Here is a 115,343-nt window from a genome sequence, read left to right on the forward strand (position 1 = left end):
AGGCGGCGGCTTGTGGCGATCGCTGTATCAATCTTGACCCTTGGGCGATGACCCCCGATCAGATCGCCTCCCTTGCCGCCGGGCATGCGGCAGGAAAATCATTTCTGATGTGTGAAGGAGTCATGGGCCTGTTTGACGGGGCGGCCAACGGCGATGGATCAACCGCCGATCTTGCAGCCCAGACCGGCTGGCCGGTGGTGCTGGTGGTTGATGTAAAGGGGCAGTCGGCCTCTGCGGTGGCGCTGATTTCGGGATTTGCCAATTTCCGCAAGGATATCACTGTTGCCGCCGTGATCCTTAATCGCGTCGGCAGTCCGCGCCACGCCAAAATGATCAGGGACGCCTGTGCCAAATATCTGCCGGATCTTCCGATCATCGGTGCGGTGCGCAGATCCGATGATCTGAGCTTGCCCGAACGCCATCTCGGACTGGTTCAGGCCGGTGAACATCCCGAACTTGGCGCATTCCTTGACCGTGCTGCCGATATTATCGCCGAGGATATCGATCTTGATGCCCTTGTTGCATTGGCCGCAGGGAAACAGGATGGTGGTGAGCATGGCGAGACTACGGTCCAGACCCCAACGCTGACCCCGCCACTGACGCCACCGCTGATCGCGCCGCTTGGCCAAAAAATTGCTGTGGCCCGTGACGCGGCATTTGCCTTTTGCTATGCGCATATTCTGGATGGATGGCGTGCAGCGGGGGCGGAAATCAGCTTTTTCTCCCCGCTTGCCAACGAGGCCCCGGACCCCGCATGTGATGCGATTTATCTGCCCGGCGGTTATCCGGAACTGCATGCGGCAACCCTTGCTGCGGCTGATCGGTTCAAATCGTCAATGCGCGATGCTGCGGCCCGTGATGTTGTGATCTATGGCGAATGCGGTGGCTATATGACGCTTGGCACCGAACTGATTGATGCCGGTGGCACACATCATGAAATGCTGGGTCTTTTGCCACTGGCAACCAGCTTTGCTTCCCGACGTCTGCATCTTGGATATCGCGAAGCAAAGATCGGCATTCCGACCCCGTTCGGCCCGGCCGGAATGACGGTGCGCGGTCATGAATTTCACTATGCCACGACATTGTCGGAAGACGGGATTCCGTTTTGCCGTATGACCAATGCGCTGGGGACTGATCTTGGTCCGGCCGGTCTTGTTTCCGGGCGGGTATTCGGATCGTTCTTCCATATGATCGCCAAGAGTTGAATATTTGCGCCGATATCGTGAGTTCGCGGGATGCAGCGGGCTGTATAAACTGTATTATCAATGGTCCCGCACATACCCACGCATACACGCATAGATAAGACCGCCCGCATGAGAGAACCCATGACCGACAACGATTCCGGCACATTTCCGTCACAGCCCTATTGGGAAACCAAAAAACTTGCCGAAATGTCGCGCGAGGAATGGGAAGCCCTATGCGATGGCTGTGGCAAATGCTGCTTGCACAAGTTGCAGGATGAAGACGACGATTTTGTCTATTACACGTCGGTTGCCTGTCGTTTGCTCGATTGCGAAACCTGCCAGTGCAAGGACTACCCAAACCGCACCGTGCATGTCCCTGATTGTGTCCAGCTTTCCAGGGAAAATGTCGATACCCTGAACTGGATGCCATCGACCTGTGCCTATCGTCTGTTGTCAGAAGGAAAAGGATTGCCTGACTGGCATCCTCTTGTAACCGGCAATCGGGAGTCTACATTTATGGCAGGCATGTCGGTACGCGGAATGGTGATTTCCGAAGATGACGCCCATCCGGATCTGACGCGCTATATCGTGAAATGGCCTGCCTGATCCGGGGCCTTGCGGGTCGGCCGGGAAACCATTTTACGAAAAAATTGTGTTGATCTATCCTGTCGTATATATATGATTTCCTTGATCAATTATTCCCGCAATGAATGGTTGTTCATTTTGATCTGATGGTAAAAACCGTGCGTATCAGACGCCAGAGAGTTTTTGACAGCGATATGGGGCATTATCTGCATACAAACGCGCAACAAACGTGCAACAAATCTTAGATAATCAAATACGTATGTGTGTGGTATCCAAGTTGTTCTCGTGGCACTTGTGACAGTCTGGCTAACTCCGTCGTTATGCATTTGCGTGCTGGGACAGGAAATTTTCCCGGATTTGGGCTAATTTCTATCAATTGAAATCCGGGTTTACGACAGCTCATTCAACGCCCTTCGGGCGCAGGCAAACTATACGAAGGTGGTGGCCTATGGAATTGCCCGTCTGAACGGACGGGCAAGAGGGGCTCAGGACATGCGCCTGGGCAGAGCGGAAGGACGTGTAAAGTGGGTTTCGGTATCTTCAAAGGTGACAACAAGCATGCATTGGCCGAGGAACAGGTCTCGGCAGCACTGAGTCGCTCGATGGCGCGCATTGAATTCGATGCAAAGGGAAACATCCTGTGGGCCAACGACAATTTCCAGAATGTGATGGGCTACTCGCTCGAAGAAATCGTTGGTCAGCATCACTCCATGTTCGTGCCCGAAGAAATCGTGCGCTCTGCCGAATATCAGGGGTTCTGGAAAAAACTTGGCGCGGGCGAATTTGCCAGCGGCGCCTTCCCGCGCAAACGCAAGGACGGTCAGCTTCTGTGGCTTGAATCGACCTATAACCCGATCTTTGACGATAAGGGCAAGGTCCTCAAGATCGTCAAATTTGCCAGCGACATTACCGAACGCCGTAACGAACGTGCCCTTTTGCAAAGCGTGTTCGAAGCCATCAGCGCATCCCAGGCCGTGATCGAGTTTGACCTTCAGGGGCATATTCTCAAGGCCAATGAAAACTTCCTGACGGTGATGGGCTACAGCATGGATGAAATCCGCGGCAAGCATCACTCGATGTTTGTCGAGGGCGACTATGGGAAGTCTTCCGAATACAAGGCCTTCTGGCAGAACCTTAATCAGGGCAAATTCCAGGCCGGCCAGTTCAAGCGCGTCGGCAAGGGCGGTCGTGAAATCTGGATCGAGGCAAGCTACAACCCGGTTCTGGACGCGGTCGGAAAACCGATCAAGGTGATCAAGTTCGCCACCGACATCACCGAACAGACCAAACTTCTGCTTAACCTCAAACAGATGATCGATGGCAACTTTGCCGAGATTGAAACCAACATCGCCAACCTTAATCAGCGCACGGCAAACGGTGTTGATGTTTCTGCCAACACCCTGGAACTCACCAAAACGGTCGCCGCCAGCGCCGAACAGATGGCAGCATCGATTTCCGAAATTTCGCGCAGCATGTCGCAATCGCAGTCGGAAACCGAACGCGCCTTTGATCAGACCGAAACCGCCAATGAAATGACTCAGCGCATGACAGGTGTGGTCGATGAAATGGGCAGCATCGTCGAAGTCATTCGCAATATTGCCGGACAGATCAACCTGCTGGCATTGAACGCCACCATCGAAAGTGCGCGTGCCGGCGAAGCGGGCAAAGGCTTTGCCGTGGTCGCCAACGAGGTCAAAAACCTTGCCAATCAGGCCGCGCGCGCGACCGAGGATATCTCCCAGGAAATTACCGGCATCCAGTCAATTTCCGCCGAGGTTGCCCACGCGCTTGAAGTCATTCGCGGATCGGTCGAAACCGTGCGCAACGATGTGACAAACATTTCTTCAGCGGTGGCCGAACAGACCGCCGTTACCGATAATGTCAGCGTCAATATGCGTGATATGGCCCACACGGTCGAAGGTCTCAGCCGTGATCTCGAAGTGATCCGTGCCACCAGCGACGAAGTGGCTTCTTCGGTATACAAAACCCGCGAAGCAGCCGAAGTTCTGGCGCGATAACTGAAATACGATTTGATATCAAAATCTTATCAAAGGCAGGGCCAATGTGCCCTGCCTTTGCAGTTCTGTGACAATTTGCCAGTGCCGATTGGGCTAAATCCGGAACAACTTGCTTTGCAGGGCGCAAAATCGCAAGAATAGCCGCCTGAAATTGGCAAGCTGTGTGGAAAAGACAGGCGGGGCGGTCACGGCAATGACAAGCGATTACATGCGCATTGATGTTTTGGGGGTGGGCGAAGCCTTTGACCCGAACTTCGCAAATTCATCGGTCGTGGTAACCGCCGCCGATTTCCGTTTGCTGATTGATTGTGGCGCAACGATTGCCGGGCAACTGATGGGCAAGTTTCCCGATCCTGATGCGATTGATGCCATCTATTTTACCCATATGCATCCCGATCACATTTTCGGACTGGTGCCGGTCATGCTGAACTGGCGTGATGACGGTCGTTCGAAACCGCTGCATATCCTGTGCAGTCCGCAATTGCGCACCCATCTTGAAAAACTGATGGAGCTCGGATTTACCGGACTGGGATCGGCCTGGCCCTTTACGATTATCTGGCACTCGATTCTTGATACCGACATGATCGGTCCGTTTGACTGCAAATTCGCCCGTTCCGATCACAGCGTCCAGAACCATGCCATTTTGCTGCGCTACGCCAATAAGGGGTTTGCCTATTCCGGGGATGGCAATGTCACCGCCGATACCGCGGCCCTGTTTACCGGTGCGGATCTTGTGTTTCAGGAAACCTATCTGACCCGCCATGATCCGCAACATGCCGCGCATTGTGATCTGGAAACCGTGCTGCAACTGGCATCGGACATGCCCGGTGCGCGGTTCTGGCTTTATCACATCAAACGCGATGTCCGCGCAGAAATGGCCAAGATCATTCAGGGCAATGAACAGGTCAGGATGGCTGTGCCGGGCGAAGTCATTGAAATCCGCTAGAGCCGTTTTCGTCTAGATTGAAACGGGTTTGCTGGGCGCATTCTTCTGTTCTGCAAGGAAAGGATCGCCGTGCGATGCGGTGCTACGGTCAAGATCCTTGACGCCGCGCGGCAAAAGAATCTCCCAGCCAGCAGGGTTCGGTTTGGCGATATTTTGCAGCGTTACACCGCTTGAACGATGCCCTGCACCGCGTAAATCCCGCCTTCTCTTTGGGCGTTGGCCCAAACAAAACGATCGGCACCCGGGGGTCCGGGCGCCGATCAAATCGGAAAATGGGAATATATGCGTAGCCGGTCCTGATGGTCCGGGCTTAATGAACCGCGCGCGGTTCCATATCGTGCTGGCGAATGGCCGCATTGGCCACTGCGTGGCTTTCAAATGATGCGATATGGGTACCATCGGCAGTAAAGACGCCATAGACCAGCTCGTCACTGTCTTCTTCGGCATTGGGAACCTGCCGGACATAGGCAAAGTCGTGAATGCCAAGCATCGCAAAATCAACATTCGACAACAGGCCGGTATCCTGCGCGTCGCGCTGGCTGATTTCGGTATCGTGGTTTGCTGTGCGGTCTGTCATGTTAACCACTCCTTGGTTAGGCCTTGCCGTTATTATCGTCGGCAGTGCTGTCTTCGTCTTCGACATTCATGTCGATGGTACGCGATGGAACAGCTTTCTTTTTGCTTGATCCGATTGCGATCTCGCGCACGACCGGTTCTGGCAAGGGTCTGTTCAAATCAACATGAAGCAGGCCGTTATCCAGATGGGCTCCGACAACCTCGATTCCTTCGGCAAGAACGAAGGACCGCTGGAACTGTCGGGACGCGATACCACGATGGATGTAGACACGCTCGCTGTCATCTTCGGAATGTTTGCCGCGAATGATCAGCTGGTTGTCTTCTGTGGTTACGGACAAATCTTCTTCGGCAAATCCGGCGACTGCGACCGTGATGCGCAGCTTGTTTTCACCGATCTGCTCGATGTTATAGGGCGGATAGCCTTCTGCCTTGGTTTTTGACACCTGATCAAGAACGCGTTCGATCTGATCAAACCCCAGAAGCAACGGGCTGTTAAACATAGAAATTCGTGACATTTGCAGCACCTCCTCAGTCAGAGCGAGTGTGATTAATCTTCAGACCCCACGCTTTTGGCGTTTCGGGCATCCATTTTGTTCGACCCGACGAGTTCGGCACCGAACGTATCCATCTATTCGAATAAATGTGATTTTATGCGCGATAGTCAAGACTTGCCTGCTGCATTGCATCCCCTGTCAACCCCGCCAAAACTTATACACAGGAAGCCCACAGGCTGCTTTGGCAGGAAAGAAAGGAGTCACCGCCTGACCTGTGAAAGATCGGGCATTGCATCAAGCGCATAGTAGGCCACCGACTGATCCTTCCCGCGCAATGCCACTTCGTGCAAAACCGCATTTTCCGGCAAGGGAATCGGGCCATGATCAAACAGGGTCTTTGAAATCACCAGCGGTACACCGTGCCCCTTGGTCTGGGCTTCAAGCCGGGCGGTGGTATTGATGGTGTCCCCGATCGCGCTGATATTTTCGCGGCCGGGCGGGCCCATTTCCCCGACAATTGCCTTGCCCATATGGATGCCGATCCCGATGCGCAACTGATGGGGCAATTCCGACGCCAGATGAATGTTCAGCCCCTCGATCCGGCGCAGCATTTCGGCGGCACCTTCAAACGCCTGAAGGATGGTTTGTTCGGTATCCTCGCTTTCATGTCCATAAAGCGCCATCAATCCGTCACCGGTAAATTGTGCGTAATAGCCGCCCGTACTGCGCAGGGCCTCGGTCATTTCGGCAAAAAACTGGTTCAGGATGAACAACACGTCATAGGGCATCTTGCGTTCGCCAAGTTTGGTCGAATCGCGCAGGTCGATAAAGATACAGACAACCTGTCTTTCACTGCCCGAAAGGCCGCCGGGGCGTCGCCCGTCGCGTGCGGTGGCATTGGGGGGCATCAATGGCGCAACCGCAAGATCGTTTTGCGGACGGATCTGACAGGCCAGCCGCATGCCGCGTGGCGCCTGGATGCTTTTAAGGGCGGCGGCCTCGATCTGGCCGGGTGCTGCCAGCTGATCCAGTCCCGAACCGCAATGCAGCCGACATGTGGTGCATCGCCCATGCCCGCCACAAACCGATGCCATCGGGATGCCTGCATCGCGAAGGGCCTCAAGGGCGGTCGCCCCCGGTGGCACGCGCACTGACCGTCCGTTGGGCAGGCTTAACATCGGTCCGCGCTTGACCCGGTCAATGGTCTGTCTGATCTGGCGCACCCCGAATGGTGCCAGTGCCAGCGCGATGGTCAGGATCGTGCAGGGTATCAGGGCATTTTCATAAAATGTAATGGCCGCCTGATTGACGTCGGCGGCTTCGAGTACGCCAAAAACATATTTGCGCCCGCCTTCTTCGACCCGGCGGATGATTTCGGCACTGGCCGCGCCATAACCTGCAAGCGAAAGTGTGGGGATCAGAATGGCAAGTGTGCCAAGTGCGTTGCGCCATTTCGGATAGAACGGTTTGACCCGAAGCCAGAAATGAATACCGATACAGCCATGGGTCCAGACCACAATGACCGTAATCGCCTGAAGGATGCCCTGAAACGGAATGAAAACAGCAAGATCAAGCAGCACCCGTTCATAGGGTGATCCGACATCAAAGCCCAGATCAATCACCCGGGTCGCAATAATGTGACGGAACAGCAAAAACGGAATACACAGACCAAGGATCATCTGGGCCCATTCCGATTTGCGCAACCGCATTGACCGGCGGCTGGTCAGGCGGCCGGTCGCCAGGATGAAATGGGTGATCAGCGACAGCAAAAGCAGGATTTCAAGTGGCGGGAATTGCCAGATCTCGGTCGAGAATTCATCAACCGTTTCCATGAATTCGGGCGATACAATCCCCGCGGCATGATTAAGCAGATGGGTCAGGACATAGGCGAACATTGTCAGCCCTGAATATAATCGCAAATTCTGGATCATTGTGTCCCGCCGGTTGCCCAAACTCTGGTTGCAAATGCTGTGTCGGTCTTTTGGTTTACGGCTTTAACCAAACAACCCTGACAGTATGAAGTCCAATCATAAACAAGTTATGTCTGTAATCCCGCCTGAAATAGTGACACGTCCTGTCCACGCCAAAGGCCCGGCAAAACCGCCCAAACAAAACGGGCCGCTGTATCAAACAGCGACCCGTGACTGAAGTTCAGTTGTCTGACCGGTTGGGATGTCAGGCGGCGTTGCGCACCCGCTGGCGGGTCATGAATTTCACAATCGATTTTGCGAAATCAGGACTGCTGATCGGGGTTTCAAGCGATTTCATTGCTGCCTTGTGCACATCTTCGGGAATCAGGTCATGGCGTGATTCCAGCAAGGCCTGCTCGTAGGGGCGCATGAATTCCGGATGGGGCTGGATCGATGCGGCATTGGCGCCATATTGCAAACCGGCATAGGGGCAGAAATCCGAACTTGCCCAGACGGTTGCGCCTTCGGGAATTTCGACCACCTGGTCCTGATGAAACGCATTGATGCGAATGGTGGACGGGCTGTCAGCCAGCCAGTCTGCATTGCTGGCATCGACGTCGTATGCATGGACGCCAACGCCCCAACCCTTGTCGGATTTGACAACCTTGCCGCCAAGCGCGATCGCCAGGATCTGGTGCCCGAAACAGATGCCAAATACCGGCTGACCGGCACCCACGGCTTCGCGCAGGAAGTCCTGCAGGCGGATCATCCAGGGCGCGTTTTCGTAAACCCCGTGTTTGGATCCCATGACGACCCAGCCATCTGCATCGGCAATGGAATCGGGGAATTCGTCTTCAAGAACGGTCCAGGTTTCAAACTCAAGGCCGGGGTCAACATCGCCAAGGAGTTTTTCCAACATCTTGGGATAGCTTTTAAACTCGTCGCGAAGTTCTTCCGGGGCGAACCCGGGTTCAAGAATGCCGATCTTCATGTGGAAACCTTACATAGACTTCAAAGTGGCGCCGGGGTCTGTTCTGCTTAGCTTGAACCACTTTGCCAAACATCGCCAAACACGAACAAAATCGCCTCAGGCTAAACAGAGCAGGCTCTAGGGTCAGTTATGGGATTTTAGCGCCAAAAACAAGTCCGGTGCTGCGAGAATTTAGGTGAATTTTCGCCGGAAATGCGAAACCGCCCGGCAAATTGCACGGGCGGTTGCACGGTCTGCGATCACGCCGCTGCGGGAGGGCCGCGTCATCAGCAGATCATCCCCGGGGAGCTAACACGGGGATTTATCCATCAAGCATCAGCTGTTCAGGCGCAATGCCCGGGCACCGGCCATGCCGGCAAGCATGGTGGCGACAAAGATGATGGTGTCCATCTGTCCAAAGGCCAGCGCGCTAAGGGCGGGACCGGGGCAATAACCCACCAGACCCCAGCCGGTTCCGAACATAAGCCCGCCGACAATCAGTTTGGTCGTGACATTCTTGTTGCTTGGAAGATCCATTCCGCCGCCACAAACCGCATCTGACCGCGATTTGGCAAACTGGAAAATCGGCACGGCAACCACAAGGCCACCACCCATGACAAAGGCAAGGCTCGGGTCCCAGCCACCATCGGCAATCGCCCAGATATCAAGGAAACCAAGCACCTTTTGCGGGTCGATCATACCCGAAATATAAAGCCCGGCCCCAAACAGCGTGCCACAGATCAGCGATACGATAATGCGCATCATGCACCCCCGATCAGATGGCGGGTGACCAGCACCGTCACAAACCCGGCCGCCATAAAGGACAGGGTCGCCACCAGCGACCGCAACGAAAACCGTGACAGTCCGCAAATGCCGTGGCCACTGGTGCAGCCGCTGCCGATGGTGGTGCCGACACCCACCAGAAGACCGGCAATCACAATCACCGGAAGTGGGCTTGTGACAACGCTTTGTGCTTCGATCGACGTACCGGTCATCAGAACAAGCGGCCCGGCAATCAGGCCAATGACAAAGGCCAGACGTTCAAATGCCGATGTGCTGCCCTTTGACGATGACAAAAGACCACCGACAATGCCGCTGATCCCGGCGATCCGGCCATTCAGCAAAAGATACAGCCCCGATGCCAAACCGATAAGTCCGCCACCCAGAAGGGCCGAGACAGGGGTAAAGTTTTCCATCAGACTTCCCGTTATAAAAAGACTTTACATTCAAATATGATAATAAATTGATTTTATCAATCAAAATCGACATTTATTCGCTGTAAAATAGGATTTTACCGATCCGCCCCCACGCCAGTGCGCGTTCTTTGGCCATCGCTCCAAGATTTCAAACAGGTGGGCTGTTTTACGAGCCGGTGTCTCTTTGCCCCATCTTGCCGGGACTGATGATGGCCCGATCAGCGGTCAAATTCGGGCCAGTCCACAGCACGGATTCGCTGCCCGACAGGCGGAACGGATCATTTGTCCTGATACAAAAATGGCGATTCCGATTAATGCATTGAAAACACACAAATTTATCTGTCTTGCCAAAATCGCGATTCCGGAAGATATAGCAGCATCTTTGGTTGTGGTTCCGGCTGTTCCTGCCAACCCGTTTTTCGGATATTCAAAACTTAAATGAGCAAGGATCGTCTGTCGGCCAGTCGGCGACTTGATGTTGCGCTGGCGCTGGTAGCGCAGGGTGATTATGTCGCGGCAATTGATGTTGCGCGTGCGGCCCTTTCTGCCGATCCCGAATGGGACGAGGCCCATTTTACCCTGGGCGATATCTATGAACGGGCCGGTGAAAACGACAATGCCGTCGAAGCATTTCGTCAATATCTGGTTCTTGATCCGTCCGACCGTATGGGGGCCGAAGTGCGCCTGACGCTGCTTGGGGCAGCTGCAATGCGCGACCGGTTGCCGCCAGATTATGTGCGCGCGCTCTTTGATGATTATGCGCCGCGTTTTGAAATCAGCCTGCGCGATCGGCTGGCCTATCGCGGGCCGGAACTTCTGTCGGAGGCCGTTCGACCGTTTCTGCCAAGCCTGGATCGTCCGCTTGAAATTCTTGATCTTGGATGTGGCACCGGTCTGGTCGGTGAAGTTTTTGCCGGTCAATATGACGCGATTGACGGGATCGATCTGTCGCCGCGCATGATCAACCGCGCCCGGGCCAAGGGCATCTATCGCACGCTGGTGGCGGGCGATATCACCGATATGCCTGACGATCTGGGATCCGGCTACGGGCTTGTGGTTGCCGCGGATGTTCTGAATTATCTTGGCGATCTTGCCCCGGCGCTGCGCGCGGCCCACGCCCGGATGAAGCCGGGCGGATTGATGGTCCTGACCCTCGAACATGGCAATGCCTTCCCGTTCGATCTCGGCCCGGGCCAACGTTTCCGCCACCATCAGCGCGCAATTGCCGAATGGATGGAAGAATGCGGCTTTGAAATCGTCTCCGACGCGCTGGGCACCCTTCGACAGGAAAAAGGAACCCCGGTCGAAGGCCGCATCATGGTGGCCCGTGCCATCAGCGATTTCGCTTTTGTCACCAGCAATCTGGTAGCACCGGGCGACCCGGATCAGGCATCGGGTCAGACTTTGCATTAAGATCGCTGTGCAAAAACTGACCCGGTCCTGTTGTCACCGGTTCTCGTTTTCGTCGGTTCTAGCCCTTCGGCATGTCACCACGGATGATATAGGCCAGTGCGGCAACCACCTGTTCGGGTTCGCGGGCAACGCCGTTGGCGGCACCGTCAACTTCTTTCAATGCGTGGTCATGTTCGGCGGGATGCAGGGTGATATAGGGAATGCCGAGTGCGGCGGCATAGCCGGCATCAAAGGCGGCGTTCCACTGCTTGTATTTCTCGCCAAAGCGGATAACCGCAAGATCGGCCCCTGACAGCAGGGTTTTGGTCCGCATGGCGTTAAGTTGTGCGCCCTTGCGGTCATGCCAGAACTTGTTTTCCTCGGCTCCGAAAATGGCGACACCGCAATCATCGGAATCTTCATGCATGGTGATCGGGGCCACCAGTTCAACCGGAAGGCCCGCTTCCTTGACCCCGGCGGCGATGCGTTCGCGCCAGTCGCTATGAATTTCACCCGACAAATAGACGGTCCAGACCTTACTCATGTTTCTATCCCTGTTTGATCATGGTGATGGGTTCAATGGCCCATACGGATTGTTCGATTTTGCATGTTAGTGCAACAAGCTGGTCCACAAACACCAAAACCCGCTGCCTTTGGCAACGGGTTTTGTGGATCAGGATGGTGATCAACGTGGTTGGGCGCGAAGGGGATGCCATCAGCATCCGGATGTGATCACCGTTCTGATAGGGGCGGCCTTAGTGCGGGACCGCCCGGTTATTTTGCCGCGTGGCCATGAACCACGCCATCAGGATTGCCGAACCCATCAGCGCGATGCCGGCAACATCGATCCACAGATTGGCCGGAAAGACCAGAAGGGCTGCGGAAACGCCGAACAATATCCGGTTGGGCATCGAAAGACGCGGACCAATCGGTGCAATGCCCTGAATGGCGATGGCCATCATGATGGCCCCGGTCATGTAAAGCAGACTGCTGTAAACAATGTCCGGCCAGTCCCCGATCAAAAGCAGTTCGGGCACATAGGCAAAGCTGAACGGCATGATAACGATGGTTGCCCCGTATTTAAGGGCCGAGAACCCGGTGCGCATGGGCGGGGCCTTGGCGATGGCCGCCCCGGCAAAGGCCGCAACGCAAACCGGGGGCGTGATATTTGACAGGCATGCCGCATAAAACACCGCCAGATGGGCGGCAACCGTCGGAACACCAAGCTGAATAAGGGCCGGTGCAGCCACAACCGACAGGATGATATAGGACCCGGTAGTCGAAGACCCCATACCGATAATGATCGATACCAGCGTTACCAGGCAGACCGCGATAAACAGGTTCCCACCCGAAAAATCGATGAGAACTGACGAGAATTTAAGACCAAGGCCGGCAAGAACGATCCCGCCAATGATGATGCCCAGCGTCCCGATCGCTGCCCCGGCCGAGCTGTTGCTTTGCGCCCCGCCAATAAGGCCGTGGATGATCGCTTTGGGCCCCATGCGGGTTTCGCGGTTCCGCCATGAAAGGACTGCGGCCGATACCGTTCCCCAGAAGGCGCAGAATTCTGCGGAAAATCCGGCAAACAGAAGGCCGATGACAATCACAAGCGGCATAAAGAAATGCCAGCCCTTTGCCATGACATCACGCACACGCGGCGTTTCTTCACGTGGAATGCCCCGAAGTCCAAGCCGTGCGGCTTCAAGATCGACCATCGATAGCAAAAAGATAAAGAACACCAATGCCGGAATGACATTCATCAGCGCAATGGTCAGATAGCTGGTCTCGGTCAGGGTCGCGAGGATAAACACACCTGCCCCCATGACCGGCGGCATGAACTGGCCCCCGGTCGAGGCAATGGCTTCGATCGCGCCGGCATCATGGGATTTGAACCCGGTGCGTTTCATCAGCGGAATGGTAAAGGACCCGGTCGTCACCACATTGGCGACCGAGGATCCCGAAATCGATCCGAAAAGTGCCGAGGTCATGACGGCAATCTTGGCCGGTCCCCCGCGCCAGCGCCCGGCAACCGCGGTGCCAAGATCCATAAAGAACTTGCCCGCACCACTGCGTTCCAGAAAGGCGCCAAAAATCATGAAGGGAAACACAAAGGTCGCAAAGGTCGCGGTCACCACCCCGAAAATCGCTTCCTGTGTTGAATAGGTGAATTCAAGAATGCGCTCGATCGACATGCCCGGATGCGACAGACGCCCCGGAAGATACTGCCCGTAAAAAAGCTGAAGCAAGAAGGCGATGGCAATCAGCGAAATCACCGGGCCAAGGGCACGGCGGCTGGTTTCAAGCAGGATCACGATCGCAAGCGACCCCATGATCAGATCGGTCTGGTTGGGCGATGAAACCCGGAACATTGCGTAACTGACATACTGGTCAATCCAGTAACCGAATACCGCAACCGTCAGAACCACAAACCCGATATCAAAAAGACTGAACCGGTCGGTCGGGGATTTGTGTGTGGCCGGAAACAGCATGAAAACCAGAACCGAGGTCAGCATCAGATAGATGCCCCGGTTGCTTTGGGTCGAAACAAGACCAAATCCGGATGTGTAAAGATAAAAGCCGGCAAAGCCAGCCGCAACAAGGTTGAAAACCAGCGCCTGAGAACCGTTCAGGGTGCGTTTCGCCCCCTCGACCCGCATAAGCCAGGATGTATCTGTCATTTGGTCCCGCAATCCACTTCAAGACAAAACAGATCTGCCCGGCACAATACCGGGCAGATTTCACGCCAACAGGTTATTCAGCCCATTGGCCGGTTTCGCGGTAATAGGCCTCGGCACCCGGATGCATCGGTGCGCCAAGTCCAAGGAAGTTTTTGGTGTCGGGTTTCATCTGCGCCCAGGCTTTGTGACCTGCGGCCAGTGCATCCTGTTTTGCATAGGCAGCAGCCAGCATGCGCTTCATGACATCATCATTCACCCGTTCATGGGCCACCCAATACACGGTGGTATAGGGCATATCGGTTGCCGGAACGCCCTTATAGGTCGTGTCTGGCATGGTGCCGGTATGATAGAACGGATATTTGGTGTTGATCTTGCCCAGTTCCTCGTCGCTATAGGGCACGACGATAACATCATTGGTTTCGGCAAGCTCGGTCACGGCTGCCGCCGGGGCCGATGACTGGCAGAATGCGTCGATCTGACCATTGGCAAGCGCACGGCCGGCGTCGCCAAATGTCATCATCTGGGGTTCGATTTCTTCAAGCAGACCAAGTGATCCCAGAATGTTCGAGCAGTTAAACACCGTGCCCGAACCGGGGGGACCCAGTGCGACCTTCTTGTCGGCAAGATCGGAAAGCGATTTGATGCCGTTGCCTTCAAGGGTCACGAAATAGGTCGGCCCTTCATAGGCCATCGCAACACCGCGCAGCATCGTGCCTTTGTCGTCATTGGCGAACGGGCCGGTTTGCTGAAGCGACATATAGACATGCGATCCGTAAACGATCCCCATATCAAGCTCGCCCTTGATCAGGCGTTTGGCATTTTCCGTCGAACCGCCGGTCGTGACCTGGGTAATGTTGACATCGGGCAAATCCTTGCCAAGTTCGGTGCCCGCAACACCGACCATGTAATACATCACACCACCGGGGTTTGACCCGCCCCAGGCAATGTCGGTCTTGTTCTGTGCAATCGCGGTTGTTGCAATCAAAGTGCCCAAAGTGGTCAGGGCCAGTGTATTTGCCAGTCTCTGAAACATATGTTCCTCCCGATTTATAAGAGTTTTGGGCTTATGTTGTTTTTGTCGTAGCCCGGTGCCGGTGCATGAAGCGCCGAACGGGACGGCCGTGGCCGTCCCGAAACTGTTGATCAGCCCCCGATTGCGCGGAAATTGTTGCGCAAGGTGCCAATGCCTTCGATCTCGATGCTGACATTGTCCCCGGGTTTGAGATAACGCGGTGGTTCAAAGCCGATCCCGACCCCTGCCGGGGTGCCGGTGGCAATCACATCGCCGGGCATCAGTGTGACACCGGCAGAAATGGTTGCGATAATGGTCGGGATATCGAAGATCAGAAGCGACGTGTTCGATTCCTGACGCAATTCGTCATTCACATGACAACGGATTGCGGTGTCGGAAATATCAAGTGAATCCCGGGTCACGGCCCATGGTCCCATCGGACAGAACGTGTCTTGCGATTTGCCAATCAGCCACTGGCTGTATTTGCCCTGCAAGTCACGGGCGGTGACATCATTGACGATGGTGTAACCCCACACATGGTCATAGGCATCCTCGGGCGAAATCGCCCGGCCGCCCTTGCCGATAATCACGGCAAGCTCCGCCTCGTAATCGACAGCCTGGCTTGCCTTGCTATCGATCAGAACATCATTTTCATGTGCGACGACGGTTTCGGGCACTTTTGAAAAGATGATGGGGTTTTTCGGCACGGCCCCGGCTGCGGCACTTGAATCAAAGCCGCTTTTGGAAAATTCGTGCGCATGTTCCATGTAGTTTTTGCCAACACAGAAAATGTTGCGTACCGGGCGCGGGACCGGTGCCAGCAAGGTCACATCCGAAAGAGATACAGGCTCTTTGCGGCCGGGCAATGTGTCCTGACCAATCAGGCTAAGCACACCGCGGGCGGCGTCCTGGGCGGGAATGTCGAACGGTACAACGACACCGCGATCTTCAAGAATCTCGCCAACGCCAACTGCACCATTTGTCCTGAACGTTGCAATCTTCAAGCCAAATCTCCAAAATTAATATACCAATTAAGCCAATTTCGTCGATTTTGATATACCAATAATCCAACCAAGTCAACCAATGTGGGGGTAAATGGGCTTTTATAGGGGGTAAATGGCTGAAAACGGGCAAATCGGGCTGGACCTGTGGCCTGTGATCTGTTAATTGGATCACAATTGGTTGGGAAGAAGGATCTCTTTATGACAGGCATCAGTGCCGATGACATTGCCAAAGAATTGCGCAAGCGGATCGTGGGCGGGCAGTGGCCCGATGGCACACGCATTCCGCCGGAACGGGATTTGGCAAAGGAATTCGACGTGGCACGCAATACCGTGCGTCGGGCCTGTGATATCCTGCAACAGGACAATCTTCTGGCGCGGTATGTCGGTCGCGGGACCTATGTAACGGCCCAGGCCAAATCGGGATCGCTTGCCGATATCGCTGCACGGATGGAAGGCACGAGCCCGGCCGACATGATGGAAATCCGTCTGTTGCTCGAACCCGAAGCCGCTGCTTTTGCTGCAACCAATGCCACCTCGGCCGAGCTTGCCGATATCGAAGCCGCCCATCTCAAGGCATCGTCGGCGACCGATATGCCGACATTCGAACAATGGGATACGGAATTCCACAAGCTGGTCTTTGATTGTTCGCGCAACGAGCTGCTGCGCGAAATCAACAATATCCTGACCTTCCTGCGCAATCAGGGGCCGTGGTTCGAAATGAAGAAACGGTCATTTTCCGACGAGCGTCGTCTGCACTATTGCGATGAACATGCCCGTATCGTCGATGCGCTTAATCAACGCCTTCCCGGCGAGGCCCGCGATGCCATGCATGCCCATCTGATCACGGTTCAAAAGAATATGCTGGGACGTTAGGTCCGCACATATTTCCGTTTCCGGTGCCCCGCCCATGCGGGGCATTTGGTTTTTTGAGAATATTTTTGTGTCCGGGCCTTGTTGCCCGGCGATTTTCAGGGAAAAGCACCCTGAAACGACAAAACCCGTCGCCAAAGGCAACGGGTTTTGAATGGTGGAGCCGATCAGGATCGAACTGACGACCTCTACAATGCCATTGTAGCGCTCTCCCAACTGAGCTACGGCCCCACTTTAGTCCGCGTCGCAGATTTGCTGATGCTTTCTCTGCGGCGCGGCGCATATTTAGAAGGTTCGCCAAATGTTGGCAAGACCCTTTTTCAAAAATTCTTAGCGATCGTCGTCGTCTGATTCGACATGCTCATAAACTTCGCCAAGATCATCATCATCTTCGCCAAGGTCAGAAGCATCTTCGAGGATATCGTCATCGATATCCGCATCGACATCATCGTCAAGATCGTTGACGTCATCGATATCTTCGTCTTCTTCCGGTGCCGGTTTGGCAACCGCGGCTTTCTTGACCTTTGTCACGCCATCAGGTGTAGCGCATTTCGGGCAAACAACCGGGGTACGGTTCAGATCATAATACTTGGTACCACAGGCGAGGCAGTGACGTTTCTTACCGCGTGCTGACATTACGGCAAATCCTCTTAATTACCGTTATCATCTAAGAAAAAGACTGTTCGTCGCAAAGTGCTGCGATGCAGCGCAAGGCGTAATGTCTGAAAGGCCCAATTGCCATCTTGTTGGCGGCTTGTCAAAAGGAAATTGATCCTTTTGCGATCTGAGCTGCCAATGAAGTGAAACAGGCCCGCAATCGGTACAATCGCCACGTCAAAATTTGGGTTCGATACTGGTGCCTGACAACCGCTTGTGCTAGAGCAGGATGCATCGGCCCACCTGCATCATGAGCGCCCCAAACCCCGGCTGCACCATATGCAGGGTTCCACGCCGTAAAAACAGAAAACCAAATCGTTACGGACAGGTACGCTTCCATGAGTTCTTCGCAGACCAAACGCCCGCTTTCATCGGCCAAAACCGGGCCAATTTCGGGTGATATCCGGGTGCCGGGTGACAAATCGATTTCCCACCGTTCCCTGATGTTTGGCGGTCTGGCGATCGGCACGACCAAGGTCACCGGCCTGCTTGAAGGCGAAGACGTTCTGGCAACCGCGGATGCCATGCGCAAACTCGGTGCAACCGTCACCCGTGATGAGGATGGCACCTGGCATGTAACCGGTGTTGGCGTCGGCGCATTGCGCGAACCCGATAGCGTGATTGACATGGGCAATGCCGGAACCGGCATTCGTCTGATGGCCGGCATCGTTGCCACCCATCCGATCACCACCTTCTTTACCGGCGATGCGTCGCTGTGCAAACGCCCGATGGGCCGTGTTGCCGATCCTCTTTCCAAATTCGGGGCGCAATTCATCACCCGTGATCGTGGTCGCCCGCCAATGGCCGTGATCGGAACGGACGAAGCCAAACCGGTGACCTATACCCTTCCCATGGCATCGGCCCAGGTCAAATCGGCTGTGATGCTGGCCGGTCTCAATACGACCGGGACGACGACCGTGATCGAACCCAAACCGTCGCGCGATCATACCGAACGCATGCTGCGTCATTTCGGGGTCGATGTGGATGTGAAGGTCAATGACGATGGCGGTCGTACCGTCAGCCTGACCGGTCCGGTCGAAATGAAGGCTGCTGACATTGTGGTGCCGACCGATCCGAGCTCGGCTGCCTTCCCGATGGTTGCGGCCCTGATCAATCCGGACTCCCATGTCACCATTCGCGACGTTTGCCTGAACCCGTTGCGTACCGGGCTGATCACCACCCTGATTGAAATGGGCGGCGATATCACGATTACCAATGAACGCGAAGAAGCCGGCGAAACCATCGGTGATCTGGTGGTGACGGGCAAGAACCGCCTGAAAGGCATCGTTGTTCCGGCCGAACGCGCCCCTTCGATGATTGACGAATATCCGGTTCTTGCCGTGGCTGCGGCCTATGCCGAGGGCGAAACACGGATGTGCGATCTTGAAGAATTGCGCGTCAAGGAATCGGATCGTCTGGCCGCGGTTGCCGCCGGACTTGAAGCCAATGGCGTCATTCACCGTATCGAAGGCGATGATCTGATTGTGACCGGCGGTGTTGTTCCGGGCGGTGGCATGGTCGAAACCCATCTTGATCACCGCATTGCCATGTCATTCCTGGTGCTGGGTCTTGGCGCGGAAAAGCCGGTTGCGGTTGATGATGCCAATCCGATTGCCACCAGCTTCCCGAACTTTGAAAAGCTGATGGGCGAAATGGGCGCAAAATTCGCGCTGCATTCCTGATCGATCTGACCCAATATATATAGTCGCGATATAGACAGGGAGCGAAGCATATGATCATCGCCATTGATGGCCCGGCAGCGTCGGGCAAGGGGACGTTGGCGCGTCGAGTCGCAGACGCAATGGACTATGCCTACCTTGATACCGGACTTTTATATCGTGCCACCGGTGCGAAAGTTTTGGCTGCAAATGCCGACCCCGAAGACGAAGCAGCAGCCGTCAAGGCGGCGGAAAATCTTACGGCCAATGATCTGGACGGCGAAGAGCTCCGCAGCGAAGAAGTCGGAACCGCTGCCTCAAAAGTTGCAGCGATTCCAAAGGTTCGCGCCGTTTTGCTTGATTTCCAGCGCAGCCTTGCAACCAAGCCGCCCGGCGGAAAACGCGGTGCTGTTCTTGATGGCCGCGATATTGGAACGGTCGTTTGCCCCGAAGCCCCGATCAAGTTTTATCTGACGGCGTCGGTGGAAGAACGTGCAAACCGACGGTTCAAACAGTTGCAGGAAAAAAATCCCGCTGCTATATACGAGCGCGTTCTCAAAGAGCTTGAAGAACGGGATGCCCGAGACAGTGCTCGCGATGTCGCACCGCTCACCATGGCAAAAGACGCAATCCACATTGATACGGACCGTCTGAATGCCAATGCAGTGTTCGATGCCGTTATGGCACATATCCACACCCATATGGGCGCGGATGACTGATCAAAGGGCGTTTTAACCGTCAGGCGATGAACGATCCCGAGGTGCCGGTCATATGACCTGTCCCTAAGGTGAACGACTTGTGCGTTCACCTTTTCGTGTATGGAAGGCATGCCTTCCATGGATGTCGGGTTCGCCCAATGACTGACATTTTTGCCGCGATTTTGCGGTTTAAGACCACCGGACACAACCGGTTGGCCAGAATATGATGACGATACTCGAAAGGAAGTCTGGTTTATGACCACCGCTGAAGAAGCACAATTCTCGACCGGCGAAGATTTTGCCGCCCTGTTGGCTGAAACCCTTGGTTCTGAAGACGAAGGTTTTGTCGGCCGCGTAATGACCGGTTCGGTCGTTAAGAAAACTGACGATGACGCAATCGTCGATGTCGGCCTGAAATCCGAAGGCCGCGTTCCGCTTAAAGAATTTGGCGCAGGCGAAGTAAACATTGGCGATACCGTTGATGTTTATGTCGACCGCTATGAAAACAAAGATGGCCTGATCGTTCTGTCGCGCGAAAAAGCGCGCCGCGAAGAAGCCTGGGTTGAGCTGGAAAAACAGTTCTCCGAAGGCAAACGCGTTGACGGCACCATCTTTGGTCGCGTTAAAGGCGGCTTCACCGTTGACCTGTCGGGTGCAGTTGCATTCCTTCCGGGTTCCCAGGTTGATATCCGTCCGGTCCGTGACGTTACCCCGCTGATGAACAACCCGCAGCCGTTCCAGATCCTGAAAATGGATCGTTCGCGCGGTAACATCGTGGTTTCGCGTCGTGCAGTTCTCGAAGAGACCCGTGCAGAACAGCGTGCTGAACTGATCCAGAACCTCCAGGAAGGTCAGGTTCTTGACGGCGTTGTCAAAAACATCACCGATTACGGCGCATTCGTCGATCTCGGCGGCGTTGACGGCCTGCTGCACGTTACCGACATCGCTTGGAAACGTATCAACCATCCGTCCGAAGCTCTGCAGATCGGCCAGACTGTTAAAGTACAGGTCATCCGCTTCAACAGCGAAACCCAGCGTATCTCGCTTGGCATGAAGCAGCTTGAAGCTGATCCGTGGGAAGGCGTCGAAGCCAAATACCCGGTCGGTTCGAAATTCGAAGGTCGTGTCACCAACATCACCGATTACGGCGCATTCGTCGAACTCGAAGCTGGTGTCGAAGGCCTGGTCCACGTTTCCGAAATGTCCTGGACCAAGAAAAACATCCACCCGGGCAAAATCGTTTCGACCTCGCAGGAAGTCGAAGTCATGGTGCTCGACGTCGATGCCCAGAAACGTCGTATCTCGCTTGGTCTCAAGCAGTGCACCTCGAACCCGTGGGATGCCTTCCTTGCAGCTCACCCGGTCGAGTCCGAGATCGAAGGCGAAGTCAAGAACATCACCGAATTCGGTCTGTTCATCGGCCTCATGGGCGGTATTGACGGTATGGCTCACCTTTCGGACCTGTCCTGGGACCGTGCTGGTGAAGAAGTCATCAAAGAATACAAAAAAGGCGACATCGTCAAAGCCAAGGTTCTTGACGTTGACGTTGAAAAAGAACGCATCTCGCTTGGCATCAAACAGCTTGCTGGCGATCCGTTCAAAGAAGCAGTTACCGGTATCAAGCGTGGCGAAACCGTCACCTGCGAGATCACCGAAGTCAATGACGGCGGCATCGAAGTTGCTGTTGGCGACACCGAACTGAAAGGCTTCATCCGTAAAGCTGAGCTGGCGCGTGAGCGTTCGGAACAGCGTCCGGAACGCTTCGCAGTTGGTGAAAAAGTCGACGCACGCGTTACCGCAATCGACGCCAAAACCCGTAAAGTTTCCCTCTCGGTCAAAGCTCTTGAAGTTGCTGACGAGAAGAAAGCAATGGCGGATTACGGCTCTGCTGACAGCGGCGCATCGCTCGGCGATATCCTCGGCGAAGCTCTGCGCAAAAAGCAGGAAGGCGGCGAATAAGCCACCCTCCGACGAAATACGGTCTGATCTTTTTCGGACCGAACAGACGGGTCGCACATTGTGCGGCCCGTTTTGTTTTGCGCACCTTGGTACGGATGGCACATGCCAACCGGCATTTGGGTGAGCCGCCCGGTACGATGCGCGCCTCATGATCCGGGGGGGCGTTTGATGATCTTTCTATCTTGCTGGCATGGCTGATCTGGTGGGGGCGGGGTGCGAAAACGGGGTGTTCCGGGTGCCCGTATCTGCTGGTAGGCCGGTCCGATTTGGTCTTTGAAATTGTATATCATCCGAGTTTTGACCCCGGATTGGTGCCCGGTGTTGCCCTGTTCGCTATTTTTCGCGAAAATTTTGATTTTAAACGCTTTTTGTCCTTGCCTTCTTGGCCGAGAAAAACCATTTGAAAAGGCAGGTTTTTGGGCGGACAGCCTTCTAAGTATTTGATTGAACAATTAGAACCGGGGCACCGTAAATGGCGCTTGATGCCGACATCCTGCTTGATCGACGTCGCTTGAAGAAATCAGTCTTCCGCTGGCGCGTTGTGGCCGTCATTGCTGTCATTGCCGTGATCATTATCGGTCTGGCCGGAACCGGCGTGCAGAACAGTGTTCTGGGCGGCATCGGTCCGAGAATCGTTGAAATCAATATCGAAGGTGTGATCACCGAAGATCCCTATTTGCTTGATGCGCTGGCTGCCATCGAAGAAGACAGCGACGTTGTCGGTGTGATTGTTCATATCAACAGCCCGGGCGGCACCATGGTCGGGGGCGAAACGCTGTACGAAGCGTTGCGCCGGATCGGGGAAACCCGCCCCATCGTTGCCGAAATGGGCACGGTTGCCGCATCGGGCGGTTATATGACCGCGATTGCCGCTGACCATATCATTGCGCGGCGCGGAACGATTACCGGATCGATCGGGGTGATTTTCCAGTCGATGAATTTCAACGGCACGCTTGAAAAGCTTGGTGTCGAGCCGCTTACCGTCAAAAGCGGACCGCTTAAAGCGGCACCGAATCCGTTCGAACCGGTTGATGATGCTGCAAAAACGGCCATGCAAGGCCTGATTTCCGACATGTTTGACGTGTTTGTCGGAATGGTTGCCGAACGGCGTGACATGCCGGTCGACACGGTAAAAACATTGGCAGATGGTCGCGTCTATACCGGACAGCAAGCACTTGCCAATGGCTTGATTGATGAAATTGGAGGCCGTCGTGAAGCCTTGCGCTGGCTTGAAAACGAAGCTGGTGTCACGCCGGAAGCGGACATCGTGCCGCTTGAAATTGAGTACCCGGAGGACGATTTGATGAGCGCACTCTTTGAAGGAAACCTTGGAAAAGTGCTGTCATCTGAGGGGCTTAAACTTGACGGTTTGCTAGCTGTCTGGCAACCTGAGTGATAGTTACCGAACAAATAATCTAATTCGCGGTTGAGTGAGACTGTCAGCACGAACAGGATGGGGCCTGGAAATGACAAAATCTGAATTGATTGCCCGGCTTGCTGAATTGAATCCGCATCTCTATCAGCGAGACGTCGAACGGATTGTTGCAACGATTTTTGACGAAATCACTGACGCGCTTGCCCGTGGCGACCGGGTCGAACTGCGCGGTTTTGGTGCATTTTCCGTCAAACAGCGTGATGCCCGCGTCGGGCGGAACCCGCGTACCGGTGACGCGGTCCCTGTTGGTGAGAAAAAGGTTCCCTATTTCAAAACCGGCAAGCAGCTCCGTGAACGTCTGAACTGATTTCCGTTTGATGGATGATTGATTGACGATCGCATTGCCGGTCGTCACGCAAAACCGCCACGACACAGCATGCTGTGTCGCTGGTGGCTTGGCTTTTGCCTGCGCTTTGCGCCATACTGTTGCATCAATCCCCGAACGTGACCTGTTGCCTGAATTCGGGGGACGCCTGATCTGTCGGGTGTCTGCCGCCACCCTGTCAGGCACAAGGAGCCCAGAATGCGTATCCTTTACTGGATTATTTCCATACCGCTTGCGGTCCTGATTGCCGTTTTTGCCGTGTCCAACCGTGCGCTTGTGACGCTGTCGCTCTGGCCTTTGCCCTACGAGGTCGACCTGCCGCTGTTCCTGCCGATCATGGTGGCCCTGCTTGTCGGCCTGGGCATCGGATTTGCCTATGAATGGCTGATCCATGGCAAACACCGCCGTGCCGCCCGGCGCATGGACAGTGAACTCAAACGCATCAAAAATGACGATGCGACCCCCAAGTCCGATCAAAAGGCACTTGGCCACAGCTGATCCCAAGGGCTCCTGACGGAGCCCTTTTTTATGGTCCGTTTCCGGTGATCGAACCCGACGCATGGGGCCATGCAGTCATCTGGTACTATTTGACATTGGCCTTTGTGGATAAATCGGCTAAGCCATGTCCGGTCCGCGCAGCTGATTGTGGGCCATGACCCAATTGCCAGCAGCGGAGGACATCATGACCCGGACCCTTTCCCCAAAAGACCGCATTTTCTGTGCCATCGATACCACGGACCTTGATCACGCAATTGATCTGGCATCCCGGTTGTCGGGCGTGATTGGCGGGGCAAAGCTGGGCAAGGAATTTTTTGCTGCCCACGGTCCCCAGGGTGTCCGCGCGGTTGCCAAGACCGGCATGCCGATCTTCCTTGATGTCAAATATCACGATATTCCCAACACGGTTGCCGGTGCCATTCGTGCTGTCACTCCGATGGGGCTTAAAATCGTCAATGTTCATGCCGCTGGCGGCATCGAAATGATGAAGCGTGCCGGGGATGCCGCACGCGAAGCGGCCGACAAGGCCGGTGTCGAAGTGCCCTGGGTGATCGCCGTAACCATCCTGACCAGCATGGACCAGGCTGACCTTGATGATGTCGGACTCAAAGGCCCGATCGAGGATCGCGTCGTCAAACTGGCCGAATTGACCAAAAAGGCCGGTCTGGACGGTGTCGTCTGCTCGGCACAGGAAATTATCCCGGTCCGCCGTGCGCTTGGCGCTGATTTCAAACTGATCACGCCGGGTATTCGTCCAGCTTGGGCATCAAGTGACGATCAAAAACGCATCGTTACCCCGGCCGATGCCGTTGCCATGGGCAGTGACGTTCTGGTTATCGGTCGTCCGATCACCAAGGCAGAAGACCCGATCGAAGCCGCCAAGCGCATCGTGGCTGAGCTTTCCTGATCACAGGACCGGCTCCCGCGATCAAGGCCCGGCATTGTCCGGGCCTTTGTTTTTTGGGGCAGACCATAAAGATCAGCTGTGAATGCCGTGCATGCTGCCATGCGGATTTCGCGATGGTTTTATCGCGCGCTTTATCTCAGAATTGAATCGTTTCAAAAATTGGTGCAATATGGCCATCTCGCAGTTGCACAAAATCCGGATCCGTCGAACCGGCCCGGGTTTATCTGGATATTTCTGACATGACTGATACCGCCACCCGCCCGGGATTTCTCGGGAACTTACCGATTCTTGCCCTGGCACTTGCGTCTTTTGGCATCGGGACCACCGAATTTGTCATTATGGGACTACTGCCCGATGTGGCGCTTGATCTTGGTGTCACCATTCCCGATGCCGGGTTGCTTGTCACCGGTTATGCGCTGGGTGTGACCTTCGGGGCGCCGTTCCTTGCGATTGCAACGGCGCGCATGGATCGCAGGCGCGCACTTTTGCTTCTGATTTCGATCTTCATCATCGGCAATTTCCTGTGTGCTGTGGCCCCGGATTACTGGCTTCTGATGGCGGCCCGCGTTGTGACGGCCTTCTGTCATGGGGCCTTCTTTGGTCTGGGGGCCGTGGTTGCGTCAAACCTGGTGGCACCGCATAAACGGGTTCAGGCCATTGCGCTTATGTTTTCGGGGCTGACACTGGCCAATGTTCTTGGTGTGCCGTTTGGTACTGCCCTTGGTCAGGAACTGGGGTGGCGATCGACCTTCTGGGCAGTTGTTGCCATTGGCATTGTTGCCGCCCTTGCACTTTATGTTGCCTTGCCGCGCAAGATCGCCGCATCAACCGGAAGCCTGTGGGCAGAAGCCAAGTCCCTGGGCAAGGTCCATGTCCTGTTTGCCATGCTGATTTCGGTTCTGGCATCGGCCAGCATGTTCAGCGTCTTTACCTATATCACCCCGATGCTTCAGGAAATTACCGGCATCTCCCCGCGTCAGGTGACCTATGTGCTGCTGCTGTTCGGGGTTGGTCTGACAGTGGGCAACTATATCGGCGGTCGACTGGGGGACTGGCGTCTGATGCCGGCGATCATTATTGCCTTTGTCCTGTTGATTGCCATTCTGGCCATGTTCACCGAAACCCTGACCGAAGTCATCCCGGCGGTGATCACGGTGATGCTGTGGGGTGTTGTGGCCTTTGCCCTGGTATCCCCGCTTCAGATGCGTGTCGTCAACGAGGCGTCCGAGGCCCCCAATCTGGCCTCCACCCTTAATCAGGGGGCGTTCAATCTTGGCAATGCCGGTGGGGCCTGGTTTGGTGGTCTTGCCATCACGCACGGCGTTTCCTATCAGCATATCCCATGGCTTGGGGCCGGAATTGCGGTGCTGGCGCTGCTGTTTACGGTCTGGAGCCACCTGCTTGATCGCGGCGATGAAGTCTTTGCCCAAAGTGGTGCCAACGCCTGATCATCCGGGCAAATCGTCCTTGCAAAACAAAACCCGTCAGCCTCTCGGTTGACGGGTTTTTGATATCTGGGTGCGGTTTTCTGAGCGGACCTAGCCGATCCAGTGGCGGATCTGATCATAGGTCTGGCTGATCACGGGGCCATATTGATCAATGATCAGCTTGATCGAAATCGCGATCGACGTAACGACCAGAAGCGGCCGCACAAGTCGCGCGCCGACCTTCATCACCAGATGCGATCCGATCTGCGCACCAAGCAGTGCACCAACCGCCATCACACCGCCAACAATCCAGACAACCTCGCCCCCGGCAATGAACATCACAAGGGATGCAAAATTCGATGTGAAGTTCAAAACCTTGGTGTGCGCGGTTGCCTTGGTCATGTTGAAACCAAGCAGCGCGACAAAGGCGATCGAGAAAAAGGACCCCGTACCCGGGCCAAAGAACCCGTCATAAAATCCGATGCCAAACCCGGCGGTAAAGGCAAAGGTCGCCTTGCTGATCAACTGATGCGCATCGATATCGCCCACGCGCGGCGAAAACAGGAAATAAAGCGCAATCAGGATCAAAAGACCGGGCAGGATCGTCATCAATATGCCGGGATCAAGCATCTGCACCAATACGGTGCCAAGTGCTGATCCGGCAAAGGTCAGAACAATCGCCAAAACCATGTCGCGCGGATTGACGTGACCCTTGCGGATGAAGTTAAGCGATGCGGTAAAACTGCCAAAGCTTCCCTGCAACTTGTTGGTTGCAAGTGCTTGCGCCGGTGTCACGCCCGCCCAAAGCAGGGCCGGAATGGTAATCAGGCCGCCGCCGCCGGCAATCGCATCAACACAGGCCGCAAGTGCGGCAACGCCGAACAGGATCGCTAAAAGATCAAAACCAAATTCCATCGGGTGGCTTTCGTAAAACAGAAATGTCCGCAAAGGTGGGGCAACGCGGAACCGGAAATCCCGGTGCATCCGGTGGAATGGGTCATCGGGATGCCGACGGGCGCCGCAATCATATGGTTTTGGCGGCCTGCGTCCAGATCGAAGATCGCATGGCCGGCCATCGCCCGCACACAGCATCGAAATTGATCCTTATTTTACGGTCGATTCTGGTCTAGAAAGTGGGTCGCCCTAACTTGCACGAGTTCCAGATATGCCTGAATTGCCAGAGGTCGAAACAGTTACCCGTGGTCTGACACCGGTCATGGAAGGCCGCATTGTCGATCACGTGGTGCAACGTCGCGCCAATCTGCGTTTTGCCTTTCCCGACGGCTTTGTCGATCGCATGGCCGGTCGCAAGATCGATCAGCTGACCCGGCGGGCAAAATACATTCTGGGATATCTTGATGATGGTCAGGTATTGCTGATCCATCTGGGCATGTCGGGCCGCATGACCATTCATAATGATCCGGCGGTCGCCGTTCCAGAACCGGGCAAGCATGATCATGTCGATTTCGTCATGCAGGATGGCGCTGTTGTGCGCTTTAACGATCCGCGCCGCTTCGGGGTGATCACCCTGATTGCCGCAGACGAAGTCGCCAGCCACAAGATGCTGGCCAGTATCGGTCCCGAACCGCTTGGCAATGCGTTCAATGCCGCAGTGCTGGCCGACGGGCTTGCGCGTCGCGGCAGTCCGATCAAGACCGCCTTGCTTGACCAGAAACTGGTGGCCGGTCTTGGCAATATATATGTCTGCGAAGCTCTGTTCCGGTCGGGCATTGCACCGGACCGTCTGGCAAGGGATCTCAAGCCCGGTGAAATTGACCGTCTTTATCGCGAAATCCGTCTGGTGCTGGAAGACGCCATTGCCGCGGGCGGTTCAAGCCTGAAGGATCATCGCCAGACCAATGGCGAACTTGGTTATTTCCAGCATAATTTCCGCGTCTATGGTCGCGAAGGCGAAACCTGTGTGGCGGACGGATGCGACAGCACGATCGGACGAATCGTTCAGGCCGGACGATCGACCTTCTTCTGCCCGAGCTGTCAGAAATAAGCCCGTCTCCACACATACAGGCATGGCCATGCCCGGAAAAGGACGGGACCATCATATTCCGTCCTTCGACTCCGCTGCCTGATCACCGTATCGGCTATCGACCGGCCATATCCGGGCCATAAGCGATAAGTCTTAAGCCATAAACCGGGAGCCGGGCGGTTTGATCCCTGCCTCCTTTCATGATGCTTTCACGCGGTGCCGGTTGCGGGGCGGGATCAAAATCGGTAAAACAGTATCAAAATATGGTTTCAGACGAATCGGCCCCGCACAAACCGGGCAGATCGCGGATATAAGGATTACAGGCATGTCATATGAAAACATCATCGCCGAGAAAAAGGGCAATGTCGGACTGATCACCCTTAACCGTCCCCAGGCACTCAATGCGCTGTGCGCTGCCCTGATTACGGATATCGGTGCGGCACTTGATGATTTCGAATCCGATGAAAACATTCGTGCCATCGTTATTACCGGGTCGGAACGCGCCTTTGCGGCCGGTGCCGACATCAAGGAAATGGCCGATTACGACTATATGGATGTCTATAAGAACGACTTCATCACCAAAGGCTGGACCCGTGTTGCCAGCTGCCGCAAGCCGACCATTGCCGCCGTCGCCGGATTCGCGCTGGGTGGTGGCTGTGAACTTGCCATGATGTGCGACATCATGATTGCCGCTGATACCGCCAAGTTCGGTCAGCCCGAAATCACCATCGGCACCATCCCCGGTGCTGGCGGGACACAGCGCCTGACCCGTGCGATTGGCAAGGCCAAGGCAATGGAAATGTGCCTGACCGGGCGCATGATGGATGCCGAGGAAGCCGAACGTTCCGGTCTGGTGGCGCGAATCGTCCCGGCCGACTCGCTGCTGGAAGAAGCCCTTAAAACGGCGGAAAAGATCGCCTCCTTCTCGGGTCCGGTTTCGATGAAGGTCAAGGAATCGGTCAACAAGGCCTATGAAATGACCCTGACCGAAGGCCTGATGTTTGAACGTCGCGAATTCCATTCGACCTTCGCGCTCGAAGACCGTGCCGAAGGCATGAAGGCCTTCACAGAAAAGAGAAAAGCCGATTTCAAGCACCGTTGATTGCACGGTGCCCGGGGTAAGTTGACCCCTGATTCCGTCGCTGCATATCTGTGTTGCAGGCCAACAGAGTCCTAAACCGCAGAAATTAGGGCATCGACGCGGCATCGGGGGTTGACGAGGGTTTCGGACAGAGCTATAAGCCGCGCTCCGAATTACGTAACATTTGTTTGAAGAGACAGGTTCGCAATGGCTCACCATAAATCGGCCAAGAAGCGCATTCGCCGCAACGCCGCCCGTGCAGAAGTTAACGGCGCACGTATCGGTCGCATTCGTACCTTCGTTAAGAAGGTCGAAGCTGCGCTGAACGTTGGCGACAAAGATGCTGCTCAGGCTGCGATGAAAATCGCCGAGCCGGAAATGGCGCGCGGCGCGCAGCTCGGCGTTCTGCACAAGAACACCGTTGCTCGCAAGGTTTCGCGTCTGACCGCTCGTATCAAGGCGCTTTAATTTATCCCTTACGGGATGGCGAGTCGAAGGCCGCACCTCTGGTGCGGCCTTTTCGCTGCCCTGATTTCGGAGAATCACCTTTTGTTCCTTGATTCCGCGGGTGCAAGAAACCGCAGAAAATAAGGAACGTTTTGGTGCCGAAATCCTTTTAACGTTCTGTTAAAGATCGCCTTGCCTGATGTGGGTCGCATCAGTACAGTGTTTGGACTTCGCAGGCCGCGCAAAGTGGCCCGTGACGAAGAACCAAAAACAAAAGGCGCGAGTACGCTTCCAGGATTTTGCGGAAGACCAGCGTGTTGATCACTACTGTGATGAACGCGGCACAGTACTATTTTGTCTTTTGCAGTCTTGAATGTGTTGAAATTGGGATATCGGGGAAGGTTCAAACAGTGCAGCACGCCGTGAGGGGAACGCAATCGGCACTCGGGCAGACCAGCGGGGGGATGCAGGGTGACCAGCAGGCAGCACTTGATGATCATACAGTCGCAATCTGGCAGGTCGTTCGTGAAAAGCTGCGCGCCGAATTCGGTGCCACAGCCTATCGCTACTGGCTTGAGCCGGTTGTCCTGATTGGTGTCGAGGCAGGTGTGGCGCGTCTTGGTGCGCCGACCCGTGCCATGCGCGACTGGGTAACCCAGCACTATCTCGACCGGATCCAGGCCTTCTGGCATGCCGAAGATGCCAATGTGCATTTCGTCGAAATCAACATCATTTCCGTTTCCAATGGCAATGCGCCCGCCAATCAGGCTGAACCTGCCGCTTCCCCGGCATCGGGTTCTGCTGCGGGCGATGTTTCCGCGACCAAACCGGCCCCCAAGGCCAAGCCGGGCGCTGGAAAAATCTCCGTCGCCGAGGCCCCCTGTCAGCCGCAGGCTGCCGGCCGCACGGCAATTGCCAGCATGTCCGATGACGGCATTTCTGCTGCCCTTGATCCGCGTTACACCTTCGACAATTTCGTGATCGGCAAGCCGAACGAATTTGCCTATGCCGCGGCGCGCCGTCTGGCCGAAGCCGAATCGGTGCCGTTCAACCCGCTGTTCCTGTATGGCGGCGTCGGTCTTGGTAAAACCCACCTGATGCATGCGATTGCCTGGCATATCCGCCGCACGCAGCCGCACCGCACGGTGATCTACCTGTCGGCGGAAAAATTCATGTATCGCTTCATCCGGGCGCTGCGTGACAAAAACACGGTCGATTTCAAGGACCAGTTCCGTTCGGTGGACGTTCTGATGGTCGATGATGTCCAGTTCATCTCGGGCAAGGACTCGACCCAGGAAGAATTCTTCCACACCTTTAACGCGCTGGTCGATCAGGGCCGTCAGATCATTGTCTCGGCTGACAAGTCGCCCTCTGATCTCGAAGATATCGAAGAACGCCTGCGGTCGCGTCTGGGCTCCGGCCTTGTTGCCGATATTCACGCAACCACTTACGAGCTGCGTCTGGGCATTCTCGAATCCAAGGCCGAACGTCAGGGTGTCGAACTGCCCCAGCGTGTCATGGAATTCCTCGCCCACAAGATCACGGCCAACGTGCGTGAGCTCGAAGGTGCGCTTAACCGCGTGATTGCCCATTCCCAGCTGGTCGGTCGTGAAATCAGCCTGGAAATGGTTCAGGATGTCCTGCATGACGTTCTGCGCGCATCTGAACGCCGGGTTTCCATCGAGGAAATCCAGAAACGCGTGGCTGAACATTTCAACATCAAGGTGTCGGACATGCATTCCGCCCGCCGTGCCCGTGCGGTTGCCCGCCCGCGTCAGGTGGCGATGTATCTGTCCAAGCAGCTGACCACCCATTCCCTGCCGGAAATCGGTCGGAAATTCGGCGGGCGTGACCATACCACGGTCATGCATGCAGTGCGCAAGATCGAAGAACTGCACAGTTCCGATCCGTCACTTTCCGAAGATATCGATCTGCTGCGCCGGATGCTCGAAGGCTGATTGTTTCGGTGCCTGACCAATCGGGCTTGGTGGATTTTCTTGATGCCTGTGCCATCGAATTTTGGTGCTGACGGGGCCGGACTCCACATGGTTCGGTCGCCGGATTCCGGGTCGGAATGACGGGTAAAATTCCCCTGAAATACATGAACAAAACTGCGAGTCGCGCAGTATGCGCCGCTTTGCGCGTTTCAGGCGTAAATTGGCGTGCCGACTCCTTTTATTTGCTTGGGTTTAAGCCGTAAAAATCCTTCGATTTCGTGTCATGCATGTTATAATACGCCTTCCTTGCCCGAAAGGGTGGGGGTCAGGTGAGAAAACTGATTAAAAATCAATTTGTTAAACTAATACTGACAGACGGATAGGACGGGCATGAAGCTGACCATCGAACGCGCGGCTCTGTTGAAATCGCTGACCCATGTTCAAAGTGTTGTTGAACGACGCAACACCATCCCGATTCTGTCCAATATTTTGCTGCGGGCAGAGAATGATCGACTTTCGCTGACGGCAACGGACATGGACCTTGAAGTGGTCGAAACCACCACGGCCGAGGTCTCCGAACCGGGCGCGACCACGACGCCTGCACATACCCTTTATGAAATCGTCCGCAAACTGCCCGAAGGTTCCCAGGTGCAGATCGCCCTCGAACCGGGTGCCGGTCGTCTGACCCTGGCTGCGGGCCGTTCGAAATTCAATCTTGCGGTTCTGCCGGTCGATGATTTCCCGGTCATGTCCGGTGGCGATCTTCCGGTCAGCTTCGGTCTTGCTGCTGCGGAACTGCGCGGCCTGATTGATCGCGCCGAATTTGCGATCTCGACCGAAGAAACCCGTTACTATCTCAACGGCATCTATTTCCATGCCACCGACGCCGAAGGCACCAAGATCCTGCGTGCTGTTGCCACCGACGGTCACCGTCTGGCCCGGGTCGAGGCACCGCTGCCTGATGGTGCGGAAAACATGCCGGGCGTCATCGTGCCGCGCAAAACCGTTGGTGAATTGCGCAAACTGATCGAAGAAACCGGCGAAGCGGTCGATATCGCTCTGTCGGATACCAAAATCCGCTTCGGATTCGGCAATGCGATCCTGACCTCCAAGCTGATTGATGGCACCTTCCCCGATTACGAACGCGTCATTCCGTCGGGCAATGACAAGACCCTTGATATCGAATGCAAGGCGTTTGCCGATGCGGTTGACCGTGTTTCGGCGATCTCGATTGAAAAATCGCGTGCGGTCAAGGTCGTGCTGTCGGGGACGACCCTCACGCTTTCGGCTTCAAGCCCCGAACACGGCACCGCGTCCGAGGAACTTGAAATCAACTACGATGCCGAGGACATCGAAATCGGCTTTAACTCGCGCTATCTGCTCGACATTGCCAAACAGGTCAAGGGCGATACCCTCAACCTTCTGATGTCGGATGGTTCAAGCCCGACGATCCTGCGTGATACCGACGACCTTTCGGCATTGTATGTTCTGATGCCGATGCGTGTGTGACGGTAAGCACGATTAAGCTGTGGCTGCTCTTGCCAATAACCTCATGCCAAAAGACGGTGCGTCCATGACAAACCGTCTTGCCGTTTCCCGCATCCAGCTCAGCGATTTTCGCTGTTACGAAAGCCTGCGTCTGGCCCTTAGTGGCGCGCCGGTTGTGCTGACGGGACCAAACGGGGCGGGCAAGACCAACCTGCTCGAAGCGGTATCCTTGCTGGCCCCGGGCGGCGGATTGCGCCGGGCCAAACTGGGCGATATCGCACGCAGCGTCCCGCGGGCCCCGAACGGGGCAACCCGGGCCTGGGCGGTTGCTGCGGAAATCGAAACCCCTGACGGGGTGTTTCAGGTCGGATCGGGTCTTGATCCCGCTGCCCTTGAACAGGGGCGCGAACGCCGGGCTGTCCGTATTGACGGTCAGTCCCAGCGTGGGCAGGCCGCCCTGGGGCGGGTCTGTGCCGCGGTCTGGCTGACGCCACAGATGGATCGTCTGTTTCTGGATGGGCCATCGGCGCGTCGGCGCTTTCTGGATCGGCTGGTCTATGGCCTTGATCCCGATCACAGCAGCCGCGTTGCCGCCTATGAGCATTCCCTGCGCTCGCGCGCCAAATTGCTCAAGGAAGGCAAGGGCGATGACAAATGGCTGGCCTCGATCGAAGATTCGATGGTCCGTCACGGCATTGCCGTTGCCGTGGCCCGGGCCGATCTTCTGGCCCGGTTAAGCCGGGCCGGCACCATGGCCATCGGGCCGTTTCCCGCCGCACGTCTGGCGCTGGCGGGGGATCTCGAAGACTGGCTGGAAAAATATCCGGCGATCGAGGTCGAAGACAGAATGCGGGCTGCATTGCGCGACGGACGTGCGCGTGATGCGACCTATGGCGGGGCGGTTGTCGGCCCGCAACGCAGTGATCTGCTGGTCTGGCACGATGCCAAGGGCCAGTCGGCGGATCAATGTTCCACCGGGGAACAAAAGGCGTTGTTGCTGTCGATTATCATGGCCAATACCCGCCTGCAAACCAAGGCACGCGGGGCTGGCCCGCTGCTGTTGCTTGACGAGGTGGTTGCGCATCTGGATGCAGAACGGCGCAAGCACCTGTTTGATGAAATCGTGGCGCTCGGTGTCCAGGCCTGGATGACAGGCACGGACCGGGCGCTGTTTGAAGGTTTGGACGGTCGTGCGCAATTCTTCCGCGTGGAGGATGCCACCCTGTCCCTGGAAACCACTCCGTGAATGCCGAGGTTGTGACGCTATGACCAACGAAACAGAAACTCCGAACACTGCCGAACCGGCACAGCAGGAGTACGGTGCAGAATCGATCAAGGTTCTCAAGGGCCTTGAAGCGGTGCGCAAACGCCCGGGCATGTATATCGGTGACACCGATGACGGAACCGGTTTGCACCATATGATCTACGAAGTCGTCGATAACGCGATTGACGAAGCCCTTGCCGGGCATTGCGATACCGTCTGGGTGCAGCTCAATGGCGATGGTTCCGCGACCATCCGCGATAACGGGCGCGGCATTCCGACCGACATGCACAAGGAAGAAGGCGTATCCGCCGCCGAGGTCATCATGACCCAGCTCCATGCCGGCGGTAAGTTCGACCAGAACTCCTATAAGGTTTCCGGTGGTCTGCACGGCGTGGGTGTGTCGGTTGTGAACGCGCTGTCGACACTTCTGAAACTGCGCATCTGGCGTAACGGCAAAGAACATTACATGGAATTTTCCGGTGGCGATGCGATCAAGCCGCTGGAAGTTGTCGGTGATGCCCCGCTGACCGAAGACGGAACACCGCTTTCCGGTACCGAAGTCACCTTCTATCCGGATGGTGAAATCTTCACCCAGCTCGAATTCGATTTCGGCACCCTGGAACACCGCCTGCGCGAACTGGCCTTCCTGAACTCGGGCGTGATCCTGACCCTGCGTGATGAACGCCATGGCGATCCGGTCGAAACCAAACTGCATTACGAAGGCGGCATTCGTGCCTTTGTCGAATATCTCGACCGGAACAAGGCCCGCCAGATCGAAGAAGCCATCAGCATCGAAGGCGAAAAAGACGGCATCACCGTTGAAGTCGCGCTGCAATGGAATGACAGCTATCACGAACAGACGCTGTGCTTTACCAACAACATTCCCCAGCGTGATGGCGGAACGCACATGGCCGGCTTCCGTGCGGCCCTGACCCGTCAGATCAACAATTACGCCCAGGAAAGCGGCATCGCCAAAAAGGAAAAGGTTGCCCTGTCCGGTGATGATGCCCGCGAAGGTCTGTCTTGCGTGATTTCGGTCAAGGTTCCCGATCCGAAATTCTCCTCCCAGACCAAGGACAAGCTGGTTTCATCCGAAGTCCGTCCGGTTGTTGAAAACATCGTCAATGACAAGCTCCAGCAATGGCTGGAAGAACACCCGGCGGATGCCCGCAAGATCGTGACCAAGGTCGTCGAAGCTGCCTCTGCCCGTGAAGCCGCGCGTAAGGCCCGCGAACTGACGCGACGCAAAGGCGCGCTTGATATCTCGTCGCTTCCGGGCAAGCTTGCCGACTGTCAGGAACGCGATGCGTCCAAAGCCGAACTGTTCATCGTGGAGGGTGATTCCGCAGGCGGATCGGCCAAACAGGGCCGTGAACGTGGTTTCCAGGCGATCCTGCCGCTGCGTGGTAAGATCCTGAACGTTGAACGCGCACGTTTCGACAAGATGCTTTCAAGTCAGGAAATCGGCACCCTGATTACCGCCATGGGCACCGGGATTGGCCGCGATGACTTCAACATCGAAAAAGCCCGCTATCACAAAATCATCATCATGACCGATGCTGACGTCGATGGCGCGCATATCCGGACCCTGCTTCTGACCTTCTTCTATCGTCAGATGCCCGAACTGATCGAACGCGGCTATCTCTATATCGCACAGCCGCCGCTCTATCGCGCCAAGCGCGGTAACTCGGTCCAGTATCTCAAGGACGACCGCGAGATGGAACAATACCTGACCGCACAGGGCACAGAAGAAGCGGTTCTGACCCTTGACGGTGGTCAGCAGCTTGCCGGGCCGGATCTGGTTCGGGTGGTTGAACTCTCGCGCAAGGCCAAAAGCCTCTTGGCGCCGCTATCGATCAAACTGCCGATCTCGGTTCTTGAACAGGCAACCCTTGCCGGTGCCCTGAACCCGGCCCTGCTTGATGACGACAACAAACGTCTCGAAGCCGCCCAGATTCTCGCCAAACATCTCGACAGCCTCGAAGAAGATTTCGATCGTGGCTGGCAGGGTGAAGCACCGCTCGATGAAATTGTCATCTGGCGTATGCTGCGCGGTGTCGAACAGCGCCACGTGATTGACGGCAATATCCTGCGCTCGGCCGAAGCCCGCGCCATTGCCGGCATTCTGGGCGAATTGCGCGAACTGTTTGAAAAGGGCGCGGAATTCGTTGCCAAGGACAAGACCTGGAAAATCAACGGCCCGGTCGATCTGGTCAATGCGGTGATGGAATTCGGCCGTCGCGGCATCTCGGTCCAGCGCTATAAGGGTCTGGGTGAAATGAACCCGGATCAGCTTTGGGAAACCACGCTCGACCCGAATGTCCGCTCGCTCCTGCAGGTCAAGGTCGCGCACGCCGACGAGGCCGAAGAAGTCTTCTCGACCCTGATGGGCGACGTGGTCGAACCGCGCCGCGACTTCATCCAGTCCAACGCACTTAAGGTCGCAAACCTCGACGTGTAAGTGCGAGGGTTAAGTGTGAATTGACTCATAAAACTGGAAACGCGACACATAAATCCAGAATCTGTGACGCATAAAATAAGAAGCCGAAGGAATCGCCTTCGGCTTCTTAAGTTCAAAATTGCTGAGTTACCGGTCGCTTATACTATTCCACCACCACTGCTGCGACTGGCCGGGCGTTGTTCGCCAACAGCGTTTCGATAACCAGCTTTACGATAGGCAATAACCGGATCAATTGCTCCGCCAGCGCGCTGGCGCGCCATGGCAAGGATTGGCGACACATCCGTATTGTATGCGGCCTTGAGTGTGCGGTTTGCCATCAGCACATCATTTTCGTCCTGATAGCCTTCAAGCGCATCACGGTCGACCAGCAATGCCTGCACATAGGCCCGCTGGACTTCAGCCGCACTCGAAATCAGGCTTTCGATTGGATCTGTGACATTGTGGGATTGATCAAGCATGTAGGCCGGATCGAATTTTTCCGGCGCGCGACGCTCTGCCTCAACCAGTTCATTGAAGACAAGGAACAGCTGGTAAGGGTTGATTGATCCGCTATCGAGGTCGTCATCACCGTATTTGCTGTCATTGAAATGGAAGCCGCCAAGCTTACCGAACTGAAACAGCCGGGCGACGATCATTTCGATATTCACATTCGGTGCGTGATGACCAAGATCGACAAGGCAGGATGCCTTCGGCCCAAGTTCGGTCGCGGCGAGATAGTTGCTCCCCCAATCCTGAATGACCGTCGAATAAAATGCAGGCTCGAAAATCTTGTGCTCGATGAACAGCTTCCAGTCATCGGGCACCCCGGCATAAACGGCCTTCATCGCATCAAGATAGCGTTCAAAACTTCGTGTAAAGCTTTGCTGCCCCGGGAAGTTCGTGCCATCCCCGATCCAGACAGTTAGCGCCTTTGAGCCAAGCTTCTGACCAATTTCAATACATTCAATGTTATGGGCAACTGCCTGTTCACGCACCGCAGCTTCAGAATGACTGAGGCTGCCGAACTTGTATGATTGACCTTGATCATCCTGGTCCTGAAACGTGTTGGAATTCATCGCATCAAAGCCGAGGCCATACCCGACCGCGACATCGCGCAGTTCACCGAGATCATCGACCTTGTCCCAAGGGATATGTAGCGACACTGTCGGCGTCGCACGGCCCAACTGCTGAATGACGGCGCAATCGGCAAGCTTTTCAAAGATGTTGCGCGGCTCGCCCACACCGGGGAAACGCGCAAAACGCGTCCCCCCGGTCCCGACACCCCAGGACGGGATTGCGACCGAAAAGTCCCGGGCTGCCGTAGTCAGTTTTTCGATATCAAGGCCACGGCGGGCAAGCTGTTCACCCAGCGCGGTGTAATCTGAATCCAATGCCGAAATACGGGCATCGTTATGTTCGGCAATCAGGTCTGCCGAAATCGGGGCTTGTGAAGCCATGGGTTCCTCCCCGGGTTGTTGTAACCAACCCCTGATTTGTTTAGCGGGTGAATGACGGTGCGTGACCGGCATCAACATTGACCACGTTGCCCGTAGATTTTGCAGCATTGTCAGAGGCAAGGAAATAGATCGCCTCGGCAATGTCTTCTGGCAGAACATTCAGCTTGAGCATGCTGCGCTGACGGTAATGCTCTTCAAGTTGATCGGGGTCCATGTCATAGGCCTTGGCGCGCTGTTCGCGCCATTCACCGGACCAGATTTTTGATCCGCGCAGAACAGCATCCGGGTTGACCACATTGACACGAATGCCGAACGGTGCGCCTTCAAGCGCAAGGCAACGAGCCAGCTGGATTTCAGATGCCTTTGCCGTGCAATAGGCCGAGGCCCCCGGCGATGCCACAAGCCCGTTTTTGGAGGCGACAAACACCATGCTTGCAGGACGTTTTTGCAGCTTCATGATCTTGAAGGCTTCACGCGCCACAAGGAAATACCCGGTCGAAAGGATATCCATATTGCGCTGCCAGACTTCCAGACTGGTTTCATCAATTGGCGCTGCTGACGAAATCCCAGCATTCGAAACCAGAATATCGATCCCGCCAAACTCGGCACAGCTGTCATGCATCAGTTTGATGACTGAGTCTTCGCTCGTCACATTTACCGGAAGACCACGAACCTGATCCTTGCCAAATACAGATTGCAAATCGGCGACGGCTTCGCTCAGTGCAGCTTCATCGATATCGCATGCAACAACACAAGCACCTTCCTGTAACAGACGCCCGCAGGTTGCCTTCCCGATGCCACCTGCGCCGCCTGTCACGACGGCTACGCGACCGGCAAGACTTTTGGGCTTGGGCATGCGTTGCAGCTTGGCCTCTTCCAGCAACCAGTATTCGATATCGAATGCTTCCTGCTCATCTAGCCCCATATAGCTGCTGACGGTGTCAGCACCGCGCATGACATTGATCGCATTGACGTAAAACTCGCCAGCAATACGTGCCGTTGCCTTATCCTTGGCAAAAGACAGCATCCCGACACCCGGGATCAGGTAGATCACCGGATTGGGGTCGCGCATGGCCGGGCTGTTATCGTGTTTGCAGCGCTCGTAGTACCTTTTGTAATCTTCACGATAGGCAGCAAAGGCTTCGGCCAGTCCTTCGATGACGGCATCCAGATCCGGATTTGCCGGATCGAAATCGATAATGATCGGACGGATCTTGGTGCGCAGGAAGTGGTCGGGGCAAGACGTTCCAAGACTTGCAAGTTCTTCAAGCTTGTTGGAATTGACGAATTGCAATACGGCATCGCTGTCATTGAAATGACCGATCTTGCGTTCACCGGCATCAATAAAGCTGCGAATGCGTGGCATCAAAGTTGACGCAATCGCCCGACGTTGAGCAGGCTCGAGGCTGTTATGGCGTTCGCCACCGAAGATTTCAGCATCTGCCGTTTTGCTATCGAACCAGGCTATTGCTTTGTTAATGATTTCAACTGTCGTGTTGTAGCATTCCTCGGCACTATCACCCCAGGTGAACAGGCCATGACTTTCAAGAACAACGCCCTTGCTGTTCGGATTGTCGTTGAAAGATTGCTCAAGCATCAGGCCAAGCTGATAGCCTGGACGTTTCCACGGCAGCCAACCGATATCATCGCCATAGATTTCCTGGGTGATCGCACGGCTGTCTTTTGAGGCAGCAATTGCAATCACGGCATCAGGATGCATGTGATCGACATGCGGCTTGTTGATATAGGCATGAAGCGGCGTGTCGATACTTGCCGCGCGCGGATTGAGATTAAAGGTGCAATGGGGCAGATAGCCGACCATTTCATCTTCAAACTCTTCACCGCGATACAGCCCCTTAAGCGCACGGAGCTTGTCCATATAAAGGGTCGAGAAACCATCAAGCTTCATGCTGCCGACGTCGCCGCCAGACCCTTTTACCCAAAGCACTTCGACTTCATCCCCGCCAAGCGGATCTTTCTGCCAGACTTTGGCTGACGTGTTGCCACCGCCGAAATTGGTGATGCGCAAATCAGAACCAAGCAGGTTGGACCGATACAGAAGACGCTCAGGCTCACTCAGGCCTGCGGCGTGCTCCGCGTCCCATTTGTTTGGAAGAAGAATCTCAGAAGGAACAGATGACATGATCCGATAACCTATCGCTTGGACGTTACACATGGCGGTCTGCTATGAATGCTTTTGCCGCCTCCCATTTTTTTCAAGCAACTAAACCGGATTTCAATCACAGTCAATCATAAACGATCATTTTCTTTCAATATTGCGTTGCAATATGATTGTTTGTGACATTTTTTGTTTGACAATGATTGAATTTGCGCGAATATCAGGCCAACGGAGAGCCAATAATGCATGAACGCGAACGACACAGATTGATCCTGCGTGCCGTCGGGGAGCACCCGGTTGTTACGGTTGCCCAGCTTGTTGATATGCTGGACGTATCCGAAGCAACCATCCGCCGCGACATCGCCGCACTTGACGAAGACAACAAGCTTCGCCGGGTCCGTGGCGGCGCAGAAGCTATCAACCCGGTCACGAGCAAACAGTTGCTCGGGCGCCCGTTTTTTGTGACAAAAACGCTCAATGTCGCTCAAAAAGCTGCAATTGCCGCCAAGGCCGTGGAGCTTTGCGAAGAAGGCGACTCCATCATTATTCATGGTGGTTCGACCACCTATCAGATGGCTCCGCTACTAAAATCAAAGAAAATGCAGGTCCTGACCAACTCGTTCCCGCTTGCCGACTATCTGATCGAGCACAGCCAGAACAGCGTGGTCGTTCCAGGCGGAACCATCTATCGCGAACAGAACATTATCCTCAGCCCGTTTGAAAGCGATGTGATCCACAACTTCTATGCCTCCAAGGCATTCGTGGGTGCACAGGGCATCAATTCGATGGGCCTGATGGAAAGCGATCCCATGATCATCCAGTCGGAACAACGCCTGATTGCGCAGGCCGAAAAATTGGTGGTGATGATCGACAGTACGAAATTCACCCAGCGCAGCAACATGTTCCTGTGCCGGTTGGACAATATCGACACCCTGATCACTGACAACGGGATTCGCGATGAAGACCGCGACATGATCGAGCGCGCCAACATCAATCTTGTCATCGTTTCAGCAAAACAGGAAGACGACCAGAATACGGCAAGCGCATAGCCCAAAGGGACAAAAAGAGCCCGGCGCCTGTCAGACAAAAAGCAATAAAAACCAATCATGGAGGAACGTTATGAAATTCAGAAAGTCTCTGATGGCAGCCGCCATTTTTGCCATGGGCATGGCATCCGTAACCGCACAAGCCGCCGACCCGGTCCGTGTCGGACTTGTTGTCAAATCACTCGGCAATGGCTTCTTTGAAGCAGCCCGTGATGGGGCGATGGAAGCAGCCAAGGAAATCGGCAATGCCGAAGTCATCTATACCGGCCCGACTTCCACCACCGCCGAAGGACAGATCGAAAGCATCAATGCATTGATGGCACAGCGCGTTGACGCAATTGCCGTTTCTGCAAACGATCCGGACGCGCTTGCGCCGATCCTTAAGCGCGCGATGGATCGTGGCATCAAGGTTATTTCCTGGGATAGCGGTGTTGCAGATGACGCGCGCATCGTTCATCTGAACCCATCAAGCAACCCGCTGATTGGTGCAATGTGCATCAAGCTTGCCGCCGATGTTGCCGGTGATGCAGGCGGCGAAATCGCAATTCTTTCGGCAACCCCGACTTCGACCAACCAGAACATCTGGATCGACGAGATGAAAAAGGTGCTGCCTGATTACAGCCAGCTGAAACTTGTCGACACTGTCTATGGTGACGACCTTGCCGATAAATCCTATCGCGAAACCGTTGCGCTGTTGAAAAAATACCCGGACCTTAAAGTGATTGTTGCGCCGACTTCAGTGGGCATTGTTGCAGCAGCACAGGCTGTTGAAGACCAGGGCAAAGTCGGTGAAATCTTTGTCACCGGTCTTGGCCTTCCGTCTGAACTTGCCGGTCATGTTGACGCCGGGTCCGTCAAAAGTTTTGCGATCTGGAACCCGATTGATCTTGGCTATTCGGCCATGATGATTGCTTATCAGCTTACCCAGGGTGATGAGCACATGATGATCGAAGCCGGTCGCATGGGGACCATCACTTTTGACAAAGACGGGAATGGCGCAATGTCCGATCCGTTCGTTTATGACGCGTCGAATGTGCACAAGTTCGCCGACATCTTCTAAGCGACACCACGGAACTGGCGGAAACCCTTTACTCCCTGAGACGGTTTCCGCCACTCTTTTTCCCGATTTCATCAACTTCAGCGGGCGACACGTTTTACGTGCAGTGCCTGAAGTGGAATTTCCGTCTCCGAATTGAAGGCTTGATAAGCATGAACAGGCCTGTGCTTGAACTGCGCAATATTTCCAAGACATTCCCGGGGGTGAAGGCACTTGATGGTGTCGAGCTTCAACTTTATCCCGGACAGGTCACAGCCCTTATCGGCGAGAATGGCGCAGGTAAATCTACCCTGGTCAAGGTTCTGACCGGGATTTACACCCCGGATGGGGGCGAGATCCTTATTGATGATGCGCCCGTCAAGATGCAGGCCGCGACAGATGCAAAACGTTACGGCATTTCTGCAATCCATCAGGAAGCAGTGATGTTTGACGAACTCACTGTCACCCAGAACATTTTTATCAACAACCAGAACAGGAACGCGTTTGGCCTGCTTGATTGGCCCTTGATGCGTAAACGCGCCCAGACGCTTCTTGAATATCTGGATGTCAATATCGACCCCGATCTGCCGCTGCGCGAACTAAGCGTTGCGCATAAGCATCTGGTGTCTTTTGCCAGTGCGCTCTCGATCAATTCCAGCATCGTCATCATGGACGAGCCGACGGCATCACTTTCACACCATGAAATCCAGGAACTCTATCGGCTTGTCCGCCGCCTTCGTGACGAAGGAAAGGCGATCCTTTTCATCAGCCACAAGTTCGATGAAATCTTCGAAATCTGCGATCGCTACACGGTCTTCCGTGACGGCCAGTTTGTCGGTTCTGGCGAAATCAGGGATGTGACACAGGATGACCTGGTCGCAATGATGGTCGGTCGAACAGTCAAACAAATCTATCCGAAAATCGAAGCCGAGATCGGCGAAACTGTAATGTCGGTCGAAGGCCTGTCGCATCCCACCGAGTTTGCCGATATCAATTTCCATCTGCGCCGTGGCGAAATTCTTGGCTTTTACGGGTTGGTCGGTGCCGGGCGCAGTGAAGTGATGCAGGCCCTGTTCGGGCTGACACCCACCTCGGCCGGGTCGATGAGGCTTAATGACAAACCGTTCAATCCTCGCACACCCGGTGATGCCGTTGATCAGGGATTGGTATATGTGCCCGAAGATCGCCAGCATCAGGGGGCAATCCTGACACTGCCGATCTTCCAGAATATCACCCTGCCGCAACTTGGCGGTCTGTCGCGATCCGGCTTTATCGATATGGCACGCGAATATGATGTTGCCCGCCAATATGCCACACGCCTTCAGCTCAAGGCGGCAAGCCTGTCGGAAAATGTTGAAAACCTGTCCGGCGGCAATCAACAAAAGGTCATTATCGGCAAATGGCTGGCAACAAACCCGAATGTCATCATTGTCGATGAACCAACAAAGGGCATCGACATCGGTTCAAAAGCGGCCGTCCACAAGTTCATGGGCGAACTGGTCGCACAGGGACTTTCGGTGATTATGGTTTCGTCAGAGCTTCCGGAAGTCATGGGCATGTCAGATCGCATCATCGTCATGCATGAAGGACGCATTGCCGCACGATTTGACCGCGAAAGCATGTCGGCCGAAGCCATCGTTACTGCCGCGACAGGAGCCTGAAATGAAACACACCACCCTGATCGGCAAAATGGTCTCGCATCGTGAATGGCTGCTTGGCGCCATCATTATTCTGATGCTTGCCGGCGTCGGTTATAGCGCACCATTTTTCGTCAGCCCCGGTAATCTGGCCGAGGCCTTTGACGATACGGCCATCCTGATCATGCTGGCTTGCGCGCAGATGCTGGTCATCCTGACCCGCTGCATTGATCTTTCGGTTGCATCAAACCTTGCTCTAACTGGCATGGCCGTGGCCCTGTTCAATGTCACCTATCCCGATACGCCTGCGATCGTGACGCTTCTGATGTCGATTGGCATCGGGGTCATTCTGGGTGCCTTTAACGGGATTCTGGTTTGGCTTGTCGGCATTCCGTCTATCGTTGTCACACTTGGCACCATGAGCGTTTATCGCGGCTTTGTTTTCCTCCTCAGTGGCGGGGAATGGGTCAATGCCCATGAAATGACGCCACAATTTCTGGCCCTGCCACGTGCCACTTTCCTTGATCTGACAGTGCTTTCATGGATTGCCATCGCGCTGACGCTGGTGATGTATGTCTTTACCCGTTTCACCAAGACCGGACTTTCGATTTTCGCTGTTGGCGGCAACCCGAAAGCAGCCGTCTATAGCGGCCTTGATGTTGGCAAACACCAGTTCATCACATTTTGCATTTCCGGCGCCGTTGCGGGCATGTGCGGATATTTGTGGGTTTCACGCTATGCGGTTGCCTATGTGGAAGTCGCCCTTGCCTTTGAACTTCAGGTCGTTGCCGCTTGTGTCATCGGCGGGATCAGTATCGCCGGGGGTATCGGTTCGATCTGGGGCGCGGCACTTGGCGCCATTTTCCTTGGCCTGATCAAGAATGCGCTGCCCGTGATTGGTATCTCGCCGTTCTGGCAACTCGCGATTTCCGGCCTGGTAATTGTTCTGGCCGTGATCATCAATTCACGCAGTGAAAAGCGTGGTGGCCGACGTATCCTTCGCGAGGCCCACCAATGATCAACGAAGAAACCTTGAAGCAGCCCATGACCAAAGAAATATCACGAGAGCTGCCAGACAGCCTCAACGGTGATTTGCGCAGCAAATTGATGCGCTGGGAAACCCTATTAATGGTGTTTGTCGCGATTGCGTTTTTCACCAACATGCAGCTATCCCCGTATTTCCTTGATCCGTGGAGCTTGTCGGACGCAACATTCAACTTCACCGAAAAGGCGATCATTGCACTGCCTATGGCGCTGCTGATTATCGCCCGCGACATTGATCTCTCCGTTGCATCAACTATTGCATTGGCATCCGTCGCAATGGGCTTTGCCAATAGCATGGGTGCTGGTCCGATCGAACTTGCCATGATCGGCATGGCGGTTGGGGCAGTCGCCGGCTTTGTAAATGGCTGGATCATCACCAAGTTCGACATACCGGCAATTGTTGTGACCATTGGAACCATGAGCCTGTATCGCGGCATTGCCTATATCGTTCTGGGCGATGATGTATATCGCAGCTACCCATCCGATTTTGCCTTCTTCGGTCAGGGCTATGTATGGGGGGTGCTGTCGTTTGAATTCGTTCTGTTCCTGTGCCTTGCCGTTGTGTTTGGAATTTTGCTGCATAAAACCACCTTCGGGAGACGGGTTTACGCGATTGGTAATAACCCGACAGCTGCCCTCTTTTCCGGGATCAATGTCAAACGCCATCGATTGTTCCTGTTTACCCTAGTTGGGCTTTTTGCCGGGGTTGCAGCCGTTCTTCTGACATCGCGCATCGGTTCAACCCGCCCGTCAATCGCAATGGGTTGGGAGCTGGAAGTCATAACGATGGTGGTTCTTGGCGGGGTCAACATTATGGGGGGAGCTGGCAGCATCGTCGGCGTATTCATCGCTGTTTTCCTGATGGGCCTTGTCACCTTTGGCATGGGGCTGATGAATGTGCCGGGCATTGTGATGTCGATCTTTACCGGCCTGCTTTTGATCCTTGTGATTGGCACACCGATCATCTGGCGCCGCATCTTGAGCGCACGTAAATTACGATCACAAAAGCAGGGCTAGCATCATGGAAAAGATCGCCTTCAAAATGATGCTGAACCCGGGCCAGGCTAGCGAATACAAGAAGCGGCATGATGAAATCTGGCCTGAGTTGTCCGAACTTCTGCGAACGGCAGGAATTTCGGATTACAGCATCTTTCTTGATGAAGAAACCAACATCCTTTTTGCTGTTCTACGCCGTACCAAGGACCACGGTATGGATGAGTTGCCCGAACACGAAATCATGCAGCGCTGGTGGGCTTTCATGGGCGACATCATGGCTACCAACGATGATGGCAGCCCTGTCGTTGTTCCGTTGAAAGAAGTGTTCTATCTGCCATGACAGATGCGCGCGCCATTGCCGTCATTGATATTGGCAAAACCAATGCAAAGCTGGTGGTGTGGGACGCCAATACCCATGCCATCCTGTTTGAAACAAGCTGCCCAAATCGTTCAATTGATGGTCCGCCTTATCGCCATCTTGATGTCGAAGGTCTATGGGTCTTCTATAAAGCCTCGCTGAAAGATGCGGCAGGCCAAACCTTGATCGGGCGGATCGTCGTAACGACTCATGGTGCCACGGTCACGGTCCTGGCAGGGGATGAGCTTGCTCTGCCGGTTGTGGACTACGAAAACACCTATGCCCCGGAAATCAATCATGCCTATGACAGCGCCCGTGATGATTTCGCCGATAGCCAAAGTCCCTGCTTACCTGCCGGGCTGAACTTCGGACGGCAGATATTTGCACTTGAACAAACCTTTCCCGAAGAAATGGCGCGTGCCACAGACTTTCTACCTTATCCGCAATATTGGGCATGGCGGTTGTCTGGTATTAAAGCCTGCGAGGTCACATCGCTTGGCTGTCATTCCGATCTATGGAACCCGTATCACGCCGATTGGAGCCAGCTTGCCAAAGCCCGCGGATGGGCCGGAAAGTTCGCGCCCATGCGTGGGGCAAGTGATGTCTTGGGCAATATCCTGCCGGAAATCGCTGCCGAAACCGGCTTGCCACCCGATTGCGAGATCCATTGTGGCATTCATGACAGCAATGCGTCGCTAGTGCCCTTGATTACCAAGGTCGAGCAACCGTTTTCACTTGTATCATCAGGTACTTGGACAATCTGTTTCTCGGTTGGTGGAGACGCGCGACCACAGCTTGACGAACATCGCGATACCCTGTGCAATGTCGATCTGAATGGCAATGTCGTGCCCAGTGCAAGGTTCATGGGCGGGCGTGAATATGCATTTCTGGCTGAAGGTCATACAGATAATCCGGATCTCTCTGATATCAAACTTTTGATCGCGTCAGAATGCTTGGCGATACCTTCATTTGCTGAAGTAGGGGGACCTTTTGGTTATCACTCGGGGCATCTGATTAACAAAGCTGCACTGCGAACTGAGCGCGACAAGGTTGCTCTTGCAACAATTTACTGCGCATTGATGATTGATTATGCCCTCGAAATGATAAGCAGTGAAGGGCCGGTGATTTTTGAGGGGCCCTTTGCGACCAACACAGCCATGTGTCAGTTGCTTGCAAGCCTCCGGACAGATCAGCAGATTTTTGCTTCAAAGGACAGCTCCGGAACCAGCTATGGCGCTGCCATATTGACAGGTCGGATGCATCAGCATCAATCACATGCTGCAGCCCGAATAGACCCGATCGCGGATACAGGTATTCTTGCCTACAAGAATTTGTGGCGGCACAAACTTTTGATGATCGATAAAAATCATAAGCATTGAAAGATGGGTCGTATCAGTATGGACGGGTTTGATGACCCTTCAACAAATTGGCCGCCGGAGCCTCAAAGCCTAAATTTGGAATCTGTGACACATAAAATTATAACGAGCAGAGCAAGCTCAAATGAATGCTATGAATTAGCTTGGCTCGTATTTAACCGCTGAGATTTGCTGCATCTCGGCGTCTGGTTAAGTTAAAATCCCCCGACATCCCCCCATGCTTAGCCTGCAGTTCTTAGGAGCTCAGTGATGCGCCTCTTGGGGGAGTGTTTTTTGCCAAAATCACGAGCTTTTAGGTTTTGACTGATTCGTGAAGTTTATTCACGCCATCATGTGAGCCGAATATGGTGAATAATCGGCTCACGAGGGAATGTTGTGATGGGCAGATGGAACTGGCAATACAGCGACTGGCCCAACTTCACTCGGGATCGGCAGCAGACCCAAGTCCGCTTACCTTGTGCTTATCATAAACAGGAATACCTGGTCGGTCCGGCTACCTCCCGAGTGAAGAGCTGCCCAGAGGCAAGTGCTCTGCTTTGATATCCAACTCTTTTGACAAGCTATGTGAAAACCTCGCTTCGCATTAATTAGGGGCGTGGCAGTGCTGCAAGTTCGATAGGATATACTCGACAGCTCAAGTCGGGATGCTGGCAATGTGGCGTCAAAGGAATCAGTGACACCTGTTGCATCTACCACATTTGAAACGCCCGAAATATCGATGCCTGTCGCCTGACTATCTTTCAGGAAATGCTAGTGGTCTCTGCTATTTACAACCACTACCTTGCGCCCACTAAGATGGCGATATCACGCTACTGTTTCTGCGCTGGTGCATCCCCGAAAGATCAGTCACATTCGCGGCCTTGCACTCGGCCCCATGTCGGCGGAGACCATGCGTTCAAGCAGGCTGGTTTGTTTGTCGAGGCACAGTTCAAGGTCAAAGTGATCGATAATCGTTTTGCGGGCCTGTCCACGCATTCGGCCCAGATCATTTTGTCGGGTCAGGCAGAAGGCCATCTTTTCGGCTAGTGTCTCGCTGTCCCAAAAATCGGTAAAAAATCCGTTTTGTCCATCGCGGATCACCTCCTGACAGGGGCCGGTGTCAGAGGCAATGACAGGGGCCCCGCATGCCATCGCTTCGAGCATCGACCAGGACAGCACAAACGGATATGTCAGATAAATATGGGCCGAGCTGATCTGATACATGCGGATCAGCTGGTCATGCGGGATCTGGCCAAGAAAATGAATGCGCGACCGATCGATCCCGGTTTCGTCTAACATGACATCACGCCATTTCCGGCCATCGGCGCGTGGCTGTCCGTAACTGATCCCGTCCCCGCCGGCGACGACAAAAACAGCATCGGGGTTTTCTTTCGCAAGCTTGGCAGCCGCCCGCATGAACGTGGGAAAGCCGCGATATGGTTCAAGGTCGCGCGCGACATAGGTAATGACCTGATCGCCAGTGCCAAGCACCCTTCCATCGGGAAGCGTTAGCTCGGCGTTCGGGTTCGGGCGGCATCGACGGGTATCGACACCTTCATGGCAGATACCGATCTTGTGGTGATAGGCCACAGGAAAAGCCGATTTCTGCCAGCGTGTCGGGCTGATCGCCGCATCAAGCTGGTCAAGGGTGGCCAACTGTGCGGCATTTCGCAGACGAAGCTGGGTCCGCTTGGCCAGTGTTATGTCTTCATCAGGCGCAAAACCGACGTCACGTCCTGTCGCGTGATAGTAATGTTCGCAATACCCGATCAGGGGTGTTTCGGGCAGGACATCACGGGCAAACATCATACTGCCCCAGCCAATGTGACCGTAAACGATGTCCGGTATGCCTTCCTCACGCACAAGGCTATCAAGCGTTTTGGCAGCCTTCAGGCCCACTTCCTGATGATATTGGGCAAAGGGCATGGCCGGTGGCGGTGGGGTGGTTGGTTGGCGCAGTGTCCGGATGCCGGGCAGTCGCACATTCATGGCTTCACACAGAAACGATACCTGCCATCCGGCATTGGCCAGATGACAGGCAAGATGTACAAACTGTCCAGGTCCATGACGATGAACGAGGACAATTTTCATCTTCTGTTTCGTGCCTCCTGAACAGCGACGGACCCGTTGACGGGAACACCCCCGTACCTGAGAGTCTGTGTCCAGAATTCTTCCAGCCTGCGCAAGGTACGCAACGCTGTTTCCATTTCCTGCTGGTCTTCAAGATTGCTGGTCAGGGCGTCGTGATATTCCTCGTGGAGTTCATGCAATGCCTGACAAAGTTCATGACCCTTTGCCGTCAGTTTCAGACGTGCAGATCGCCTGTCGCGTGCCATGACCTGTCGTTCGACATAGCCAGATTCAGCAAGCTGTTTGAGATTATAAGACGCGTTTGAACCCATATAGTGGCCGCGATCCAAAAGATCGCGCACCGAGAGTTCGTCTTCGCCAATGTTAAAAAGCAGCGCCACTTGCGCCGGGCTGATGTCATCCTTTCCGAGTCGGATAAGATCTACCCGTAACAAATCCGCAAACCGCCGATATATCCGCTCGACGGTATTTGCCAGTTCAAGATGCGTGACGGTCATAACTTTCGATCCGTTATCTGGTCCCAAGCGAGAGTTGATGCCAGGGAGGTTTTCCCGGGCACAATTTTCGTGTTGGGGAAGATAACAAGACGTTGTTCTTGAACAATTTTCCAGAACGCCTTTTACTTCCCACAGTTTGCTCGTTGTTCAGAAGTAATTCCAAAGTATTTTTATTTTTGAATTACTTCCATTGTTAATGTTTTTACATTGTCCAATCGTCAACATGAGATCGACATATTTGATTTTATTGTAGATCATCATGTCATCGCAACTATGTGATTAGATTGCGGAAAAACTATGACTTTTGCTTAATTGGATGATTTTCGATGCAATTTGGCCGTAAAAAGCTGGCAAAACATGCCGCTTCCAAGGATGCACGACCAGAACTTGATGCAAGGTCCGTCATTCGTGAAGCCCGATTCACCTTTGTTCGCGGATTGGGCTGGGCCGGCGTAATGAGCGGCTTCATCAATATCCTTCAACTGACCGTGCCGCTTTTCATGCTGCAGGTCCATGATCGCGTGATCAACAGCCAAAGCACCGACACGCTGATCCTGTTATTGGTGATCGCGATCGGGGCCATCATCCTGTATGGCATTCTTGATTTCCTGCGCGCGCTTGTGTTTCAGGAAATGGCAAAGTCACTTTTGCGTCGCCTGAACCTGCCTGCGATTTCGGCGGCCATGCGGGTGGCCCTTGAAAAAGGGTCCCTGCACGGAACCCAGGTGCTGCGGGACCTGTCCGATTTGCGTAACTTCATCACCGGTACCACCATCGCCGCCCCGCTTGAGGCCATCTGGTCGCCGATCTTCCTGTTCGTGATGTTTGCACTGCATCCCTATTACGGGATTGCCGGTCTGGTGGCGGTCTTGACCCTGATCGGGCTGAGCCTGTTGGGGGACCTGATGGTTCGTCAGGTCACCAAGGAAGGAACCGACGCCAATCTGCGCAATATCGGTGATATCGGATCGACCGTCTCGAATGCCGAGGTGATCGAAGCAATGGGCATGATGCCTGCCTTGGCCCTGCGCTGGCGGCAGGCCCAAATCCATGCGAGCGAGCTGCTTGATGTCGGCAATATGCGCAGCAAGGGGATGTATTCCGTCACGCGTTCAGCCCGCTTTGGAATGCAAATCATCGTGCTGGCCATGGGCGCCTATCTTGTCATTCTGGGCGAAACCACACCGGGTGCGATGATCGGCGGCACGGTGATTATGGGACGGCTGTTGTTGCCGTTCGACAATGTCACGCGTGATTGGCGGGCCTGGGTCGGGGCATTTTCATCCTGGAAGCGCATCCGATCGATGCTCGAAGAAAGCCAGTCTGAACGTGAAATCAAACCCACTCCGCGCTCCGAAGGCCCGCTGATTGTTGATAATCTGGTTTATGCTGCACCGGGATCAAATGTGCCGGTTCTGCGCGGAATCAGTTTCGAGCTCGCCCCGGGTGACATCCTTGGTGTTGTCGGGCCATCGGCGGCGGGCAAATCGACCCTGTCACGGTTGCTGGTTGGCGCGTCAAAGCCTGCAAATGGCGGTGTCTATCTTGACGGGCATAATGCCTATTTGTGGGAACGTGGATCGTTTGGCGACATGGTTGGCTATTTGCCGCAATCGGTGTCGCTTTTGAATGGCACCATTCGCGACAATATCAGTCGCATGCGTGACGCCAACCCCCGCAAGGTGATCGAGGCCGCCCGTGCGGCGGGTGTTCATGAAATGATCGGGCGGTTGCCGCTGGGCTATGACACGCCGATTGGTGCCGGGCGCCATACGCTATCGGGTGGGCAGCAACAGCGCATTGCATTGGCGCGCGCACTTTATGGCTGGCCGCGGCTTCTGGTTCTTGATGAACCCAATGCCAACCTTGATGCCGAAGGCGAAGCATCCCTGATCCGTGCTGTACGTCAGGCCGCGGATTCCGGGGCCATGGTGGTTCTGATCGCCCATCGTCAAAGCATCATGCAATACGCGACCAAGCTTTTGGTGATGCAGGACGGGCGGGTCAAACAGTTTGGCGAACGAACAGACGTGATCCGCAATCTTTCCAATGAAAATGACGACATCAAAAGCCTGCCTTCGGTCAAACGTAAGCAGGAAAACGGAGGTGCGGCATGAACCGTGTCATTAACCTTGATGAAGGCGGGGCAACGATCCCGGCCGAGGAGCCCCAGGTCGCCTGGCACCAGATCCTGTCCGAAGAACGCGAAGCATCACGTCAAAGCCTGCGCAAGCCGATCATGGCCGGTCTCGCCGTTATCATTCTGGGATTTGGCGGTTTTCTGACCTGGGGTTTTACCGCCGAGCTTGATAGTGCGGCTGTGGCGACAGGCTCGGTGATTGTCGATTCCAAAAAGAAGGTCGTTAATCACTATGAAGGCGGCATCCTGAAAAAGCTTCTGGTCGAAGAAGGCGAGAAAGTCAAAGCAGGTCAGGTATTGGCGCTTCTGGATGGAACGCGCAGTGAGGCCGAACTGGGGCAGTTGCGGGGTGAGCGTTATGGCCTGATGGCAAAGCTTGCGCGATTGCGCGCCGAGCAGCGTGGTCTGCAAAACATCACTTTTCCGCAGGAACTGACGGCCAGTGCGGATGATTATGTCGACGACATCCTGCGTGACGAGGAACGCCTGTTTGCCAAACGTAACGAGGTCTATGCAGCCAAACGCGATGCCCAGGCCAAACAGATCGATCAATTCGAAGCCGAAGCCCAGGCGCTCGATTCGCAAATCAAAGCCCGTACCCGTCAGGAAAAGCTTGTCGCCGAGCAGCTGAAAGGGATCCGTGAGCTGGCCGAGAAGGGCTTTGCCACCCGAACCCAACTGGTCGAGATTGAAAACAACTGGTCGGATCTGGTCGGCGATATGGGCGAATTCAAGGCCCAAAAAGCCGCCGCACAGCAGCAAAAGGCCGAAGCCGAGATCAATCTGGCTTCAATCGAAATGGAATGGCAAAGCGATATTGCGACCGAAATTCAGGAAGCCCAGCTTGCGCTGAATGATGTCACCCAACGCATGCGCGCCAGCACGGACGTCCTGAACCGGCTTGAGGTAAAAGCACCCCAGGCAGGAACGGTCGCCAACATTCAGATCAGAACGCCGGGCGGTGTGATCAGTCCGGCTGAACCGATCATGGATATCATCCCCGAAGATGAACCATTGGTGATCGAAGCACGCATCAACCGACAGGACATCGACTCGGTTCAAGTCGGCTCAAAGGCGCAAATACGACTGACCGCCTATAGTCAGCGCCGATTAGCTCCCCTGAATGGCGAGGTACGCTATGTCGCGCCCGACCAAACCGTCGATGAACAGCGCGATGCGTCCTATTACATCGTGCGTGCGGCCATCGATCCGGCGGAACTTGCCCGGCATGAAGATATCAAACTGCGCCCGGGCATGCCTGCGAACATTCTGGTTTTGAAAACACCGCGCAAGGCAATCGATTATCTGGTCGATCCGATCGTTCAGAGCATGGACAAGGCCTTCCGAGAAGAGTGATTCCTCCCCGCGTGATGCGGAACTGGGGTCAATCCGGCAGAAAACCGGGATTGACCCTTTTCTTTGCAAGTATAGATCAAATTTTGAATTAAATAATAAGTAAAATAAAAACAGTATTTATCGAATATATGCAATCAATATCGAAGTAAGTCATAATGTTGACAAAATAAAATCACAACAATACCCTCCAGTAGATAAGTAAAAAAATGTAGGGTTTTCTGAGTGGCCGTTATCCGCGGGGCTCAGACCGCCCTGAGGGAACGGCCATCCTCTCGCGAGGGAAATATCCCCGCGATGTCATTAATGTTGGGACACGAAGGAGGATTACATGGCAACTCTCGAAGGCGGCGCCTTTGATGATGCGCTTCTCGGATCTCGTTTCAGTGACGTCATCTTTGGACGTGGCGGAGACGACACAATCTTCGGACAAGGTGATGACGACGTTCTGTTCGGCGAAGAAGGCGATGATGCCTTGTTCGGCGGATCAGGCGACGATGTCGCCATTGGTGGCGAAGGTGATGATCTTCTGTTTGGTGGGTCGGGCGTCGATGCACTGATCGGAGGTGCCGGGAGCGACCTGCTGTCAGGTGGCTCTGGCGATGACGTTCTGTCAGGTGGATCGGGTGACGATATCATGCTTGGCGGATCAGGTGACGATGTGCTCGACGGCGGTTCTGGCGATGACGTCATGATCGGCGGCGGTGGCGACGATATCATGCTCGGCGGTGCCGGTGATGATGTCATGCTTGGCGGTTCTGGAAACGATGTTCTCCAGGGTGGTGAAGGTGACGACGTTCTCTTGGGCGGTGCCGGGGATGATGTCCTCGAAGGCGGTGCAGGGGACGATGTTCTGTCCGGCGGTTCCGGCGCAGACACCTTTGTCTTCTCCGGGGGTGGCGGCAACGATGTCGTGCTCGACTTCCAGGCTGGCGAGGACATGCTTTCCATTAGCAGCAATATCAACGACACCGGCATTGAAACCGCCGATGACGTTGCTGCACGTGCAACGCAAGTTGGCGCCAATACTGTCATCGACCTTGGGAATGGTGATTCCATTACCCTGAACAATGTCGATGCAGAAGACATCCAGGACGATCCGGACAGCTTCTTTAGCGTTCAGTAATCCAATATGGGCGTCCGCAGCTTCGGCTGCGGGCTACCCGTCCTGATCTTCAAGTAAGTGAAAGAATGTCATGCTTGAATTTGCCTCGTCCGATGCAGTGCGGACGACCGGCGAAGCGCCCGGTGTTTGCCTGCTGAACCCTGATACGTTGTTGTTGAGTTGGGATACACCCACCCGTTTGTGGGAAGTTCCCAAGCTTGAAACGATTGATGGTGCTGCGATTTCGCCGCAGGCTACTTTGCGTCTGCCGCTCGACGGGGGCGGCACCCGATTGCTGCGCGTCATCCGCCGTCCGGTGGATGAACCGGTCACAATTCTGGCCGAGGCCGGAACGCTGGGCCGCAAGGACGAGATCACAATTGACCCCGATGGCGATTTTGAATTTGCCAGTGCATCAACGCTTTTGAACGGTGTGACACCCGCCGGTCGGCTTTCATTGGTGTCGACACTTTTGGGGATGTGGGCAAGCCTGTTCCGGTTGCGGTTGTCCAAAAGCTACAACAATTTCCTGCGTCAGCTCGTCGCGGCGATTGTCGACCGGCCAAAGCCGGCCAAAGCTGTCGCAAAACTGTCCGATGAAAAGATATTGCTGGCCACCGCGTTGCCTGATGCCTTTAACGATATCGAGGCGGTGTTCATTGTTGCCCCGTCGGGTTTCAGGCGTCTGACACAGCTTCCCCATATCAGCCGGACCGGACCGCGCGGTCAAAAGATTGCCTATATGATTGCGGATCGGGCAAGCACCGAAACAGGGGCTTATCTGGTTGTTACCGGCATGCGCACTCTTGCTGTGCGTCATTTGCCCGATGCATCAGGCCTGCCATCGCTGGCCCGCTGGTGGCAAAAGCAGGGCAAATCGGACGCCGATCTGCGCGAATATATCATTGGTACGCTCGCACGTGCTGACATGAAGTCCAGCAAGGCCGCGATTGAATTCCAGCTCCGCTGTCCGCTTTCAAGCCAGCGCGTGTCGGGTGGCGGATCGCTTCCAAGTGGCGAGGTTGATCTTGCGGTCACAACGGCACGCGGCACCCTGATTGGCGGCTGGTATCGCGATCCGGTCGATATGATTGCCAGCATAGATCTTCTCGACAGCAACGGTATCGCCCATCCGTTCGGGGATGGATTTTATCGATATCATGGCAATGTACAGGATGATGACCGGACAGTTCCGGCGACCGGCTTTGTCGGGTTCTATCAGGGTATCCAAAGCCCGGTGCCGATCCTTCAACCCAGAAGCCTGATGCGCCTGAAATCGGGTAACCGGCATCTGATGGTTCCGCCCGCCCAGCCGATCGACCCCGCCGAGGCGCGCGCGCGCATTCTGCGCGCTGTGCCCCCACAACACCTGACCGCAGACATTATCGAAAACTGCCTTGCACCTGTGATTGGGGATCTGCAGCAAAAACTGATGGGCTCGGTCAAGGTTGACCGGGTGATTGAGATCGGCACCCCGCACGACGACCCGGATGTTTCGATCATTGTGCCGCTCTATCGTGTTCTGGGCTTCTTGCGTGCGCAGGTCGGGGCGTTTGCCTGTGATGACTGGGTCGCCAGATATTGTGAATTGGTCTTTGTGCTTGATTCCCCGGAACAGGCCGAAGAATGCGAACATTTGCTGCGCGGTCTGCATATTCTCTATGGCATTCCGATGCGCCTGGTGGTGATGACGCGCAATGGCGGGTATGCCCGGGCTTGCAATGCCGGCGCAGAACAGGCGCACGGGCATTTTCTGGCCATGCTCAATTCTGATGTCATCCCCCATACGCCCGGCTGGGCGCAAGGCATGGCCGCCAAACTGGGCGGTGCTGATGAAGTCGCGGTCGTCGGTCCGAAACTCCTGTTTGAAGATGGCTCGATCCAGCATGCCGGGATGTATTTTGCCCGCAATGAAAGCGGCAAATGGCTGAACTACCACTATCACAAAGGCATGCCCGACCAGTTCAAGGATGCCAATATCGAACGCTCGGTCCCTGGTGTCACCGGTGCCTGCATGATGATCCATAGTGATGCCTTTGAAGCGGTCGGTGGCTTCACCGAGGATTATGTAATTGGCGACTACGAAGACAGCGATCTTTGCCTGAAAATTCGCAAGGCCGATTTCGACATCAAATACGTCCCCGATGTCAGCCTCTATCACTTCGAACGCAAATCCATTTCCACCCATGTTGATTACATGCGCGGCGTGGCTGCCGAATATAACGCCTGGCTGCATGCTGCGCGCTGGGGGGATGCGCTCGAAGACATTCACACCAACGGTGTGCCGCAATACCGATCGCAAAAAACCACTGACGGAGAAGCGGCATGAGCCAGGTTCTTGCATTGTCTGAACACCAATCCCCGCTGACATCCGATTTTGGCGAAACCCATCTTGCCTGGTTGTGCCAGCAAATCATTTCCAACCGTTTTCTTCCGGTTCCCCCCGAAGAAGACGTCTTTGTCGGCGATGGCGATTATCGGGTCATCGGCGCGGAATTCCTTGATCATTTTGTCCGCATGGGCGGGCTTAAAACCACTGACGATGTTCTTGATATCGGTTGCGGTATCGGCCGCATTGCCGTCCCGTTGACACAGTTCCTGAACCCCGAAAAGGCGATTTATCGTGGTCTGGATCCTGTGCGCAACGGCATTGAATGGTGCAAGCGCGCCATCACGCCGGCCTATCCGAATTTCCGGTTTGAATGTGCCGACATCAGGAACGCACTTTACAACCCGGAAGGCGAAATCAGCGGGCGCGGCATACGATTGCCTTTTCAGGACGGAACATTCGATTTCACCGCAATGATCTCGGTGGCAACCCACCTGCCGCCAGACGAAATCGAAGCCTATTGTTCCGAGGTCTTTCGTGTGCTGCGCCCGGGCGGGCGGCTGTTTCTGACCGCCTTTGTCATGTGCGCGGACGATGATCCGTCTCATCCGGACCGCGATGCCCGCCTCAAGGCATTCGAAAAGGCCGACGGTCAGCCCTGCTGGCATCTGCGTGGCGAAAATCCGATGGCCGCCGTCGGGTTTGACGATGCCTTTCTTGATGATGCCCTGACGACTGCCGGCTTTGACATCCATACCAAAAGCTTTGGCGCATGGCGCGGCAAGGCAGCCGCCCATTATCAGGATTTCCTGATTGCCCGGAAACCACGGAGGAACGCATGAACCCGCGGATAATGGTGCTTGCCCACAATCACCCCGATCTGCATCCGGGGGGCACGGAAATTTTCGCTCATGACCTGTTTCATGCCTACAAACGTGCGGAATGCGAAGCGCTGTTCATCGGGGCGACCAACGATGTTCATCGCGAACGCCGCCCGGGCACAAGTTTTCAGGCCATCAATGATGCTGGTGATGAAATGCTGTTTTGGGCGGGGCATTTTGATCGCTTCAACATGTCCCAGACCGATCTTTATGCGGTGGCCCCGGATTTCACACGTCTTTTGAAAAGCTGGGCCCCGGATGTGGTGCATATCCATCATCTGGTGCTGTGGGGCATCGAATTGCCAATGCTGATCCGCCGTGTTCTGCCGAACTGTCGGATTGTCATGACCCTGCATGACTATTATCAGATCTGCCCGAATGATGGTCTGATGATCCATCGCGGGACCAGAAACCGCTATGCCAAGGCCGACGCCACCGGACGTTTGTCCGGGCTTGATGGGTTTACACCCGATCAGCATGCGATGCGCGCGGTCAATCTGCGCAACCATTTGCGCGTGGTGGATCATTTTGTCTCGCCCAGCGAATTCCTGCGTGATCGTTATATCGACTGGGGCATCGAGCCAGACAGAATCTCGGTGATCAATAATGGTCGCCCGACTGTCCCGGCCGCGCCCAAACGCGATATCGGCGCTGCCGGAATGCCCAATGTCTTTGGCTATTTCGGCAATCTCAACCCCTGGAAGGGGGCGGATGTTCTGCTTGAAGCCGGTCGGATACTTTCGGAAAGCCAGGTCGATTTCAATCTGCGCATCCATGGTGCTGCTCTTTATCAGACCGACCAGTTTACCGATCGCATTACCGATCTGTTCGAACAAAGCGGCCCGCAGGTGAGCCACATCGGCGCCTATCAGCGCGAAGATATTCCCGATCTGATGGCGCGGGTCGACTGGGTCGTTGTGCCGTCGATCTGGTGGGAAAATGCGCCACTGGTCATTCAGGAAGCCTTCCAGCATGGACGTCCGGTGATCACCAGTTCCATCGGCGGCATGGCCGAAATGGTTCGCGATGGCCATGACGGTATCCATGTGCGCCCCGATGACCCGGCCGAGCTGGCCCGCGTCATGAAAGACTGCGCAACCAATCCGAAACTCTGGAAAAAACTGTCGGGCCATGTCCGGGCGCCGGCCGGGATTGATGATGTGGCGCAGGAATATCTGGCGATGATCCGCCGCATGGTTCGCCCTGATTTTGTTGCCGCCTGACGTTCAACAAGGAGGCCGCTATGGCTGTTGCTGAAAAACAGACGATGGAAGAAACCCCGGCGCCGAGTGTTGCACAAGACGCCGAGCAACCTGCGCCGACCCTGGAAGGGCGGGTCGATGCCATTGACCGGAACCGGCTCTATGGCTGGGTCTGGTCGCCGCAAAACCCGGACGCCCGGATCGAGGTGGTCGTGCGCCTTAACGGCCATGCATTGCTGCGCGAGACGGCCGAAAATGAACGCGTCGATTTGCGCCGCAATGGTATCGGCGATGGAAAGCACGCATTCGAGGTGGAATTGCCTGATGCAGCTGTTGCCAGTGTCGACAGCCTTTCTGTCTGTGCCGTCATGCCCGGCACCAAGGACGAAATCACACTGCGTATCCCGACCCAAAGCGAACAGGAAGCCCACACTGCGCTGAATGCACCGCTTGGCAAGATTCTGGACCGGCTGGACCGGCTGCTTGCGGCACAGCACATCCTGCAAAACGGGCAACGCGAAGCCGCCAAACGTCTGGTCAGTGCATCGAAACGCATGGATGAACTTGCCTCGGCCGATGACGGTATCGAAGCAGGCGTGAAACTGGTCCGTACCGGTCAGGAAGAACTGTCAAGCCGGGTGGATGAACTCGAAGTCTTTCTGGTGCGCTTTGACAAATCGCTGGGCGGGTTTGACGAACGCCTTTCTGTTCTGACCGCACGCCACACCAATGATCTCAAAACCCCGTTGCTAATCCTGTCCTGCCTGATCGGTGTAACGGCCGGATTGGCGATCGGCGCCTTCGTCTGGTGATCACCATGGCATCGCACCTATCCGCTTTAACGCATATGCGCAAATACAAGGAGGCCGGTTAATGACAGAACAGAATGGCATGCCACTTGATGGCAGAACTGTTGTCGCCGCCTTGGTCGATGACAGTCTGGCGCTGATGGTCGGGGTCGGGAATGCCCTGCCGGCAACGATTGATATCTACCTTAACAGTCAGTCCGACGCCAAAGTTCAGGCATCCATCATTTCATGGCGCCGCCACGATGCGGAACCCGAAAACGCCTATGGTTTTGTCGCGCTTTTACCGATGAAAAATGTTTCCGCGCGCCGTTTGAAAACCGCCCTGTTCAGTGGGGCTGGCAAACCGCGTGAATACCGGATTGATAGCCGCCAGCAACGTATCGAAGCGATCCTGTCCGCCGTCGCCGATCAGTCCGGCCCGGCTTTTGCGACCGTGATTGATGGTTTGATCGAGGCCCTGCTTGCCGGTGATCCGGATAAAAAACGCCTGAGCAAGGTGGCCGCACTTGTGCAAAGTGCCGCACGCAGCAACGGCTTTATCGAAGTTCTGGGCGGGCTCGAAGAAGGTGATGTTTATATCCAGGGCTGGTCAAGCGGCTTCCCCACCGGGCGCACCCGTGTCATCGCCATGGAAGAGTCCCCGGTGCTGGCAGAACTGACCAGCGCAGATTTCCAGCGCGATGATCTCGGTGACGAGGCATCGGGTGTCACCGGCCTGTTGCTTGGTAACAAGCCGATCAATCCGAAAAAACTCAAACGGGTTTATTTCCGCGGGCGCGAAACCTGGTACTCGATCGAAGTTTACCAGCACCGCGTTCTGGTAGCCCCACCCGATGTCCCGGCCCATATTCGTTCGGTTCTTGATCGTGTGCGTGCGCCGGAAAAAATCCTCCATACCCTTAAAATGGCCGCACATCGTTTTGATGGTCGCGACACAGTTTCGGAACTGGATCGCCCGGTTCGCATCGGGATTGATTTCTCTCTTCTGATCGAAGGCAGCGGGATATTGATTTCCGGCTGGATGCTGGATCCCGACCGTGCCGTCGAGAATGTGTCACTGCGTGTCGGTGGTGAAGTCGTGCGCATTGATGACCACTGGACGCGTCAGTCACGCGCTGATGTGACCGATGCCTTTGCCAATGATCCGATGTTTTCCGCGATGAACCCGGCCCGCAACAATCACGGCTTTCTGGTGTTTTGTCCGCTGGAAGCCACCCCGCCATCCGATCAGGCAACCTATCTTGAACTGGGGATCCGTGATGCTTTCCCGGCCTACTGTCCGCTGAACCCGACGCGGGCTTCGGCCCGTCAGGCGCTTTCACGGGTTTTGCCATCGCTTGATCCGCGCTCGGTGACGGCGTCAAACAGTATCGAACGTCAGTTCGGCCCGATGTTGCAGTCCATGACAGCACAACGCCCCTATGCGGTCGATATTCACGATATCGGGGATTTTGAAGAAAACGCGCCGGTGACCCTTGTGGTCGGGGTCGATGACACGATCAATGATATCGGCGTCACCATTGCCCTTCTGGGACTTGATAGCGCGACCCGGCATCTGCCGATTGTGATTGCCGGTCCGGTCGAAAGTTTCGATCAGGTCGGCAGTGAAATCCTGCGTCTTGCGGCCTTCTACAAACTTAACACCCGGATCGTGTTCGCCGAAGGCGTCGAAGATTATTGCGATGCGCTCGAAGTTGGTGTCGATGCCACCAGCTCCGAAACAGTCGGGCTGGTATCGGCGCATATTCTGCCGCGTGATGATGGCTGGTTTGATCAGTTGCTGGCCGCTTACAGCAAACGCGGCAGCAAGGTTCTCGTTTCGCCAACCATTCTGTTTGAAGACGATTCTGTCCGCTGGGCCGGGACCTGGATCAACAGCAACGCCAATGGCGGTCAGTATCTGTCGGACCGGTATGTCGGCTATCCATGCGCGGTGCTTGCTGATGCCGAACCCAGCGAAGTCAGCGCCGGAACCCTGGAATGCTGCATTCTGCCGCGCGAGGCCTTCAAGGACAGCAACGGCTTTACCCGTGGCTATATCGGGCCGGGGGAAAAAAGTCTCGATCTTGCGTTGAAACTGCGCATGGCGGGCACGCCATCCTACTGGATCCCCGACGTCGAAGTACTGGGCAGCGAACAATCCATAAGTACAGCCCCTGCCTGGGAGGAACTTTCCAATCGTCTTGACCGCTGGGCGTTTGACCGCCGCTGGTCATTGGTCGTTTCAAATTTGCGGAGCCACAACAATGCCGTCGACTGATTTACGTGTCCTCGTTATTTCGCACGGCCATCCCAGCATCTCGCTGGGCGGGGCCGAAGTGGCCTCCTATAACCTGCACAAAGGGCTGAACGCCCTTGACGGGGTCGAAAGCTTCTATCTGGCCCGCGTTGGCAACCCGGTCCCGCGTCACGGGGCCTCGGCCCTGATGAGCCTGCGTCAAAAGGAAAACGAAATCCTTTATCACGCGGAAAACTATGATCATTTTCTTCTGTCGAATGGCAGTACCGATGAAATCGACCGGGATTTCCTGCGCTTTGTGAAGGATTACGAACCCGATGTGGTGCATTTCCATCACTATCTCGGGCTTGGGCTGGAAACCATCTATGCCATTCGCGAAGCACTGCCGGAAACCGCGATTTTCTTTACCTTCCACGAGTTTTTGACGATCTGCCACAATCACGGGCAGATGATCAAAAGCGGCGGAACCAAGCTGTGCAATCGTGCAAGCCCGATTGACTGCAACGGCTGTTTCCCGAACATCTCGCCCGCATCATTTCTTCGGCGCGAACGCTTCATCAAGGCCATGCTGGAACTGGCTGATCACTATGTGTCGCCCAGTGAATTTCTTGCCAACCGTTTCATTGACTGGGGCATGAAGGCCGAAAAGATGTCGGTGATCGAAAATGGTCTCGACATCGATCAGCGTGCCAAAGACCGCCCTCTGTCCAAAACCCAGCCCCGCCGGTCGCGCTTTGCCTTTTTCGGGCAGCTCACGATGTTCAAAGGGGCTGACATCCTTCTGGATGCGGTCGGGCGTGTGCCTGATGAAATCTGGGGCGATGATGCGCGGCTGATGATCTTTGGCGGCAACCTTGATCGCCAACCCAGGGAATATCAGGACAAGGTCCATGACCTGATTGAAAAGGCCGGCGAGCGCGTGCGCTTTTACGGCGCCTATCAGAATACCGAAATGCCCAAGCTGATGGAGCTCGCCGACTGGACGATCATTCCATCTATCTGGTGGGAAAACTCGCCCGTCGTGATCCAGGAAGCCTTCTTCCACGGGCGGCCGATGATTTGCTCAAACATTGGCGGCATGGCCGAAAAAATCACCGATGGCGTGAATGGTCTGCATTTCCGGGTCGGAAGTGCCGAAGACCTTGCCGATCGGATGATCGAAGTCCTTAGCGACAACAAGATCTGGGATCGGATGCGCGAGGGAATACCAAGCGTGACGACCTATCAGGAATGCGCCGAGCAACATCTCGCGCAGTATCGGGAGGTTCTGGAAGTGCGCCGTATGTCTGCAAAGGCTGCGCGCCCGCAAACCGTGGCTAGCACGGCATGAATTCAGAACAAAAACGTGATCAACCAAGGAGAGACAACATGGCGCGCGTTCTCGTAATGATCCCGTCAGGCGAAGTCTACGACCACGACTGCGTCCGATGGTACAACTATCAGGATGTTCAAAAGAGCATCAATCACTACCACAATATCGGTGATGCCTTTGTCTTTGACTCATCGCTCAAGCTGATGAATTACGACAAACTTGGCGTTCTGCCGATTGCCGATCCCAAAATGGAAGACATCGATCGCCTTCGCGAGGAATATGATTATGTCTTCCTGCGCGGCTCGAACTACATCCATTCCGACATGGATTGGCGTAACACCATTGATGTCCTCAAGCGGTTGAAATTACCGGTTCTGGGCTTTGGTATCGGTGCGCAGGCGCCGGTCAAAGGCAAGATCGAGCTGTCCGAACAGACCAAGACGGTTTTGCGCATGATGGCCGATTCCACCACATCCATCGGTGTGCGCGGGGCCTATACCGCACAGGTTCTTTGGGATCTTGGCATTACCAATGTGCGTATTGTCGGCTGCCCGACCGCGTTCCGGCAAAACAATCCCGACATGCGCATCAAACTGCCATCCCTTGATAGCGTGAAAAATGTCGGCATTACCCTGCGCCGCGAAGTCTCCCCGGCCTACGCGCAGGACATCAAGCGTTATCTGACCTTCCATCGCGATCTGGTCAAACATCTGGCTGGCCGGTTTGATGACATCACCCTGATGGCGCAGGGCGAACCCGAAGAAAAGAAACTGGTCTTTGGCAGCAACATCCAGCGTGAAGAAGCCATGCAGGCGCTCAAAAACAACGACTGGGTCAAGAACTGGTATCTCGATGACACGATGGAACGTCTCTATCGCGAGAAGCTTTTCTATTCCGATGTTGTTTCCGATTACGAGGATCTGGTGCGCACCAAGGATTGCGTGCTGGGCTATCGTCTGCACGGCAATCTGATGGCGCTGTCAAACGGTGTTCCGTCGATTTACTTCACCTATGACAGCCGCACCGTCGAATTCGCCGAAACCTATCAGATCCCGTCCTATGACGTGTTCTCGAAAAAGGAATTCGTGCTTGAGGATTACTGGAATCAGGACCTGTTCGACAAGTTCAACCGTGCCTGGTTCCAGACCTACCGCGAAATGGCGCAGTTCCTGACCGAGAACAATATCGACCACAAGATGGTCGATGTCATGAAAGCTGACACGCAGCCGCAACGAAAGGTCGCGTGATCACATCCGGTACTGCCGTCTGGCTGTTCCGGATCGGAATGGTCAGACGCAGCTACTTCCAAAGATCAGCCTGATGAGCAACAGGCAACATCAATAAGGAGACACGGCAATGACTGTACTTGTAACAGGTGGCGCAGGATATATCGGTAGTCACGCAGCACTGGCCCTTCTCGATGGTGGGCGCGATGTGGTTGTGCTTGATAATCTAACGCAGGGACATCGATGGGCAGTACCAGCCGGGGCAGCCTTTGTTGAAGGTGATTGCGGCGACGAAGATCTGGTGCGTCGCATTATCGATGAACATGACGTAACAGCGATCATGCATTTCGCCGGGTCGATCATTGTGCCGGACTCGGTCATCTATCCGCTGGAATATTACCGCAACAACACGGTCAATTCGCGCGCGCTTTTACAGGCGGCCGTCGATAGCGGCATCAGGCATTTCATCTTTTCCTCGACCGCGGGCGTTTACGGCGAACCAAATGCCACCCCGATTAACGAGGATTTCGCGCTCAAGCCGATCTCGCCTTATGGCACCTCAAAAATGATGACCGAAAAGATGTTGGCTGACGCGGCAATTGCCCATGATTTCAATTATGTCGCGCTGCGCTATTTCAATGTTGCCGGGGCCGACCCCAAAGGCCGTGCAGGGCAAACATCGCGCAAGGCAACCCATCTGATCAAGATCGCCAGCCAGACCGCAACAGGTGTCCGCCCGCAAATGGCCATTTATGGCGAGGATTACCAAACCCCGGATGGTACCTGCATTCGCGATTACATCCATGTATCCGACCTCGCCAATGCCCATGTCCTTGCGCTTGAATATCTTGAGCGCGGTGGCGAAAGCGACGTGATGAATTGCGGCTATGGTCGCGGCTTCTCGGTGCGTGAAGTGATCGGTGCGGTCAAAAAGGTTTCCGGTGTCGATTTCAGCGTTGATCTGGCGGAACGCCGCCCGGGTGATCCGCAATCCCTTGTCGCCGGTGCCGATCGTATTCGTGAAAAACTGGGCTGGGTCCCGGTTCATGATGATCTCGAAGTCATCGTCCGCCATGCCCTTGATTGGGAACAAAGCCTTAAAACACGCGAAGTCAACGCGGCTTAGGCACATATCGCAAGACCTGCATTACCAAACACGAGCAACGGTTCGAACCAACGTCAAAAATGACACGAACCACCAGCAGGAGATATATGATGGAACCGAAACTCCCTACCGGGGGGCGCAAACCGCGCATTGGCGTGCTGATGCCTGCGGGCCGCGTCGAAGGCAATCTGGGTGTTGTCACCCATACCTATAATGCGCCTGAAAAGGCAAAGACGCTTTTCACCAATATTGGTGACTGCTTTGTCTATGACTCGTCGCTGCGCATCCTTGATTATTCGGAACTTTTCCCGATTTATGTGCCCGCAGACGGCAATCTGTCGGAAACCCAGATCGAAAAGATAAATCAGCTTGATTACATCTTTTTGCGCGGGTCGAACTATATCAACACCAACGGTCAATGGGACCCGATCACAACGGTTCTGGAAAAGACCAAGGTGCCGGTGATTGCCTTTGGGATTGGGGTTCAGGTACCCGACAATTCCGACCAATATGTCAATGACTCAACCAGACGGTTCTTGCAGCTTGTCGCAGACCGTTCGGCATCAATTGGCGTGCGTGGCAATCTGTCAAAGAAGGCACTGAATTCGATCGGCATCAGGAATGTCCGCATTTTTGGCTGCCCGACTGCATTCCGCCATTGCAAACCGGAACTGAAATTGCGCCGGGTGGATGCATCATCGATCAACAGGCTTGGCTTTACCCTGCGCCGCAAGACACACGGTTTCCAGACACAGCAACGTTATATGTTGCGCACCCTGGCCGAACGCTATGACACCGAAATCCTGTGCGCGGGCGAACTTGAAGAAAAGCAGATCTATTACGCGCGCTCCAAACAGGTCGAAAATGACGCATCTGTCATGGCTGATGCGATCAAAAAACTGACCGCGGAAAAATGGATTTACGGTCCCGGCGATCCGCTGGTCGAACTTTATAAATCATCGCTTTCGGTGTTTGAAAGTGTCGCGGATTTTGAACGTGCCGAACAAAATCTGGATGCGGTGACCGGATATCGCCTGCATGGCAATTTGCTGGCCCTGGCCAACGAAGTTCCGGCTCTTTATGTCACATATGACACGCGCACCCGCGAATTTGTCAGAACACTTGGTATTCCGTTCGTTGATGGTCGCTATATGGACAAATTCTCGTTCGAGGAAGCCTGGGATAAGGCCGATTTCGACTTGTTCGAAAAGACCTATCAGAAGCGCTTCGGTGATCTGAAAAACTTCCTTGAAGAAAACAGCATGGCGCACCGTCTGGGCAGTACCCCGGCCCCATATGTCGCAGAAGCGGCGTGACCTTGCTGTGTCTGGTGCGTGGCGGCCCCCAGTAACGCCACGCACCAAATTTCCACATTCCACTACCAACCGTGACGGGTAAGACATTGCAAAAGCGGCACTTATCAAAACGCATCACCGGACTGACGGCATTCCTGATCGGTTTGTCGGTCGGGGGAATGCTTGGCTGGAACCCGGACTTACGGGCCGCCGAAGTGACCGTCTCGGGGCCGGAAACCGTCATTTTTGACAGCGATGTCACCGGGTGTGACAACCATCATCTGCCAGATTCCCCGGCCCGTGCCTTCCGCAATGATCAGGGCAAAATGGTACTGTTCGCGCCGAACTTTCAGAACCGCGCTTTTGTCGGATATGGCTTTAACAGCCTCAAGCCCGATTGCGACAGCCGGTTCAAGGCAGCGGGCAAGGCGGTGCCGGAACTTCTTGATGACCGAACCTGGCTTCAGGCGATCTATACGCGCGACGGGCGCAATGTCTATGCGTTGGGCAGTGCCAGTTTCATGCCCTATCGCCATGATATGCCCTGCAAGGGGGGCACCAAACGTACCGATTGCTGGATCAACGGTCTGGTCACACTGAAATCCGGTGACGGGGGCAAGACCTTTGAATATCTGGGTAATCCGCCCCGTCACGCGCCGTTTCCGCCGCCACAAGCCTATCGCGATGATCGCACGCGCGCGCCAAGCTATGTCACGGTCACCAACATCATTTCCTGGCAGAACTACTATTACGCCATTGTCTGGCGTCGGGCGGATAACTGGGAAGAATCGCGCAACTGTCTGGTGCGGGCGCCGATTGATGATCCCAAGCAATGGGACGTCTGGAACGGGTCGGATTTTGAACGGGCCGCAACCCTGACCGATCAGGGATGGTCGGTTCGCGAAACCGAATGTGCGCGCGTCGGGCCGGTTGGTGTGTCATCGATCCGCGGTTTGGTTCGTCATGAAGCCACCAACAGTTTCATCACGGTGTACCTTCACCGTATGCGCAAAAAGGGCGAACCCGACATCGCCGGGTTCTTCTATTCGACCTCGACGGATCTGAAAAACTGGTCCGAGCCCAGGCTGCTCTATCGCCAGCCGCTAAGGCGTGATGCTGGCGATGGCGACCCCTTTGCCGCCTATCCATCCATTATTGATGAAGACAGCACAGACCGTTTGTTTGGCACGGTTGATGACAATGCATCCCTTGTTTTCGTCCGTCTTGTGCCCAAACCCTACAAGGACCGGTGGCGTGTCCCGCGCCAGTTGATCCGTGTTCCGATCTCGATCAAGGAGTAATGAACGATGACTGTGGAATTTGACGAATTTGATATCGAAGGTCCGGTTCTGTTTATCCCCACCCGGCATCGGGACAAGCGCGGTGTTTTTGCCGAAACCTTCCGTCATGATGATTTTCGCGAAGTAGTGGGGGATATCGATCTGGTACAGGAAAACCAGTCGATCAGCGTTCCGATCAACACCATTCGCGGTCTGCATTTCCAGACCAGCCCCTATGCCCAGGGCAAGCTGGTCCGCGTCACAAAAGGCGCAATTCTTGACGTTGCAGTCGACATCCGACCGCGATCGCCAACGTTTGGTCAGCATATCAAGATCGAACTCAGCGCGGAAAACTGGTACCAGCTCTGGATTCCGGATGGCTTTGCACACGGCTTCAAAACCCTGCAACCCGACACCCACGTCATGTACAAGGCGTCAAACTATTACAGTCCGGAACATGATCGCGGGATTGCCTGGAACGATCCGGATCTTGGCATCGACTGGCAATTGTATGGTCAGCAGGCGGTCATTTCCGACAAGGATCGCAAACATCCAAGACTGGCCGATGTCGGGCCGGAGACCCTTGGTCAAATACCACCAGGCCATGATTTCACAACCGTCAGTCTCAGCCGGGCAAAAGGCGCGGGCTTTGGTGCCGCACCACAGTGAACGGACTGACTGGATCGACTGGATTGGGTGCGCACGGTTTTACACGTCATGTCTCCCTGGCCGATGCGTCCTCAGTCCGGAAACGGGTCCGATATCGGACCCGTTTCTTTGTCTGAAAGATGATGCAGGGTATCTTGCCAATCACCTCAAACGCCCGCCGACAGGGATGCCGGTAATGTCTTTGTTGCCATCTTCGTTGGTGGGCCAGATATCGCACCCACGCTATCCGATGGCCTTCAGAACAGTGTCAATATCCGCACGGCATTCAAGCCCGGCGTCACGGCCGCAACAATGCCCCGTACCCGTCACGCCAAAGCAGTCCCCTTTGCCGACCAGCTTTGGCCGATTTGTTCCAGCGAATTAACCCTGGTTCCTGAACAACGCGCCATGTGTCTGGATGACCTTGGCTGACAGGGCCTGTCCGTGGCGCACGGCATCGGCTGGTTCAGCGCCGCCAAATCGGGCGGCCAGGAATGCGGCGTTAAAGGAATCACCGGCACCTGTCGCATCCACCACATTTGAAACGCCCGGCGTATCAAGGCTTGTCGCCTGACCATCTTGCAGGAAATGGCATGGAGCACTGCCATTTTTAACCACGACCTCGCCCACGCCAAGGTCACGATATCGCGCGACTGTTTCCTGTGGCGATGCATCCCCGAACAGGGCCGCCTCGTCATCAAAGCTTGGCAGAATGATGTCTGAAAGGGCCGCGACCTCTGACAATACCGTTTTGCAAATATCGCGATCTTCCCAAAGGGCCGGGCGGATATTGGGGTCAAAGGCAATGCGGGTATGTGTCGGTTGTTGTTTGATGATCTCAATTAGCGCGGCCCGGCTGTCCGTATCGAGGATCGCCAACGTGATCCCCGAAAGATAAATCACATCCGCCCCCTCGCATCCGGCGCGAAGTGCGGCGATGTCATCGGCCATTTTACGGGCGGCGGAATTTTCCCGCCAATACGTAAAGACACGGTCCCCCTTTTCCTGATCAATCAGGTAAAGGCCCGGACGATTTCCGGCCAGGCGCTGGATGGCGCTGGTATCAATCCCGGCATCGGCAATGAAATCGGCAATGCGTCGGGAATATCGGTCATCGCCAAGGGCAGTGACATAGCCGACCTGCCAGTCGCTCGGATCGGTGGCATTGCGGAAATGCCAGGCGGTATTAAGGGTATCGCCGGCAATCCCCATTTTCCAGTTGCCGTCACCGCCGCCCGACATTTCGATCATGCATTCGCCAATGGCGACAAACCGTTTTGCACTCATTGGTCAAGCTCATGGCGGATGGCGGCGTCTGCGCCATCGGTTAGCAACATCACAAGACGGCTGATTACCGCCTTGCGCCAGGACGCATCATCACAAAGCTGTCGGGGCATCCATCCCGGAAGGCTTGCCAGCCGGTCATAAAGGTCTGCCGCATCTTGTACGCTGCCGATGCGTTCGGCAATTTCGTCTGCCCGCGGATCGTCGGGCAGGCGGCTGTTTTCACCGGGGGTGGCCGGATTGATCTGGCCTTGCACAAAGGCAATCCAGGCTGCGAAACACAGCGCGAATGTGCCGCGATGACGGCTGTCGGCTGCCAGATCACATACCGGGGCAAAGATGCGCTGCGGCAGTTTTTCGGTCCCGTCCATGGCGATCTGGCGGGTTTCATGGGCGATTTCGGGGTTGCGGAACCGCTCGGTCAGTTCCGCGCCATAGCGGGCAAAATCAATCACGGCCAGCGGCGCCATGGTCGCAGCCGCATTTTGCATATGCCGTGCGACAAGACCGGCGAAATTGTCATTTGCCATGGCATCGCGGACATAGCGATACCCGCCAAGCTGCCCAAGATAGGCAATCAGCGAATGACTGCCATTAAGCATGCGAAGTTTCATGTCCTCGAACGGTTCGACATCGGCCACAACAATCGCACCGGCTTCTTCCCAGGCGGGACGACCATCGGGGAAATCATCCTCGATCACCCATTGCGAAAAGGGTTCGGTTTCGATCGCGGCCGGGTCGTCGACACCGGTCAGGGTCTTGGCATCGTCATATGTGGTCTTGGTTGATGCCGGGGTAATACGGTCGACCATGGTGGACGGGAAGGACACATTTTGCGAAATCCAGTCGCCCAGTTCCGGGTCGATCCGGTTGGCAAAATCAATCACACCGGCACGCAGCAACTTGCCATTGGCCGGAAGATTGTCACAGGACAGAACCGTGAAGGGCCGCATGCCGGCATCCTTGCGGCTTTTCAGTCCGGCCACAAGAATCCCGACCAGTCCCGACGGCCTGTCGGGATGGTCCAGATCATGACGGATCGCCGGATGATCGTTCTGAATCCGGCCCGATTGCCGATCAATGCCATAGGCCTTTTCGGTCACCGTGATGGTCACAATCCGGATCGCCGGATCGGCAAGGGCCGCAAGAACCGGCATGACATCGCGCGCCGCCGCAATGGCGTGCGACATGCTGGTGATCCGGCGGGCTTTTGGTCCATCGGGATGACGTTCGATCACCGTGAATGCGCAATTCTGTGCATTCAGCGCATCGACAATGTCGGTGCTGCGCAAACTGACCCCGATAATGTGCCAGTCGCCACCCTTGGCCGCCATGGCGGCATCGGTGTAAACCGCCTGATGGGCCCGGTGGAACGCGCCGATACCGATATGAACGATGCCTGATTTGGCCAAGGCATCTTGCAACGTCATCTCCGACAAGCCGGACTGTGTCATCCCTTATCCCCCAAGCTTGTCAAAGCGTGCCGACAGGGCGGTCATCACACCGCGCAATTCAGCCAGGCCTTTCAGGCGTCCGATCGCCGGATATCCCGGCTGTCCCTTGCGGTTAAGATCATCAAGGATGTCATGGCCATGATCGGGGCGCATCGGAATGTTCCAGTCCGCACGACCGGCTGCCTTGCGCGATGCTTCTTCACGCAGGATCTGCTCGATCAGGGCAACCATGTCGGTATCGCCATCCAGATGTTCGGCTTCATGGAAACTGCAAGGCAGGCCTTCGGTTTCGCGTTTGGTATTGCGCAGATGGATGAAGTGCACGCGATCACCCCAACGCTTCATCATGCCCGGCAAATCATTGCCCGGATGGACGCCAAGCGACCCGGAACACAGGGTAATGCCGTTTTCCGCAATATCGACGGCCTTCATGATGAATGCATAATCATCTTCGGTCGACATGATGCGCGGAAGACCGAGCAACGCAAAGGGCGGATCATCCGGGTGGCAGCACATGCGAATGCCGACTTCACGCGCGACCGGCACGACTTCTTCAAGAAACGCCACCAGATTGGCACGCAGGGTATCGGCATCAATATCGGCATAGGTCGCAAGAAGCTCGCGCAGATCATCAAGCGACAGGTTCTCGACCGATCCGGGCAGGCCAAAGGCAACGGTCCGTTCCAGTTCGGCGCGGCGCGTGTCGCTCATGGCGTCAAAGCGGGTCTTTGCCTCGGCAATGATGTCGGCACCATAGTCATTTTCGGCACCGGCGCGCGCCAGGATGAACAGATCAAACGCGACAAAATCAAACAGGTCAAAGCGCATGCAGGTCGCGCCATTTGACAGCCGCCAGTTCAGATGGGTGCGTGTCCAGTCAAGAACCGGCATGAAGTTGTAACAGACGATGCTGATGCCCGATGCCGCCAGATTGCGCAGGCTTTCCTTATAGGCCGCGATATGGTCGCGCCACGGGCCGACCTGGCGTTTGATCGATTCGGAAACCGGAAGACTTTCAACAACATCCCAGGTCAGACCGGACGGTGCGCCATCTTTCATGGTCGCGATTTCGCGATGGCGTTTGGCAATCTCGTCGGGTGTCCAGACCGCACCGCTGGGAATGTGGTGCAGGGCGGAAACCACGCCATGCGCCCCGGCCTGGCATATATCGTCAATGCTGACCAGATCGCGCGGTCCGAACCATCTCCAGGTTTGTTTCATCTGTTTCTCTCTGTATTGGCATGGTGTTATCAACACCGACTATAAAGAACGTAAAGCGTATCACGCTACAATTTTGTTGACTAGTATGGTAGTATGCATTAACGATCAGGAAGGCAAGGAGAGATTGATGGGTGATCCTGAACAAAAGGACTGGGAGATAACGCAAGATCAGGCGGTAGGCCCGCAGATCCATCGCATTATTCGCGAACGGATCGTGTGTACCGACCTGCTGCCCGGCGTGCGCCTTTCCGAAGCCGAACTCGCCAAACATTTCAATGTCAGCCGCCAGCCGGTGCGCGAAGCCTTCATCAAGCTCGCCGACGAAGGACTTCTGGAAGTTCGCCCGCAACGCGGAACCTATGTTCGCAAAATCTCGGTTGCGGCGGTTCTTGATGCCCGTTTCGTCCGCGAAGCCATCGAAGCCGACATTGCGCGTTTCGTCGCCAAAGAGCCCGATGACGCCTTTCTGGCCCGGCTTGAACAGTTGATCGCCGACCAGCGCAAGGCCATGCAGGGCGATGCGCGCTCTTTTCTGACACTCGATCATGATTTCCATCGTTGCCTCGCCGAAGCGGCGGGCAAGACCTATGCCTGGAAGGTGGTCGAGGATGTGCGCGCCCAGCTCGATCGGGTGCGCTACCTCAGTTATTTCCAGTTCCCGATGAATGAAATCATCGAGCAGCACGTTCGAATTGTTTCGGCAATCCAGTCACGGGATTGCGAAGCCGCCAGTGCAGCCATGCGTGAACATCTTCGCGAAATTCTGCATACGCTGCCTGATATTGCCCGCTCCAGAACGGAGCTTTTTGACAACGCCAGTACCGCGTTGTCGCCCTAAGGCATCAACCGAACAGGGAGGAAACGATGCTTAAAAAAACGACCAAGAAACTGATGCTTGCCGGCGTTGCCGCCATGATGATGGGCAGTTCCGCAATGGCTGCGGAAATGACCCTCAAACTCGGTCATCTCGCCAACGAGCAAAATGCCTGGCACAAGGCCGCCGTGAAGTTTGGTGAAGAACTGTCGTCTTTGACCGACGGTCGTATTGATGTGCAGGTTTTCCCCAACGAAACCCTTGGCAAGGAAATCGACCTGATCAACGGCATGCAGCTCGGATCGGTCGATATGACCATCACCGGTGAAAGCCTTCAGAACTGGGCACCGATGGCCGCCCTTCTTGCCGTGCCTTATGCCTATCCGACGCTCGAAGATATGGACGCCGTCGCCAGTGGCGAAATCGGTGACCAGATCGAACAGCAGATCATCGAAAAAGCCCGTATCCGCCCGATTGCCTATTTCGCCCGTGGTCCGCGTAACCTGACCTCGAACCGCGAAATCAAAAGCCCGGATGATCTGAACGGCCTGAAACTTCGCGTGCCGAACGTGCCGCTTTTCGTTGATGTCTGGAAATCGCTGGGCGCACAGCCGACCCCGATGGCATTCTCCGAAGTCTTCACCTCGCTTCAGGCCGGCACCATTGATGCCCAGGAAAACCCGTTGGCCCTGATCGATTCCGCAAGCTTCAACGAAGTTCAGAAGTTTGTTAACAAGACCGAACATGTGCGGTCCTGGATCTATCTGACCATTTCCGAAATCACCTGGAACAAGCTTTCGGATGCCGACAAGGACGCAGTCATGGAAGCCGCGAAACGCGCGCAGGCCTTTGAACGCGACCTGTTTACGGCCGATGAAGAACGCCTGACCAAGGAACTTCAGGCCAAGGGCATGACCTTTGTCGATGTCGACACCCAGGCCTTCGCCCAGAAGGCAAAAGACGCTGTTCTTGCGAATGTTTCCGACGAAATCCGCCCGATCGTCGAAAATCTTTTCGCGAACTGATTGCTGCCGGTCCGGTCGCCATAAAGCGACCGGACCTTTCTTCGACGGGGACGTAACGTGCTTTTTGCCAGACTATACGCATCCATCATTGCCCTGTGCCGGATCGGAACCGGGGCCGCTTTCGGCATTCTGATTTGCACGGTCCTGATACAGGTCTTTTCCCGAACCTTCCTGCCCAGTTCACCGGTCTGGACCGAAGAACTGACACGCCACACATTGCTGTTTCTGGCGGCCTTCGGGGTGGGGTTGTCGTTCCGTAACGGCGAACTGGTCAATGTCGACATTGTCTGTGAAATGCTGCCGCTTCGGGTTCAGCGTGCCCTGACATTCATATCGGCCGCGATCACCGCTGCCTTCTGTCTGATCTTGCTGTCCCCGGCATGGATGTTTGTGTCAATCGGGGTGCTTCAGACCTCGCCCGCCCTGGGTGTGCGCATGGATTTCATTCACGCCACCGTTTTCATTCTGCTTGTCGTGCTCGGCCTGTTTGCAGTGCTGCGGATGATACGGATCATTGCCGGTGTTTCTGACGGCAAGCCCGAAGATACGACAAAGGACTTCCCATGAGCCTCGCAATTCTATTTGGCGTTTTTGCCCTTGGTCTGATCATCGGTCTTCCGGTTGCTGTCACATTGGGCCTGTCATCGCTGTGCTATCTTCTGCTCGAAGGCATCCCGCTTGTCGTGATCCCGCAAAAACTGTTTGCCGGGATGGATGTGTTTGTTCTGCTGTGTATCCCGGGCTTTATTCTGGCCGGTAACCTGATGAATGGCGGCGGCATTACCCCGCGCATTGTGCGATTTGCCAATGCCATGGTCGGCTGGATGCGCGGCGGGCTTGGCCTGACCAACGTTACCGGGTCGATGCTGTTTGGCGGTATTTCCGGAACCGCAGTTGCCGATGCCGCCTCCATTGGCGGGATGATGATCCCGGGCATGGTGCGGGCGGGCTATACCCCGGCATTTTCGGCGGCCGTCACTGCCGCATCCTCGACCGTTGGTCCGATCATTCCGCCCAGCATGCCGATGATCATTGTCGGCGCGCTGTCGGGCATTTCGGTTGGCAAGATGTTCATTGCTGGTGCCATTCCGGGCATCCTGATGGGGCTTGCGATGATGGTGACCTGCTACATCATTGCCGTGCGCCGCAATTTCCCCCATCAGCCCTGGCAAGGGTTCGGTGAACTGGCGCGGTCCTTTGCCGGTGCCTTCTGGGCGCTTGCCATGACGGCGCTTATCGTTGGCGGCTTGCTCAGTGGCATCGTCACCCCGACCGAAACCGCGGTGATTGCCAGCCTCTATGCCCTGATTGTCGGCTGTTTCATCTATCGCGAATTGCCTCTGCGCAAGGTGCCCAAAATCATCATCGACAGTGCGGTAACGGCGGCGGCCATTCTTGCACTGGTCGGTCTTGCCAATGTGTTTGGCTGGATTCTGGTGTCCGAACGCATCCCGCAAATGATTTCCGATGCGGTCCTGTCTGTGACCGACAACAAATATGTCGTGATCCTGCTGATCAATCTGGTGTTGCTGATTGTCGGCATGTTCATGGAAACGATCGCGGCCCTGATCATTCTGTTTGTTCCGCTTCTGACGCTTGCGACCAATGTTGGCGTCGATCCGATCCATTTCGCGGTGTTTGCGGTTCTGAACCTGATGATCGGTCTGACGACGCCGCCGGTCGGCATTTGCATGTTCATCTGTGCCAATATTGCAAAGGCACCGGTCACCACCGTGATCCGGGCGCTGGCGCCGTTCCTGCTGACCAATATCGCGATCCTGTTTCTTGTGTCCTACATTCCGGCGCTGTCAACCTGGCTGCCGTCCCTGATGGAGTAACTCTTTATGCAAACCCGTGTTTGCCGCCTTTACGGTCAGGACGACCTGCGCATTGAAACCGAAGCAACGCCGGACCCGGTCGGGGACGAAGTTCTGGTCCGTGTCGGGGCTGGTGGTGTCTGTGGATCGGACATGCATTACTATTTCGAAGGCGGGATCGGTCAGATCCGCGTGCGCCAGCCGATCATCCTTGGTCACGAAGCTGCCGGGACGGTTGTTGCCTTGGGGCCGGATGCAAGCGGTCTGACAGTCGGCCAGAAAGTGGCGATCAATCCAAGCCACCCGTGCGGCATCTGCTCCTATTGCCAGAAAAACCTGCAACAGCATTGCCTGAACATGAAATTCTTCGGCTCGGCCATGCCGATGCCCCATATCCAGGGCGCATTCCGGGATCTGGTCAATGTGCGCCAGGACCAGTGCCTTGCTGTTGGGGATCACACCGATATCGGGGCGGCGGCCTGTGCCGAACCGCTTGCGGTCTGTTTGCATGCGGTTGCCCGGGCGGGTGATCTTGCTGGCAAGAAAGTCCTGATCACCGGGGCGGGGCCGATCGGAACGCTTTGTGCGGCGGCGGCCAAGGCCGCGGGTGCCAGCGAAATCGTCGTCACCGACTTGCAGGATTTCGCCCTTGATGTGGCCCGCAAAATGGGGGCGACCCGCACGATCAATATTGCCAAGGCCGCTGATGAACTGACCCCCTATGAACAGGACAAAGGCCAGTTTGACGTCTGTCTTGAATGCTCGGCCGCGCCAGCCGCCCTGCGCACCGCCATCAGCACCCTCCGCCCGCAAGGCATTCTGGTGCAGGTCGGTGTGGCCGGTGAAATGCCCGTACCGTTCAACCCGCTGGTCGCCAAGGAAATCACCATCACCGGTACTTTCCGCTTCCATACCGAATTTGCCCAGGCGGTGGCAATGATTGACAGCGGCGCCATCGACGTCACCCCGATCATCACCCAGACCTTCGCGCTTGAAACCGCCAAAGAAGCCTTCGACATCGCCCGTGACCGCAGCAAATCGGTCAAGGTCCAGCTGTCTTTTGCCGGTTGATGACAGGGCACGGGCCCGGACATTGGCTGTGCATGACACTGTCTGGAATATAGTGTGATCGCGACTATCAAACAGGACGTCCTTCGGGGCGTCCTGTTTTGTTTGAACCGGCTTGTTTCGGGCGGGGTTATATTGCTGGTATTAGGGTGCTGTCGGGTTCGACTGAAATTGTCTGCAAAACCAGCGGTTAAAGTATTTTCTTAACAGCTTGGCGTTTTACTGTCGGGGAACAATATAAAACACGGGCAAACAATCGGGATTTCGGCGTGGCAGAAGAAGACGACGAACAGCAAAGCGGCGGGCAATCAGCAGCCAAGATGGCGATGAAGCAGATCGCCGAACGCGAATTGCGGACCATCCGTCGGCGCATTCGGCGCCGCAGGATGCTTTTGATCGGGTTTTTCCTGTCGGTAACGATCTTTGCCGTGCTGGGCATCGGCTATTCGATCCAGTCCAATCTGGATCTGAGCCGCAACATGATCAGAAGCCCCGAAATCCGCATTCTCGGCTATGACGGGGCGCTGCTTGAAACCATCAAGGGCCATTACAGTCAGGATGTCTCGCTGACCACCCTGCCCGAACGGGTCCAGAACGTGTTTGTCGTAGCGGCCGACCCCGGTTTCTATGATCATTTCGGGGTGTCGGGATCGGATTTTGCCCGGATTTTCAGCGGCCGCGAAGGGGCCGGATCGACCATCACCATGAAGGTCGCGCGCAGCTTCTTCAAAACCAAGGCCAACAGTGCCGGGCGCCATTTCCAGGAAGTGCTGGTTGCCCTGTGGCTGGAATGGAGCTTCAGCAAAAAAACCATCCTGCGCAGCTATCTTGAACGCAGCTATGTCGGGCGCGGCATTTTTGGCATCACCGCGGCATCGCGCATCTGGTATGGCAGCCCGTCCGAACGCATGTCCCTGCATCAGGCCGCCGTCCTTGCCGCGGCCATCAGTGATCCCGAAAAATTCAACCCGCTGTTCTATCCGCGTGAAACCGCCGCCGAAGCCAACGAAATCCTGGCCAAACTCGGCCAATACAAATTCATCGAAGCCGACCGCGTTTCCGCCCTGACCCTGGTCATGCCCAAGCTTGATGTCCAGATCGAGGAAAACGTCCTGTCGGGCTATGTCGTTGATATGGTGCTCGAAGAAGTCGCCGATCTGGTCGGCTATAGCAGCCGCGACATCGATGTGGTCACAAGCATTGATCTCAAGGTACAAAACCTGGCCCGTGATATCGTTGCCGAGGTCTCCGAACTGCGTCTTAAACCGCGCGGTGCCGATCAGGTCGGCCTGCTGTCGATAAGCCCCGAAGGCCGCATCCGTGCGATGATTGGCGGGGCGAACTACACCCCGTTCCAGCGCAACCGCGTGACCGAGGTCCGCCACCCGGCCGGACGTATGATCAAGATCGCCACCTATTATTATGCGCTCAATGAAAACAGCGACCCGGCGCAATGGGTGCGTGATAACCGCATGGCGGTCGGCGGCTGGCGTCCGATCAACCCCGATCACGAATATCAGGGGCAAATATCACTGCGCGAAGCTTTCGTGCGCGATGTCAACACGGTGCCGACCAATCTGGCCGATCATTACGGGCTGCTCAATGTGCGCGAATATGCCCGCAATATCGGCATCAAAAGCCCGCTTTCGACCGATATCCGAACCGTCGTCGGTCTTGATCCGGTCACCGTAAGCGACATTGCCGCCATTCATGCCCTGCCGCAGAATTCCGGCAAACCGCCCATGATCACCCTGATCAACAGCGTATCCTATACCGACGATCCGAGATCGATTCCGATCTATCAGCGCGTTGAAAACCCGGAAACGGAAAAACGCCTGACTGACGAGGCGATCCAGGGATCCTACGTGCTTTATGCCAGAGTCACCGACCCGCAAGTGCGCCTTGACCGGCCCTTTGCCGGATACGGCACCGTGGCGGGCGGGCGAACCGATGCCTGGTATGTCGGCTTCTCGTCCGATCTGATCACCGCGGTCTGGGCCGGCAATGACGCGCGCGAACGCATGGATGTACGCGGCGAGGTAGAACTTGCGTCTTTGTGGCGGTTATTTATGCTGGATGCCCATGATGGCTTGCCCATCCGTTCGATGATCCGTGCGTCTTCGCAACGGCGCCGGGACGGTGATGGTGTAACCGACCTGTGGAAACAGGATCTGAACGCAAAAAATGATAATTAATCAGGGCCACGGTTCTTTCATATTATTGTAAATGGTGATTGGTCTTCGGATCGATCAGTTTGCAATAATCGTGAACGGGTACGGCCCGGGTCGCAAAGCGGGGAGACGGGGGACTCCCTCCTCGGTTGGGACATATTGATACTAATACGCCGGATTGAACGGCGCATCCGCCTGACGGGCAAGTGACATCGGTTTTGACGTCACTTTGGCGCGCGCGGATGTGTTTGTCATGACTCCGGTCCAGACCGATAGGTGCATGTGTGGCCCAAAGAGAATTCAAACGGCGAACCAGCGTTCGCAAGGGATCAACCGGAACAAAGCGCAAGAAAAAGCGCGTCAGCAGTGCGGGCAAACGCAAGGGAAGCCTGTTTTCACGCCTTGGTGACATGATCCCGGGGCCAGAAGCCATTGCCAAATTCATTGTTCTGGGCTCGATCTGGGTCATGGTGCTGGGCGGTGGCGTGATCGCCTATTATGGCTATGGCCTGCCCGAAAAGGTCAGCTTCGATGTCGCCAGCGAACGCAAACCGTCAATCCGCGTCATCAGCATCGATGGCGCCACCCTTGCCTCCTATGGCAACCGCTATGGCACCCCGGTCGAAGTCCGCGATCTGCCCGATTATGTCGGTCAGGCCTTTGTCTCGATCGAAGACCGCCGGTTCTATGACCATTTCGGGGTTGATGTGGTCGGCATCCTGCGCGCGGCCTGGACCAACCTGACATCGGGCCGCATCGCCGAAGGCGGCAGCACCATTACCCAGCAGCTTGCCAAAAACCTGTTCCTGTCCCCCGAACGCAGCTTTGGCCGCAAGATCGAAGAAGTCCTTCTGGCGATCTGGCTGGAATTCAAATTCGACAAACAGCAAATCCTGTCGCTGTACCTCAACCGCATCTATTTCGGGTCGGGCCTTTACGGGATTGATGCCGCTGCGCGCTATTATTTCGGCACCGACCCGCGGCGTCTGAACCTGTATGACGCGGCTGTTCTGGCCGGCCTGCCCAAGGCACCAAGCCGCTATAACCCGATGGTCGATCCGGTCAAGGCCGCCGAACGTGCCAATATCGTGCTGGCCGCCATGGCATCGACCGGCGCACTGACCAATGCGCGGGCCGAACGCGCCAAACAGTTCCGTGTTCGCACCGCGCGCAAGGCCAATACCGGCCCGGGTGTGCGCTATTTCTCGGACTGGGTGCTGGATCGGGTGCGCGACTATGTCGGCTATATCGATCAGGATCTTCTGGTCCACACCACCCTTGATTCCCGCCTTCAGGAAATCGCCGAATTCAATCTTGAACGCGCACTTGAAAGCAACGGCGCAAAGGCCAAACACGTCACCCAGGGCGCCCTTCTGGCCATGACCCCGGACGGGGCGGTGCGCGCAATGGTCGGTGGACGCGACTATTTCGAAAGCCAGTATAACCGTGTGACCCAGGCCCGCCGGCAGCCGGGATCGGTGTTCAAACTCTTTGTCTATCTGGCCGGTCTGGACAAGGGCCTTGGCTCAAACGACTGGATGCGCGATGTCGGCATTACCATCAATGGCTGGGAACCGCGCAACTTTGACCGCAAACATCACGGCACCATGTCGATCCGCGATGCGGTTGCGACCTCGAACAACTCGATCGCTGTCCAGATGGCGATGGAAGTCGGTCTGGACAAGGTCATCCAGAAGGCCCGCGATATGGGCGTTTCATCGGAACTCAAAGCCGAACCAAGCCTTGCCCTGGGCACCAGCGAAGTCTCGATGCTGGAACTGACCGGGGCCTATGCCATCGTTGCCAATGGCGGTTTTTCGGTCTTCCCGCATGCGGTCAGCAAGATTGTCGGGCGCGGTGGCGAAGTTCTTTATGAACGCAGTGACGATTTCCCCGCCCGTCTTCTTAACCCGCTTCATGCCGGTGAAATGAACAACATGCTTTCGGCCGTGATTGCCAAGGGCACCGGACGCAATGCGATCATCGACCGCCCGACAGCGGGCAAAACCGGCACCACATCGGATTATCGCGATGCCTGGTTCATCGGTTACAGCTCCGATCTGGTGGCCGGTGTCTGGATGGGCAATGACGATGGCAGCCCGATGGACGAAGTCACCGGCGGCGGTTTGCCCGCGACGCTGTGGCATGACTTCATGCTTCATGCCCATCAAAACATCCCGGTCCGATCGCTTGGCAAGGCCGCCCTGGCCCGATCCAAAAAGGTCGGCGAAGACGAAAGCTGGCGCGATTTTACAAAAGGCTTCAGTGCGAGTAGCAAAAAAGAATAGCGCGTAAAGAAGCGCATTCAAGACAGCGGATCATGGAAGCATGATCCGCTGTTTTTGTTTGGGGCATTGATCGGAAATTTCAGCCAAAAAAAGACCGGCATCGATAAACGAGCCGGTCTTCAAGTTTGGTTTGCATGGTCACACCACGTAGGGGGCAGTGTGACCAGGGAGTTTCTCACCTGTCGGTGTGCGACGCTCGGAGTCGGAGTGGACAACTCATCGCTTGCAGCGGCCGATTGGCGCTGAGGGTGACGCAGCGCCGCGGTGAGGGTCTCAGGCAGCGACTGCCTGATCAGTGAGCGCCTCAAGGAATTCCAGGCATTCCTCAAGTTGCGAAATCTCGATAAATTCGTTGGGCTTGTGGGCCTGCTTGATGCTGCCCGGGCCGCAAATGATCGACGGGATATTGCCCTGTTTTTCAAATACGCCGCCTTCCGAACCGTATGACACCTTGCCCGAAATTTCCGGGATGATGTTGCGCACAAGTTCGAATGCCGGGGCATCGGTGCAATCGCCCATCCCCGGATAGGAAAAGATCTTTTCCCATTCAAATCCGGTTTCCGGGGCCTTTGCCTTCATTTCCGCATCCAGTGTCGCCATGACCGTATCGCGAATTTCGGCAATCACCGCTTCGGCGTCATGTTCGGGCAGATGGCGGATTTCAAAGGTGAATTCACAATAATCCGGGGTGACGTTGGTCGCCGTGCCGCCGCCGATCGTCGTGGTCAGCATGGTGCTGTGCGGGACGGTGAAATCTTCGTCAAACGGACCGTTTTCTTCGAAATCGCGGGCTTTCTCGGCAATCAGATTGATCGCACGTGATGCATATTCGATGGCATTGACATGGTTGGGCGCAAACGAGCTGTGCCCGGCCGTACCGGTAACGCCCACACGCATCGAATATTTGCCTTTCTGGCCATTGATGACCTTCATGTCGGTCGGCTCACCGATCACGGCCAGACGCGGCGGGGTGTCCATGGCGGCAAGATGATCGACCATCGATCCGACACCGATACAGCCGACTTCCTCGTCATAGGACAGGCACAGATGGAACGGCATGGTCAGGTCGCGTTTGACCAGATCGGGGATCAGCGCCAGCACACAGGCCGAAAAGCCCTTCATATCGGCCGCACCGCGGCCAAACAGTTTGCCGTCACGCTCGGTCAGTTCAAATGCCGGGCTGACCCAGGTGGTTTCAAGGGCGGGGACAACATCGGTATGACCCGAAAGCGCAATGCCCGGAACCCCTTTGGGGCCGATGGTCGCAAGCAGGTTGGCCTTCTCGCCCGTTTCATCATGGAACAGGGTCGATTCAATGCCATATTCCGCCAGATAGTCGCGGACAAAATGGATCAGACCGAGATTCGAGTTTTTGCTCGTGGTGTCGAACGCAACCAGCTTGCCAAGCATATCGATGGCACTATGGAGGCGGGACATATTGGTTTTGGACATTCTAACTTTCTCGTTTCTCGGATCAGGAAGCGGATGCGGTGGCCGCAGCACGCTTTTCGCGCCATTTCTTCCATTCACGGCGAATGGTCAAAGTGACGAACAAAACAGTCAGGACAAAGAAGCCCCAGGAAATCCACGATTGGAAGAAGACGCCAAGATCACCGCGCGAAATCGCCAGCGACCGGCGCATATTGTCTTCAAACATCGGGCCAAGGATAAAGGCGATCAGGAACGGGGCTGCCGGGATATTCAGCAGCATCATGATAAAGCCAACCACACCCATCACCAGCAGAACCGTGACGTCAAACGGGCTGGCCCCGATCGAATAGATGCCATAAACGCACAGGATCAGAATGCAGGGCAAAAGCAGCGTCTGCGGAATGCGCGAGATTTTGGTAAAGGCATTTGCCGTGACCTTGCCTGCGATAAACAGGAAGACCGAACTGAACAGAATGCCGATAAACAGCGCGTAGACCTCGCCGATATTGTTCTGGAACAGAAGCGGACCGGGGGTCAGGCCATGGATCATGAAGGCACCCAGCATCACACCGGTGATCACGTCACCAGGCACACCCAGCGCCATCAACGGGATCATGGTCGCGCCACAGGCGCCGTTATTGGCTGATTCGGATGCCGCAACACCTTCAAGTTCGCCTTCGCCGAACTTGTCACCGTTTTTCGATGTCCGGCGGGCCTCGCTATAGGAAAAGAACGCAGCAGTCGACGGACCGATACCGGGAATGGCACCCAGAATAACCCCGATCAGCGACCCGCGGCAGATCGATTTGATCGATCCGCGGAATTCCGAAAGTGTCAGGCGGTTATCGCCAAGTTTAAGGGCTGCATTGTTTTCTTCCGGACGGAACACAACCATCTTGATCAGTTCAGGCAGCGCAAACAGACCGATCAGAACCGGCACCATGCCAAGACCCGATTTCATGTCCTCGGACAGGGCAAAGCGGTAGGAGCCGTAAATATCTTCGCCAACAGTTGCCAGCAACAGGCCAAGACAGGCCGAAATGATGCCCAGAACAAGCGAACGGCCGGAAATACTCGCAACAATCGTCAACGAGAACGCCATCAGCATGAAGAATTCCGGCGGGCCAACACGCAGCGCAAACATCGCCAGCGGCATCGCCAGGAAGAACAGCGAAATATTCGAAATGAAATCGCCGATACAGCTTGAAACCAGCGCCATGTTCAGCGCCTTGCCACCCTTGCCGGCCCGGGCCAGCGGATAGCCGTCAAGAACCGTACAGGCCGCTGATGCGGTGCCCGGCGTCTTGATCAGGATGGCCGAAATCGATCCGCCATAGGTCGACCCCTTATACAGCGCGACCAGAAGAAGAATACTGGTGACCGGCGGCAGATAGAAGGTAAAGGGCAGGGCAAGGGTCACGGCCATCGTACCGGTCATGCCCGGGATGGCACCAATGATCACGCCACCCCAGATCCCGGCAAACATCGCCAGAAAGTTCGGCAGGGTCGCGACCGCCTCAAAGGCATAAAGCAATTCATTCCACATAACGATGGGGACTTTCGATCAGATCAGGGTTACGAGGTCAGAAGAACAGCGTACCTTCGGGGAAGGGCGTATGGGTGACTTCGGTAAACAGCAGATAAAGCAGAACCGGGAAGATGACGGTCAGGCCGATCATCCAGAACTTGCGTTCGAAATTACCGGTCATGATGAACAGCACACCCAGCATCAGAATGGTTGCCGGCACAAATCCGACGATCGGCATTCCGATGACAAAGGCGGCAAACACAACCAGAACAGCGGCAAATCGAACGATCAGCGTCTTGTGACTCATGATCCGGGTGCCAAGGCTGGTGACCTGGTTGCGGCTGGCTTCGCGCATTTTGGGAAAGGCCAGAATGACGGCCAGAACCCCCATCACCAGCCCGATGATCGCGACCACGCGCGGCCACATGTCAGGCGGTGGCGCAAAGCCGGGAATGAAAGACGGAACCTTCACATAGATCGGGATCAGAACGAACAGGACGATGGCAAAAAATGCCGTGGCAAGCAGCCCTGCATAGAAATCGCGATTTTGGTTCATGGTTCCGTCTCGCATTAAAAGTCTGAATTAAACGACGTTCGAAAACGTCTTACTGGATGTAGCCGAACTTCTTGGCCATACCGTTGTAAAGCTCAAACTGGCTTTTAACGTAAGCGGACGGATCTTCGTCACCAATGACCGAGGTCGAACCGCGTTTCGCAGCAAGATCAAGCCACTGTTCGTCGGTCGCAACTTTGCCAAGGATTTCGGTCCATTTGGCAACGACGTCTTCCGGAAGACCTTTCGGAGCATAAAGACCGCTCCAGCCGCCAACCTGGCCTGCCTGTGCATAACCCAGTTCTTTGGCAGTCGGAACGTCCGGAAGGGCAGCCATACGCTTGGGCGAATAAACCATCAGCGGGCGCATTTTACCGGCTTCGATATGGGGCATCAGCGAACCCGCTGCAATCGCCAGGAAGTCAACGTGACCGCCAAGAAGGGCAGCAGCCAGGGCCGAACCGCCTTTATATGGCACGAGGGTGGACGCGGTCAGCGGATCAAGATCGACATCAGACAGCAGGGCCTGAACCGAGAAACCGTCAATCGCGGTGGGGCCGGATGCGGCATAGGTGGTTGCACCGTTGCTGTCTTTGATTTTCTCGATCAGCTCATCAACGGTTTTGATGTCGGAATTGGCGTTAACAGCCAGGATCATCGGGGTGGATTCGAGAATACCCAGGAAGGTGTAATCGTCCCAGCCAACCGGGCTGTCAGCATAAACTGCCGGATACAGCGCCATGCCAACGCGCGACAGCAAAAGAGTATAGCCGTCCGGCTTCTGTTCGGTGACGAAACGCGCACCGTTCATGCCGCCATTACCGGTTTTGTTGACCACAACAACCGGCTGGCCGTCGGTGTAGCTGCGTGCGGTTTCTGCAAGCGCACGGCCGGCAAGATCCGATGCACCACCCGCACCATAAGGCACGACAAGGGTGATGGCTTTTTCAGGATAGGCATCAGCCTGGGCGGTTGAGATCATGGTGGTCGTCGCAAGGATGGCGGCCGCTAGGCCGGCTGCTTTTTTGAGCTGTCGAAACATTTTCATGTCTCCCTGTGTGGTGGTGGCAGGATTGCCGGAGCTCTGTCTTTTGTTTTTTTGTGGCTTCATCCATAGACAAACTATAACTGGTGACGCAAAAAATTAATTTCAGTATAACTAATTTACATACTGAGTGCGGGATGGCGACAAACACTGGCCGTTTCTAGAGCCCGGAAATGCTCATGCATGGCCCGAACCGGCGGTTTCGGGCGGGTATTGCGGGACGGGCAGGGCTGTTTGTTCTGCGACGGGTCGGGGCAAAATTGCCTGCTCTCAGATGCTTAACCGGATGCCCCTGGTATCCAGAACGGCCGTTTTGGACGGTTATGGGCGATGATCGGAACCTGAATTATGAACCTGCGCGAACTTGAAAGTTTCAATGCCTTTATGACCTATGGTTCGGTGACCAAGGCCGCCCAGGCGATGAATATTAGTCAGCCGATGGTCAGTCGGCTGCTCAACAATTTCGAAAAATCGGTCGGGTTCGAACTGTTCAGCCGCAAACGCAATCAGTTGACCGCAACGAGCGAGGCCCAGCAATTTCACGCCACCGTCTTGCGGTCGCTCAATGCCTTTCGCGAAGTTGAAACCCAGGCCCGTGCGATTGCCAACGAGCAGCTCGGATCGATCCGCATTGCAGCCCAGCCGATCTATGTTGATACCTATCTGATTGATGTGGTCGCCAAATTCAAACAGGCCCATCCCAATGTCTCGATCAGCATCACCGATACCGGGCTTGAGGGCATGCTTGATATGATCTCGACCCGGCAATGTGATCTCGGGATTGGCATTACGCTTGATCTTCAGGATCCCAACGTTCTGGTCACCCCGCTTGCGCAATCGCGTGCGGTCTGTCTGATGCCGGTTGATCACCGACTGGCCGGGTTTGAAACCATCGATATTGATCTTTTGCGCGGCGAAAACTTTGTCGAACTGTCGATCGGCTCACCGTTGCGCACCAAGATCGACTATATCTTCCAGATTGCTGGCTGGCCGCGCAAGATCGCGGTCGAAGGCCGCACCATCCGCACCGTGTCGCGACTGGTCGAACGCAATGTCGGCATTGCCGTCAGTGACCCGTTCGCAGCCCTTCTGGTCGATAACAGCAAGGTGGTGGCGCGCACCCTGACCCCGGCCATTGAATGGGACGTCGCGCTGTTCACTGCCTCGCGCGAACTCAGTGCTGTGGAAAAAAGCTTCCTGGCCTTCCTGCGCGCCGAACTGCCCCGCCTGCGCGAAAGCGGTTGCGTGATCTAAGACCGACGTGACCCCATGCCGGCAACATACTGGCAACGCAGTCTGGCAGCTGTAAACTTTTCTTTACAGCAATATCGGTGTTGCCGTGCTGCCGATCGCCGCAGAAAAGCAGATTGTTAGTTTAAAACTAATAATTCGCGCAATTATTTGTTACCGTTTATCAAAAGCAAGCTTCGCAGCCAGCCCCAAAAACACGCAGCCGGTAAAAATCTGGAAACCGCGGGCGATCCGGGCGGAGCGGGCAAACAACTGCCCAAGCTTCCCGGCAAAACTTCCGACCAGACAATTGATGATGGTTCCGCCGACATTCAAAATCAGTCCGAAAATCAGGAACTGCGCCAATATTGATCCGCGCGATGCATCAACAAATTGCGGGATAAAGGCCAGAACAAAGACGATGATTTTCGGGTTAAGCAGATTGACCACAATCCCGTCACGCCAGGCGGAAAAGGCGCTGGAACGCTTGGTTTCTGCCGGTGTCAGGTCCTGCCCCTGTGACCGGAACGCTCCGATGGCCAGCCACACCAGATAGGCAATCCCAAGCCAGCGTAAAACTTCCAGTGCCACCGGATGGGCCGCAACCAGGGCTGCCAGTCCAAGACCGGCCAAAAGCGTATGGATCATCGCACCCGTTGCAATGCCAAGACTTGCGGCATTTCCGGCCCGGGGGCCGGACTTGATGCCCTGACCAAGACAAAACAGCATGTCATTGCCCGGCGTCATGTTCAGCGCCAGTGCGGTGGGGATAAAAATCGCCAGTGTTTCAAGCGGGATCAGCATGGGTGGGGCTCCATGAAGGCGGGTAAAAACTTTTTAAAATCAATTGCCTGCGCCGTAACGATGCAGGGCCGACCCATTCTTTTTCAGCCAGTGCTGCTGTTTCTTGGACGGGCCATAAAGGTCTTCGACCACGGCCCAGAAACGGGCGGAGTGGTTGAGTTCCTGAAGATGGGCGACTTCGTGGGCGACCACGTAATCAAGCACATCTTCAGGGGCAAGAACGAGTCGCCAGCTAAAGGACAGATTGCCGTTTGACGAACAACTGCCCCAGCGCGTGCGGGTGTCTTTAAGCGATATGCGACTGATTTTCTTGCCGATCCGATCGGCATAGGCATGGGCCCGCGGGGCGATTTCAAGCTTGGCCTGTTTTTTGAGCCAGTCGGTCACCCGCCGGTTGGTATATTCCGGCTGGCCCGATACCCAGATCACCCCGGCCTCGGCCCAGACCCCGCGTTTGGCATCGGGAACAGCGCGGATGGCGTGATCGTGGCCCAGGAATGGAATCCACGCGCCCGGCGCAAATTGCACCCGCTCGGGAAGGCGCTGAATATGGGCGGTGACCCAGTCGCCATGCTGATGAAGCATCGAAATCGCGGTTTTGCGCGACACCCCGTTGGGCACGACAATTTCCACCCCGTCAAAGGCCGGATCGATACGCAATTTAAGCCGCGATGCGCGCGCACTGGGGCGCAAACGGACCGGCAGGGGTCCGATTTTGGGCAGATCGATCTCGGTTTCTTCGGTTGCTTTGAGCATTCGGAGCGGTTTTTTCCAAAAGCAGGGCGAAAATTTGCGGGTTTTTGTGCCTTTTTGACATCAACCCCATCTTGGGTCTTGCCCGCTGGTAGTGTTTTCCTATACTCCGCGCTCAAGGTCTAGGGCTCTTTGCGCAAGCTGCCCTGCATTTTGCGCAAAGAGCCGTCGAACTGTCCAATGGACCGTTCGGGGCCGATCGCAACAACAATGTTGCATAGCCAACAGGGATGAATGGCCAAATCAAGCCGTGCCCTGGATTTTATCGGAAGAAGAAAGGCGTCACTCCCATGAGCGATAAGGTCAAAAAGGTCGTCCTTGCCTATTCTGGCGGTCTGGATACCTCGATCATCCTGAAATGGCTTCGCGAACAGTATAACTGCGAAGTCGTAACCTTCACCGCCGATCTCGGCCAGGGTGAAGAGCTGGAGCCGGCCCGTAAAAAGGCGGAAATGTTCGGCGTGAAACAGATCTTTATCGAAGATCTGCGCGAAGAATTCGTTCGCGACTACGTTTTCCCGATGTTCCGTGCCAACGCCCTTTATGAAGGTGTTTACCTGCTCGGTACCTCGATCGCCCGTCCGCTGATCGCCAAGCGCCAGATCGAAATCGCCGAAGAAGTCGGCGCAGACGCCGTTTCCCATGGTGCGACCGGCAAAGGCAACGACCAGGTCCGTTTCGAACTTGGTTATTATGCCCTTAAGCCGAACGTTAAGGTTATCGCGCCGTGGCGTGAATGGAACCTGAATTCGCGTACCGCCCTTCTGAACTTCGCACGCGAACATCAGATCCCGATTTCGGCCGACAAGCTTGGTGGCGATGAGCCGCCCTATTCGACCGATGCCAACCTTCTGCACATTTCGTATGAAGGCAAGGCGCTGGAAGATCCGTGGGTCAAGCCGAACGAAGGTATGTTCGAGCGCACCGTGTCCCCGCAGAACGCCCCCGATGCGATCACCACGATCGAGGTTGAGTTCGAACAGGGCAACCCGGTTGCGATTAATGGCGAACGCATGAGCCCGGCCACTTTGCTGACCAAGCTCAACGAAGTTGCCGGCAAGAACGGCATCGGTCGTCTTGATCTGGTTGAAAACCGTTATGTCGGCATGAAGTCGCGCGGCGTTTACGAAACCCCGGGCGGCACCATTCTGTCGGTGGCGCATCGCGCGATGGAAAGCATCACCCTTGACCGTAACGCCGGTCACCTCAAGGACGAGCTGATGCCGCGTTATGCCGAGATGATCTATAACGGTTACTGGTGGTCGCCGGAACGTCAGGCCATCCAGCGCCTGATCGACGAAACCCAGAAAACCGTGAACGGTGTTGTCCGCCTTGACCTGTATAAGGGCAATGTCACCGTCACCGGCCGCAAGTCGCCGAACTCGATCTACTCCGAAGAGCATGTCACGTTCGAAGCCGACACCGTCTATAACCAGCGCGACGCAGAAGGCTTCATCAAACTGAATGCCCTTCGTCTGCGTCTTGGTTTTGACCGCGACAGCGTGAAGTAAGTTTTCCGCACGCAATTGTGGAAAGACAAGCGAGGGGCATGATTGCCCCTCGTTTTCGTTTGAAAGCCCGGCTATAAAGCCGGGAGATTGGCTTGTTCAGATAATTGTATCGGTGATGCAACGCTATAAATGTACCGTCGAATATGACGGCCGCCCGTACCACGGCTGGCAATACCAGGACGAAGTGATTTCGGTTCAGCAGGTTTTTGAGGCCGCGATCGAAAAATTCGCCGGTACATTCGTGCGCGTCTATGTTTCGGGCCGGACCGATGCCGGGGTGCATGCCCTTGGTCAGGTGGTGCATTTCGATCTGCCGAAATATTATCCGGCAGAAGCCGTGATGAATGCGATCAACCATCACCTCAAACCCGATCCGGTCGCGATCAAGGAATGCGAGGAAGTCACAGAAGACTTCCATGCGCGCTTTTCATCAAAGAAGCGCTACTACATGTACCGCATCATCAATCGCCGTGCGCCGCTGACCTTTGAGGCGGGGCTGGCCTGGGGGATATACAAGCCCCTTGATATCGATGCGATGAACGAAGCCGCCCAGCATCTGATCGGCACCTTTGATTTTACGACGTTCCGGGCAACCGAATGTCAGGCCAAAAGCCCGATCAAGACGCTGGAAAAACTTGAAATCAAACGCAGTGCGGAAAACCCGCTTGAAATCCGGGTCTTTACCGAAAGCCGGTCCTTTTTGCATCATCAGGTGCGCAATATGGTCGGCACCCTTGTTCTGGTCGGCAAGGGCAGCTGGAAGCCGATTGACGTCAAATCAGCGCTTGAGGCCAAGGATCGCCGTGCGGGGGGGCCAACCGCCCCGGCAGACGGGCTGTATTTCGTCAAGGTCGATTACTAGGGCCCGATCCTGAAACTGGCTCCGAAAACTGAGCCCAAGAATTTACCCCGAGATTTAACCCGGAAAGCCGACCCAAGAGCTGACGCAAAGGCTGACTCAAAAGCTGACTCCGGGGGCATGCCCCAAGACCCGTTTGTGCGTCACGTCGGTCGATTTTTTTCGGTTTGTATCGTTTCAATTTTGGTTTCGCCGCGCGCCTGCGCGGTGCGCCAGAAGCTGTTCAAGGTCGTCAAAAACGCAGTTTTCGGCGGGCTGAACAAGGTGCGGGACAATGCAAGGCAGTCGCAAATTGATGTGACTATTCAATGGTCTAATTAATTATACATAAATATTAATTGTGTTATTGTACATTTTATAAGGAATCTAATCTTGGCGCTAAGACCTTCGTGAAATGTGAACAGAAACCATTCACTGGCAGCCTCTTTTTTACCGGTGATGGTGAAGAGTGAGAGAGCATGTCCAAAAGTCTGGTTTTGAAAGTTGCGCTTGCCGCCGTTCTTATTTTGATGAGCGGGATAATCTTGCTGGGTATTCTGATCATGCAACGCGTCGATCAGAAAGTCGCAGCCGACAGCATCGCGTCGCAGAAGCTTAACCTGCGCATTGCCGCGATGTTGCTTCAGGATGCCAATCCTGATTTCAAAATGACGATCAGCAAGGATGGCGAGACATCCAACCTGATCATGAATGAAATCCCCGACCTGTCATCCCATGAACTGATTGATCGTATTGGTACCGCTACCGGCGAAACCGCGACAGTCTTTGCCTATGTACCGGCAGAACAGGACTTCGTGCGGGTATCGACCAATATCATCAAGCCTGATGGCAATCGTGCGGTTGGCACGATGCTTGGCAAAGGCAGTGCTGCCTATGAGCCGATCATGTCAGGCAAAACCTTCCGGGGTGAGGCGCTTATTCTCGGGACTGAATATATCACGCAATACAGCCCGATCATGAGCCCGGCCGGGGATGTGTTGGGCATCCTGTATGTCGGGATCAAAAAGGAAGACGTCGTTGCGGTTTCCGATGAAATCGCCACCCGTATCGCGGTGGTCGGCCTGATTGTGGCTGTGGCCTCGGCGGTTTTGCTGTTCCTGTTGCTGCGCTGGCAGCTTGGCCCGCTTCGGGTTCTGAGCCAGACGATTTCGCGCTTTGTTGATCGTGATTTCAGCCAGGAAGTTTCCTTTGTCGATCGCAAGGACGAAATCGGTTCGATTGCCAACGGTCTGGTGCGCTGGCGTGAAACGGCCGCGAAGATCGAAGAAGCCGAGGAAGCCCGTGCACAAGCCGAAAAACGGGCCGAGAAGGAGCGTATTGATCAGCGCAACCGTCTGGCCGTTGAACTTGAACAATCGATTGGCCAGATCGTGACATCGGTGCGTGAAGCAACCGGCGGCATGATGCAGTCGACCTCAAGAATGCGGGAATCGGCCAACCATTCGGTCAGTCAGAGCCAGAAGGTTTCTGATGCGGCCAATGATTCGGCACGGAACGTTCAGACCGTTGCTGCCGCGACCGAAGAATTGTCGGCTTCGATCAGCGAGATTGGCGGGCAGGTCCGTGAATCGACGACAATTGCCGAAACCGCAGTGGGTGAAGCATCGCGGGCCAATGAAATGGTCGGTGGTCTTGCCGAAGCCGCAGAACGCATCGGCGAGGTTGTCAGCCTGATCAACGACATCGCAGCCCAGACCAACCTTCTGGCGCTCAATGCGACGATCGAGGCGGCCCGTGCGGGTGAAGCAGGCAAAGGATTTGCTGTGGTTGCACAGGAAGTCAAAAACCTTGCCAACCAGACGGCCAAGGCCACCGATGACATCGCCCAGCAGGTCGGTGCCATTCAGGATGAAACCAAGGTAACGGTCGAGGCGATCGAGAAAGTCACACAGACGATCTCGTCGATCAGCGAAATTGCCAACGGTATTTCATCCGCGGTCAATGAACAGAACGCCGCAGTCAATGAAATCGCCAATAGCGCGACCAGTGCTTCTGCCGGATCGACAGAAGTGGTTGCCAATATTGACGAAATCCATGAAGCCGCGACCAATAGCGGTGCGGCTGCCGGTGAACTGGATACCAATGTGGCTGCCCTTGCAAAACAGATCGATACCTTGCAGGGCACCGTATCGGACTTCCTGTCGCAATTGCGCGCAGGCTAAATTACGGCCACCGGCAGGTGCCGGTTCGGACCGTGATCAATCTGACAAACGAAAAAAGGGTGGGCCAAGTCCCACCCTTTTTTTTATGGTTGATCTGATCAGGTGCCTGGCGCATAGCCGAAGGATTTGAAGATATCGCCGTCTTCGGGAAGCCGCACCTTGTTGATGTCCGGGAATTCATCGCGCCAGACTTCGTTGGCATAATAATTCCGATAGAATGCGGAATCCTTGCTTGCTTCCTTTGTGGATCGGGTCAGTTCCCGAAACATGCCGGATGGGGCGTCAAGATGGGGGCTTAGCGTTTGGAAAGCCTGCATCTGATCTGTGACGAAATCTTCGAACTTGATGACGGTATAGCCGATCCCCTTGTGGTCGAGCTTGTCCATCAGGTCGCGATAGGATCGCAGCTTTGCCGCATATAGTTCCAGCGGCTTATAGGTTTTTTTCGGCAAATTGTCGCGACCGACTGTTTCCCAGTCCATTTTGGCAAAATCAATCAGGCTGGCCGGCTTTTCAACAAGCAGATGATAGGGTTTCTGAAACAGACCGATCAGCCATGAAAGCGGATGGCGTACCGTAAACACAAAATGGACGTCGTCATTGACCGTCGCGACATCAAAATATGTCGCGGCATGTTTCCATTGTTCCAGAATCGGGCGGCCCTTGAAGGCAGCATCGATAAGTTGTTCTTTGCCCTTGGTCGAAATGCCCATCCGCATCATGATTGCCAAATTCTGCCGGGCTTGCGGGGATACTTCGGCCAGAACACTCGGCAGAACCACGGATTTGGAATTGCCCCTGATTACAGTCATCAGGGCATTGGTTCCGGTATTGCGTTCGCCAAAGACTTTGATTTTCATCACGTTCCCTTGTGATTTGCGCGACTGTCACCAGCCGGTGCAACGTCAAGAACGACAATGATAGAGGCAAGCGGTTAACAATGACACCCGTGATCGTACCATACTTCGCCATGCATATCGCCGGACGGCGTCCGGGTAAGCCGTCCGGGGTAAGCCGTCCGGGTTGGTCGAGATGTCCTAGCCAAAGATCCAGTGCCACAGGAACGGGATGGTCAGGGCGGTGGCCATTGTATTGAGGCCCATCGCCAGACCGGAAAAGGCGCCGGCGGTTTCATTGACCTGAAACGCGCGGGCCGTGCCGATCCCGTGGGCGGCAACCCCCATGGCAAATCCGCGTGCGCGCCAGTCCTTGAGGCGGGCCTTGTTCATGACCATCGGGCCAAGCGTGGCTCCGACAATGCCGGTTGCAATCACACAGACAGCCGTCAGGGCCGGAACACCGCCAATTTCATCGGCAATGCCCATGGCAACCGGGGTCGTGACCGATTTCGGCGCGAGTGATGCCAGCGTTTCCGGGCTTGCGCCCAATGCCCAGGCCAGAATGACCGTGCTGGCACTGGCGACCAGTGATCCGAACAGAACCCCGAACACAATGACCGGCAATGCACGTTTAAGGGTCGCGGTCTGACGGAACAGCGGCACGGCAAGTGCCACCGTTGCCGGACCCAGCAGAAAGTGGACGAACTGTGCCCCTTCGAAATAGGTGGCATAGGGGGTGCCCGTGACATTGAGCAACAGGGCAATCAAAGCAATGGCGATCACCACCGGATTGCAGATCGGGTTGCGGTTGCTTTTCTGATAGAGCCAGAAGCCAACAGCATAGGCAACAAGGGTGATGGTCAGTCCGGTCAGCGGCTTGGCCGACAGATAGACCCAAAGCTGGGTGATATCGGCTTCGTTCATTGCGCGTCCTCCGCCTTTTGTGCCGTATCCTGTTTCGGGAACAGCTTTGACATCAGAAGGGCGGTCAGAACCATGGTCAGAAGGGTCGAGATGGTCAGGGCGGCGGCAATCGGCAACCAGTCGCCCTTGAGCCGGTCAATCTGGGTGACGACGCCAACCCCGGCCGGCACAAACAGCAATGAAAAATGGATCAGAAGATTGTCGGCGGCATCTGTCAGAACCTTGGGCGGTTTTCGTTTGACCAGAAGCCCGATGAACAGAAGAACCATCCCGATGACCGGACCGGGCACCGGCAGGTCAAACAGTTCCGAGACCACTTCGCCAAACAGCTGGCAAACAAGGATCAGGGCAAATGCAGCAATCATCAACGACCTCCCCACAGGTGTTTTGATCTGACGTTATCTGCAAGACATAATGCCTGTGAGGGTATTGGACTTTTATTAATTACGAAAAACGCCCGTGCCGATGTGGCACAGGCGTTTGAAATTATGGAATTTTGCCGCGTTGCTGCGGTCTTACATAATTTCCAGAACGCTTTCCGGCGGGCGGCCCAGTGCGGCCTTGTTGCCATTGACCACGATCGGACGTTCGATGGCGCGCGGATGGGCGCAAAGGGCTTCGATCAGCTCTTCCCCGCGTAAATCGGCGATGCCTTCTTCCTTTGCCTCTTTCTTGCGCAGAATGTCTTCGGGCTTCATGCCCAGCATATCAAGAATGCCGGCAAGTTCCTGTGGGGTTGGCGGGGTGTCGAGATAGGCAATCACATCTGGCGTGATGCCCTTTTCCTCGATCAGGGCCAGGGTCTGGCGCGATTTCGAACAGCGCGGATTGTGATAGATGCGGACCATCATTTGTGGGTTCTCCGTATCATGATGTTTTAGGAGGCGTTTGAGCCAGTCATAAACAGCTTTGCCGTTGCGATCAAATGCCGGAGCGATCAAATGCCGTCGATCATCGAAAGCAGGTCATTAAGCTCATCAAGGTCGCTATTGATGATGCGGGTGGCGGTGTCATAGCCAAAACCCTGCCGGGCCAGGGCCGCCATGTCCTTTTCGCGCTTTTCCTCGCGGATATCGGGACGGCGCCAGGGGCCAAGGCGCCGACGTCGGGCATAGGCGGCGGCCGCGGCAATATTGGGGTCCGTGCCCCGCACTTCTTCATAGGCGGCCTGATCGGCCTCGGCACGAAGATCGCGGATGGCGTCATCAATCTGATCGGATGCAATACCGCGTGCCGACAAATCAGCGGCAATGACGCGCATGGCCTTGCCCTTGCGCAGTAGCGATCTGGCACGACCGCGCGCATAGGCATCATCATTGATGAAGCCGGCCTTTTCGCAGGCAGCCAGAACCGAGTTCATCCATTGCACGGCTTCTTCGGGGTCGGTGCCATATTCGGCAACCGAAAGACGGATTTTACCGCGCATCAGCTTTTCAAGCCGGGCACGCGATGCAGCAAACCGTTCGAGATACCAGGTGGCATAATTCATCAAATAGTCACGGGTGACCCGGCGCGGACGTTTGGGTTCGCGTTTTTTGTCTTTGGCATTTTTGCCATTATTTCCGGTAAAGCGCGCGTTTCCGCCAGACGGCGATGCGCCGTCAGAGGCCAGTGTTTCCGGGCTTTGATGCTGTTTATTGACCATATCAGACAAAATGAATGAATACGCACCCTTGCAAGGATGCCCCCACTCTCCCTATTTTACGCGCAATTGTCTGCATTTTTCCGAAGGAAACTTCATGAAAGAGTTAGCCCCACGTCAGATGGGCGCGGTCAACTGGCTTGGTCTTTGGACACTTTATGCCAAAGAAGTCCGCCGGTTCCTGAATGTTCATCTGCAAACCGTTGGTGCGCCGGTTATTACCAGTTTGCTGTTTTTGGCGGTCTTTCTGCTTGCACTTGGTCGTGCGGTCGAAACCGTCAATGGCATTCCGTTTGCCACCTTCCTTGCGCCGGGTCTGATCATGATGACCATGGCACAGAACGCATTTGCCAATACGTCGAGTTCGATCATGATCTCGAAGGTTCAGGGCAATATCGTTGATGTGCTGATGCCGCCGTTATCGGCCGGTGAAATGGTCGCCGGTTTCGCGTTTGGCGCGGTGACCCGCGGGATTGTGGTTGGTCTGGCAACCGCCATTGCCATGGCATTCTTTGTCGATGTCAGCATCCATAATCTTTGGGCGATCCTGTATTTCGGGATTTCCGCATCGCTGATGCTGTCGCTGCTTGGCATTGCCGGTGGTGTCTGGGCCGAGAAATTTGACCATATCGCGGTCGTGACCAACTTTGTCGTTACCCCGTTATCGTTCCTGTCAGGGACGTTTTACAGTGCCGAAAACCTGCCCGAAGCGGGCCAGATTCTGGTGCATTTTAACCCGTTCTTCTACATGATTGACGGGTTCCGCTATGGCTTTACGGGCATGTCGGACGGCACGATCATGACCGGTGTGATTGTCCTTGCGGCGGTCAATGCGGTGTTGTGGTTGTTGTGCTATCGCATGATCAAAAGCGGGTACAAGCTCAAGGCATAAAGACCTGCCAAAAGCCGCGGAAACGCAAAATTTCTTCAAAAGAACAGCCTCCGAAAGCGGATGCTGTCCTTTTTCATTTCGCGCCGCATTGGCAAACAAACGGACGGGCAAATGGATGGCCCCCGCTTCTAAGGGGTTTTGCGGCGTTGACAGGGTCAAGGAATCTCTTGATACTCCCCGGCTTCCCGGTATTCTGCCGGAGTTGACCAACTGGTCAACAAACCGATTTTTACCCTAATTGAGGAATAAAGAAGTGATTACTCCCGTCATGCCGACCTATGCGCGGGCCGATCTGGCCTTTGAGAAAGGTGAAGGACCTTATCTCTATGCGCAGGACGGCCGACGATTCCTTGATTTCGGGTCGGGTATTGCGGTCAATACCCTTGGCCATTCGCATCCGCATCTTGTTGCCAAGCTGACCGAGCAGGTCGGCAAGGTCTGGCATACGTCGAACCTGTATCGTATTCCGGGGCAGGAAAAGCTGGCGGAACGTCTGGTGGCCAACACCTTTGCCGATACGGTGTTTTTCTGTAACTCCGGGGCCGAGGCCAATGAAGCGGGCATCAAGATGCTGCGCCGCTATCAGCACGTGTCGGGACATCCGGAAAAGAACCGTATTCTGGTTGCGACCAATGCGTTTCATGGCCGTACCCTTGGTACGCTGACGGCTGGTTACAGCGACAAGTACCGCGAAGGTTTCGGGCCGATGCCCGACGGCTTTGACCGGGTTGCCTATGGCAATCTTAATGAATTGCGCAACGCGATCACGCCCAATACCGGCGGGATCCTTCTGGAGCCGATCCAGGGCGAAGGCGGCATTTGCCGTGCGCCGGAAGGCTATCTTGAAGGTGTGCGCAAGGCGGCTGACGAGTTCGGCATGCTGGTGATGTTTGACGAAGTTCAGACCGGTGTCGGCCGGACGGGCAAGCTTTTTGCCTATGAATGGTCGGACATGATCCCTGATATCATTTCCTCGGCCAAGGGCCTTGGCGGTGGTTTCCCGGTCGGGGCGTTGCTGGCGAGCGAAAAGGCGGCCGCGGCCCTTCCGGCCGGTATGCATGGCACGACCTTTGGTGGCAATCCGCTTGCCATGGCGGCGGCCAATGCCGTGCTGGACGAAGTTTTGAAACCCGGTTTCATGGACCATGTTCTGGACATGAGCCAATTGATCCGCGACGGCCTTGCGGCCATTTCCCGGAAACATCCGGGCTTTATCGCGGAAATCCGTGGCATGGGTCTGTTGTTGGGGATGAAAACGGTCCCGACCAATGTCGATGTTGTTGCCAAGCTGCGCGAGCTCAATGTTCTGACAGTTCCGGCCGGCGATAATGTGGTGCGTCTGTTGCCGCCACTCAACATCACCAAAACCCATGTTGACGAAGCGCTTGCTGCCATTGAAGCAGCGGCCGCAGCCCTGGCGAAATAAGGGCGCAGGAAGGAAGACTAACCATGACTGATATTCGTCATTTTCTTGATCTCGACAAACTGCCGTCGGGAACACTGAAAGATATTCTCGCCCTTGGCGATTCCGAAAAAGCCGGCAATGCCCCGTTTGGCGTCAAGCCGCTTGCGGGCAAGACGCTGGCGCTGATTTTTGAAAAACCGTCGACCCGGACCCGTGTTTCGTTTGAAGTCGGCATGCGCCAGCTTGGCGGTGATGTGGTGATCCTTGATGCCGAAAGCAGCCAGCTTGGCCGCGGGGAAACCATTGCCGATACCGCACGTGTTCTGTCGCGTTTTGTCGATGCGATCATGATCCGGACCACCGATGAGTCCAAGCTGCTTGAACTGGCGCAATATGCCACGGTTCCGGTGATCAATGGCCTGACCGATCAGAGCCACCCGTGTCAGATCATGGCGGATCTGATGACGATCAAGGAACACAAGGGCAAGCTTGAAGGCCTTAAATTTGCCTGGGTTGGCGATGGCAACAATGTATCGACATCGTTCATCCATGCCGCGCCGAAATTCGGCTTTGCGCTTGATATGGCCTGCCCGGTTGGCTATCGCCCCAATCAGGGCCTGATTGAAAATGCCAATGCGCAGGGTGGCCAGGTCCGTCTGACCGATATGGACAGTGCGCTTGAAGGGGCCGATGTGGTCGTGACCGATTGCTGGGTCTCGATGGGGGATGAAGATTACGATGCCCGCATGGCAGCCCTGGCACCCTATCAGATCAATGCCAAAACCATGGCCCAGGCCAAGGATGATGCGATTTTCATGCATTGCCTGCCGGCACACCGCAACGAGGAAGTCACCGACGAGGTGATTGACGGGCCGCAATCGGTGGTGTTTGACGAGGCAGAGAACCGCCTGCATGCGCAAAAAGGGGTTCTGTTATACTGCTTTAACGGCTTGCCATCCTGATCCTTGCGCCTAAATAAGGCAGATCGAATTTGAAGGGCGGCTTTGGCCGCCCTTTGTTATGCTGTCAGAGGTCGGGTAAAGCGTTGTGTTAACGCGCCTCGACAATCGGGGGCTTGTCTTGTTATACGGCCCCAAACACCTAACCACGCGGAAGCCGAACATGCAGATCGCTGTCGATTTTTGCCAGCCATTCACGCTGGATCATTCCAATATTCGCGGCCGCTTTACGCGCCTTGGACCGACGGTGCAGACCATTATCGGTCAGCACAAATACCCGCCGCTTGCCAATCATCTGCTGGGCGAGATCATCGGGCTTGCGGTATTGCTGTCGTCGTCGCTGAAATATGAGGGGCTTTTTACCCTTCAGACCAGCTCGGACGGGCCGATCAGCATGATGGTGGTCGATGTTGACAGTGACGGCAATGTGCGTGCCTGTCTTCGGGTCGATGAAGAACGCCTTACGGCGATGATTGCCGAGGAAGACGGCGGCGAGGAAGCCCTGCGCGGGCAGGTTCTTAAACTGATGGGACGCGGGCATATTGCCTTTACCGTCGATCAGGGCGATGAACATGAACGCTATCAGGGGATTGTATCGCTTGAGGGCGAGACCCTTGCCAAATGTGCAGAAGCCTATTTCCGCCAGTCCGAGCAGCTTGAAACCGCCTTCAAGCTTGAAGTGCATCGGGGTGAAACTGATGCCGACTGGTGGGTTGGTGGGCTGTTCTTGCAGAAAATGCCGGTCAGTGCATCGGGCGATGCCGCCACCCCGGAAGAGGCCGAAAAGGTTGCCGAGGACTGGAACCGTTCGACCATCCTGATGGCCAGTGCGACCGAGAACGAGCTTGTGGATATTTCGCTGTCGGCCCATGACCTGATCTGGCGTCTGTTCCATGACGAGGAACCGCGCGTTTATGAGCAGTCCGATCTTCGATTCAAATGCCGTTGTTCGCGCGAAAAGATCGAAGGTGCGCTGGTTACCTATCCGCTTGAGGAACTTCTGTCGATGCGCGAGGAAGATACCGGCGAGGTTGGTGTTTCTTGCCAGTTCTGCAATACGCGTTATGGCTTTGACGAGGATGACTTGCGCGCCCTTAAGGCCGACGACGCCAATGCAAACGCCAAGGCAGAAGACAGCACGTCAGAAGACAGCCCGTCTGCCTGACGGATCAGATGCCCAACACATGCCATCATGTGAAATAACAGGTATCGGGCGCGTCATAGCCTTGCCTTAATCATCATGCAACGTCACCATGGCTATAAAGCTTGTGGTGGCGTTTTTATATGGCCGCCCAACAGGTTAATTTAGGCATCGAAGTCAGAGGCAAGGGAGTTTGAAGTCATGAAGCTATTGTCCATCAATGGTCTGCGTACCGTGGTTGCGGGTGCGGCACTTGCCCTGATGGCAGCCTGCACCAGCGCACCGGTGGCAAATTACCCCGATGTGACATGGCGCCATCTTACGCCGATCGTATTTGCTGCAGGCCCGATTGAAAAAGTTGCCGCCTGGAGCAATACCGAAGACGGATCGATTGCGTCGGATCTGCCATTCAGCCTTGGCAAAATGGCGATGAACTGGCCCGATGACCGTCTTCAGACCGCAGGCACCAGCGATATGCTGCGCTATTCGGTGACCGAAGCATCAATCACGTCAAACGCGCTCAAGACGACCAAAGGCATCAAGGGCGTGTTTACCGATGACCAGTCCGACAAGATCGAACTCAAGGTCGCAGCCAAGCTTGAACTGATGGATGCCAATGGTGTGCAGAAAGGCGAAGTCCAGGCGATGGCATCGCGGTCACGCACGCTTTCGGAATCGATGTCGGTTGCCGAACGCGAACAGGCGATTTACGACGCGACAGCCGCCCTTTTGATGGATCTGGACCGCGAACTGGAACGCCAGATCAATTCCAATCTGGGGCGTTTCATCCTGCGCTAGGCCGGATATCGAAATGGTGTGACAAAAGCCCGGCAGGAAATTGCCGGGCTTTTTATTTGTCTGATGATTGGGCCGTGCCGTGATTTGTGCCTGGAATTCATGGCTTGTGGGTGGCTAGTGCGTGCGATCCAGGAAGTCGATGATCAGCCTGGCGGTTTGGTGATGGATGATTTGGCGTGTGTCATCCGGGGTGCCATCCCCGTCGCGGCAAACCACCCCGTCACCGGGAACTTCGTCGTCGAGCAAGCGGGCCGCACCCGGTTTGCACCGTGGCATAAAGCTGAAATGTGCGGCCTGTTCGATCAGATGAAACTCGGTCGAGGCGGCATTAAGATATGGCCGCAGATAGCCGGTTTCGATGGCATGGGGAATGCCGGGGTTCGGGCTTCCTGCTGCGATCAGAAGAACCGGAATGTCTATTTTTGACAGGCTTTCGGGGGTAAAGCCGCGTGCCAGCCCGAGATCAAGGCTGACGACCCGTGAGACATTGGTAATACGAAGAGATTGTGCGAGGAGCTGTTGATCGGTTTTGCTGTGACCGATGGCGAAATCGGCAACCACATCACATGCGGCAAGATCGGCATGGTCACGGCAATCGGCCAGCATCCGCCTGGCATCGGTGCGTGCACCGGCAATTGCAAGTGCCGTCCAGGCCCCCAGTGAATGCCCGATAACAGCAATATCATTTGTTCTGAGCAAGGACGACCAGTCGGAATGACCGGTGAGATAGGCGATTAACTGCGCGATGTCCTGTGGGCGTTTCCAAAGCATCCGCCCGTCGAGGGCTTGCAGGTCCTTGCTGGTGGTGCCCGGGTGATTGAGGGCAGCGACAATTCGGCCGTGGCGCACAAGTTCGGTGGCCAGCCATGCCTGATTGCGCCAGTTGCCGCCAAAACCGTGAGACAGAACAACCAGTGGATAGGAGCCGGGCAGGGGTGTTGCGCCCGGGCGTGCCTTTTCACCATGGAATACGATGTTTTCGGCGATTGTTTCTTCTGGCGTGTCATCACGTGACGGATACCAGATCACGCCAGACAGGTCGCGTTGATCGGGTCCGTTGGCAACAAGGGAGAATTTGGCAAATCCGACATCGCTGGCAAACGCGGCAGACGATATCGCGACCAGCAGGGGAAGGATGAAAACGGTGCATAACGCAAAGCGCATGGTGGCAGACCTTTCTTGTCGATGACTTGAAGGTCAGGAAAGCGCGCATTTGCGGGGTTTGGCGTCCTGAAACGCGATTTAGGACACCATGTTGATAAAATTAATGCCCCTGTCGGCAATCAGACAGGGGCATCAAGATGGTTTTGGGTCGTGCGAGTGGTGACGCTTATCAGCGGAACATCATCACCGGCACCTGGCAAGAGCGCACCATTTCGGTGGTGGTGCTGCCAATGATCAAGTTGCGAATGCGTGAATGGCCATAGGCCCCCATGACCAGAAGATCGATCTTGTCGGTTTCGATCTTGTCCTTGATCACGTCTTCGGGTTCGCCCGATGCAAAACCGGCATCGACGCTATATCCCGCCTTGCGCAGGATGGCGGCGGCTTCATCAAGTTTTTCCTGCATGGTGTCGGTCGGTTTGCCAACCGAAAGCAGAGTACAGGGAAGCCCGGTGAACAGTTTGCCACTTGCGATGTGACGCACGGCCTTCATGACACTTTCGCCACCATCAAAGGCGATCAGGAATTTGTTGATCGGCTTGAAAGCGCGTGATGCGACCAGAACCGGCTTTTTGGCCGCACGGACAACCCGTTCAAGGTTCGATCCCAGATGCATTTTGGCAAAGTCGGCGGCTTCGCCGCGTTTGCCAACCACGATCAGATCGGCGTCATTTTCGAACTCGGCGATGCTTTCGATCAGATCCCCGTGGCGCAGCTTGGTGCCGACATTGGCAAGACCGGCATCTTCGAGACCGGTTTTGGCTTCTTCAAGCAGCAGGCGACCGCGTTTGAGTTCGAGCTTGTTTTTCTGCTCGTCAAGATCGGCCAGTTCCTTGAGAAGTGCGGTGCGCGCACCGAGTTTCAAATTGCCGCTCAGATCGGCTGGTTCGGAGCCGACCGAACGACGGCCCAGAACATGCATCAGGTCAATGGATGCGTCGGTCCGTTCCGCCACCCAGCGGGTAAGGTCACATACACTTTGCGAATAGCCTGAACCGTCAATCAGTGCGATCAGATGGGTCATTGATCGTTTCCTTTTCCCTTTTGCGGTGGCCTTAATGGCCCATCAGGCGTTCAAGTGCGCCGGGCTTGTCGTGGATGGCCAGTTTATCGACGATTGTCTCGCTGGCTTCATTGAGACCGATCAATTCGACTTCGGCCCCTTCACGACGGAATTTGAGCACGACCATATCAAGGGCTGCAACACTTGAAATGTCCCAAATATGCGCGTGGCTGACATCAATCGTCACCTTATCAAGGGCTTCGCGGAAATCGAATGCCTTGGTGAAATCTTCGACCGAGGCAAAGAAGATCTGACCGCGTACTTCATAGGTGCGATGCGTGTTGTCAGCCGAAAGGGTGCTGGTGACACGGAAAATCTGCGCGATCTTCCAGGCAAAGAAAATGCCCGACAGCAGAACCCCGACCAGAACACCAATCGCCAGATTGTGCGATCCGACAACCGTGATCACGGTGGCCAGCATCACGATCGACGAGCTGCGCGGATGTTCGCGCAGGTTCTTGATCGAGGACCAGCTGAATGTCCCGATTGACACCATGATCATGATGGCAACCAGGGCCGCCATCGGAATGATCGCGACAAGATCCCCCAGAACCACAATCAGGATCAAAAGGAAGATACCGGCAAGGAAGGTCGACAGACGGCAACGGCCGCCGGATTTCACGTTGATCACCGATTGGCCAATCATCGCACAACCGGCCATGCCACCGATAAAGCCGGTAAAGAAGTTGGCGATCCCCTGACCATAGCATTCACGGGTCCGGTTCGATGTGGTGTCGGTCAGATCATCAACGATCTGGGCGGTCATGAGACTTTCGAGCAGACCAACCGCCGCAACCGCCGCCGAATAGGGCAGGATGATCAGGAAGGTATCAAGGTTCAGCGGCACATCGGGCAGATAGATTGCCGGGAAGGCATCGGGAAGTGCGCCCATATCGCCAACCGTGCGCAGATCGGCATCGATAAACAGCGAAATACCGGTCAGAACGATGATGCAAATCAGCGGGGACGGGATGATTTTGGTGATGCGCGGGAACAGATAGATGATGGCAAGACCACCGGCCACCATCACATAGGTCATGTTCGAAACCCCGATCAGTTCGGGCAACTGCGCCATAAAGATCAGGATCGCCAGCGCATTCACAAAGCCGGTCATCACGGATTTGGAGACAAAGCGCATCAGATTGCCGAGTTTGAGCGCACCTGCCAGCATCTGGATCACGCCAGCCAGAATGGTGGCGGCCAGCAGATAATCCAGCCCGTGTTCACGAACCAGCGACCCCATCAGAACAGCCGTTGCTGCCGTTGCCGCCGAAATCATGCCCGGACGTCCGCCAAAGATCGCGGTGATTACTGCAATCGAGAAGGAGGCATAAAGCCCGACCTTGGGATCAACACCGGCAATGATCGAAAAGGCAATGGCTTCCGGAATGAGGGCGAGTGCCACCACAAGGCCCGAAAGCACATCACCGCGAATGTTGCCAAGCCACTCAGCCCGCAAACGCGGAAGAAAATCGCTATTCACAGAAAGTCTCCGTATCCGTATGCCCGGACGATCAAGGCTGTCCCCCGTCCTGGCAGGAAGTTATCAGGACGGTCATCTTTTCCCGTCAGCCGATCCGTGCGGCGACAGGGGTCCCCAAACCATCCTGTTCGTTGCTGCGTCGCAGCAGGCTGTACCTATACCAATTTAAGTTTTTGCACAACCACAGGGCACGCATCGGGCCATGCCGGTTTCGGGACACACGAAAAAACCCGCCGGTTTCCCGGCGGGTTTGATGTCATGATCAGCAAGATGCCAATCAAAGATAGTCGCAGGTGACGATTAACGGTTCTGACGGTTTTCGATCAGATCGTCGACCACGCCCGGATCGGCCAGGGTCGAGGTATCACCAAGCTGGTCATATTCGTTGGCGGCAATCTTGCGCAGGATACGGCGCATGATTTTGCCCGAACGGGTTTTCGGCAGACCCGGCGACCACTGGATGAAGTCGGGACTTGCGATCGGGCCGATTTCCTTGCGGACCCATTTGACCAGTTCAAGACGAAGCTCGTCGGTCGGTTCTTCGCCGGCATTGAGCGTCACATAGGCATAGATGCCCTGACCCTTGATGTCGTGCGGAACGCCGACCACGGCGGCCTCGGCAACCTTGGCGTGGGCGACAAGCGCGCTTTCGACTTCGGCCGTACCCATGCGGTGACCCGATACGTTGATGACGTCATCAACGCGGCCCGTGATCCAGTAATAGCCATCATCGTCGCGACGGGCGCCGTCACCGGTGGTGTAGACTTTGTCAAAGGTGCTGAAATAGGTCTGGATAAAGCGTTCATGGTCGCCATAGACCGTACGCATCTGACCCGGCCAGCTGTCCTTGATGACAAGGTTGCCATCGGTGGCACCGGTCAGTTCCTTGCCCTCGTTATCAAGAAGGGCGGGCTGAACACCAAAGAACGGAAGCGTTGCCGAACCCGGTTTCAAATCGGTTGCACCGGGAAGCGGGGTGATCAGGATGCCGCCGGTTTCGGTCTGCCACCAGGTATCGACAATCGGGCAATTCCGTTTGCCGACATGCTCGTGATACCATTCCCAGGCTTCGGGGTTGATCGGTTCACCCACCGAACCAAGGATGCGCAAGCTCGAAAGATCGGCCTTGTTGACCCAGTCGACGCCTTCGCGCATCAGGGCACGGATCGCGGTCGGTGCGGTATAGAAGATATTGACCTTGTGCTTTTCACAGACCTGCCAGAAGCGCGAAGCATCCGGATAGCTTGGCACACCTTCGAACATCAGCGTGGTCGCGCCATTGGCCAGCGGCCCATAGACGATATAGCTGTGACCGGTAACCCAGCCGACATCGGCCGTACACCAGTAAATATCGCCTTCGTGATAATCAAAGACATACTGATGGGTCATCGATGCATAGACAAGGTAACCGCCCGAGGTGTGCAGAACGCCCTTCGGCTTGCCGGTCGAACCCGAGGTATACAGAACAAACAGCGGGTCTTCGGCATTGACTTCGGTCGGCGGGCAATCGGTCGAGGCCGCTGCGCAAACTTCGTGATACCAGACGTCGCGGGTGTCGTTCCATGCGACATCCTTGCCGGTGCGTTTGACGACGACCATTTTCTCGACCGATTTGACACCGGGATGTGAAAGGGCTTCGTCAGCATTGCGTTTAAGCGGAACCGCTCGGCCACCACGCAGACCTTCGTCCGAGGTGATCACGACCTTGGCGCCGCAATCTTCGACGCGACCGGCCAGTGCTTCGGGCGAGAAACCGCCAAAGACGATGGAATGGATCGCACCGATTCGCGCACAAGCCAGCATGGAGACAGCGGCTTCGGGGATCATCGGCAGATAGATGACAACGCGATCACCCTTGCCAACGCCCATCGATTTCAGCGCATTGGCAAAACGGCAGGTGCGTTCATGCAGATCACGATAGGTGATGTGCTCGGAAACGTTGGGATCATCGCCTTCGAAGATGATGGCGGTCTGATCACCGCGTTTTTCAAGATGGCGATCAAGGCAGTTGGCCGAGACGTTCAGGGTGCCGTCTTCGTACCATTTGATATAGAGGTCCTTGGCGTCATAGCTGACATTTTTGACTTTGGTGTATGGCTTGATCCAGTCAATGCGTTTGCCATGTTCGCCCCAGAAGCCATCCGGGTCCTCGACCGACTGTTTATACATGGCATCGTATTTTGCCTTGTCGATCAGGGCGTTCTTTGCGATGTCGCCGGGTACGGGATAAACGTTCGCAGACATATGTGGCCTCTTGTTCGTTTCCTGTGGTCTCTGATGCATCAGGTAGCAGCCATTGTTTTCCGGTGTGTCGGAAACGGCGTCCGTGCCGATGCGGTATTTCGGTGCGGTTCAGAGATTCTGTATTGCCGGTTCCGTTCGGTGCAGTGCGCAAAACGGGCAAACAATATGATCCTGTCGCTTGCGCCCTATGCTAGTGCGCAGAAGATATTCAGGGAATACAACTTTAGGACTGCCCAAACTGGCGGATTGCCTGCTTAAATTCGGCTTTGATGAACCGGCAATCTGGTGCAGACCGGGGATGTGAAGACATACAGGTTTGGTGGGTGGCGTGATTGGTTTCTGAATATCTTGTTGATATATAGTCGAAATTCGGTTTCACGCCAGCAATGGCTTTGACAAAATTTGATCACGGGCGGTCAAAACCGGTTTTGTTCGGTTCTGGATTTGATGGAACAAAACAGATACAAAGAATCCACACGATAATTGAATGGTGGGACAATGGATCCGATTTCTTTGGCCGCGGGCGCGTTTGGCGCGTCGGTTCTGGCACTGGTTTTTTGCGCGATGATGATCAAACGCATCAAGGATGCCGCAGATGCCGAGACAGAGTCGCGCACCGCATTGCTGTCATCCCAGCTTGAACAGACCGAAGCAACCCGGCGCGATCTTGCAGGCGAGTTGGCAATCACGCGCGACAAACTGGCCGAGGTATCGGAAAAACGCGCCATTGCCGAAACCACGGCCAACCGGGTGCCGATCCTTGAGGCCGAGATGAAGGAGCTGCGCACCGCCCTTGATCAGTGGCGCGAAAAGGGATCGGAGCTTGAAACCGCCCTTGAGAAAGAGCGCGAGGCGGCGGCCGAGAAGCTTGCGATGCTTGAAGATGCCAAGACCAAGCTGCTTGATAGTTTCAAGGCGCTGTCGTCCGATGCGCTCAAGATGAATAATGACGAGTTTCTCAAGCTGGCGCGTGAAAACTTTTCGCGCCTTCAGGAAGGTGCCAAGGGCGATCTTGAAAAACGCCAACAGGCAATTGATGGCCTTGTAAAACCCATCAAAGAACGGCTTGAGGCCTTTGATAACAAGGTTAACGAGCTTGAAAAAAGCCGTAAGGAGGCCTATGGCGAGTTGCGCGAACAGGTCGGGACCCTTGTGCAATCGCAGACCCGGCTTTCAAAAGAGACCCAGACACTGAGTTCCGCCCTTCGGTCCAGTTCATCGGTATCGGGCAAGTGGGGCGAATTGCAGCTCAAGCGCATTGTCGAGCTTGCCGGGATGCTCAAACATTGTGACTTTGACGAGCAGGTTCATTTCAATACCGACGAAGGCATCCAGAAACCCGACATGGTCATTCACCTGCCGGGCGGGAAAAACATCGTTGTCGATGCCAAGGCCCCGACATCGGCCTATTTGGAAGCAATTGACGAAAAATATGACGATGAACGCCGCGAGGCATTGCTTGCGACCTATGTCGGCAATGTGCGCAAGGTGATCACAGAGCTTTCGAAAAAATCCTATTGGAAGTCGGTCGACAGTCCGGAATTCGTGGTGCTGTTCCTTCCGGGTGAAAGCTTTTTCTCGGCCGCACTTGAACGCGACCCGCGTTTGATCGAGGACAGTTTCCGCGACGGGGTGATCCTTGCAACGCCGACCACGCTTCTTGGGTTGCTCAAGGCGGTGGCATATGGCTGGCGTCAGGAAGCATTGGCCGAAAGTGCGCGCGATATCAGCGAGATCGGCCAGCAATTGTTTGATCGTCTGGGCACACTTGCCAAGAATTTCAGTTCGATGGGCAAGTCGCTTGAAAGTACGGTCAAGAATTACAACAAGACGCTTGGCACGCTTGAGGGATCGGTTCTGGTATCGGCGCGCAAGCTTAAGGAAAAGCATATCGTTGCCGATGACCGCATGATCGAGGAACCGGCACCGTCGGAAACCCATGTGCGGGACATCACGAAAATGGAACTTCTGGCCGGACCGGACGACAAACCCGATACCAAGCCAGAGGAAAAGTAAGACGCAATCATGCGGCCATGCGGTGCGAAGCATGGCTGTTACCCGGTCTATTTGGCGCAGCTTTCTTGACTTGGGGGACGGGAAACCTTATCTCGAAGCGCGAAATTCGCTATAATACAGACCAGAATCAAGTTCGAAACCGGATCAAAGACCCATGGCCTTGCGTGAAATTCTTATCGTTCCAGACCCGCGCCTCAAGAAGGAGTGCGAACCGGTCACCGAGGTGAATGATGAGATCAGAGACCTTCTTGATGACATGCTTGAAACCATGTACGCAGCCCCGGGCATCGGCCTTGCAGCGCCGCAGATCGGGGTGATGAAGCGCGTTGTCGTCATGGATGTTTCCGATGACAAGGACAAGCCCGAACCGATGAAACTGATCAACCCGGAAATCATCTGGGAATCGGAAGATACATCGGTTTATCAGGAAGGCTGTCTTTCGATCCCCGAACAATATGCCGATGTCGAACGCCCGGCCGAGGTCGGCGTGCGGTACCTTGACGAAAACGGCAAGGAACACGAGATCGAGGCGGATGGCCTGCTTGCGACCTGTATCCAGCACGAGATCGATCATCTTGATGGCGTTTTGTTCACCGACTATCTGAGTGCGCTTAAACGCAACATGATGATCAAAAAGGTCCAGAAGCTTCAGAAGACGAAGAAATCTGCCTAGACGATGCTCGTTGAGTTCCTAGAATCGGCCAGAATGTCTCATGAACCTCAATTTGTGTTTCTCGATCAATCGACGAAATAGGTATTTCTGGTTCATCTAGATACGACCACTGCCGTCCGATATGCGGGTTTAGCTTAAGGCCAATCATTCCGACTTTGTATAGTATGGAAACAATAAGCTTAACGATTTCAAAGTTGTCTGAGATTTTGTCGTAGATATAGTCTTTGCAGCTCGAAAGTATTGGGTCGCTATCGTTTCCTTGTCCTGATAAGGCTGCTATTTCTAGAGCAAAATCATCAAATACTGAAATCAACGTCTTCGCCTTAAATGGTGAAGTTTTGTTTGATATCAAGTCAGCATATTTCTTTAAAAGTGGATAGTCTGATCTCCATTCATCTTCTAATGAGTTTATTCGATCTTTGGAGTATTCCATTTCACCAGCTTTAATGTTTCCGACTGTTATCTTTGTTCCGCCTTCTGCCTTCTTGATGCAAATGTTTAAGAAAATAATAGCTTCTCTTGGGCGAAGAAATGTTCTGTCTATAATATAGTCAGCAGGTTTTCTTTTATTTATTTCAGATGTTGGAAGTATATGGCTCAAATTAACATTGTGTTTAGTGTACATGCTTTCAAATAAGTGCCCAACTCTGCTTTCAAGTATAGCTCTAATGTACTGTCGAGACCATTGCAGTTCTAGATATAATGATCTATATTTTTCTTCCTGAAATCCCTCTGATAGAGTGTTCTTTATTACTCTGTTTTTTAGGTCTGTTCGTAGCGCTATAATAATTTTAACAGATGATACTCGCTTGAAGCTTTTAATGCTCTCAATTAGGGATTTTATCAATCTATGTTTAATGTTGCTGTCGATCCATTCTTCATCAAGCTTATCAATGACGATATAAAAATTATTTTGTTTGTCAGAAAATATGTCATCGGATAAGAGGCGGATTAGATTATTTAAATCCTGTATTTGGATTTTGTTTACAACCTTTGTACCTCTCTCCTTGAGTTCCATTTTTTGAGATGTTGATAATTTTTTCGCGCCTTCAGCGTCTAAGCTAACGTTCGAAAAATTCGCACCGGCCGAAGCCCTTAGAGTATTTTCGATTTCTTCCGTTATTTCTCGGACTCTTGCTTCTGTCTCCTCCCAGAATTTATCGCCCCAGTTCTCAAGGTACTGAATAGCTTTTTCTTTAGAACGGTCTTTTTCGACAATCGATTTGATTCTATCTAGGAAGGCAGTTTTCTTTTCACGATTAGTAATGTCGTATTTGTTCTTTATAAGCTCTACAGTGAATGTGTGTGTCCATAGCAGCTTGTAAAAAAGATCTAAGTTCACCCCAATATTATCGAAGAAATCAATCACATTAGAGTTGGATATATAATTCAACGACATTTCTTCGGGGGAGATCTCAATACAATGTTCTTGAGTTTGTAAAATTCTCTTTACAAGAGCTGTCTTACCGCTGCCTGTACGACCGAGAATTATGCATCGCGGATCATTGCAATTGGTTAGTACTTCGATGTTTCCTGTTTCAACAAAGCAATTGTTGAGGAATTCGTGATCTGATTCCGCGTCTGCGAAACCGACAAGATCGGTTTTTTTAAACCGAATTACATCTTGACCTTTAACTCTCATTGCAACTTTCAAGTTTTAAATAAGCAAAAATTATCCTATTTGGATAAATGCGCTGTAGTCAACTAGCGTTATGATGGTTCAACCCGAGCATCCAGCCTTCGCGTTCGCGTATGGTTTGCTCATCTGGCAGATATTCGGGGCGTTTGCCATCGGCAATTTGGATCAGTCCCAAAACACCGACCAGCGCGTCAAAGGCATCATCCTTGCCCTGATCCGGGCCAAAGCCCGATTTGCAATCGGCCATGACTGCCGGGGTGATTTCAACCGCGTTACGTGTTGCATAATCGATCAGAAATTCAACGGCCTTTGCCCGACTTTTCTGATTTGATTTAGTTAACTCACTAATGCCAAGCCAACCATAAACTTCACCTGGATAGGTTTCCATCAGGGTCACGCCAGGATGCTGGCAACAGGTGGCAAGATCACCGTCAAACGGCCAGATATTGAAACCAAGACGCGCACCGGGAATGATCAGATGTTCAAGACCATGGAGCATTCCCTTGCCGACCTGATTGGCGCCAAGGGTCCAGAAGGACGGGCAGGCGGCAGCACGATCATTGGTGGCGCGTTCGCAGCGCCGATGAAGGTCATCAAATCGTGAAAGGCCAAGGGCGGTGACAAGGTGGTCGCGTTTGACACTGCCCTTTGGCCCGGATGATCTGGGATAAAACGGCCGATGATAGGTGATTTGATCCGGGCGTTCGCAGACCGTTGAGAAATATTCGAGGGATCCGGTCAATCCGTTTTTCAATATGGATTTGAAGTTTTGAATATTCGCGCCAACAAACCAGTAATCAGCAAAGCCAACGGGCATATCAAGGCCAAGCCAAAGGGTATTCTTATGCCCGTGATCGGCAAGGGTGCCGAGAAACTGGTTCAACATCCCGACCGGTTCGATCGCATATATCTGCCAGCCACCAGTGACCCGGCGGGCCTTGGCGACCCAGCGGGCTGTGGCCGAGATGCTCCAGTCAGCATGCCAGATATGATTGACCGGGTATTTGTGCGGTTGGGGTAAGGCTTGGCTTGTCATTTTGCCAAGATAGCGCCAAATTGCCGGCTTGGAAGTACAAAGACCAACGGTCTTGCCCCGATCTTGTGATGAATGCCTGATCCTTTGATGAATGGACGTGACGATATGACCAAGCTGCGCATTGCCTTTATGGGAACCCCGGACTTTGCCCTTGTGGCGCTTAAGGATCTGGTGGCGGCGGGGCATGATGTTGTTTGCGTCTATTCACAGCCGCCGCGCCCGGCCGGGCGCGGGCACAAGGAAACGCCAAGCCCGGTACATGCCTGGGCGGCGGATCAGGGTATTGAAGTCCGCCATCCCGTATCGCTTAAGTCGGATGCGGAAAAGCAGGCCTTTGCCGATCTTGATCTTGATGTGGCGGTGGTGGCGGCCTATGGGCTGATCCTGCCCAAAGCCATTCTGGATGCGCCGAAATACGGGTGCCTGAACATCCATGCGTCCCTGTTGCCGCGCTGGCGTGGGGCAGCCCCGATCCAGCGGGCTATTCTGGCGGGCGATGATGCCACAGGTGTCACCATCATGCAGATGGATGTCGGGCTTGATACCGGCGACATGTTGCTGATCCGCGATATCCCGATCACGGGCGAAACCTATGCCAATGCACTGCATGATGATCTGGCTGCCCTTGGCGGGGAAATGATTGTCGAGGCGCTTGAAAAGCTTCCGAAAGGTGAGCTGGTTGCCACCAAACAGCCCGAAGAGGGCGTGACCTATGCCGCGAAACTCGAACGTGCCGAGGCCAAGCTTGATTTTGCCGATGATGCGGCAAGTCTGGAACGGAAAATCCGTGCCTTTACCCCGTGGCCG

The 115,343-nt window shown here is 55.2% G+C and carries 99 protein-coding genes and 1 tRNA gene (2 of these 100 running past the window's edge); 63 read left to right on the plus strand and 37 right to left on the minus strand.

Going from position 1 to position 115,343, the window contains the following annotated elements:
* The 4 genes from WA429_RS14295 to WA429_RS14310 all read left to right on the plus strand — a co-directional run.
* A protein-coding gene (locus WA429_RS14295; protein WP_287464666.1) for a cobyrinate a,c-diamide synthase crosses the window boundary here: on the plus strand, positions 1 to 1,205 show its 3' portion. 154 nt of this gene lie to the left of the window's left edge; the window shows 1,205 of its 1,359 coding nt (coding positions 155–1,359); its start codon lies beyond the left edge, outside the window; the stop codon is at positions 1,203 to 1,205.
* Between the two features lie 120 nt (positions 1,206 to 1,325).
* Positions 1,326 to 1,790: a YcgN family cysteine cluster protein gene (locus WA429_RS14300; RefSeq protein WP_114112210.1), complete on the plus strand. Its 465-nt coding sequence runs from the start codon at positions 1,326 to 1,328 to the stop codon at positions 1,788 to 1,790.
* A 503-nt stretch (positions 1,791 to 2,293) separates the two neighbouring features.
* On the plus strand, positions 2,294 to 3,787 hold the full coding sequence (locus tag WA429_RS14305) for a methyl-accepting chemotaxis protein (RefSeq protein ID WP_101246823.1): 1,494 nt from the start codon (positions 2,294 to 2,296) through the stop codon (positions 3,785 to 3,787).
* Positions 3,788 to 3,980: 193 nt separating this feature from the next.
* Complete coding sequence (locus tag WA429_RS14310) at positions 3,981 to 4,733, plus strand: MBL fold metallo-hydrolase (protein ID WP_287464667.1); 753 nt, start codon at positions 3,981 to 3,983, stop codon at positions 4,731 to 4,733.
* Between the two features lie 310 nt (positions 4,734 to 5,043).
* Here the strand turns inward: WA429_RS14310 and WA429_RS14315 are convergent, their stop codons facing one another.
* The 6 genes from WA429_RS14315 to WA429_RS14340 form a co-directional block, all read right to left on the minus strand.
* Positions 5,044 to 5,310, minus strand: a complete 267-nt coding sequence (locus WA429_RS14315; protein ID WP_101246824.1) for a DUF1150 family protein — start codon at positions 5,308 to 5,310, stop codon at positions 5,044 to 5,046.
* 16 nt (positions 5,311 to 5,326) lie between these two features.
* Positions 5,327 to 5,824, minus strand: a complete 498-nt coding sequence (locus WA429_RS14320) for an Hsp20 family protein (RefSeq protein WP_101246825.1) — start codon at positions 5,822 to 5,824, stop codon at positions 5,327 to 5,329.
* Between the two features lie 239 nt (positions 5,825 to 6,063).
* Positions 6,064 to 7,698 carry an adenylate/guanylate cyclase domain-containing protein gene (locus WA429_RS14325; protein ID WP_228194977.1) on the minus strand — a complete coding sequence of 545 codons (1,635 nt, stop codon included), beginning with the start codon at positions 7,696 to 7,698 and terminating at the stop codon, positions 6,064 to 6,066.
* Positions 7,699 to 7,978: 280 nt separating this feature from the next.
* On the minus strand, positions 7,979 to 8,704 hold the full coding sequence (locus tag WA429_RS14330; RefSeq protein ID WP_287464668.1) for a glutamine amidotransferase-related protein: 726 nt from the start codon (positions 8,702 to 8,704) through the stop codon (positions 7,979 to 7,981).
* A gap of 315 nt (positions 8,705 to 9,019) precedes the next feature.
* The gene (locus WA429_RS14335; protein ID WP_101247042.1) at positions 9,020 to 9,445 is read right to left on the minus strand and encodes a DUF6691 family protein; all 426 of its coding nucleotides are present in this window, start codon (positions 9,443 to 9,445) and stop codon (positions 9,020 to 9,022) included.
* A complete protein-coding gene (locus WA429_RS14340) occupies positions 9,445 to 9,879 on the minus strand; it encodes a YeeE/YedE family protein (RefSeq protein WP_286889722.1) in 435 nt (144 codons plus the stop codon). The genes WA429_RS14335 and WA429_RS14340 overlap by 1 nt, the downstream gene beginning before the upstream one ends.
* A gap of 184 nt (positions 9,880 to 10,063) precedes the next feature.
* Here WA429_RS14340 and WA429_RS14345 point away from each other — a divergent pair, with 184 nt between their 5' ends.
* Positions 10,064 to 10,321 (plus strand): hypothetical protein, encoded by a 258-nt coding sequence (locus WA429_RS14345; RefSeq protein WP_287464671.1) that lies wholly within the window; start codon positions 10,064 to 10,066, stop codon positions 10,319 to 10,321.
* On the plus strand, positions 10,318 to 11,292 hold the full coding sequence (locus tag WA429_RS14350) for a class I SAM-dependent DNA methyltransferase (protein WP_206926381.1): 975 nt from the start codon (positions 10,318 to 10,320) through the stop codon (positions 11,290 to 11,292). The genes WA429_RS14345 and WA429_RS14350 overlap by 4 nt, the downstream gene beginning before the upstream one ends.
* Positions 11,293 to 11,350: 58 nt before the next feature.
* Here WA429_RS14350 and WA429_RS14355 read toward each other — a convergent pair whose 3' ends face one another.
* The 4 genes from WA429_RS14355 to WA429_RS14370 form a co-directional block, all read right to left on the minus strand.
* Complete coding sequence (locus tag WA429_RS14355; RefSeq protein WP_206926380.1) at positions 11,351 to 11,815, minus strand: YtoQ family protein; 465 nt, start codon at positions 11,813 to 11,815, stop codon at positions 11,351 to 11,353.
* A gap of 211 nt (positions 11,816 to 12,026) precedes the next feature.
* Positions 12,027 to 13,949 (minus strand): TRAP transporter permease, encoded by a 1,923-nt coding sequence (locus WA429_RS14360; RefSeq protein WP_287464672.1) that lies wholly within the window; start codon positions 13,947 to 13,949, stop codon positions 12,027 to 12,029.
* Positions 13,950 to 14,022: 73 nt separating this feature from the next.
* Positions 14,023 to 14,982, minus strand: coding sequence for a TAXI family TRAP transporter solute-binding subunit (locus tag WA429_RS14365; RefSeq protein ID WP_101246833.1), 960 nt, complete (start codon positions 14,980 to 14,982; stop codon positions 14,023 to 14,025).
* Between the two features lie 110 nt (positions 14,983 to 15,092).
* Positions 15,093 to 15,965: a fumarylacetoacetate hydrolase family protein gene (locus WA429_RS14370; RefSeq protein WP_287464674.1), complete on the minus strand. Its 873-nt coding sequence runs from the start codon at positions 15,963 to 15,965 to the stop codon at positions 15,093 to 15,095.
* 198 nt (positions 15,966 to 16,163) lie between these two features.
* On the opposite strand from WA429_RS14370, the gene WA429_RS14375 reads away from it, so the two are divergent.
* Positions 16,164 to 16,838, plus strand: a complete 675-nt coding sequence (locus WA429_RS14375) for a FadR/GntR family transcriptional regulator (protein ID WP_206926378.1) — start codon at positions 16,164 to 16,166, stop codon at positions 16,836 to 16,838.
* Between the two features lie 152 nt (positions 16,839 to 16,990).
* On the opposite strand, the gene WA429_RS14380 is transcribed toward WA429_RS14375, so the two are convergent.
* Together WA429_RS14380 and WA429_RS14385 are read right to left on the minus strand one after the other, a co-directional pair.
* A tRNA-Ala gene (locus WA429_RS14380) sits at positions 16,991 to 17,066 on the minus strand.
* 99 nt (positions 17,067 to 17,165) lie between these two features.
* Positions 17,166 to 17,471 carry an FYDLN acid domain-containing protein gene (locus WA429_RS14385; RefSeq protein ID WP_101246836.1) on the minus strand — a complete coding sequence of 102 codons (306 nt, stop codon included), beginning with the start codon at positions 17,469 to 17,471 and terminating at the stop codon, positions 17,166 to 17,168.
* A 359-nt stretch (positions 17,472 to 17,830) separates the two neighbouring features.
* On the opposite strand from WA429_RS14385, the gene aroA reads away from it, so the two are divergent.
* From aroA to WA429_RS14425, 8 genes are all read left to right on the plus strand, one after another.
* Positions 17,831 to 19,174 (plus strand): 3-phosphoshikimate 1-carboxyvinyltransferase, encoded by a 1,344-nt coding sequence (gene aroA, locus WA429_RS14390; protein ID WP_101246837.1) that lies wholly within the window; start codon positions 17,831 to 17,833, stop codon positions 19,172 to 19,174.
* Between the two features lie 50 nt (positions 19,175 to 19,224).
* Positions 19,225 to 19,869 carry a (d)CMP kinase gene (gene cmk / locus WA429_RS14395; protein ID WP_101246838.1) on the plus strand — a complete coding sequence of 215 codons (645 nt, stop codon included), beginning with the start codon at positions 19,225 to 19,227 and terminating at the stop codon, positions 19,867 to 19,869.
* A gap of 234 nt (positions 19,870 to 20,103) precedes the next feature.
* On the plus strand, positions 20,104 to 21,807 hold the full coding sequence (gene rpsA / locus WA429_RS14400) for a 30S ribosomal protein S1 (protein WP_101246839.1): 1,704 nt from the start codon (positions 20,104 to 20,106) through the stop codon (positions 21,805 to 21,807).
* A gap of 472 nt (positions 21,808 to 22,279) precedes the next feature.
* Entirely contained in the window at positions 22,280 to 23,203 is a 924-nt protein-coding gene (gene sppA, locus WA429_RS14405) for a signal peptide peptidase SppA (protein ID WP_101246841.1), read from the plus strand.
* A 70-nt stretch (positions 23,204 to 23,273) separates the two neighbouring features.
* On the plus strand, positions 23,274 to 23,549 hold the full coding sequence (ihfB, locus tag WA429_RS14410; protein ID WP_101246842.1) for an integration host factor subunit beta: 276 nt from the start codon (positions 23,274 to 23,276) through the stop codon (positions 23,547 to 23,549).
* Between the two features lie 216 nt (positions 23,550 to 23,765).
* On the plus strand, positions 23,766 to 24,065 hold the full coding sequence (locus WA429_RS14415; RefSeq protein ID WP_101246843.1) for a LapA family protein: 300 nt from the start codon (positions 23,766 to 23,768) through the stop codon (positions 24,063 to 24,065).
* A 184-nt stretch (positions 24,066 to 24,249) separates the two neighbouring features.
* Positions 24,250 to 24,972, plus strand: a complete 723-nt coding sequence (gene pyrF / locus WA429_RS14420) for an orotidine-5'-phosphate decarboxylase (RefSeq protein WP_287464677.1) — start codon at positions 24,250 to 24,252, stop codon at positions 24,970 to 24,972.
* Between the two features lie 239 nt (positions 24,973 to 25,211).
* Positions 25,212 to 26,420, plus strand: coding sequence for an MFS transporter (locus tag WA429_RS14425; protein ID WP_287464678.1), 1,209 nt, complete (start codon positions 25,212 to 25,214; stop codon positions 26,418 to 26,420).
* Between the two features lie 90 nt (positions 26,421 to 26,510).
* Here WA429_RS14425 and WA429_RS14430 read toward each other — a convergent pair whose 3' ends face one another.
* Complete coding sequence (locus WA429_RS14430; RefSeq protein WP_287464679.1) at positions 26,511 to 27,314, minus strand: TSUP family transporter; 804 nt, start codon at positions 27,312 to 27,314, stop codon at positions 26,511 to 26,513.
* 250 nt (positions 27,315 to 27,564) lie between these two features.
* Between WA429_RS14430 and mutM the strand changes: the two genes are divergently transcribed.
* From mutM to gyrB, 7 genes are all read left to right on the plus strand, one after another.
* Positions 27,565 to 28,404, plus strand: coding sequence for a bifunctional DNA-formamidopyrimidine glycosylase/DNA-(apurinic or apyrimidinic site) lyase (mutM, locus tag WA429_RS14435; protein ID WP_287464680.1), 840 nt, complete (start codon positions 27,565 to 27,567; stop codon positions 28,402 to 28,404).
* Positions 28,405 to 28,708: 304 nt separating this feature from the next.
* A complete protein-coding gene (locus WA429_RS14440; RefSeq protein ID WP_101246849.1) occupies positions 28,709 to 29,485 on the plus strand; it encodes an enoyl-CoA hydratase in 777 nt (258 codons plus the stop codon).
* 186 nt (positions 29,486 to 29,671) lie between these two features.
* Positions 29,672 to 29,932, plus strand: coding sequence for a 30S ribosomal protein S20 (gene rpsT / locus WA429_RS14445; RefSeq protein ID WP_101246850.1), 261 nt, complete (start codon positions 29,672 to 29,674; stop codon positions 29,930 to 29,932).
* Between the two features lie 443 nt (positions 29,933 to 30,375).
* Positions 30,376 to 31,869: a chromosomal replication initiator protein DnaA gene (dnaA, locus tag WA429_RS14450; RefSeq protein ID WP_181848886.1), complete on the plus strand. Its 1,494-nt coding sequence runs from the start codon at positions 30,376 to 30,378 to the stop codon at positions 31,867 to 31,869.
* Between the two features lie 369 nt (positions 31,870 to 32,238).
* Entirely contained in the window at positions 32,239 to 33,357 is a 1,119-nt protein-coding gene (gene dnaN / locus WA429_RS14455) for a DNA polymerase III subunit beta (protein WP_101246851.1), read from the plus strand.
* 64 nt (positions 33,358 to 33,421) lie between these two features.
* Positions 33,422 to 34,582: a DNA replication/repair protein RecF gene (gene recF / locus WA429_RS14460; RefSeq protein ID WP_287464681.1), complete on the plus strand. Its 1,161-nt coding sequence runs from the start codon at positions 33,422 to 33,424 to the stop codon at positions 34,580 to 34,582.
* 19 nt (positions 34,583 to 34,601) lie between these two features.
* On the plus strand, positions 34,602 to 37,061 hold the full coding sequence (gene gyrB / locus WA429_RS14465; protein WP_101246852.1) for a DNA topoisomerase (ATP-hydrolyzing) subunit B: 2,460 nt from the start codon (positions 34,602 to 34,604) through the stop codon (positions 37,059 to 37,061).
* Positions 37,062 to 37,198: 137 nt separating this feature from the next.
* Here the strand turns inward: gyrB and rhaI are convergent, their stop codons facing one another.
* Together rhaI and WA429_RS14475 are read right to left on the minus strand one after the other, a co-directional pair.
* Positions 37,199 to 38,497 (minus strand): L-rhamnose catabolism isomerase, encoded by a 1,299-nt coding sequence (gene rhaI, locus WA429_RS14470; RefSeq protein ID WP_287464682.1) that lies wholly within the window; start codon positions 38,495 to 38,497, stop codon positions 37,199 to 37,201.
* A gap of 40 nt (positions 38,498 to 38,537) precedes the next feature.
* A complete protein-coding gene (locus WA429_RS14475) occupies positions 38,538 to 40,640 on the minus strand; it encodes a bifunctional rhamnulose-1-phosphate aldolase/short-chain dehydrogenase (protein ID WP_287464684.1) in 2,103 nt (700 codons plus the stop codon).
* Positions 40,641 to 40,858: 218 nt separating this feature from the next.
* Here WA429_RS14475 and WA429_RS14480 point away from each other — a divergent pair, with 218 nt between their 5' ends.
* From WA429_RS14480 to WA429_RS14510, 7 genes are all read left to right on the plus strand, one after another.
* On the plus strand, positions 40,859 to 41,665 hold the full coding sequence (locus tag WA429_RS14480) for a DeoR/GlpR family DNA-binding transcription regulator (RefSeq protein WP_206926370.1): 807 nt from the start codon (positions 40,859 to 40,861) through the stop codon (positions 41,663 to 41,665).
* A 70-nt stretch (positions 41,666 to 41,735) separates the two neighbouring features.
* A complete protein-coding gene (gene rhaS, locus WA429_RS14485; RefSeq protein WP_206926369.1) occupies positions 41,736 to 42,722 on the plus strand; it encodes a rhamnose ABC transporter substrate-binding protein in 987 nt (328 codons plus the stop codon).
* Positions 42,723 to 42,871: 149 nt separating this feature from the next.
* A complete protein-coding gene (locus WA429_RS14490; RefSeq protein ID WP_287464687.1) occupies positions 42,872 to 44,359 on the plus strand; it encodes a sugar ABC transporter ATP-binding protein in 1,488 nt (495 codons plus the stop codon).
* A 1-nt stretch (position 44,360) separates the two neighbouring features.
* Positions 44,361 to 45,353 (plus strand): ABC transporter permease, encoded by a 993-nt coding sequence (locus tag WA429_RS14495; protein ID WP_287464688.1) that lies wholly within the window; start codon positions 44,361 to 44,363, stop codon positions 45,351 to 45,353.
* A gap of 26 nt (positions 45,354 to 45,379) precedes the next feature.
* Positions 45,380 to 46,396, plus strand: a complete 1,017-nt coding sequence (locus WA429_RS14500; RefSeq protein WP_287464689.1) for an ABC transporter permease — start codon at positions 45,380 to 45,382, stop codon at positions 46,394 to 46,396.
* A 4-nt stretch (positions 46,397 to 46,400) separates the two neighbouring features.
* Entirely contained in the window at positions 46,401 to 46,715 is a 315-nt protein-coding gene (rhaM, locus tag WA429_RS14505) for an L-rhamnose mutarotase (protein WP_228194990.1), read from the plus strand.
* Positions 46,712 to 48,112, plus strand: a complete 1,401-nt coding sequence (locus WA429_RS14510) for an FGGY-family carbohydrate kinase (protein ID WP_287464691.1) — start codon at positions 46,712 to 46,714, stop codon at positions 48,110 to 48,112. Before rhaM ends, WA429_RS14510 begins: the two co-directional genes overlap by 4 nt.
* A gap of 843 nt (positions 48,113 to 48,955) precedes the next feature.
* On the opposite strand, the gene WA429_RS14515 is transcribed toward WA429_RS14510, so the two are convergent.
* The gene (locus WA429_RS14515) at positions 48,956 to 50,179 is read right to left on the minus strand and encodes a glycosyltransferase (protein WP_287464692.1); all 1,224 of its coding nucleotides are present in this window, start codon (positions 50,177 to 50,179) and stop codon (positions 48,956 to 48,958) included.
* On the minus strand, positions 50,176 to 50,676 hold the full coding sequence (locus WA429_RS14520) for a MarR family winged helix-turn-helix transcriptional regulator (protein ID WP_114112240.1): 501 nt from the start codon (positions 50,674 to 50,676) through the stop codon (positions 50,176 to 50,178). Before WA429_RS14520 ends, WA429_RS14515 begins: the two co-directional genes overlap by 4 nt.
* A gap of 326 nt (positions 50,677 to 51,002) precedes the next feature.
* Here WA429_RS14520 and WA429_RS14525 point away from each other — a divergent pair, with 326 nt between their 5' ends.
* The 14 genes from WA429_RS14525 to rfbC all read left to right on the plus strand — a co-directional run bounded on the left by WA429_RS14525 (position 51,003) and on the right by rfbC (position 69,621).
* Positions 51,003 to 52,793 carry a type I secretion system permease/ATPase gene (locus tag WA429_RS14525; protein ID WP_101246855.1) on the plus strand — a complete coding sequence of 597 codons (1,791 nt, stop codon included), beginning with the start codon at positions 51,003 to 51,005 and terminating at the stop codon, positions 52,791 to 52,793.
* Entirely contained in the window at positions 52,790 to 54,172 is a 1,383-nt protein-coding gene (locus WA429_RS14530) for an HlyD family type I secretion periplasmic adaptor subunit (RefSeq protein ID WP_287464693.1), read from the plus strand. The genes WA429_RS14525 and WA429_RS14530 overlap by 4 nt, the downstream gene beginning before the upstream one ends.
* A 328-nt stretch (positions 54,173 to 54,500) precedes the next feature.
* Positions 54,501 to 55,295 (plus strand): calcium-binding protein, encoded by a 795-nt coding sequence (locus tag WA429_RS14535; protein ID WP_101246857.1) that lies wholly within the window; start codon positions 54,501 to 54,503, stop codon positions 55,293 to 55,295.
* A gap of 70 nt (positions 55,296 to 55,365) precedes the next feature.
* A complete protein-coding gene (locus WA429_RS14540; protein ID WP_287464694.1) occupies positions 55,366 to 57,603 on the plus strand; it encodes a glycosyltransferase family 2 protein in 2,238 nt (745 codons plus the stop codon).
* Complete coding sequence (locus WA429_RS14545; protein ID WP_287464695.1) at positions 57,600 to 58,445, plus strand: class I SAM-dependent methyltransferase; 846 nt, start codon at positions 57,600 to 57,602, stop codon at positions 58,443 to 58,445. The genes WA429_RS14540 and WA429_RS14545 overlap by 4 nt, the downstream gene beginning before the upstream one ends.
* Positions 58,442 to 59,707: a glycosyltransferase family 4 protein gene (locus WA429_RS14550; RefSeq protein ID WP_287464697.1), complete on the plus strand. Its 1,266-nt coding sequence runs from the start codon at positions 58,442 to 58,444 to the stop codon at positions 59,705 to 59,707. Before WA429_RS14545 ends, WA429_RS14550 begins: the two co-directional genes overlap by 4 nt.
* A 20-nt stretch (positions 59,708 to 59,727) precedes the next feature.
* The gene (locus WA429_RS14555; protein WP_228195009.1) at positions 59,728 to 60,498 is read left to right on the plus strand and encodes a hypothetical protein; all 771 of its coding nucleotides are present in this window, start codon (positions 59,728 to 59,730) and stop codon (positions 60,496 to 60,498) included.
* Positions 60,499 to 60,559: 61 nt separating this feature from the next.
* Positions 60,560 to 62,755, plus strand: coding sequence for a glycosyltransferase family 2 protein (locus WA429_RS14560; protein ID WP_287464700.1), 2,196 nt, complete (start codon positions 60,560 to 60,562; stop codon positions 62,753 to 62,755).
* Positions 62,742 to 64,064: a glycosyltransferase family 4 protein gene (locus tag WA429_RS14565; RefSeq protein ID WP_228195011.1), complete on the plus strand. Its 1,323-nt coding sequence runs from the start codon at positions 62,742 to 62,744 to the stop codon at positions 64,062 to 64,064. The genes WA429_RS14560 and WA429_RS14565 overlap by 14 nt, the downstream gene beginning before the upstream one ends.
* A gap of 38 nt (positions 64,065 to 64,102) precedes the next feature.
* Positions 64,103 to 65,293, plus strand: coding sequence for a polysaccharide pyruvyl transferase family protein (locus WA429_RS14570; protein ID WP_101246864.1), 1,191 nt, complete (start codon positions 64,103 to 64,105; stop codon positions 65,291 to 65,293).
* Positions 65,294 to 65,402: 109 nt separating this feature from the next.
* Positions 65,403 to 66,398 (plus strand): UDP-glucose 4-epimerase GalE, encoded by a 996-nt coding sequence (gene galE, locus WA429_RS14575; protein WP_101246865.1) that lies wholly within the window; start codon positions 65,403 to 65,405, stop codon positions 66,396 to 66,398.
* 89 nt (positions 66,399 to 66,487) lie between these two features.
* Entirely contained in the window at positions 66,488 to 67,693 is a 1,206-nt protein-coding gene (locus WA429_RS14580; protein WP_287464702.1) for a polysaccharide pyruvyl transferase family protein, read from the plus strand.
* A gap of 86 nt (positions 67,694 to 67,779) precedes the next feature.
* Positions 67,780 to 68,973, plus strand: a complete 1,194-nt coding sequence (locus WA429_RS14585) for a hypothetical protein (RefSeq protein ID WP_287464704.1) — start codon at positions 67,780 to 67,782, stop codon at positions 68,971 to 68,973.
* A gap of 6 nt (positions 68,974 to 68,979) precedes the next feature.
* Positions 68,980 to 69,621, plus strand: a complete 642-nt coding sequence (gene rfbC, locus WA429_RS14590; RefSeq protein WP_206926355.1) for a dTDP-4-dehydrorhamnose 3,5-epimerase — start codon at positions 68,980 to 68,982, stop codon at positions 69,619 to 69,621.
* Between the two features lie 360 nt (positions 69,622 to 69,981).
* Here the strand turns inward: rfbC and WA429_RS14595 are convergent, their stop codons facing one another.
* The 3 genes from WA429_RS14595 to uxuA are packed head-to-tail and all read right to left on the minus strand — an operon-like array spanning position 69,982 to position 73,559.
* Positions 69,982 to 70,887 carry a sugar kinase gene (locus tag WA429_RS14595; RefSeq protein ID WP_287464706.1) on the minus strand — a complete coding sequence of 302 codons (906 nt, stop codon included), beginning with the start codon at positions 70,885 to 70,887 and terminating at the stop codon, positions 69,982 to 69,984.
* Positions 70,884 to 72,314, minus strand: coding sequence for a mannitol dehydrogenase family protein (locus WA429_RS14600; RefSeq protein ID WP_287464708.1), 1,431 nt, complete (start codon positions 72,312 to 72,314; stop codon positions 70,884 to 70,886). Before WA429_RS14600 ends, WA429_RS14595 begins: the two co-directional genes overlap by 4 nt.
* 27 nt (positions 72,315 to 72,341) lie before the next feature.
* Positions 72,342 to 73,559 (minus strand): mannonate dehydratase, encoded by a 1,218-nt coding sequence (gene uxuA / locus WA429_RS14605; RefSeq protein WP_287464710.1) that lies wholly within the window; start codon positions 73,557 to 73,559, stop codon positions 72,342 to 72,344.
* A 127-nt stretch (positions 73,560 to 73,686) separates the two neighbouring features.
* On the opposite strand from uxuA, the gene WA429_RS14610 reads away from it, so the two are divergent.
* The 7 genes from WA429_RS14610 to WA429_RS14640 all read left to right on the plus strand — a co-directional run bounded on the left by WA429_RS14610 (position 73,687) and on the right by WA429_RS14640 (position 82,742).
* Complete coding sequence (locus tag WA429_RS14610; RefSeq protein WP_101246870.1) at positions 73,687 to 74,397, plus strand: GntR family transcriptional regulator; 711 nt, start codon at positions 73,687 to 73,689, stop codon at positions 74,395 to 74,397.
* A 26-nt stretch (positions 74,398 to 74,423) separates the two neighbouring features.
* Positions 74,424 to 75,398, plus strand: a complete 975-nt coding sequence (locus WA429_RS14615) for a TRAP transporter substrate-binding protein (protein ID WP_101246871.1) — start codon at positions 74,424 to 74,426, stop codon at positions 75,396 to 75,398.
* A 57-nt stretch (positions 75,399 to 75,455) separates the two neighbouring features.
* Positions 75,456 to 75,965 (plus strand): TRAP transporter small permease, encoded by a 510-nt coding sequence (locus WA429_RS14620; protein WP_101246872.1) that lies wholly within the window; start codon positions 75,456 to 75,458, stop codon positions 75,963 to 75,965.
* Entirely contained in the window at positions 75,962 to 77,236 is a 1,275-nt protein-coding gene (locus WA429_RS14625; protein WP_101246873.1) for a TRAP transporter large permease, read from the plus strand. The genes WA429_RS14620 and WA429_RS14625 overlap by 4 nt, the downstream gene beginning before the upstream one ends.
* Positions 77,237 to 77,242: 6 nt before the next feature.
* Entirely contained in the window at positions 77,243 to 78,286 is a 1,044-nt protein-coding gene (locus tag WA429_RS14630; protein ID WP_287464712.1) for an L-idonate 5-dehydrogenase, read from the plus strand.
* 266 nt (positions 78,287 to 78,552) lie between these two features.
* Positions 78,553 to 80,478, plus strand: coding sequence for a transglycosylase domain-containing protein (locus tag WA429_RS14635; RefSeq protein WP_287464713.1), 1,926 nt, complete (start codon positions 78,553 to 78,555; stop codon positions 80,476 to 80,478).
* Between the two features lie 260 nt (positions 80,479 to 80,738).
* Positions 80,739 to 82,742 carry a transglycosylase domain-containing protein gene (locus WA429_RS14640; protein ID WP_101246881.1) on the plus strand — a complete coding sequence of 668 codons (2,004 nt, stop codon included), beginning with the start codon at positions 80,739 to 80,741 and terminating at the stop codon, positions 82,740 to 82,742.
* A gap of 273 nt (positions 82,743 to 83,015) precedes the next feature.
* On the opposite strand, the gene argE is transcribed toward WA429_RS14640, so the two are convergent.
* The 4 genes from argE to WA429_RS14660 are packed head-to-tail and all read right to left on the minus strand — an operon-like array spanning position 83,016 to position 87,296.
* Positions 83,016 to 84,194, minus strand: a complete 1,179-nt coding sequence (gene argE / locus WA429_RS14645; protein WP_101246882.1) for an acetylornithine deacetylase — start codon at positions 84,192 to 84,194, stop codon at positions 83,016 to 83,018.
* A 22-nt stretch (positions 84,195 to 84,216) separates the two neighbouring features.
* Positions 84,217 to 85,719 (minus strand): tripartite tricarboxylate transporter permease, encoded by a 1,503-nt coding sequence (locus tag WA429_RS14650; RefSeq protein ID WP_101246883.1) that lies wholly within the window; start codon positions 85,717 to 85,719, stop codon positions 84,217 to 84,219.
* 37 nt (positions 85,720 to 85,756) lie between these two features.
* The gene (locus WA429_RS14655; protein WP_114112261.1) at positions 85,757 to 86,257 is read right to left on the minus strand and encodes a tripartite tricarboxylate transporter TctB family protein; all 501 of its coding nucleotides are present in this window, start codon (positions 86,255 to 86,257) and stop codon (positions 85,757 to 85,759) included.
* 49 nt (positions 86,258 to 86,306) lie between these two features.
* Positions 86,307 to 87,296 (minus strand): Bug family tripartite tricarboxylate transporter substrate binding protein, encoded by a 990-nt coding sequence (locus WA429_RS14660; RefSeq protein ID WP_101247048.1) that lies wholly within the window; start codon positions 87,294 to 87,296, stop codon positions 86,307 to 86,309.
* A gap of 351 nt (positions 87,297 to 87,647) precedes the next feature.
* Between WA429_RS14660 and WA429_RS14665 the strand changes: the two genes are divergently transcribed.
* Positions 87,648 to 88,553 (plus strand): LysR family transcriptional regulator, encoded by a 906-nt coding sequence (locus WA429_RS14665; RefSeq protein WP_101246886.1) that lies wholly within the window; start codon positions 87,648 to 87,650, stop codon positions 88,551 to 88,553.
* 150 nt (positions 88,554 to 88,703) lie between these two features.
* Here the strand turns inward: WA429_RS14665 and WA429_RS14670 are convergent, their stop codons facing one another.
* Positions 88,704 to 89,333 carry a LysE family translocator gene (locus WA429_RS14670; protein WP_287464716.1) on the minus strand — a complete coding sequence of 210 codons (630 nt, stop codon included), beginning with the start codon at positions 89,331 to 89,333 and terminating at the stop codon, positions 88,704 to 88,706.
* Positions 89,334 to 89,372: 39 nt separating this feature from the next.
* On the minus strand, positions 89,373 to 90,089 hold the full coding sequence (locus WA429_RS14675; RefSeq protein ID WP_206926343.1) for a M48 family metallopeptidase: 717 nt from the start codon (positions 90,087 to 90,089) through the stop codon (positions 89,373 to 89,375).
* 287 nt (positions 90,090 to 90,376) lie between these two features.
* Between WA429_RS14675 and WA429_RS14680 the strand changes: the two genes are divergently transcribed.
* The 4 genes from WA429_RS14680 (at position 90,377) to WA429_RS14695 (ending at position 94,618) form a co-directional block, all read left to right on the plus strand.
* Entirely contained in the window at positions 90,377 to 91,597 is a 1,221-nt protein-coding gene (locus WA429_RS14680; RefSeq protein WP_101246889.1) for an argininosuccinate synthase, read from the plus strand.
* A gap of 115 nt (positions 91,598 to 91,712) precedes the next feature.
* Positions 91,713 to 92,459, plus strand: coding sequence for a tRNA pseudouridine(38-40) synthase TruA (gene truA, locus WA429_RS14685; RefSeq protein ID WP_286887823.1), 747 nt, complete (start codon positions 91,713 to 91,715; stop codon positions 92,457 to 92,459).
* A gap of 117 nt (positions 92,460 to 92,576) precedes the next feature.
* Positions 92,577 to 92,777 carry a hypothetical protein gene (locus tag WA429_RS14690; RefSeq protein WP_287464718.1) on the plus strand — a complete coding sequence of 67 codons (201 nt, stop codon included), beginning with the start codon at positions 92,577 to 92,579 and terminating at the stop codon, positions 92,775 to 92,777.
* 137 nt (positions 92,778 to 92,914) lie between these two features.
* The gene (locus WA429_RS14695; protein WP_287464720.1) at positions 92,915 to 94,618 is read left to right on the plus strand and encodes a methyl-accepting chemotaxis protein; all 1,704 of its coding nucleotides are present in this window, start codon (positions 92,915 to 92,917) and stop codon (positions 94,616 to 94,618) included.
* Between the two features lie 98 nt (positions 94,619 to 94,716).
* On the opposite strand, the gene WA429_RS14700 is transcribed toward WA429_RS14695, so the two are convergent.
* The 5 genes from WA429_RS14700 to WA429_RS14720 all read right to left on the minus strand — a co-directional run bounded on the left by WA429_RS14700 (position 94,717) and on the right by WA429_RS14720 (position 98,026).
* The gene (locus WA429_RS14700) at positions 94,717 to 95,478 is read right to left on the minus strand and encodes a hypothetical protein (RefSeq protein ID WP_287464721.1); all 762 of its coding nucleotides are present in this window, start codon (positions 95,476 to 95,478) and stop codon (positions 94,717 to 94,719) included.
* 177 nt (positions 95,479 to 95,655) lie between these two features.
* Positions 95,656 to 96,381, minus strand: coding sequence for an LrgB family protein (locus tag WA429_RS14705; protein ID WP_101246893.1), 726 nt, complete (start codon positions 96,379 to 96,381; stop codon positions 95,656 to 95,658).
* A complete protein-coding gene (locus tag WA429_RS14710; RefSeq protein ID WP_114112267.1) occupies positions 96,378 to 96,746 on the minus strand; it encodes a CidA/LrgA family protein in 369 nt (122 codons plus the stop codon). The genes WA429_RS14705 and WA429_RS14710 overlap by 4 nt, the downstream gene beginning before the upstream one ends.
* Positions 96,747 to 96,896: 150 nt before the next feature.
* Positions 96,897 to 97,232 (minus strand): arsenate reductase (glutaredoxin), encoded by a 336-nt coding sequence (gene arsC, locus WA429_RS14715; protein WP_287464722.1) that lies wholly within the window; start codon positions 97,230 to 97,232, stop codon positions 96,897 to 96,899.
* Between the two features lie 86 nt (positions 97,233 to 97,318).
* The gene (locus tag WA429_RS14720; RefSeq protein WP_287464723.1) at positions 97,319 to 98,026 is read right to left on the minus strand and encodes a regulatory protein RecX; all 708 of its coding nucleotides are present in this window, start codon (positions 98,024 to 98,026) and stop codon (positions 97,319 to 97,321) included.
* Positions 98,027 to 98,120: 94 nt separating this feature from the next.
* On the opposite strand from WA429_RS14720, the gene WA429_RS14725 reads away from it, so the two are divergent.
* The 5 genes from WA429_RS14725 (at position 98,121) to WA429_RS14745 (ending at position 103,218) form a co-directional block, all read left to right on the plus strand.
* Positions 98,121 to 98,915: an ABC transporter permease gene (locus tag WA429_RS14725; protein WP_101246896.1), complete on the plus strand. Its 795-nt coding sequence runs from the start codon at positions 98,121 to 98,123 to the stop codon at positions 98,913 to 98,915.
* Between the two features lie 268 nt (positions 98,916 to 99,183).
* A complete protein-coding gene (locus WA429_RS14730; RefSeq protein ID WP_101246897.1) occupies positions 99,184 to 100,341 on the plus strand; it encodes an aspartate aminotransferase family protein in 1,158 nt (385 codons plus the stop codon).
* Between the two features lie 23 nt (positions 100,342 to 100,364).
* Positions 100,365 to 101,282 (plus strand): ornithine carbamoyltransferase, encoded by a 918-nt coding sequence (gene argF, locus WA429_RS14735; protein ID WP_101246898.1) that lies wholly within the window; start codon positions 100,365 to 100,367, stop codon positions 101,280 to 101,282.
* A 160-nt stretch (positions 101,283 to 101,442) separates the two neighbouring features.
* On the plus strand, positions 101,443 to 102,444 hold the full coding sequence (gene hslO / locus WA429_RS14740) for an Hsp33 family molecular chaperone HslO (protein WP_287464724.1): 1,002 nt from the start codon (positions 101,443 to 101,445) through the stop codon (positions 102,442 to 102,444).
* Positions 102,445 to 102,621: 177 nt separating this feature from the next.
* Complete coding sequence (locus WA429_RS14745) at positions 102,622 to 103,218, plus strand: hypothetical protein (RefSeq protein WP_101246900.1); 597 nt, start codon at positions 102,622 to 102,624, stop codon at positions 103,216 to 103,218.
* Between the two features lie 114 nt (positions 103,219 to 103,332).
* Here the strand turns inward: WA429_RS14745 and WA429_RS14750 are convergent, their stop codons facing one another.
* The 4 genes from WA429_RS14750 to acs all read right to left on the minus strand — a co-directional run bounded on the left by WA429_RS14750 (position 103,333) and on the right by acs (position 109,172).
* A complete protein-coding gene (locus WA429_RS14750; protein WP_287464725.1) occupies positions 103,333 to 104,382 on the minus strand; it encodes an alpha/beta hydrolase family protein in 1,050 nt (349 codons plus the stop codon).
* 169 nt (positions 104,383 to 104,551) lie between these two features.
* Positions 104,552 to 105,406 carry a universal stress protein gene (locus WA429_RS14755; RefSeq protein WP_287464726.1) on the minus strand — a complete coding sequence of 285 codons (855 nt, stop codon included), beginning with the start codon at positions 105,404 to 105,406 and terminating at the stop codon, positions 104,552 to 104,554.
* A 31-nt stretch (positions 105,407 to 105,437) separates the two neighbouring features.
* Positions 105,438 to 106,928 carry a SulP family inorganic anion transporter gene (locus WA429_RS14760; protein ID WP_170310196.1) on the minus strand — a complete coding sequence of 497 codons (1,491 nt, stop codon included), beginning with the start codon at positions 106,926 to 106,928 and terminating at the stop codon, positions 105,438 to 105,440.
* A 300-nt stretch (positions 106,929 to 107,228) separates the two neighbouring features.
* Positions 107,229 to 109,172 (minus strand): acetate--CoA ligase, encoded by a 1,944-nt coding sequence (acs, locus tag WA429_RS14765; RefSeq protein WP_336107562.1) that lies wholly within the window; start codon positions 109,170 to 109,172, stop codon positions 107,229 to 107,231.
* A 498-nt stretch (positions 109,173 to 109,670) separates the two neighbouring features.
* Between acs and rmuC the strand changes: the two genes are divergently transcribed.
* A complete protein-coding gene (gene rmuC, locus WA429_RS14770) occupies positions 109,671 to 111,188 on the plus strand; it encodes a DNA recombination protein RmuC (RefSeq protein WP_114112272.1) in 1,518 nt (505 codons plus the stop codon).
* Positions 111,189 to 111,342: 154 nt separating this feature from the next.
* Positions 111,343 to 111,861, plus strand: coding sequence for a peptide deformylase (def, locus tag WA429_RS14775; RefSeq protein ID WP_101246905.1), 519 nt, complete (start codon positions 111,343 to 111,345; stop codon positions 111,859 to 111,861).
* Here the strand turns inward: def and WA429_RS14780 are convergent.
* A complete protein-coding gene (locus WA429_RS14780) occupies positions 111,818 to 113,503 on the minus strand; it encodes a P-loop ATPase, Sll1717 family (protein WP_287464728.1) in 1,686 nt (561 codons plus the stop codon). The genes def and WA429_RS14780 overlap by 44 nt on opposite strands.
* A gap of 58 nt (positions 113,504 to 113,561) precedes the next feature.
* Positions 113,562 to 114,536: a methyltransferase type 12 gene (locus WA429_RS14785; protein WP_287464729.1), complete on the minus strand. Its 975-nt coding sequence runs from the start codon at positions 114,534 to 114,536 to the stop codon at positions 113,562 to 113,564.
* 105 nt (positions 114,537 to 114,641) lie between these two features.
* Here WA429_RS14785 and fmt point away from each other — a divergent pair, with 105 nt between their 5' ends.
* On the plus strand, positions 114,642 to 115,343 hold the 5' portion of the coding sequence (fmt, locus tag WA429_RS14790) for a methionyl-tRNA formyltransferase (RefSeq protein ID WP_170310208.1). The gene runs 225 nt beyond the window's last position; only the first 702 of its 927 coding nucleotides appear in the window; the start codon lies at positions 114,642 to 114,644; its stop codon lies beyond the right edge, outside the window.

This window comes from Thalassospira sp. CH_XMU1420-2 (assembly GCF_037029325.1).
Classification (GTDB): Bacteria; Pseudomonadota; Alphaproteobacteria; order Rhodospirillales; family Thalassospiraceae; genus Thalassospira; species Thalassospira povalilytica.

What these genes read in the sequence shown, in the direction of transcription:
- WA429_RS14300 (WP_114112210.1), top strand. Translation starts at nt 1,326, where the DNA reads ATGACCGACAACGATTCCGGCACATTTCCGTCACAGCCCTATTGGGAA.
- WA429_RS14310 (WP_287464667.1), top strand. Translation starts at nt 3,981, where the DNA reads ATGACAAGCGATTACATGCGCATTGATGTTTTGGGGGTGGGCGAAGCC.
- WA429_RS14315 (WP_101246824.1), bottom strand. Translation starts at nt 5,310, where the DNA reads ATGACAGACCGCACAGCAAACCACGATACCGAAATCAGCCAGCGCGAC.
- WA429_RS14320 (WP_101246825.1), bottom strand. Translation starts at nt 5,824, where the DNA reads ATGTCACGAATTTCTATGTTTAACAGCCCGTTGCTTCTGGGGTTTGAT.
- WA429_RS14325 (WP_228194977.1), bottom strand. Translation starts at nt 7,698, where the DNA reads ATGTTCGCCTATGTCCTGACCCATCTGCTTAATCATGCCGCGGGGATT.
- WA429_RS14330 (WP_287464668.1), bottom strand. Translation starts at nt 8,704, where the DNA reads ATGAAGATCGGCATTCTTGAACCCGGGTTCGCCCCGGAAGAACTTCGC.
- WA429_RS14335 (WP_101247042.1), bottom strand. Translation starts at nt 9,445, where the DNA reads ATGCGCATTATCGTATCGCTGATCTGTGGCACGCTGTTTGGGGCCGGG.
- WA429_RS14340 (WP_286889722.1), bottom strand. Translation starts at nt 9,879, where the DNA reads ATGGAAAACTTTACCCCTGTCTCGGCCCTTCTGGGTGGCGGACTTATC.
- WA429_RS14350 (WP_206926381.1), top strand. Translation starts at nt 10,318, where the DNA reads ATGAGCAAGGATCGTCTGTCGGCCAGTCGGCGACTTGATGTTGCGCTG.
- WA429_RS14355 (WP_206926380.1), bottom strand. Translation starts at nt 11,815, where the DNA reads ATGAGTAAGGTCTGGACCGTCTATTTGTCGGGTGAAATTCATAGCGAC.
- WA429_RS14360 (WP_287464672.1), bottom strand. Translation starts at nt 13,949, where the DNA reads ATGACAGATACATCCTGGCTTATGCGGGTCGAGGGGGCGAAACGCACC.
- WA429_RS14365 (WP_101246833.1), bottom strand. Translation starts at nt 14,982, where the DNA reads ATGTTTCAGAGACTGGCAAATACACTGGCCCTGACCACTTTGGGCACT.
- WA429_RS14375 (WP_206926378.1), top strand. Translation starts at nt 16,164, where the DNA reads ATGACAGGCATCAGTGCCGATGACATTGCCAAAGAATTGCGCAAGCGG.
- WA429_RS14385 (WP_101246836.1), bottom strand. Translation starts at nt 17,471, where the DNA reads ATGTCAGCACGCGGTAAGAAACGTCACTGCCTCGCCTGTGGTACCAAG.
- aroA (WP_101246837.1), top strand. Translation starts at nt 17,831, where the DNA reads ATGAGTTCTTCGCAGACCAAACGCCCGCTTTCATCGGCCAAAACCGGG.
- cmk (WP_101246838.1), top strand. Translation starts at nt 19,225, where the DNA reads ATGATCATCGCCATTGATGGCCCGGCAGCGTCGGGCAAGGGGACGTTG.
- rpsA (WP_101246839.1), top strand. Translation starts at nt 20,104, where the DNA reads ATGACCACCGCTGAAGAAGCACAATTCTCGACCGGCGAAGATTTTGCC.
- sppA (WP_101246841.1), top strand. Translation starts at nt 22,280, where the DNA reads ATGGCGCTTGATGCCGACATCCTGCTTGATCGACGTCGCTTGAAGAAA.
- ihfB (WP_101246842.1), top strand. Translation starts at nt 23,274, where the DNA reads ATGACAAAATCTGAATTGATTGCCCGGCTTGCTGAATTGAATCCGCAT.
- WA429_RS14415 (WP_101246843.1), top strand. Translation starts at nt 23,766, where the DNA reads ATGCGTATCCTTTACTGGATTATTTCCATACCGCTTGCGGTCCTGATT.
- pyrF (WP_287464677.1), top strand. Translation starts at nt 24,250, where the DNA reads ATGACCCGGACCCTTTCCCCAAAAGACCGCATTTTCTGTGCCATCGAT.
- WA429_RS14425 (WP_287464678.1), top strand. Translation starts at nt 25,212, where the DNA reads ATGACTGATACCGCCACCCGCCCGGGATTTCTCGGGAACTTACCGATT.
- WA429_RS14430 (WP_287464679.1), bottom strand. Translation starts at nt 27,314, where the DNA reads ATGGAATTTGGTTTTGATCTTTTAGCGATCCTGTTCGGCGTTGCCGCA.
- mutM (WP_287464680.1), top strand. Translation starts at nt 27,565, where the DNA reads ATGCCTGAATTGCCAGAGGTCGAAACAGTTACCCGTGGTCTGACACCG.
- WA429_RS14440 (WP_101246849.1), top strand. Translation starts at nt 28,709, where the DNA reads ATGTCATATGAAAACATCATCGCCGAGAAAAAGGGCAATGTCGGACTG.
- rpsT (WP_101246850.1), top strand. Translation starts at nt 29,672, where the DNA reads ATGGCTCACCATAAATCGGCCAAGAAGCGCATTCGCCGCAACGCCGCC.
- dnaA (WP_181848886.1), top strand. Translation starts at nt 30,376, where the DNA reads ATGCAGGGTGACCAGCAGGCAGCACTTGATGATCATACAGTCGCAATC.
- dnaN (WP_101246851.1), top strand. Translation starts at nt 32,239, where the DNA reads ATGAAGCTGACCATCGAACGCGCGGCTCTGTTGAAATCGCTGACCCAT.
- recF (WP_287464681.1), top strand. Translation starts at nt 33,422, where the DNA reads ATGACAAACCGTCTTGCCGTTTCCCGCATCCAGCTCAGCGATTTTCGC.
- gyrB (WP_101246852.1), top strand. Translation starts at nt 34,602, where the DNA reads ATGACCAACGAAACAGAAACTCCGAACACTGCCGAACCGGCACAGCAG.
- rhaI (WP_287464682.1), bottom strand. Translation starts at nt 38,497, where the DNA reads ATGGCTTCACAAGCCCCGATTTCGGCAGACCTGATTGCCGAACATAAC.
- WA429_RS14475 (WP_287464684.1), bottom strand. Translation starts at nt 40,640, where the DNA reads ATGTCATCTGTTCCTTCTGAGATTCTTCTTCCAAACAAATGGGACGCG.
- WA429_RS14480 (WP_206926370.1), top strand. Translation starts at nt 40,859, where the DNA reads ATGCATGAACGCGAACGACACAGATTGATCCTGCGTGCCGTCGGGGAG.
- rhaS (WP_206926369.1), top strand. Translation starts at nt 41,736, where the DNA reads ATGAAATTCAGAAAGTCTCTGATGGCAGCCGCCATTTTTGCCATGGGC.
- WA429_RS14490 (WP_287464687.1), top strand. Translation starts at nt 42,872, where the DNA reads ATGAACAGGCCTGTGCTTGAACTGCGCAATATTTCCAAGACATTCCCG.
- WA429_RS14495 (WP_287464688.1), top strand. Translation starts at nt 44,361, where the DNA reads ATGAAACACACCACCCTGATCGGCAAAATGGTCTCGCATCGTGAATGG.
- WA429_RS14500 (WP_287464689.1), top strand. Translation starts at nt 45,380, where the DNA reads ATGACCAAAGAAATATCACGAGAGCTGCCAGACAGCCTCAACGGTGAT.
- rhaM (WP_228194990.1), top strand. Translation starts at nt 46,401, where the DNA reads ATGGAAAAGATCGCCTTCAAAATGATGCTGAACCCGGGCCAGGCTAGC.
- WA429_RS14510 (WP_287464691.1), top strand. Translation starts at nt 46,712, where the DNA reads ATGACAGATGCGCGCGCCATTGCCGTCATTGATATTGGCAAAACCAAT.
- WA429_RS14515 (WP_287464692.1), bottom strand. Translation starts at nt 50,179, where the DNA reads ATGAAAATTGTCCTCGTTCATCGTCATGGACCTGGACAGTTTGTACAT.
- WA429_RS14520 (WP_114112240.1), bottom strand. Translation starts at nt 50,676, where the DNA reads ATGACCGTCACGCATCTTGAACTGGCAAATACCGTCGAGCGGATATAT.
- WA429_RS14525 (WP_101246855.1), top strand. Translation starts at nt 51,003, where the DNA reads ATGCAATTTGGCCGTAAAAAGCTGGCAAAACATGCCGCTTCCAAGGAT.
- WA429_RS14530 (WP_287464693.1), top strand. Translation starts at nt 52,790, where the DNA reads ATGAACCGTGTCATTAACCTTGATGAAGGCGGGGCAACGATCCCGGCC.
- WA429_RS14535 (WP_101246857.1), top strand. Translation starts at nt 54,501, where the DNA reads ATGGCAACTCTCGAAGGCGGCGCCTTTGATGATGCGCTTCTCGGATCT.
- WA429_RS14540 (WP_287464694.1), top strand. Translation starts at nt 55,366, where the DNA reads ATGCTTGAATTTGCCTCGTCCGATGCAGTGCGGACGACCGGCGAAGCG.
- WA429_RS14545 (WP_287464695.1), top strand. Translation starts at nt 57,600, where the DNA reads ATGAGCCAGGTTCTTGCATTGTCTGAACACCAATCCCCGCTGACATCC.
- WA429_RS14550 (WP_287464697.1), top strand. Translation starts at nt 58,442, where the DNA reads ATGAACCCGCGGATAATGGTGCTTGCCCACAATCACCCCGATCTGCAT.
- WA429_RS14555 (WP_228195009.1), top strand. Translation starts at nt 59,728, where the DNA reads ATGGCTGTTGCTGAAAAACAGACGATGGAAGAAACCCCGGCGCCGAGT.
- WA429_RS14560 (WP_287464700.1), top strand. Translation starts at nt 60,560, where the DNA reads ATGACAGAACAGAATGGCATGCCACTTGATGGCAGAACTGTTGTCGCC.
- WA429_RS14565 (WP_228195011.1), top strand. Translation starts at nt 62,742, where the DNA reads ATGCCGTCGACTGATTTACGTGTCCTCGTTATTTCGCACGGCCATCCC.
- WA429_RS14570 (WP_101246864.1), top strand. Translation starts at nt 64,103, where the DNA reads ATGGCGCGCGTTCTCGTAATGATCCCGTCAGGCGAAGTCTACGACCAC.
- galE (WP_101246865.1), top strand. Translation starts at nt 65,403, where the DNA reads ATGACTGTACTTGTAACAGGTGGCGCAGGATATATCGGTAGTCACGCA.
- WA429_RS14580 (WP_287464702.1), top strand. Translation starts at nt 66,488, where the DNA reads ATGGAACCGAAACTCCCTACCGGGGGGCGCAAACCGCGCATTGGCGTG.
- rfbC (WP_206926355.1), top strand. Translation starts at nt 68,980, where the DNA reads ATGACTGTGGAATTTGACGAATTTGATATCGAAGGTCCGGTTCTGTTT.
- WA429_RS14595 (WP_287464706.1), bottom strand. Translation starts at nt 70,887, where the DNA reads ATGAGTGCAAAACGGTTTGTCGCCATTGGCGAATGCATGATCGAAATG.
- WA429_RS14600 (WP_287464708.1), bottom strand. Translation starts at nt 72,314, where the DNA reads ATGACGTTGCAAGATGCCTTGGCCAAATCAGGCATCGTTCATATCGGT.
- uxuA (WP_287464710.1), bottom strand. Translation starts at nt 73,559, where the DNA reads ATGAAACAAACCTGGAGATGGTTCGGACCGCGCGATCTGGTCAGCATT.
- WA429_RS14610 (WP_101246870.1), top strand. Translation starts at nt 73,687, where the DNA reads ATGGGTGATCCTGAACAAAAGGACTGGGAGATAACGCAAGATCAGGCG.
- WA429_RS14615 (WP_101246871.1), top strand. Translation starts at nt 74,424, where the DNA reads ATGCTTAAAAAAACGACCAAGAAACTGATGCTTGCCGGCGTTGCCGCC.
- WA429_RS14625 (WP_101246873.1), top strand. Translation starts at nt 75,962, where the DNA reads ATGAGCCTCGCAATTCTATTTGGCGTTTTTGCCCTTGGTCTGATCATC.
- WA429_RS14630 (WP_287464712.1), top strand. Translation starts at nt 77,243, where the DNA reads ATGCAAACCCGTGTTTGCCGCCTTTACGGTCAGGACGACCTGCGCATT.
- argE (WP_101246882.1), bottom strand. Translation starts at nt 84,194, where the DNA reads ATGTCCAAAACCAATATGTCCCGCCTCCATAGTGCCATCGATATGCTT.
- WA429_RS14650 (WP_101246883.1), bottom strand. Translation starts at nt 85,719, where the DNA reads ATGTGGAATGAATTGCTTTATGCCTTTGAGGCGGTCGCGACCCTGCCG.
- WA429_RS14655 (WP_114112261.1), bottom strand. Translation starts at nt 86,257, where the DNA reads ATGAACCAAAATCGCGATTTCTATGCAGGGCTGCTTGCCACGGCATTT.
- WA429_RS14660 (WP_101247048.1), bottom strand. Translation starts at nt 87,296, where the DNA reads ATGTTTCGACAGCTCAAAAAAGCAGCCGGCCTAGCGGCCGCCATCCTT.
- WA429_RS14665 (WP_101246886.1), top strand. Translation starts at nt 87,648, where the DNA reads ATGAACCTGCGCGAACTTGAAAGTTTCAATGCCTTTATGACCTATGGT.
- WA429_RS14670 (WP_287464716.1), bottom strand. Translation starts at nt 89,333, where the DNA reads ATGCTGATCCCGCTTGAAACACTGGCGATTTTTATCCCCACCGCACTG.
- WA429_RS14675 (WP_206926343.1), bottom strand. Translation starts at nt 90,089, where the DNA reads ATGCTCAAAGCAACCGAAGAAACCGAGATCGATCTGCCCAAAATCGGA.
- WA429_RS14680 (WP_101246889.1), top strand. Translation starts at nt 90,377, where the DNA reads ATGAGCGATAAGGTCAAAAAGGTCGTCCTTGCCTATTCTGGCGGTCTG.
- truA (WP_286887823.1), top strand. Translation starts at nt 91,713, where the DNA reads ATGCAACGCTATAAATGTACCGTCGAATATGACGGCCGCCCGTACCAC.
- WA429_RS14690 (WP_287464718.1), top strand. Translation starts at nt 92,577, where the DNA reads ATGCCCCAAGACCCGTTTGTGCGTCACGTCGGTCGATTTTTTTCGGTT.
- WA429_RS14695 (WP_287464720.1), top strand. Translation starts at nt 92,915, where the DNA reads ATGTCCAAAAGTCTGGTTTTGAAAGTTGCGCTTGCCGCCGTTCTTATT.
- WA429_RS14700 (WP_287464721.1), bottom strand. Translation starts at nt 95,478, where the DNA reads ATGAAAATCAAAGTCTTTGGCGAACGCAATACCGGAACCAATGCCCTG.
- WA429_RS14705 (WP_101246893.1), bottom strand. Translation starts at nt 96,381, where the DNA reads ATGAACGAAGCCGATATCACCCAGCTTTGGGTCTATCTGTCGGCCAAG.
- WA429_RS14710 (WP_114112267.1), bottom strand. Translation starts at nt 96,746, where the DNA reads ATGATTGCTGCATTTGCCCTGATCCTTGTTTGCCAGCTGTTTGGCGAA.
- arsC (WP_287464722.1), bottom strand. Translation starts at nt 97,232, where the DNA reads ATGATGGTCCGCATCTATCACAATCCGCGCTGTTCGAAATCGCGCCAG.
- WA429_RS14720 (WP_287464723.1), bottom strand. Translation starts at nt 98,026, where the DNA reads ATGGTCAATAAACAGCATCAAAGCCCGGAAACACTGGCCTCTGACGGC.
- WA429_RS14725 (WP_101246896.1), top strand. Translation starts at nt 98,121, where the DNA reads ATGAAAGAGTTAGCCCCACGTCAGATGGGCGCGGTCAACTGGCTTGGT.
- WA429_RS14730 (WP_101246897.1), top strand. Translation starts at nt 99,184, where the DNA reads ATGCCGACCTATGCGCGGGCCGATCTGGCCTTTGAGAAAGGTGAAGGA.
- argF (WP_101246898.1), top strand. Translation starts at nt 100,365, where the DNA reads ATGACTGATATTCGTCATTTTCTTGATCTCGACAAACTGCCGTCGGGA.
- hslO (WP_287464724.1), top strand. Translation starts at nt 101,443, where the DNA reads ATGCAGATCGCTGTCGATTTTTGCCAGCCATTCACGCTGGATCATTCC.
- WA429_RS14745 (WP_101246900.1), top strand. Translation starts at nt 102,622, where the DNA reads ATGAAGCTATTGTCCATCAATGGTCTGCGTACCGTGGTTGCGGGTGCG.
- WA429_RS14750 (WP_287464725.1), bottom strand. Translation starts at nt 104,382, where the DNA reads ATGCGCTTTGCGTTATGCACCGTTTTCATCCTTCCCCTGCTGGTCGCG.
- WA429_RS14755 (WP_287464726.1), bottom strand. Translation starts at nt 105,406, where the DNA reads ATGACCCATCTGATCGCACTGATTGACGGTTCAGGCTATTCGCAAAGT.
- acs (WP_336107562.1), bottom strand. Translation starts at nt 109,172, where the DNA reads ATGTCTGCGAACGTTTATCCCGTACCCGGCGACATCGCAAAGAACGCC.
- rmuC (WP_114112272.1), top strand. Translation starts at nt 109,671, where the DNA reads ATGGATCCGATTTCTTTGGCCGCGGGCGCGTTTGGCGCGTCGGTTCTG.
- def (WP_101246905.1), top strand. Translation starts at nt 111,343, where the DNA reads ATGGCCTTGCGTGAAATTCTTATCGTTCCAGACCCGCGCCTCAAGAAG.
- WA429_RS14780 (WP_287464728.1), bottom strand. Translation starts at nt 113,503, where the DNA reads ATGAGAGTTAAAGGTCAAGATGTAATTCGGTTTAAAAAAACCGATCTT.
- WA429_RS14785 (WP_287464729.1), bottom strand. Translation starts at nt 114,536, where the DNA reads ATGACAAGCCAAGCCTTACCCCAACCGCACAAATACCCGGTCAATCAT.